This is a genomic window from Arthrobacter sp. LjRoot78 (assembly GCF_964254335.1).
Taxonomy (GTDB): domain Bacteria; phylum Actinomycetota; class Actinomycetes; order Actinomycetales; family Micrococcaceae; genus Arthrobacter.
In genome coordinates, this window is record NZ_CAXUTG020000001.1 from 3,966,901 (window position 1) to 4,078,436 (window position 111,536).

The window sequence follows — 111,536 nt, forward strand, 5'->3', positions numbered from 1 at the left end:
GTCGAGCTGCGGGACGGGCAGCGTTTCCATCGCCATGTCGCCTTGGCGCTTCAGGATGGCGGCGCGCATCGTGGCGGGCAGCTCCGGCCGTCCGAGGGCCGGGGTCTGGGTGGTTGATGTTGTCATCGAAGTACTCCTCTGGGAATCGAAGGGGGACGGCGTTACTTGACGGGCTGGTTACTTGACGGCGCCGAGCGAAAGTCCCTGGACGAGCTTGTCCTGGGCGGCAAAGCCGGCGAAGAGCACCGGCAGGGAGATCACGACGGCGGCGGCGCAGACCTTGGCGAGGAACAGGCCCTGGCCTGAGACGAAGCCGGTCAGGAAGACCGGGGCGGTGCCTGCCACCACGCCGGTGAGGACCCGTGCCAGGAGCAGTTCGTTCCAGCTGAAGATGAAGCAGATCAGGGCGGTGGCCGCGATGCCGGGCATGGCCACGGGGGCGATGATCTTCCGGAGGGTCAGGAGCAGGTTGGCGCCGTCAATCTGGGCCGCCTCCAGCATCTCGACCGGTACTTCCGCGAGGAATGACCGCATCATCCAGACCGCGATGGGGAGGTTCATGGAGGTGTACATCAGGATCAGGAACCAGATGTTGTCCAGGGCCCCGACAGTTCTGGCGAACAGGTAGAGGGGCAGGATTGCAGCCACCACGGGCATCATCTTCGTGGAGAGGAAGAAGAACATCACGTCCGTCCACTTCTTCACCGGCCGGATGGACAGTGCGTAGGCCGCAGGGATGGCCAGGACCAGGACGAGGACCGTGGACAGGATCGAGGCAGTGGCTGAGTTGATCAGGGCCGGCCACGGGCTGACGCCGGACGTTTCCCCGAAAAATTCCCGGTACGCATCCAGGGTGAGATTGGCGGCAATGGACGGCGGGTTCGTTGCTGCATCGGTTTCGGAGTGGAAGGAGGTCAGGATCATCCACACGACCGGGGCGGCGAAGAGCAGGGCGAGCAGCCAGGCCGCGAGGCCGGCCGCAGTGTTGTTGCGGGTGGGATCCATACGGGTCTTGCCACGTTTGCGGCTGCCGGTGTTCAGAGCGGTGGGGCCGGCGGAGGTTTCGCGGGGCGCGGCGGGGGTGAGGGTGCTCATCGTGCTGCCTCCTTCTTGAAGAGTGAAAAGACGGTGCGGAGTGCGAAAGTGGCCACGATGATGGTGCCGATGACCACCACGACGCCGGCAGCGGATGCCAGGCCGTATTCGTTGGCGAAGTAGAACGTCTGGTAGATCGCGTAGGGCAGGTTGGCCGTGCCGAGTCCGCCCGCGGTGAGGGTAAAGACGGCGTCGAAGTTCTGCACGATGTAGATCGCCCCGAGCAGGCCGCCCAGCTCCAGGTACTGGCGCAGGTGCGGCAGCGTGAGGTGCCGGAAGATGGCCCATGGGGTGGCGCCGTCCATCTGGGCTGCCTCCACGGTGTCCATGGGACGTGACTGCAGGCCGGCCAGCAGGATGAGCATCATGAACGGCGTCCACTGCCAGACCAGCGAGACGATGACGGCCATCATGGGTGCCTGGGAGAGAAGGTCCAGCTGGGGCGCAGTGGCGCTGCCGAAGAGGGACCAGACCCAGGTCAGGATGCCGTTGATCAACCCGTAGGTGGGGTTGAGCAGGGCGTGCTTCCAGATCAGCGCCGCGGCTACCGGCACCACCAGGAACGGGGCGATCAGCAGGGTGCGTGCCAGTCCGCGGCCGATGAACTTCTTATCCAGCAGCAGGGCCAGGCCCAGTCCCACGAGCAGGCTCACGAGGACCACGGAGACGGTGAGGAGGATGGTGGTGAAGATTGCCTGGCGCAGGTCGGGATCCGTGAGGACCGTGACGTAGTTTTCGAAGCCGGCGAAGGCGGTCTTGTCAGGGCTGAGGCTGTTCCAGTTCAGGAACGAGATGATCAGCGTCACCACGAACGGAAGCTGGGTGACGACGATAAGGAAGATCAGGGCCGGCAGCAGCGGCGCGCGCCGTGCCCAGGCCAGCGCACGCTCACGTGATTTGGCGTTCTTGGAGGGGGTGGCTGCGCTGCGTCCCGATCGGGAGATACGCGCCGTTGCGGTAGTCATGATGTTCTCCTGCTGTTGGGTTGTTGCTACTTGTACTTATTGCCGACTTTTTGGGCGGCTTCCTGGCCCTTGGCCAGCGCATCAGCCACGGAACCCTGGCCGGCGATGGCGGAGCTGACTCCTTGGGACACGTTGGTGCCGAGGGCGGCGAACTCGGGAATGCCGACGAACTGGATACCGACGGCCGGGCGTTCCTGCGCGCCGGGGTTCTTCGGGTCCGCGTTCTCGATGGCGAAGCGCTCTGCTTCGAAGAACGGGGCGGCCTTCTGGAACTCGGTGTTCTCGTAGGTGGAGATGCGCTTGCCGGAGGGAACCTTCGCCCAGCCGAGCTTGGCGGCGACAAGTTCCTCGTATTCCTTCGAGCTGGCCCAGGCGATGAACTTCCCGGCAGCGTCCTGCTTCTTTGAGGCAGCCTGCATGGCCCAGGACCAGGTCCACAACCAGCCGGAGGACTTGGTTTCCTTGACCGGGGCCTGGGCGTAGCCGATCTTGCCCTTCACCGGGGATGCCTCGGCTTCCAGGGCTCCGGCAGCCGAGGTGGCGTCGTACCACATGGCCACTTTGCTTTGGCTCATGTTATTCAGGCACTCGGTGAAGCCGGCCTGGGCGGCGCCCAATTCACCGTGTTCACGGACCAGTTTGGTGTAGAACTCGACGGCCTGGGTGAATTCCGGGGAGTTGACCTGGGCGTTCCAGTCCTTGTCGAACCAGGTGCCGCCGAAGGTGTTCACCACGGTGGTCAGCGGCGCGAAGACCTGGCCCCAGCCGGGCTGGCCGCGCAGGCAGATACCCTTCATTCCCGGAGCGGCGCCGTCCACCTTCGCCGCTAGGTCCGCGACCTCATCCCAGGTGGGCTTCTCCGGCATGGTCAGGCCCTTGGCGTCCAGGATGTCTTTCCGGTACATCAGGAAGGACGATTCGCCGTAGAACGGTTCGCCGTAGAGTTTCCCGTCCTCGCCCGTCAGGGACGCCGTGTAGGCGGGCAGGATGTCGTCCTGTTCGAAGGCCGGGTCCGCGGCCACCTTGTCCAGTGGAGCGAGCCAGCCGTTGGCGGAGTAGAACGGGATCTCGTAGTTGGACAGCGACGCGACGTCGTACTGTCCGGCCTGGCTGGAGAACTCCTGGCTGATCTTGGCCCGGACGTCGTTCTCCGGCAGGATCGTGTAATTGACCTTGACGCCGGTTTCCTTGGTGAAATTCTCCGCGGTGAGCCGCTGCAGGTCCTCCATCTGAGGGTTGTTCACCATCAGGACATTGATGCTGTTCGGGTCGCCAGCGGAATTGCCTCCGCCGGCACCTGCACAGGCCGAGGCACTGAGTGCGACGCACAAAGCGCCGACGGCGAGGGTCGCAGCACGCATTTTTGAGCGCATTAAGGACTCCTTTGTTCTTCAGGGGTGCGCGGTCACCGCACTCGACTGCCATGTCGATGTACCGGACCGGACGGGGCTAGTGGCCGGGAAATCCGGGGGTGCCCCGCTGTTGTTCCTCAACGATAGGGCTGTGGGATAGGGCACAACTAGCGCCGTGGTTGCCAGTTTCTGATACTAATTTTCCGCGCCGGTCCCTCAGGGAGGCGATAATCTGGGGGAAGGCATTCAAGATGCTTCCATTTTTCATAAACCCAAAACGTGGAGAACCACTATGAGCGTCGCGGACCTCACGGACGGAGCAGACGGAGCCACGGCAAGGCTCGCCGAACGGCTGCTGGGGATGCGGGCCAACCGGGAAGTCATCCCGCCCGACCCGAACCACTCGGTCCGGTGGCACCAGCACGACTACCCCAGCCCCGTGGCGCGGTGGAACTACCATCCCGAGTACGAGATCCACCTCATCCGGAAGGGCACCGGAAAGTTCATCGTCGGAGACCACATCGGCACGTTCGAGGCCGGCCACGTCTCCCTTGTCGGGTCCGGGCTGCCGCACGACTGGGTCAGCGATCTGGAGCCCGGCGAAGTGCTGGAGAACCGTGACGCCGTCATCCAGTTCGACGCCAAGTGGGTTGAGCAGACGGCAGCCCTGGTCCCCGAAATGGCCGAGGTCAGGCCGCTACTGGAGCAGTCGGCACGGGGCATAGAATTCCTCGGGCGTTCAGCGGAGACCGCGGCCGCAGCCATTGAAGCGATGGGTTCCGCCACCGGCCTGGAGCGGTTCCGCCACTTTCTGGAACTCTTTGCGGTCCTTGCCCGCGCCCCGCAGGAGGAACGGCGTTACCTCGCCGACGAATGGTTCAGGCCCCAGCTGGACAGCCAGGCCGCCGCCGTCGTGGATATCGTTCTGGAGTACGTTTTCGGCAACCACGCCGGCACCGTCAAGATGTCCGAGGCCGCGGCACTGGTCGGCATGCCGGAACCGACGTTCTCGAAGTACTTCAAGCGCGCCACCGGCCAGAACTTCAGTGACCTGGTCCGCAAGCTTCGGCTCGCCCATGCCCGCCGCCTGCTCGAGCACAGCGACAAAGCCATCTCCGAGATCTGCTACGAGGTGGGTTTCTCGAACCTGTCCAACTTCAACCGGCACTTCCTCAACGACGCCGGCGAAACCCCGCGGGCCTACCGCCAGCGGGTACACGGCTGACCTTTCAAGTTTCCGCAGGAGTGGCTAAGATGTTTTTCCTTCAGACGGTGAGCAGACTCCGTCTTCGTCTTCTCCAAGGAGAGACCGGCACATGGCAACCGACTATGACGCACCCCGGGTGAGCACCGAGGACGAGGCAAACGCCACGACCGACGTCCTCAAGCCCGAACGTTCTGCCGCATCAACGTCCCAGATCGACGTTGACGAGTCCGACCTGGCCGACTCCTTCGAGCTCCCGGGAGCGGACCTGTCCCACGAGGAACTCCTCGTGCAGATCATCCCCGTCCAGAAGGACGAGTTCACCTGCATGTCCTGCTTCCTGGTCCACCACCGCAGCCAGCTGGCCCGCGAGAAGGACGGCAAGAAGTACTGCAAGGACTGCGAAGGCTAGGTGCTTGCCCGGGGACCGGTCCCCAACGACGGTTGACGGCCGGGTGGCCCGCTATAGTGGCAGCAGCCATGAGCAGCCTTCCGTCCGCCCCCGCCACAGTCCGCCTTGATGCCTGGCTGTGGGCCGTCCGCGCCTATAAGACCCGCTCGGCTGCCACGGCCGCCTGCCGCGGCGGGCACGTCCGGCTGAACGGAAACCCGGCCAAGGCGTCGCAGTCCGTGGTGCCGGGCGACACCGTCCGGGTCCGCCAGCCGGGATATGAACGGATCCTCGAAGTCCGGCGGCTGATCGCCAAGCGTGTGGGCGCTGAGGCAGCCGCGCACTGCTTCACCGACCACACCCCGCCGCGGCCCGAGGCGCCCGCGCTCGGTCTTCCGCAGCGCGACCGCGGAACCGGCCGGCCCACGAAGAAAGACCGCCGCGAAATGGAACGCCTGCGCGGCCCGGCTTAGGCCTGGTCACCAGCCTGCCGCATTCCGGTTTACGGGGTGGAGTCGTTCAACTGACGGCCCCGAAGCTCAGGAGCACCTTGCCGGATTCCGCGGAGTTTCGGGCAACGCCGAACGCCTCCAGCGCTGCCTCCACGGGGTAGTCGTGGGTGATCACGGGGTCCACGAAGAGGGTGCCGTCGGCGAGTGCCGCGATGACGTCGTCGATCTCGTCGTTGAAGCGGAAGGAACCCTTCAGTTCCAGTTCGCGGGTGATGGCCAGCGAGATCAGGACCGGCTGCGGGCCGGTGGGCAGCAGGCCGACCATCACTACGGTGCCGCCGCGGGCGGCGCCCTGGATCGCGGAGGCCAGTCCGTGGTGGTTGCCGGAGGATTCAATCACGACGTCGGCCTCGACGGCGGCGATCGCTTCCGCGTCGGAGGCGGCGAGCACTTCGTCCGCTCCCACGGCCGCGGCGATTTCCAGCGGCCTGGCGTGCATGTCCACGGCGACGATCCGGCCTGCGCCGGCGCGCTTGAGGACGGCCACGGCCAGCGCACCGATGGGGCCGCTGCCGATCACCAGGGCGGTCTTTCCGCTGACGTCCCCGGCACGGGACACCGCGTGCCAGGCCACGGAGGCGGGCTCGATCAGCGCCGCCGTGCGCAGGCTGAGGCCTTCCGGCAGCGCGCGCAGCATCCGCGCCGGCAGGTTCACGTAGCGGCTGAACGCGCCGTCGGTGTGCGGATAGCGGGCGGCGCTGCCCAGGTACGTGCAGCCCGGGGACAGGTTGGGCCGGTCCGCCGGATACCGGGCCGCGCCGGGGCCGGGCGTGGCGGGGTGGACGGCAACCGGGGTGCCGGCCACCGGTCCGGTGCCGTCTGCCGCGGCCTGAATCACGGTCCCGGAAATTTCGTGTCCGAGCACCAGGGGCGCGCGGAGGATGGATTCGCCGGCGGCGCCGTGCAGCCAGTAGTGCAGGTCCGAGCCGCAGATGCCGCCGTAGCGGACTTCGACGACGGCCTCGTCGCGGGCGGGGGCGGTGAGAATCACGTCTTCGATGCGGAGGTCGCCGGCGGCGTGCGCCACCACGGCCGGGCCGGATTCGGGCAGGACTGTGTTCGCACTCATCAGACCACCACCGTCATTCCGCCGTCGATGAAGATGGTCTGCCCGTTCACGAAGTCCGACCCGTCCGAGGCCAGCCACACCGCGGGCCCGGCCAGATCCTGCACGGTCCCCCACCGGTGCGCCGGGGTCCGGCCCAGGATCCAGGAATTGAACTGCTCATCGTCCACCAGGTTCTGCGTCATCTCGGTATGGATGTAGCCCGGGGCGATCCCGTTGATCTGCAGCCCGGACCCGGCCCACTCCGCGGTCATCGCCCGGGTCAGGTTCCGCAGCCCGCCCTTCGCTGCGATGTACGGGGCGATGGTCGGGCGGGCGAGATCGGTCTGCACCGAACAGATATTGATGATCTTCCCCCGGCCGCGCGGGATCATGACCCGCGCCGCCTCACGCCCCACCAGGAACGCGCTGGTCAGGTCCGTGGAAATCACCCGCTCCCAGTCCGCCACGTCCAAATCCAGCATCGGCACCCGGTGCTGGATCCCCGCATTGTTCACCAGGATCTCCAGCGGCCCCACGTTCTCCTCCACCCACGCAACACCCCGCGCAGCCTCAGTATCGCTCGTGACATCGAACGCGCAACTGTGCACCCGCCCCGGCGGGTACCCGGCCGCCATCGCAGCCTCAGCAGCTTTCAGCCGTTCAGTATTGATGCCGTTCAGCACCACCGTCGCGCCGGCGTCCGCCAGCGCCCGCGCCAGCGCATTGCCGATCCCCCGGCTCGAACCGGTCACCAGGGCAACACGCCCCGTCAGGTCAAAAAGTGCACTCATGCGAAGGGGCCTTTCTGCACCAGGTTGGCGGGAGCCTGTCCCGCCGCGAGGGCTTCGAGCTGCTTCCGCAGGAGCCTGAGGATCCTGGGCTGGAACGCCGATGCGTTGCCGCCGATGTGAGGGGTGATCAGTGCGTTCGGAGCGGACCACAGCGGGTGGTCCTGAGGCAGCGGCTCGGGATCAACGACGTCGAGCGCGCACTGCAGGCGGCCGGACAGAACTTCCTTGGTCAGGGCAGCCGTGTCCACCACGGAGCCGCGGCCCACGTTCACCACCAGGGCACCGTCCGGGAGTGCGGCGAGGACCTCTTCGCCGATCAGCTGGTGGGTCTGCTGGTTCAGGGGCAGCACGGAAACGAGGATGTCGTGCGTGGCGGCGAGCGCGGGCAGGTCCGCGGACGCGTGAACCTCGCCGTATTCGTCGGTGCGGGCAGCACTCCCCACCCGGGTGACCGTGACCTCGAAGGGCTCCAGGCGGCGGGCTATTTCATGCCCGATCCCGCCGACCCCCACCAGCAGCACCCGCCGGTCCGCCAGGGACTGGCGCCGCTCCGGCCGCCACAGCCCGTACTGCGAATCGCGGACGGCCTGGTCGATGCCCCGCAGTTTCGCCAGGATCAGCCCGACGGCAAGTTCCGCGGTCGCGGCGGCGTGGACGCCGGAGGCGCTGGCCACGCCGGCCGCCGGACCGGCGGCCTCGATCACGCCGTCGTATCCGGTGGACTGCGTCTGCACGTACTTCAGGTTCGGGACGCGCGCAAGGGAGCCCATCACGGCGGAGGCGTCGATGTACGGGAGGATGACGCCGTCGATCTCACTGAGCGTCCCGCCGTCGGGATCCGCCTTCAGGTCCCAGACCACTCCCCTCAGCCCTTCGGGAAGGGGTGAGAGATCGGCGAGCAGTTGCCGGTCGGGGAAACTGACGGTACGGACTGTTTGCATCGAAGAACCTATCAATCGTGGGGTCTGGTGGGCGGCGTGCGGCTAGCGGCGGTCGAAGGTGAGGCCGCCGGGGACCTGGAAGGTAGGCATGAGTTCGAGCATGCCCACGTTCACGTGGCGGGGTGTTTCGATCGCGTAGTCCATCGCGTTGACGATGTCGTCCGTGGTCAGCGATTCGTAGCCCTCGTAGTACGTCTTCCACGCCTCCTCCATGGCCTCGGGAGTACCGCCCATGTTGCGGCCGAAGATCTCCGTTTCGACGCGTCCGGGGCAGATTTCGGTGACACGGATGCGCTTGCCCACCGTGTCGTTGCGCAGCTGCCGGGAGACCTGGTGCACTGCCGCCTTGGTCGCGTGGTAGACCGTGTGGCCGTAGAAGTTGTAGACCCCGGCGATGGAGCTGATGTTGATGACGTGTCCGCGGTCCCGCTCCACCATGCCCGGAAGCACCAGCCTGGTCAGCTGGAGCAGGCCGCGCAGGTTGACGTCCACGAGTTCGTCGATGTCGCTCTCGCTGGAGTCCAGGATGTTTCCGGGCCGGGACACCCCGGCGCAGTTCACCAGGACATCCACTTCAAGATCGCCGACGGCGGCAGCCAGCGCTGCGGTGTCGGTCAGGTCGACGACGTGGGGAACCGCGCCGGTCTTGTCTGCCAGTTCGTTGAGGCGCTCCTCGTTGCGGGCGAGGGCGTGGACCGTGAGTCCCCGCTTGGCGAGGCGCCCGGCGATCGCGGCGCCCATGCCGGTGGACGCGCCCGTGACGAGGGCAGTTGAATAATCTGAAAAAGGCATGGAAGTCTCCTGAGGGTGCAGCGCAGTTGATGCCCCGCAATTGGTGCAGTGCACTGCCGGTGGGGGCAGTGCACTGCTGTTCGGATGGGTGGTGGTTTAGGCGTCGCGGAGGGGCAGGTGCGCCCGGTCCTTGACCGTGCTGACGGCGGCGAGGGTGCCCAGTGCCGTGATCACGGCGTAGAAAGCGGGCATGTAGATGTTGCCGGTGGAGGAAATGAGCCAGGTCATCAGCAGCGGGGCGGTGCCACCGAAGAGTGCCGAGGAGATGTTGTAGCCCAGGCCGTAGGCGGAGTACCGGACCCGGGTGGGGAACAGTTCAACGATCAGGATGTGGATCACGGCGGTGTGGCCAGCGAAGACCACGGCCATGATGCAGGCGCCCAGGATGGCCAGCCCCATCTCACCGGTGGCGATCAGGGCATAGGCGGGGATGCCGACGATTGCCATGGCGATCGCGGAGCCGGCGATGACCTTCTTGCGTCCCACACGGTCTGACAGCGCGCCCATGAAGGGGATGGCGATGCAGATGACCACGAGGCTGCAGGCGGTGACGATGAGCGCCTCGCCGATGGTGAAGTTGAGCTGCTTGCCCTTCAGGAAGGTTGGCATGTAGGAGAAGAGGACGTAGTAGCCGGAGCCGTTCATGAGCGGGATGAACAGGGCCAGGAGCATGGCGCGGCGGTGTTCGGCGGACTTGAAGGCTTCCTTGAGCGGGTTCTTGGACAGGCCGCCCTCTTCCTTCAGCTTCACGAAGTTCGGGGTGTCGCTGATCGCCTTGCGGATGTACCAGCCGATGACGCCCATGGGGATGGCAACCAGGAACGGGATGCGCCACGCGAACGAACCGAAGCCGCCGCCGTCGATCGCTGCCTGGGTGAGCCAGGGCGACATGGAGAACGCGACGAGCGTGCCGGTGAGCAGTGCGGCGAAGGAGGCGATCTGGGCGTAGGAGGTGATGATGCCGCGCTTGCCTTCAGGGGCGTGCTCGGCGAGGAAGGTCATGGCGCCGGCCGCTTCGCCGCCAACGGAGAAGCCCTGCAGCATGCGGAGCAGCACCAGGAGGATCGGGGCGGCGATGCCGATGGCCGAGTAGGCCGGCAGCAGGCCGATGCCCGCCGTGGCCACGCTGATCAGCAGGATGACAAAGACCAGCAGCTTTTGCCGTCCGATGCGGTCCCCCAGGTATCCGCAGACCACGGCGCCGAGGGGGCGAACGAAGAAGGACACGGCGTAGCCGGCGAAGACGAACAACAGGGCGTTGTCCGGGTTGCCGGGTGCCAGGAAGACGAGGGCAAGCGTTCCGGCCATAAAGGCGAAAATGCCGTTGTCGTAGAGCTCCACGAAAATGCCGACGCAGCCGGCAGTCACTACTTTGCGGGTCTGCTTGCTGCTGAGCCGCTCTTGCGGCTGGGCCGCGTGCGTAGAAGTTGTCATGGCTTTCCTTACTAAGGGGATGGTAACAAGGCTCTGGATCTGATGCGAGGGTGTTAGCTTCCGGCCGCCGGGGCGAACTGTTGCCAGCCCGGCCGGCTGCCGATGCCGAGGAGGGCAAAGACTGTGCTGACGGTGGAACGGAGGTTTTCCAGCTCCCGCAAGGCCGCCCTGTGTTTCGCCGTGGCGTCGGGGACGGTGGTCCTGCGGAAAGTTATGGTGTGGCCCGGCCTGGCCTGGGCCAGCACATCCAGCGAGCGGGTGGTGACCACTGCGAGGACCGGATACCCGGCGGTGACGCCCCGGCCCCGGTGCAGCACCAGGAGTTCATCCCGGGACGGCACCTCGATCGCTCCGACCGGAACGCCGCGGGACAGCACTTCGGCGCTCGACTGGCGTTCGGGGAGGTCCCCGCCGAGGCGCAGTCCGATGTGGTTGCTCCGGGCGCTGACGGTGTATTCGGTGGTGTAGAGCAGGTCCGCGGTGTCCCCGAATTCGTCCACGTCGGGGCCGTCCGTGACTTCGACGACGGCCTGGCTGCTGAACTCGGGCCGGGTCAGTCCCAGCCGGAACAGCGGCAGGTCGAAGTACGGCTGCCGGATGGGTGCGACGCTTCGCGAGGTCTTCAGTTCGGTGCCTTCGGTCAGGCGCAGGCCGAATCCGACGACGGTGTCCGGGGCGCAGCTTCCGAGCAGGACGGGTGCCTCCACCGAGCCGTGGACGGCGAGGTAGGCGCGCAGCCCGCCGGTGATCTGGCGCAAGGCGACTGTTTCGCCGGCCCGGACGGATACCGGTTCCCACTGCTGGCATTCGCGTCCGCCCACCGTGAGGCGCAGCGGCGCTCCGGTGACGGCGATGAGGATGTCCGTGGTGGCCCGCATGCGGAAGTCCAGTGCGGTGATTTCCAGCAGGGGTGCGCTGTCCTCATTACCGGTGAGGATGTTGGCCGCGCGTGCGGAGAACTGGTCCAGCGCGCCGTTCACGGGCAGTCCGAACCGGGGTCCGCGGAAGCGGCCAAGGTCGGTGACCACGGAGTTGCCGGACTGCTGGATGACCAGGGAGCCGCTCATCGTGCCGCCTCCAGTTTCCGGCCGGCGTAGCTCGCGAAATCTTCGGCCCGGATCTGGTGGAACCTCAGCAGGTCGCCGGGAACGTAGGGAACCAGCGGTTCGCTGGTGACGTCCAGGACCGCCAGCGGCGTCTGGCCGATGACGCACCATCCGCCGGGGGCCATAGCCGGGGCGATGACTGCCTGCCGGCCGGCGACGGCCACGGCACCTGCCGGGACGGACAGGCGGGGGTCCTTCAGCCGCGGTACAGGGAGCGGGAAATCGGGGCCGTCCATCATGGGTGAGCCGGCGGGGGCGCCGAGGCATCGGATCACGTAGGACTTGGCCGTGTGCAGGGCGATGATCTCCTCGACCGGCAGCTGCTCGTGCTCTGCAACGCGTTCCAGGTCCGGGCCGTATTCGCCGCCGTAGACCACGGGGACGCTGAACTCGCGCGGAGCCCGGGCAGGGGCGCCAATGAAGTCGAGCTGGCGCATTCCCAGAAGGACAAAGGCACGGACCTGGCGAGCGGAGGTGACCCCGGGATCGAATTCCACGAGCAGGGAGTCGTAGGTGGGCACGGCGCCGTGGACGCCGTCGGCCCCCGCTGCCTCCAGCCAGCCGGCGAGGGCATGCACGGTGCTCCAGTTGGCCTCGCGGTCCGGTGAAGAGGCGACGACGCGCAGCGCGGCGTCCCCGGATTCGAAGACTTCCACCGGGGTTGGCGTTGTGGTGGCGGGCATGTCAGGCGGCCTTCGCTTTGGCGGCCAGGACCTGGGCGACGGGTGCGATGGTCACGCCGGCGCGTTCCAGTTCGGCGCGGATCTGGCGGGCCAACTGGACGGCGCCGGGAGTGTCACCGTGCAGGAGGACGGTGTCGGCGACGATCTGCAGGTCGGTCCCGGCGACCGTTTCGATGAGCCCTTCGCAAACCATCCGGATGGTGCGGTCCACGATGGCTGACGGATCATGGATGACGGCGCCGGGGCGGCCGCGCGGCACCAGCGTGCCGTCGGCCTCGTAGGCGCGGTCGGCGATGCCGACGATGGCGACCGGAAGCTGTCGCAGCGCAGCGGCGTCGGCAAGTTCGCCGTCCTGGGCCAGGACGATGAGGTCCGGGTTGATGCGGGCGGCGGCGTCGGCCACGGCCTCCGCGTAATCGGCGCGGGTGGCCACGAGATTGCCGAGGCGTCCGTGCGGTGCGATGTGGGCGACGCCGGAGCCGTGGTACGAGGCGAAGGCGCTCAGCGCACCGACCTGGTAGAGGATGTCGTTGCGGACCTCGTCCGCAGTGAGGTCCATGGCTCGGCGGCCGAAGCCCCGGAGGTCGGGGAAGCTCGGGTGCGCCCCGATGCTGACGCCGCGCCGCACGCACTCGGCGACGGTGGCGTTCATGATGTCGGGGTCTCCGGCGTGGAATCCGCAGGCGATGTTGGCGCTGGAAACCACCTCGAGCAAGGCAGCGTCGTCACCCATCGAGTAGGCGCCGAAGCCTTCTCCGAGATCTGCCACGAGATCAACTGTGGGTCCCATGTGAGCCCTCCTGGGATGTTGGCTGGACAGCTGCGCAGCGAGGCGCGGAGTTCAGCTTCCGGTAGTGAAATGAATGCCGGGAACCTGCCCGGTGCGGGGCCTGCGGTCCGGCGGCCCGGACTGCCGGGCCCCTGTCCAAAAGTCTGGCATTGCGAATTGGCTCACACAAAGACGTAATCCATGTCACGGGATAGGCGCTGGTTATGACGGGTGAGCCGTACAGTGCTGCCATCATTCGTGCCACCTCGTTCCGATCATCAGGTTCCGCCTTGTGAGCGCGTTATCGCGAATACATTCAAGGTAGGGACCATATATTTCAGAAATGTAAAAGGGAACGCCTTTCCCGGTTAATCCCATTAGCATGCGAAATGCATCTGACGTCATCGCAAAATTGCATATCAACCTTGCGGGTAGAATGTACGATTAATGAATTGGCATCCGGTTATGACCTTCCCGGGGTCTGGACGCCGCGAAGAGAGAAGGCGCCATGGATACGCGGAAGCTTGCGTACTTTGTCCAGATTGTGGATTCGGGCAGCATCACCAAGGCCGCAGCGGCGCTGCATGTGGCGCAGCCTGCCCTGAGCCAGCAGGTCTCGGCGCTGGAAACCGACCTCAAGCAGCGGCTCCTGATCCGCAGCAAGCAGGGCGTCAAGCCCACCGCCGCGGGCCACACTTTGTACCGGCATGCCCAGTCGATCCTGCGACTGGTGGAGCAGGCACGCCAGGACGTTGCCGCGTCCGGGGCCGCACCGTCCGGCCGGGTCTCCATCGCGATCGCGCCGTACAGCATGGCCTCCAGCCTGACGCCGCGGATCATCGGCGAAGTGGGCCGACGGTACCCGGAAATCGTCCTGCACGTCACGGAAATCTACGGCGGCGTCCTCAGTGAAGCCATCAAAAACGGCCGGCTGGACATGGCGCTCATTTACGAGCCGGGCCCCATCCGCGGCGTTCAGTTCACCACGCTGATCGTCGAGGACCTGCACTTTGTGGTTAATGCCAACAGATCCGATGTGGCAGCCGGGAACGGTGAAATTTCGCTGGAGGATGTTGCGCGGTTCGGGCTTTTCCTTCCCGAGAAGATCCACACACTCCGCCAGGTTGTCGAAACCGGATTCACCAGCAAAGGGCTCGCACTCAAGCTGGTGGGCGAGGTGGAGTCGGTGCCGTCCCTGGCCCGGCTCCTCCGGGCCGACCTGGGTGCCACCATCATGCCCAAGTCGGCCGCGGACGCCCTGTTCCACGAGGAAGATTTCCATGTCCTGCGCATTGTGGATCCGGCGTTGCAGTGCAAAATCGCACTGTGCACCCCTGATCACGACCCCCTCTCGGAAGCCGCTTCGGCAGTCCTGCTGGTGCTGAAGGAAATGCTCCAGGAAATGCTGAGCAACAAATACGCGCGGTAAACGGTCCATAGCATCCGCTTATTAGGCCACGCATCATTAGTCTTAGTATCACGGCGCTCCTGAATCTAGAATTAGAGCGAAGCCGAGGAAATGCGGCAGTCTATTTTGTAATGAATTTATTGGGAGGCCGCCGTGAAAAAGTTAAGCACTATTCGAAGATTTTCCGACACAGGCCCGGGGCTCACGGCCAGAACAGGTTTCCACTGCCCGTCAAATGGCTTTTGGCGCCCTGAGGACCGCTCAATGGATGCTGTCTTCGTCTTCGAAGGGAGCATCATGCCGGCAGGCAGTGCCGGATCAACGGTCTGGTATCTGGAGAGTTCCGTCCCTGGCCAGCCCCGCCACCCGGCCCAGTAGGGTACTGCCGCCACGGGAACAGCTCGAACTGGCAGCTAATGCCCCCAAATCACGGATTTGGGGGCATTAGCTGCCTGTTGGCGCAGTAGTCCCGCACGCCAATGCCGCCGCACGGGAGCTTTCCCGTACGACGGCGGTGCTGCCGCGGAGGGAGCGGTTAGGCCTCTTCGACGAGCAGTCCCTTGGACTTCAGGACGTCGGTGAGGTTGCACAGCTCGATGGTGGTTCCGCCGGCCTGGTAGAGGCCGATGAGTTCGCGCTCGGCGTCGTCGCGCTCCTGCGAGAGGCGGATGACTTCCTCGATCTCGTCCTTCCGGACCACCACGACGCCGTCCGCGTCACCGCGGAGCACGTCGCCGGGGTAGATGATCTCGTCGCCGAAGACCACGGGGTGGTTGATGGGGCCGATGGTTTCCTTGACGGTGCCCTTGATGGAGATGCTGCCGGAGAAGACGGGCAGCCCCAGTTCGATGAGGTCCTGGGTGTCGCGGACGCCCGAGTCGGTGACCAGGCCGGCGAGGCCCTTCGCCTTCATGGCGTTGCCGAGGACGTCGCCGAAGGTTCCGGCTTCCTCGTACTCCCCTGCCGCGGCCAGGATGACGTCCCCGGCTTCGGCGTAGTGGATGGCCACCTGCAGCATGAGGTTGTCGCGGGGGGCGCAGCGCACGGTGACGGCGGGGCCGCAGAAGGACATGGAGCGGTCGATCGGCTTGATCCTGGAGCTGAGGGCGCCCTTGCGGCCCTGTGCCTCGTGGATGGTGGCGGACGAGAACTTCGCGAGGCGCCTGACTGCGTCGGCTTCGGGTCGTTCGATGGTGGTTTTGACGTGGATCACGGCGTTTTCCTTCGGTGGGTGTGGATCAGTTGAGGGCCCGGACGGCCTTGTCGATGGCCGCGATGGACTCGTCGATGACGTCGAGGCTGGTGGCGTAGGAGATGCGGAAGTAGGGGCCAAGTCCATAGGCCGATCCCTGGATCACGGCCACGGAAGCCGCTTCAAGGAGGTACAGGGTGAAGTCCTCGTCGTTTGCGATGACCTGCCCCTCGGTGGTCGTCTTCCCGATCACCCCGGCACAGTTGACGTAGGCGTAAAAGGCGCCTTCCGGCGTCGTGCATGACAGCCCGTCGATGGCGTTCAGCGCGGTGACTGCCGCATCGCGCCGGGCGCGGTAGATTTCGCGGCTTTCCTGCACGAAGCGCTGGCTGCCCGTGAGGGCGGCGGCGCCGGCGGCCTGGCTGACGGAGGACGGGCAGGAGGAGATCTGCGACTGGAGTTTGTTGATCGCGGCGATCAACGGGGCAGGTCCCGCCGCGTACCCCAGGCGCCAGCCGGTCATGGCGTAGGCCTTGGAGACGCCATTGACCGCCAGGATGCGGTCCTTCAGTTCCGGGGCCACCTCCACCAGGCTTGCGAGCTTGCCCGTGCCGAAGTAGATCTGGTCATAGATCTCGTCAGTCAGGATGTGGACGTGCGGGAAGCCGGTCAGGACATCCGCCAGCGCGCGCAGCTCCGCGGGGGAATACACTGCGCCCGTGGGGTTCGACGGCGTGTTCAGGATGACCCATTTGGTCCGCCCGTTGAGTGCTCCGGCCAGAGCCTCGGGGGTGAGCTTGAACCCCGTCTCCTCGCCGCAGGCAACCACCACGGGGGTGCCTTCGTTCGCGAGCACCATGTCCGGGTAGGAGACCCAGTACGGCGCGGGCACCACCACTTCGTCGCCGGCGTCCAAGGTGGCCATGAAGGCGGTGAAGATCACCTGCTTGGCGCCGCCGCCAATGGTGATCTCGGCCGGGGTGTAGTGGATGCCGTTGCGCAGTTCCAGGGTCTGGAGGATGGCCTGCTGCAGGGCGGGGGTTCCGGTGACGGAGGTGTACTTGGTTTCCCCGCGGGTGATCGCTTCAATGGCGGCCGCTTTGATGTGTTCCGGGGTGTCGAAGTCCGGCTCCCCGACCGTCAGGTCCAGGATCCGGCGCCCTTCCGCCTTCAGCTCACGCACGCGGGCCGCGGCGGCCACGCTTGCGGATGACTTGATGCGGGACACCCGTGATGCAGGTTCAAATTTAGGCATGGTCTCTTCCTACGGATTCAGGAGGGAGCGGTACTCGCTTCCTTCGACCCTAGGGAATCCTGGCGCGTCTGGATAAGACCTAAAGTGCGTGGACGGATAAGCGTCGCTTATGGCCCGTGCCCACACTTTTTGGTTATGGCTCCACGCAGGATTGGTATTTCCGCGGGCGGATTCTGGTGTCTAGCGTTTTACGTACGCCGGCCCGCCAGCGGCAATTCCGACCTGAGGAGTGCCTTTTGGCCGTTCTGCACCCCGTTGATTCACCCGCGGCCGACGGCGGCTTCTACCGTTACCGGGGGCGGCGGAAGGCTGACAGGGCTGCTGTCCAGGTGGAACGGCTCCGCCAGCTCCTCCGCGAGGACCGGCAGCGGATTTCGTTCAACGCCAGCAGCATGCGGGCCCTCACGGCCCGGCTGAACCAGCACGTCGCCCAGGCGCTGTGTGACGGGTTGAAGGTCACCGGCCTCGCCCAGGCGGCAGGGCTGACCCGCTGGACGGTGCGAACCATCGGCCTGTCTTTTGATGACCTGGCGCCGTCAGGGTTGCCGGCCGCGCAGCAGCTGGCGGCGATTGGCGCGTTGAAGTCCGAGCTGGCCACGCTCGAGGCCTCGAAGGCGGACCTGGAGGGGCGCCGGCTGAAGCTCCTGGCCGCGGCCCGCCGGCTGGGCGTCATGGACGACTACGAGCTCGCAGCGCTCAGCGGCCTGCAGTGCGAAGCGATCCGGAAGATGACCTGGGGACTCCAGCGGGTGCGGGCCACCTGAACCACTGGTATGACTCCCGGGAGCCATGCGCCCAACACGGCCAGCGCACTAATCCAGGTTGTTCTCCGCCGTTTCCGGCCCGCACCGTTTTAATACTGTCAGCTCCCACCTCGTCATCGCCAACGAAATGCCCTGAGGCGGCTTTAAAGGCTCCGGCGACGGCGGGACCTCCCGCCGTCGTCCGTTTGCGTTAACCGTTGTCACGCAGGCAGGTAGTGGGTAGTCTACGGCCAACCGGACTTTCGGCCGCATCAGGCGGCGCCCGGAACGGCGCTGCCGTCAGGGGCTTCGCCCCGTACCTAGAAGACGCCCCATCACCGCACTGGCTGACAATGCGGAACGCAGGACGCCACGCCTCCATTCAAGGGAGAAACCTGATGTTAGGCACCAGAAGCTGCCTCGCCGCCGCTCTTGCCGCCGCCCTCGTGGCGATAGCCACCCCCGCGCACGCAGCCCCCGCCACGCTCGTAAGCGCGGGGCCGGGAGTCCTCGTCGCCGACGGCGCGGCGGTGGATGTTCCCGTCACTTTCGTGTGCGACACCGACCCGGCCCTGGTCATGGCAATACCCGTGGTCCAGATCACCCAAAGAGTCAGCGACGGACGCATCGCCGGCGGCGGCGGGAACGATCAGCTCAGCTGCACCAAGCAGACCCAGACAGTCACCATACGGGTAGTTCCAACCATGATGGCGTTCAATGAGGGTGCCGCCGCAGCTTCGGTCTACCTGCAAACCTGCAGCGCCCAATTCCAGTGCTCCGCGGTCATCATCCACACCCAAATAACACTCGCCAATCCGGCCGGCGCAGGGCAGGGACTGAGTCGTTAAGCCGGGCCCGGTCGGTGGGCATGATCCACAGCTCGCCGATGGAAGCATGCCGGGGCTTGGTGCGAACGAACACTTAAGGCCCTACCCGTCGAGGAACCGCAGCAGCAACGGGACTGTCGCCTGCATGGTCCGCAGGTCCCCGCCGCTGGCGGCCTGCTCGCCGAGGTAATCGCCGTGGCCACCGGGGACGATCAGCAGGCGGGCGCCCGGGATGATGCCGGCCATCCGCGCGGCATACCCGGCGGTGACAATGTCCCGGTCCCCGCCCACCACGAGCGTGGCTGCTGCGATAGTGCCCAGCTCTTCGTCGGACCATCCGGGGAAGTCCAGGATGCGCCGGCGGTCCAGTTCGAAGAGCCGTTCAAGGTGGCCCAGTTCGGGGTTGAGGAGGCTGTCGGCGTCCTTGTAGGTGTCAGGCATGTCGTCCAGGGTGGCCTTCGCCATGCCGTCCCAGAACTCGTCCGGCACGGCATCGCGCCCCACAAAGGTGGAGGCGGCGATGAGGCGCCGCACCGCGGCGGGGCGCTCGAGTGCCAAGGCGATGGCGGTGTGGCCGCCGGCGCTGAATCCCAGCACGTCCACGGTTTCCACGTTGAGCTGGTCCAGAACGGCGAGGATGTCGCCGGCGGAGTTCTCGGCGGTGAGGGGGCGGCTGGTCGGCTGGGTGCGGCCGTGGCCCTCCTCCTCGACTGCAAGCACCTGGCGCTGTTCGGCCAGCATCGGGATGAGCTCGCCGAAGTTGGTGCCGATGGTGGAGCCGCCGCCCGGGACGAGGAGCAGCGGCGGCTGGCCGGGCACCGCGCTGCCGTGAACCTCGTAGTACATGCGAAGGCCGTTGTTGTCCGCGTAGCCGTGGGTGATCACACGGCATCCTAACTCTGTGCGTTTCCGGCGGAAAGGGGTCCGGTCCGAAGGGTCAGATCAATCAAACAGGGTTGATCGATCTATCCAAATTGATACAATTTACATGTGAGCTACACCACGCCCCTTGGTGCTCAGGCTGCGGCCCCGGCATTCCTGCGTCTGACCGGCCACCCCGTGCGGTGGCAGCTGCTGGGCGAACTGGCGCGCAGCGACCGGCAGGTCCGCGAGCTCACGGCGCTGGTAGGCGAGCGGCAGAGCCTGACGTCCTACCACCTCGGCCAGTTGCGCGCGGGCGGCCTGGTGACCATGCGGCGCAGCTCGGCTGACGGACGTGACACCTACTGCAGCCTCAACCTGGCGGCGTATCGCGAACGGCTTGCCGAATCCGGCGCGGCACTTCACCCCGGCCTGCGGCTGGTCCCGGCCGAGCTGGCACCGCCGTCGGACGGTCCTGGCGGTCCGCAGGCCCAGGCGCCTGTCCGCGTGTTGTTCCTGTGCACGGGCAACAGCGCCCGGTCCCAGATGGCCGAGGCGATTCTCGCGCGCCTTGGCGGTCCCCGGGTCGAGGCCGCCAGCGCCGGCAGCCACCCCAAGGACCTGGACCCCAGCGCCGTCCGCGTGATGGGCGAGCGCGGCATGGACATCAGCGGCGCCCGCCCCAAGCATCTGAGTGAGTTCGCCAACCGGCGGTTCGACTATGTGATCAGCCTCTGCGACCGCGTACGGGAGGTGTGCCCCGACTTCCCCGGGCCTCCCGCCATGGTGCATTGGAGCATCCCCGATCCGGCGGCCGAAGCAGCAGCCAATCAGGACAGTTACCCGGCGTTCGTCCGCACGGCGGACGAACTGAACACCCGGATCCAGTTCCTGCTTTACGCAATCGAGTATTCCCAAACGAGTTCGGAAAGGAGCTAGAAAATGCCCAACGACCTTACGGACCTGGTCAGCGTCCGCTACATGGTGGACGACGTCGACGCGGCGGTCGACTTCTACACAAAGCACCTCGGATTCACCCTCCGGATGAGCGCCGCACCGGCGTTCGCCGACGTCGCCCGCGGCCGGCTGCGGCTTCTGCTGAGCGGGCCGACCAGCTCGGCGGGCCGGCCGATGCCGGACGGCACGGTGCCGGCACCGGGAGGGTGGAACCGCATCCATCTCATCGTGGGTGACATCGCGGCCGAAGTGGAACGGCTGCGAGCCGCAGGCCTCACGTTCCGCAACGACATTGTCACCGGCCCGGGCGGTCAGCAAATCCTGCTGGAAGATCCGGCCGGCAACGTCGTCGAGCTGTTCCAACCCGCCGGCGCATGAGCGCGATGCGTTCGAGTACGGGCCACCTCCCGCCGTCGTACGCCTGGCGGGAACAAGTCCACCGGCCGGGCCGTTGGGATACCTACGACGTGCCGCCCGCTGACGCCGGCGGCGCCCTACAGAACGGAACCACATGGTCAGGGCTATCTGGAACGGAAAAGTCATCGCCGAATCCGCGGACACGGTGGTGGTGGAAGGCAACCATTACTTCCCCCGCGATGCAGTCAATGCGGGCTACCTGAAGGACAGTGACCTGTACTCCGTCTGCCCGTGGAAGGGGAAGGCCAGCTACCACACGCTGGAGGTGGACGGGAAGCTGAACGTGGACGCCGCTTGGTTCTATGCGGAGCCCAAGCCACGCGCGAAGCAGATCGAGGACCGGATCGCGTTCTGGCGCGGCGTGACCATCGAAGACTAGCCGGCTCCCGTTCCGGGACGTTCGACCCTACGGCTGCATCCCCGGCGTTGACAGACTGGTGTGAGTAGGCCCGTGGATCATTCAGGCGATGCTCTCTTCGCGCGCGGGCCGGCAGCACAAGGAGGCCAATGATGGCCAATATTTACCTTCCCTACGGGACCACCGAGGGTCAGACGGCCAAGATCTCCGAGTACATCTCGGAAGTGGTTCGAGCACACGGTCATGACGCACAGACTGCGGACATCAAGCAGACCGGGGACACTATTCCGGACGGGTTCGACGCCGTGATCGTCGGCGCGTCAGTCCATATGGGCAAGCACGAAGACTATGTGCGGGACTTCGTGCGGAAGAATGGTGATGCCCTGAAACGCCTCCCGTCTGCCCTCTTCTCTGTCAGCCTGGCTGCCCACGGGGACGCCGAGAACGCGGAGAGTTACGTCGAGAAATTCGAGCATGAAACGGGCTGGCGGCCGGCTCAAGTGGGACTCTTCGGAGGGGCGCTGCTCTACACGCAGTACGGGTTCCTCAAGCGCCACATGATGAAGAAGATCGCCGGTGACAAGGGCACCTTGGATACGGACACGTCGCAGGATTACGTGTACACCGAGTGGGATGGTGTCAAAAGGTTTGCGGAGGACTTTCTGGACAAGTTGTGAGTTGACGCCAAGGGCACCGGTTCACTCCGGGTGCCTGGCACGAACAGGGTCGGTCAACATTGCGGCTTCTTCCTCCGCCAGCCTGATCATGCGCAGTTCGTCCACCACAGCACGGGAAGGCCAGTAGTCCCTCGCCAGCTCTCTTGCCCGGGTCAGATCGGCTGCCGGGAAGAGCTTGCCGAGCAGCCCGGCCGCCTGAAGCAGGGCGATCAGTGCAGTGGTCCGCGCATCGGACGGCTTGCCCTCGAGTGCGGCTTTGATCTTGTGCCGGATCGCCGCCTCCGGGGCATGGTCTTTTTCCGGATACCGCACGGACTTGAACAGGCCGAGGTGCTTCTCGCCGACATGATCCACAATGCCAAGCGACGCCATGCCCTCGTAGACACGCTGCACTTCGGCCCGGCCCTCCAGCATTGAGACCCACCGCTTGGGAGTGTGGGGCCGTGACTTGTGACGGATGAGCTCCAGCTGGTGCTGGAAGTCCGTTTGCGGGGCCGGACCCGTGGCCCTGACGCGCTTCCCCTGCAGCCCGACTGCACCGAGCACGTCCAGCTCGGCCAGTATTGCCCCTGCCACAGTGGTCCTGAGTATGTAGGCCGGCAACTCCGGTTCGCCGTCCTTGTCGTCCGTTGCCAGGAGCAGGAAAGCCTGGGGAAGGTTCAGCTGCCCGGCCTTCGGTTCCTCGACCTCGGGTTCATCGGTATTCGGTGTTTCAGCATCCATACGATCATGGTGGCGCAGTTGGGCAGCCACCACAACGGCAACCGTAAGGGCCGGACGACGGCGGGACCTCCCGCCGTCGTCCTTTTTGCGTTTTGGAGCCGTTTCCCTGTCTGGAGACTAAGCGAGAATGGTCCGGTAGATCCCTGTATGGTCCATGTCGCCGTCGCCGGTCGCGGTCATTTCTTCGAAGGCACTTTGGAGGCACGTGGCTAACGGAAGGTTTATCCCGCGTGCCGCGGCAATCTCGGCTATGAAGTTGAGGTCTTTGAGCTGGTTCTTCGCAGACCCGCCACCCTCGAAGTCCTGGTCGATCCAGCGCCGTCCCTTTTGCCGCAGGACTTCTGAGTTGGCAAGGCCGCCGGCCAGGACGGTTTGCACTTTCTCAAGGTCGAGTCCGGCGGTGCTTGCGAGGGCCATCGCTTCGGCCAGGGCCGTAACCGTGGCGGCGACGACGATCTGGTTGCATGCCTTCACCGTTGACCCCGCGCCGGTTTGGCCAAAATGAACGGCTGTCGAGCTGTACAGCCCGAAGAGCGGGGTCAGTCGCTCCACGACTTCGGGCGGTCCGCCAACCATGATGCTCAGCCGACCCTCTTCGGCACCGATGGTTCCGCCGCTAAGGGGTGCGTCCACGACCGTCACCCCCCAATTGCGCAGGCAATCGTCGGCGAACTCTGCGACCGCCACCGGTGACACCGTCCCGTGAATGACGAGGATGGGGTGTTCGATGCCCGCGGTTTTCCATCCCTTCAGGAGGCCGTCCTCGCCAGGAAGTAGAGCCGCAACCTGGGGCAGGTCGGGCAATACAGTCAGCACGACTTCACTCGCGGCGGCGGCCGGGGAGGCAACGACGGTGCCTCCCCCAATCGCACGGGCTTTTTCTGGTGTGCGGTTCCAAAGAGTCAGCGGAACCTGGGCAGCGAGGATGTTCCGGGCGATCGGGGCACCCATGGGCCCTGTGCCAATGAGGGCCACAGATCCAGAGAAGCCGGGAATTTCTTTATCAATAGTTGTCGGTGTTGTCATGTGCTTAGAACGGGATGAGTCCGGCGAGGGCGGGAAGGAATGTGCTGAACCACGGGACTGCGGCAAGCACGAGGAGCCCGAGGAACACGGCGATCAGATAGGGCCAGAAGTGCTTCAGGCTCTTCTCCACGGTTTCATGTGCGGTGGCGCAGGCGACGTAGAAGCCGACGCCAGCCGGCGGTGCGAACGAGCCGATACCCATGGAAATGATCAGCACCATGGCGTATTGCACGGGGTTGACGCCGAAGTCGACGGCGATCGGCAGGAGCAGGGGCGCGAAGATCAGTACCGCCGGAAGGCCTTCCAGTAGCTGGCCCATGATGATCAGCAGCACGACAGTGAACAGCATAAAGAGCAGCGGTGAGTCACCCAGCCCGGACATGAGGTCGTGGATCTGCTGGGAGACACCGGCAAGGGCGAGGGTCTGGGCCAGCGGAGACGCCGCCGCGATGATGAACAGCACCATTCCCGCCGTCGTCGTCGTTTCCCGCAGCGTGTCACCAAGCAGCCGCCTGCTGCCGCGTCGGTAGGCGGCGGCGAGGATGAAGGCGTAAGCGACGGCCACGGACGACACTTCGGTGGGTGTGGCGAAGCCGCTGAGGATGCCCACCACCATGCCCACAGGAAGCAGAAGAGTCGGAATCGCGAAGAAGGTTGCCGACCCTCGTTCACGCCAGCTGGACTTGGGGCTGGCGACGCCGCCCTGTTTGCGGGCGCGGAAGAAGACGAGTGCCATGACACAGAGGGCAAGGAATGCGGCAGGAACGAATCCGGCCAGGAACAGCGTGGTGGTGGAGATGGTGGTGATGGAGCCGAGGATCAGGAGCACGATGCTCGGCGGGATGGTTTCGCCCATGATGGCCGAGGCCGACAGGACAGCGACCACTTCGCCGCGGGGGTACTTGCGTTCCTCGAGCATGCCGCGCATTGTGGTGCCCACTGCTGCGACGTCGGCCACCTTGGAGCCGGAGATGCCGGAGAAGATGTACATGGTCACGACGACCACTTGGAGAAGGCCGCCGCGCAGGTGCCCGATCAGCGCGTCGACGAGCTTGGCCAGCGGGAGGGTCAAGCCGGCGGAGTTCATGACCGTCCCGGCAAGGATAAAGAACGGGATTGCCAGAAGGACGAAGCCCTTAGCCCCGGAAGCCATTCCGATGGGGATGGCGCTGACTTCGGAAATGCCGCCCAAATAAAGGTAGATCCCGGATGCCAGTGCAAGAACGAATGCGATGGGCAGGCCCAGGAACAGCAGCATGAACAACAGCAGAAGGACGACGCCGAGCAGGACGTTGGGGGTGGCATAGTAGAAAAGCGGCTGCGCCAAAAGGACGAGAACAATCAGTCCGGCCGCGATTCCCGCTGCAGTGAGCGCAGGGCGACGCTCCTGGCGCCACAGCTTCAGGAGGGCGAACCAGGCGATAAGCACCATGCCGACCGAGAAGGGCAGTGAGACCCAGAAAACGGGGAGCTGCAGGATCGGGGTCTTTTCCTCGATCTGCTGGACGAGGGTCGGAACGAACAACGCGAATGCCCCGGCGCTCATAACGAAGACCAGCCAGTCGACCAGCGCAGCCAAGTAAGGCTTCCATGCAGCCGGGAGGCGCATGATGAGGGCCTGGACGGACATGTGCGCGCCCTTGGGGTAGGCGATGGCGCCGCCGATGAAAGCGATGGTCAGCAGCGCGATTTCGGAGACTTCCTGGGTCCAGAGCACCGAGTCGCCGGTGATGACCCTGACCATGATGTTCAGCAGGATGACGACGAGCTCCGCGAGGATGGCCGCGCCCACAATCCATTCGAGTGTCTTGTCGAGCCAAACGGCACCGCTCCAGCGCGGGGGGACGTGGCCGTGGTGAAGGATCTCTTCCGCGTCCGAGGGGAGGACCTCCTCGAGTTCCTCCGGAGTAGTGATGTGTTTCATGGGCTTCCAGACTGTCGACATTGAGAGCGGGGACGTTTCCTTGCGGGCGGCCCGGAGAGCAGTGAGCTCCCCGGGCCGGCGGGGCTACTTGGTGGTGGTGAAAGCGATGGCCTGGTCGAAGAAGTCCTTGCCGATCAGCTGGGAGAAGGTCGGGTAGAGGCTCTTGGAGGCCGCTTTGAATTCCTCCAGGCCGGAGGCGCTGAGCTCGTTGGATTTCATGCCCTTGGCAGTGAGTTCCTCGAGCTGCTTCTTGGACTGCTCGGCGTCGTAACCGGTCTTGAAGGTGGCGGTTTCCTCAGAGGCGTCCGTGAGGGCCTTCTTTTGGTCATCGGTGAGGGTGTCCCACTTCTTCGAGGAGAGGGCGAGCACCCAGGCGTCGTTGATGTGGTTGGTCATCGAAATGTACTTCTGGACTTCGGAGAACTTGTTGGTCCATGGCACCTCAATAGGGTTTTCCTGGCCGTTGATCGTTCCGGTCTGCAGGCCGGTGAACACCTCGGAGAATGCCATGGTGGTGGGGCTTGCGCCGAGCTTGCTGAAGTAATCGGTCCACAACGGGTTACCGGGGACGCGGATCTTCAGTCCCTTGAGATCCGAGGGCTGTTCGATCGGGCGTACTGAGTTCGTAATCTCCCGGCCGGTCCGGGTGAGGAAGGAAAGCGCCACAGTGTCTTTGGCGGCGAGCTTTTCCTTCAGCGCCTGGCCCGGTTTCCCTGCCAGGAACGCCGCTTCCTCCGTGGTGTCTTTGAAGAGGTACGGGATGCTGATGGCGTTCATTTCCGGTACGACGGCGGCGTAGACGGACGTCGACAGGATGAGTGCATCGAGGGAACCGCCCTGCAGGCGTGTCACAGCCGCGTTCTGGTCTCCGCTAAAGCTCGTTCCGTTGGGGACCACGGTGACGGTCACGGATCCGTTGGACGTTTTCTTGACCTGGTCGGCGAAGTGCTGGGCCGAGACGCCGACGGAGGACGTGAGCGGGTCAGGGATCGAGAGCTGGATCTTGGCTGGCGGTGCTCCAGCCCCGCCGGAGGCCCCGGAGGCGCATCCGGCGAGGACTGAGGCTGCGAGGGTGCATGCCAGCACTCCGGTGAGGGCGCGGGTCTTGGATTTCATGTGGTGCCTTTCTTCATTGGAAGGAGTCTTGTTCCGGAGGCGTGAACGACGTCGGCTGAAGTTCATGGCCGCGCCCGGTTTGGTGCGGGGAGGGTCAGGCGTTGATTGCGGATTCCGCGACGAGCGCTTCGGTTTCCCGGCGAACTTCCAGGGCCTGGGACAGGGAGTCGTCCATGATGACGTCGTCCCAGCCGACGATCCCGCCCTTGGCTACGTCGTTCCGCAGTTCCACGTGGTGGGCCAAAGCAACGGGGAGGGCGCCGGTTGCGACGGAGTGCTTGGCCGACACCAGCTGGCCCCAGACCGTGTATCCGCCTTCGCCGTCGAGGAATTCACCGGCTTTGAGGTCCTTCTTTGCTGTCGCGACAACGTCGCCGAAGAACCCGATCGGCGAACCTGTGGAGATGCCGCGGAGAGCCGCGTTGGCGATGGACATGTTCAGTTCCAGGCCCACGTAGTGGTAGGGGCGGTACAGCGCTGCGTACTGGCCGGTGGGGTCCGGGTGCCACGGGTACTCAGTAAAGCAGCCGGAAACGTAGGCGTTCGTGGCCTTCACCACGACGAACACGCCCTCCTGGGTGTTGTGCGGGATCCACGTGCCGTCGCGCTTGACGCTGGACATGACGTCGACGGTGCCTTCGTGGGCGAGGACCCCCCCGACGTCGGCGGGGCGGCAGATTGTGGCGATCTCTTCGACGTCTCCCGGTGTAAACGTCAGCCCGGTGTCGGAAGGTACCAGTCCGGCGCCGTTGGCAACGGCGGCCATCTCAATAGAGGCCTTTGTGCCGTCACGGAAGGAAGTGTGCATGTTCGGGTTCAGCTGCCCGGAATCGGTGAGTTCCTTGGAGAACTCCCAGTTCTCCCAGACGTTGTCCGGGTTCATCTCGTGATAGTGCTCAAGGAACTTTGCGCCCTTGCCGGCACAGACAACGTCGAAGCCGCTGGTGCGCGCCCAGTCGACAAGTTCCATGATGAGGGCCGGCTGGTCACCGTAAGCCATCGAATAGACCACACCGGCGGCTTCCGCGCGCCTGGCCAGGGCAGGACCGGCCAGTGCGTCTGCCTCAACGGTGACCATGATGATGTGCTTCTTCGTCTCAATGGCACGCAGTGCATGCTTCACCCCGACGATCGGGTTGCCCGTCGCTTCAACAATGACGTCGATGTCTACATCAAACAGCTCGTCGGCGTTGGCCACGATGGTCGTGGAACGGTCCCTGAGGGCGGTAGCGATGTTCGGCGCGATCTGGCTCTTCGGCCATCCGACCAGTTCGAATGCACCCTCGGCGCGCTTGACGTTGATGTCGGCGATAGCGACCACGTGGATGCCAGGAATGTTATTCGCCTGGGCCAGGTACATGGTGCCGTAACGGCCAGCTCCGATGAGTCCGACTCGAATCGGGCGGCCTTCCTGCTCGCGGTCGCTAAGAAGCTTGTGGAGGTTCATGGGGATCTCTCTGATTGACGTTCCGCGTCGAGAAGGACCCTCCACCTGACTGGCGGAGCAACTTCTTCGTCGCAAACTGGAATTCTAGGACCGGAGTGGAACCGGTTCCACTTTTGTACCAGTCAGTGATAGGCTGTGTCAACAGTCACACCGGAACGCAAACGAAGGTTACTCAGGCACGCATCCCAGGGCAGACAGACAGCCCGTGATCGCCTGCCCGTCAGGACCCTCACCGAGGAGGAGAAGTGAAGAAGGCGCCAACAATTCGCGATGTCGCGTCGGCGGCCGGAGTTTCAGTCTCGGTTGTGTCCCGGGTCCTGAACCCTGACTCAGGCCCCGTCGCGCCGGCCAAGCGCGAAACGGTGTTGCGGGTCATTGATGAACTCGGGTACCGGCCCCGCGCCGCCGCCCGTGAACTCAGCGTCGGCCATACCCCCACTATTGGCCTGGTAGTAGCAGACCTGGCCAACCCCTTTTTTGCGCAGCTAGCCGACCGCGTCGTCTGGGAGGCCCGCAGCCACGGCGTGCAGGTGATGGTGATGACCACCCAGGAAGACCCCCACCTCGAAGCCGACAGCCTGGACACACTCCTTGACCGCTCCGTAGGAGGCGTCATTGCCACGCCCACCGGAGCAAACATTGAAAAGTGGGCCCGCCTCCAGTCCCTGGGTGTGAATGTAGTCTTCGTCGACCGCACCATTCCGGAACTCGCAGACGTCGACCTTGTGAGCATCGAAAACGTAGATTCGGCCCGACGCGCCACCGAACACATGCTCGGCCTCGGACACAGGCGTATTGGCCTCATTACCGGGCCCGTCAGCACCTCAACGGGGCGGTCCAGGATCGAGGGCTACCAGACCGCGCACAACAACTTCTCGATCAGCGTGGACCCCCAGCTCATCCGGGATGTACCGTTCCGGGGAGACGGCGGGGGCGATGCAGTCGGGTCTCTTCTCGCTCTGCCAGACCGCCCCACCGCGCTCATTGTGGCCAACACCGCCCAGGTCCAGAGCTCCGTTCGACGCCTCGTCCAGATCGGCGTGCGGATCCCTGACGATCTGTCGGTCATCGTCTTTGACGACAATCCCTGGACGGAACTGACCAGCCCGCCATTGAGCGTGATCCGCCAGCCGATCGACATGCTAGCGGTGCACTCCCTGGAACTGGTCCTGGGAAGGATGCAGGGCCGGCTCCCTCCGGCCCCCCGCACGATCGAAGTCAAGGCCGACTTCGTCCCACGCAGCAGCTGCTCACCCCTCACGCTCTCTCCCATCAGCTAAGGAAGTCCCATGACCGTCATTGTTACCGCCGTATTCACACCCAAAGAAGGGGCATTCAGCGACGTAGCTGCCGCCCTTTCCCCCGCCATCGCCGAAGTGCACCAGGAACCCGGATGCCTGCTGTATGCCATCCACGAAGCGCCCAACGGCCAGATCGTCATGATTGAAAAGTGGGAAAGCGCAGAACTGCTCGACGCCCACGGTGCGGGAGAAGCCGTCAACCGCCTCAATGCCTCGCTCGAGGGCCTCCTTCAGAAACCTGTCGAAGTTACGCGTCTCTCACCCATTCCCGCAGGGACCGAGCATCAAGGGACGCTGTAATGAAGCCCGTCGTCGTGATGGGAGTGTCCGGGGCAGGAAAATCCACGGTTGGGGCAGCACTGGCCCAACGCACGGGCGCCGCTTTCGTCGATTCCGATTCCCTGCACCCGCAGGCAAATGTGCAGAAAATGGCCGCCGGCAACCCCCTGGATGACCAGGACCGCTGGCCCTGGCTCGGGCTTGTAGGCGCCGAGCTGGCGTCCGTCCACCCGGAGGGGATCATCGTGGCGTGTTCGGCACTGAAGCGCGCCTACCGGGACGCAATCAGAGTCAAAGCACCCGGGACGGTGTTCATCCAACTCAGCGTCGAGCTACCGGTTCTGCAGGACCGCGTAGCCCAACGCCCCGGACACTTCATGCCTCCCTCGCTCCTCCACTCACAGCTGGAAACGCTGGAACCCCTGCAAGCAGACGAGGCGGGATTCACCGTGCCGACGCACGACGGCGTCGAGGCAACGGTTAGCCGAATCCTCGCTGAGCTTCCTGTAACCGCGGCTACTTCAGCAGAGCGGACGGCGTCCCACCCGGGTGCAAGGAGGAAGTACATGGCCCGGAGCCCCAGGAGGGCGGACGTGCTGGTTCCCGCGGCGACGGTCCGCTGACGGTCCGGTGTTCTCAGGCCGGGGGACGCGGTTGGACGTGGAGTGTTTCCAGATAGTCCTCGTCGTACTTGTCGTCCCGGACATCATCATTCGGGAAACCACCGGGAAGTGTGCCCTGACTCAGGCCGGCCAGAAGGACGTGCTCAAGCCCCGGCTCGGTGTTCATGGTCGCTGTCTGGACGATTCCGGTGGCCGCCCCCGGTATCTTGGCGTTGGCCATCTCATCGATTCCGGCCACGCTGGCTGCGAGCAGGAAAAACGCCGCGACGGCGGCCAGCCCGTGAACTGTTCTCCGTCTCCATACGCTCATACCCTGATCTTGAGCTCCCCGCATGGGAACAAGGCACCGTTTGCCTATGGGCAGGCTGTGAAAGCCCGCCCGGCCCCGGCGCCCATCCGCTGCGCTGGCAGCGCCGCCAGCTTCGCCAGCTTCGCCAGTGAAGGATTCCTGTAACGCCTCCAGCCAGTGGGCCCACGACGGCGGGCGGTCCCGTGTGCCTACAGCGCCGTCGTCCGCTTGCGTTTGGTGCCGCTCCCCTGCGGCGGAGTCTCACGCTAGGACCGCACGGCAGGCTGCCACCAAGGCGTCCTGGTGCTCGTCCAGCCAGGCGAGCCGGTGGTCTTCCAAACGTATTTTGGCGTGGTCGTTCTCGGACAGGGTTTCGCCGCCCAGGACACGGCTGCGCCGGCCCAGGCCACGCTTCAGCCGCTTGGCCTCCAGCAGCAGCGGCAGCGCCTCGACCTCGGCCGCCGTTGGCCGCGCATCCCTGCCGTAGGCCGCGAGCAGTTCGGTGACCCGGCTCAGGTCGAGGGCCACCTTGTGGTCGGCCTCCCCGAGACGGGTGTACACCTTGCCGACGTCGTGAACGGCCACCGCGAGATCGAGGACCCGCACGTCCGGGTGTGCGCTGTCGAAGTCCAGGACCCCCACCACCTGGTCGCCGGCGAACACCAGGCTGCCGCGCCTGGCCCCGCCGTGCACCACCACCCGGGGAAGCTCCGGCAGCAGGCCGGTCAGTTTGTTGAGTACGTGCACCGTCCGGGCACGCAGTGCCGGCTCCACATCCTGTTCACCGGCCCGGCTCCCCAGCTCGCTGAGGACAGCCGGCTCGGCAGCCACCGCTGGCAGGTCGGCGACGACGGCGTGGTACCGGGCGAGCGTCCGGCCCAGCGCCCGCACGTGCTCGGGTGAGTCGTCGTCGAAGGGTGTCCCCTCGACGCCGCGGGTGGCGATCCACAACCGGCCGAAGAGCTCGATGTAGTCGGCGCCGGTGCGGGCGGGAACCACCTCCGGGGCAGGGAAACCCCTGTCCCGGAGCAGCCGCATCAGGCGCAACTGGCCGGTGAGCTCATCACGCGTCTTGGCCCGGTAGGAGCGGCGCAGGTAGTGGACACCGTCCGCAGCGGCGACGCGCAGGTGCTCGTTCTTGCCTCCCGGAAGAGGGCTGACCGAGATCCACCCACCCAGGGGCCACAATCCCTCGAGCTCGGCCACAGGCAGGGCCTGCCCGGCACGGTCCAGCACGCTGCCATCCGTCGGCGTCATGCTCCCGCCCGTCCCTCTGCCACCCGTTCGAACTCATTCACGTAGAGGCGGTACTGGGTGTCGTCGCGGTCGCGCCAGTCCGCATCCCCGGTCTTGATCTCGCGGTTGAGGCTGTGGAAGATGTAGCGCGCCCAGTGGAAGCGCAGGTTGACCAGCCGGTCGCCGTGCGTGGCCTCCCGGTAGGCAGCGAGGAACGCAGCGCATGGCTCGTCGGCCCTGCTGATGTCACCGGTGGCCGAGTACACGCCCTGGCGCATCCTGTGCAGGAACTCCGCCACGTCCCGCGCGGGGTCGGCCGGCGCGCTGCGGTCCAGGTCGATGACCGTCACGACGTCCTCAGTCAGGAAGACGTGTATCGGCCGGAACTGTCCGTGGCTCTGGGCCTGGATGCCGTCCACGGTGTCCCGGGCCAGGCCGTCCAGCTGTTCGAGCATGCCCAGGGCCGCGTCGACATAACCGGGGCTGGCGACCGCCACTTTGGCCAGGCGCTTGGCCAAGCTCGTCAGTTCTCCTGTCACCAGAAGGGATTGCGGGGTCCCGAGCCGGAGGTCCAGGCTGTGCAGGCGGGCCAACCACGACGCTGCACGGGCGGCAGCCGCTGCGAGGTCGGCGCTGTCCGCGGCGAACAGCGTGGACATCGGCTCACCCGGTGCTCCCCTGCACAACAGGATCTTCTCGTCTCCGTACCAGGCCAGGGGTTCGACGGACTGGTAAGCGGAACCGTGGCCCAGCCCGGCGGTACGCAGGGCCTGCAACTTCGCGTGCACGGCGGGACCGTCTTCGAAGGGGAAGAGCTTGGCGAACACGGGGGCGCCGTCGTCGAGTTCTATCTGCACCGTGGCAGCCCCGGTGCCGTCCAGCTGGATCACGTTCGTTGCCCACGACCCGCCGCCGGCCGCGGAGCCCAGGTGCGGGCGGACATACCGGTCCAGGAAATCCGGGGTGCGGACCCGTTCGGCACGCAGGACCTGCTGCTCCTTCACCTGATGGCTTTGGGCATGGATCTGGGTGCGGGTCTGGGTAGGGTTCATGCGTCCTCCGTAATGGTGAAAGGGGTGTCCATGAGCAGGCGGATGCAGGAGGCCTCGCGGTCCATGATGCGCGCGAACTTGACGGCGTCCTGGGGTTGCCGGGGAATCAGCGCCTGCTTGGTCAGCAGGTTCTCGCACTTCTTGACCACCACCATCAGCCGCTGGGCCTGGAAGATGTCCGGCATGGCCGACAGGTCCGCCTCTGCGAGCGGGGCATGGCTGCGGTAGTGGTGGAGGAAGGTCCGGCATCGGTCCGGGTCCAGGCCGAACCCGGCGCGGCGGATCGGGCCGTCGAAGCAGAACGACCTCAGGGCATACGCCAGATCCAGGCCCAGCAGCTCCTGCGCGGACCGGTCGAAGTCCAGCACCGCGCTGAGCCGGCCCTCGTCCATGAGAACGGCGGACTGGCCATAGGAACCGTGGATCACGATGGATGTCAGGTCCTTCTGGCGTCCCCCGAGCCCCACGTTCAGCTGCTCCATCCGGTCAGCCAGATAGCGGGCGTCCTCTCGTAGCGCCGCACCGGAGTCGGCGTCCAGCAGCGACGCCATGACGTCGACGGCGGCGTACAGCTTCTCCTGCCCCACCTGCCCGAGGGTGGCCAGGCCGGAGGAACGCTCCCTGTATCCCGGCATCGACAGCTCTGACACGATGGCGTGATAGCGCCCGAGTCCCCGGGCCACTTCCGCCAGCTGGGCGGCGTCGCCGGGATCGTACGCGCGGCCGTGCATCAGCCGCGTGACCATGTGCAGGACGCCGTCCACCTGTACCGAGACGGCGCCGTCTCGTGTCCGCTCCACGGGCGGGGCCGGGTAGCCGTGTCCGCGCAAGTGGTCGATGAGGGCGCATTCGAACTCCGCCCCCGCCACGGTCTTCAGGTTGTGCGAGCGGCGGAGCACCACCTCGCCCGCATCCGTGCGGACGAACCAGCTCATGTTCGAGCTGCCGTGGTCGGTGCGGCGCCACGCGCGCCAGCGGCCGAGGCCGTAAGCGTCCTCCAGGACCGGGATTAGCGACGACTCGTCGACCGCAGTCACGGGCAGTCGGCCGCCCTGGCGGGGCACCGAACCACGCAGCACCAGCAGCCGGTCCGCCGGGTCGGCAGCCGGGGCTGCGGCGTCGGCCAGGGCAGCCAGGACGCCGTCGGTGGATCCGGTGGTGATGAACGCGAGGTCGCTCGCTGGCGCCCGGACACTGGGCTCGGTCATGGAAGGGCTCCCTTCAAATCGGTGGCGGGTTGGTTGCCGTCTACGTCGAAAGACGAGGCGGCGTGGCGCCCGTAATCGGCGGCATCGCCGTGCAGGGCGGCCCGGGGGCCGGTGCTGCCCTGAAGGGTGATCCCCTGTAGGAGGCACATCTCCGTGTAGAGGCCGCCCGCGGCGATGAGCCGGCTGTGGGTACCGCGTTCCACCACGCGCCCCTCCTCGATGACCACAATCTCGTCCGCCGCCATGGCCGCTGCCATCCGGTGCGTGATGATCACGGTGGTCCGGCCGGAGCTGACGTGCCGGAGTGCGCGGAGCACGGCGTGCTCGGAATGCGCGTCCAGGCCCGTCGTCGGCTCGTCGAGTACAAGGACCGGGCAGCCCTGCAGGACCGCGCGCGCCAGCGCCAGCCGCTGTCGCTGCCCGCCGGACAGGGTCGCCCCGCGCTCGGCCAGCACCGTGTTGTAGCCGTTTGGCAGTGCCTGCACGAAGTCGTGGGCCTGGGCCGTACGGGCGGCGTGCTCCACCTCCTCCGCGGAAGCGTCGGGACGGGCATATGCAATGTTCTCCCGCACGGAGGCACGGAACAGCAGGGCCTCCTGCGTGACCAGTCCGATCTGGGTGTGCAGGCTCTCGCCGGTCAGGTCGCGCAGGTCCTCGTCGTCCAGCAGGACCCGGCCGCTCGTGGGATCCTGCAGCCGGCACAGCAACGCGGCAATCGTCGACTTCCCCGCGCCGGTGGGCCCGACGATCGCGAGGGTGGTGCCCACCGGAACGCTCAGGTCGACGTCCCGCAGAACGGGGCAGTCGGTGCTGTAGGAGAATCCGACGGCGTCAAGGCTCAGTCGCCGCCGTGGCGGGCCGGCCGTGCGGGCATCGGGCTTGTCCTGCACTTCCGGGCGGCGGCCGAGGGTGTCGGCAATGCGTGCCGCGCGGACACCGGCCCGGGTCAGCTGCGCCGGCAGCTTGGACAGCGCCCGGGTGGGGCCGAAGAAGTCGCGAAGGTACGCCGTGAAGATCACCAGGTCGCCCGGCGTGAGGGCGCCCGAGAGCACGCGCTGGGCCCCCAGCCACACCAGGCCCGTGGTGGCAATGGCCACCACCGCGTCCACCGCGGCACCGAAAGCGGCACTGGTGCGCGCGGAGCGGAGCACGGCCGCGACCGAGGCGTCGGAACGGCTCCGGAAGCGGCGGGACTCGTGTTCCTCCCGGCCGGTTGCCTTCACCAGCTTGACCGCCACCAGTGATTCCTGCGCCATCGCGGCCAGGTCCCCCTCGATCTCCCGCGAGTTCTCCTCCACGGCCCGGATGCGGGCGCGGAAACTGGAAACGGTGAGCAGGAGCATGGGCAGCACAAGCAGCAGTGCCAGGCTGAGTTGCCAGTCCAGAATCAGCATCACTCCGGCCATGCCGGCGAGTGTGAGCACGTTCGTGGCGGCGTCCACGAACGTGACGGTGAGCAGCGCGCGCACCTTGTCAACGTCGCCGGTGAGGCGTGTGGTGAGTTCACCGGTGGGGGTCCGCTCGTGGTAGCTCAGGGGCAGCCGCTGCAGATGGTCGTAGAGCTTCGTGCGGATAGCGGCGGAGACGCGCTCACCGACGGCGGTCAGTGTGTAGCTGCGTGCGGCGCTGATCAGTGAGTCCAGGAGAGTGATGACGGCGAGCGCGCCGACGATGAGGACCAGGACGCGCTGCACGTCCTGTCCCCCCGCGCCGCCGGCCGGCAGCAGCACTTCGTCAAAAAGGTACTTCAGAGGCCACGGCTTGAGCAGGGCGACGCCGGCACTGGCTGCGGCCAGCAACCCTGCCAGTACGCAACCCGGCCACTGGGGCCGCAGGAAAGGACCAAAGGTCCGCAGGATCACCCCGGCGCGCATCACCGGCACGGATCCGCCACGCTGGCGCCGCCGGCGCTCGGCGCGGTCGGGATATGTGGCCCCGGTACCGGATACCCTCACCGGTAGCCTCCCGCGGCCGCGGCTTCCACGGCCGCTTCCCAGGCGTCGAGCCAGTCCGGAACGAACGAGGTGTCCGCCACCGGGCGGACCACCAGGCGGTAGAAGAGCACCTCGGCGAAGGTGCGGGCCACGTAGGCAGGGGTGGAACGGACAGCACCGGAGTCGCCACTGCTGTCCGAGTAGGCGTCCAGGAACGCCCCCACCCAGGGCAGGGCGGCTGCCAGGTCCCCGTGCCGGGCGGCACCCATGGTCAGGGTCTGCCCGATGAAGTGTCCGAGGTCCCGTGCGGCGGGGGCCCAGGCGGCCCGGTCAAAGTCGATGACCACGAAGCGGTCCGCGTCCAGGTGGATGTTCTTGGGCTGGAAGTCTCCGTGGGTCACCACCCGGGAGCCGACGGCGGCGGCCAAGCCCTCCAGGGTCCCGGCCGTGAGTTCGTCCAGGCGGGCAGCCGACTGCGGCAGCAGCCCGGCGAGCGCCGTACCGTACTCCGCGAGCTTGAGCCGCTCGAAGTCCTCCGCCAGGTCTGGCACCTGCACGCCCCGGATGCCATGCAGGCGCGCGAGCCAGCGCCCGGCCCGCCCGGCCTCGGGCGAGGCTGGCCCCGGGTCGCCGTCCAGGAAGGAGTGCAGGGTAGTGGCAGGCGCCTCCTCCTGCGCGAGGAGCTGACGGGCGGGGTCGAAGCCGTAGGGCGCGGGAACCCCGAGCTCGGCGCCGTCGAAACCGGCACTGTGCAGGCTGGTCAGCAACCGCCACGCCTGCTCTCCGCCGCCCGCGCGGTAGCTCTTGCCGATCACCGCCAGCGGAGACGAAGGACCGGTCCCGGAGTCGACGGTGACTGTCCATCGGACCACCGGCCGGCTCCGGGACGCGTGAACCACCGACCGCGTGAGTACCTGGACCTTGCCCGGCGGCAGGGCATCCAGCGGTGGCGGCGAGACGAGCAGCGATTCGGCCACGGCGAGCCGTTCAGCCCGGCGGGCATCGGAGGCCGCGGCCGCGACGGAGGTCGTGGCCGCGACGGAGTCCGCACGCGTGATCACCTCAGGCCTCCCGCTGTTTTGTGGGCGGCCAGGTGGTGGAGCCGTTCCCGCCCCGCCTCCATCGCCAGCTGCGCCGTGTCGTCGTCGACCTCTCCCACTCCGATGAGGAGGTGGAAGGACCGCGTCTCGGCGCGCACGCGGACGAGTACGCCGTGTCCGGGTTCCGGCCCGGAGGGGTCCCGCCAGGCGGTGTCCTCGTCGCCGGCCAGGGCGACCCAGACGTCCGCGCCGCGGTTGCGGGCGCCCCGCCAGCTGCGTCCTCCGCAACGCTGCAGCTCTGCCACCCCGTGGCGGAGCAGCCGGTAGTAGTCCGGCGACAGGCAGGTCTCCACCGTGATACCGGGCGCTGCCGCGGGGAGATCGTAGGCAACCAGCAGTGACGGGCTCACGTCATCGAGGAGGATCCGCTTGCGGAGCCCGTGCAGCGGACTGTCCTCCTGCACGTTGGTCAGTTCAACCTGGACCGCTCCGTCGCCGGCATGGATGGTTGCCTCATGGCGGTCGTGGACACCCCCGACGTCGGCGAGCGCACCGGGGTGGTTGGCCGGGACGTCCATGTAGCTGTTCAGCTCCTGTTGCTTGTTCCAGTCGTCGGTAGGGTTCCCGATCACCAGCATGCCGCCGTCCGGGCCGCGGCATGCCAGGTAGACCAGGCGGCCGCCGCACTCCGGGGACAGCACTGCGAACAGGTGCTCGCTCCTGAGGACCAGTTCCTCCGCGCCGTCTTCGTCGAGGTCCACCAGTTCCGCCCCAAGCGCGCGGGCGGGGTTGCCGAACCACCGGGCTGCGGCAGCCAGCACGCCGGCGGCGCGCCCGTGGCTTGCCACGGCCTTGGCCCAGGCGGCCGGCTGCCGCTCCGGGTGGTCCGTGTCGTGCCATGCCGTCTCGTACCCCGAGGCCAGCAGGTGTTTCCAAGCCAACGCGGTCAGCCGCGGTTCGGCACCCGCGCTCTCAGCGCCGGCCACGGCGCGGCGGGCACGGGCGAGGTGCTGCTGATAGGGGGCCCAGGCCGTGTCCTGGTCCCAGCCCCGGTAGTCCTCTCCCGCGTGCCAGTCCTGGGCCAGCTCCACGAAGGTGCCGCGCTCCACGACGCGGACGCCGGGGGTCCGCCGGCGCTGGCGGAGCCATGACGGCAGGTCCACGGGTATCAGGTTGGGCTGGGTGGCCAGCCAGCGCAGGAATTCCTCATAACGCCCCAGGGCGCTGGGGTGCCACGGGCCCACGCCGGCGCTCTTCTCCATGTCGTCCGCGTACACCAGGATGGTGTCGTCGCCCGGAGCCGTGGGGAGTTCGGCCGTGCGGGACAGGCTGCGCCAGTGGCTCCGGTCGTCCGGGGGAAGCCAGTACCGCAGCCGGGTGGACATCGGCACCACCTGAAGGCCGCCGCCGCCGTCGATGCAGTAGGGGCGCAGCGCGTCGGCCGGCGGAGGGCTGTCCTGATCGGCGCCGTCGAAGTCGGCCCTGTCGCTGCTCCCGTGGGATCCGTCGGTGGGATACAGCAGCCGGTCGTCGAGCAGCACGTACCGGTACCCTCCGTTGGGCAGGGTGGGATCGGTCAGCAGTCCGGCCAGGCGGCTGGTGTCCCATACCCGTTCGGGGATCCAGCAGATCTCAAGGTCCTCCGGGGCACACTTCAAGTGCTGCCGGTAGAGCCAGAACAGCTCCTTGAGCTGCCGCCGGTTGTACTCCGGGTCGAAGGCGGTGAGGATGTTTTCGGAGTACGTTCCGCCCACCAGCGAGAGCAGTCCGAGGTCGCGCAGCCGGCGGACCTCAGCCAGGAACCAGGGGTGGTGCCAGGCGGCCGCTTCCACCATGGTTCCGGACAGGTGGAGCGTGACCGGGGTGCGGTATTTCTCGTGCAGCCGCAGCAGCGCCGCGTAGCCGTTCACCAGTGAGGTCAGGCCTTCCCGGTCCTGGTAGCCGTCCGTGACCAGGAACTGGTTGGCGTGGTGGACGATCGCCAGGGGAAGCGGAGCCGGGCGCGGCCGCTGCCGCTGCCGGGGCATCGGGATGCCGGGCGATGCGGTGCCCCGAACGGAGGGGCCCGGAACGACGGCGGAGTTCCGGATGTCGACGGCGTTCCGGACGACGGCGGCGCCGCGCCGCGAGCGCACGGCCTCGTCGTACAGGGCGACGTATTCACGTGCGGGTGCCTGCCAGGAGAAATCCGCCCCCATCGCCCGCGTCTGCAGCCGGCGCCACTCAGGCTTGCGACGGTAGACCGCTATGGCGTTGTCGACGGCGGACAGCATCGACGCGACGCGGCGCTGGACGAAGGTGAAGCCCAGCCCTGTGGCAGGGTCCTCGGTGTAATCCTTCACCGTGTCCGCCAGGCCACCGGTCCGGCGGACCACCGGGATAGTGCCGTAACGCAGGGCGATCAGCGGCGTCAGCCCGCAGGGCTCAAAGACGGACGGCGCCAGGAAGAGGTCCGAGCCCGCATAGACCTGCCGGGCCAGGGATTCCTGCGAGGTCGGGTGGAACGCCATGTTGCCGGAGAGCCGGCGCGCCGCGGCCTGGAGCTCCCGTTGATATCGGGGCGCCCCCTCGCCCATCACCACCACCTGGGCTCCGCGGGCCACGAACTGGTCCAGGGCCGACGACAGCAGGCCCACCCCCTTCTGCGACACCAGCCGGGCCACCATGCCGAAGAGCGGCCGGTCCGGCGCGAACTCCAGTTGGCTGATTCGCTGCAGGACTTCCTTGTTCGCACGCTTGCCGAGGACGAACGAACCGTTGTAGCGGGTGTCGATCCACGGATCCCGTTCCGGGCTGAACTCCTCGTAGTCGACGCCGTTGAGGATGCCCCGTGCGGTGTCCCCGCGGGTGCGCAGCAGCTGGTCCATGCCGGCTCCCTGCCCCGGGGTGAGGATCTCCTGCATGTAGCGGGGGCTGACGGTGTTGACCTGGTCTGCGAAGGTGACACCCCGCTCGAGCAGGCTTCCTGCCGGCGGTAGTCCGATCAGTTGGTCGGTGGCGGCCCCCACCGGCCCCTGGTAGGCGATGTTGTGGATCGTAAAGACGACGCCGGTGCGGTCCAGCGCGAGCCGGTGGGGTCCCAGCCGGGCTTCCTGGGCCACCAGCCCGCAGTGCCAGTCGTTGCAGTGGATGATGTCGGGGCGCCATGCGTCCTGCGCCGCGAGCGTCGCTATTGCCTTGGAGAACAGCACGAACGGCATGACGTCGTCGTCCTGGTAGCTGTAGGGGACCTCGCGGTCGAACCACCCCGGAAGGCCGATGGTGAAGACCTCCACTCCCCGGAGCGGCGGCAGCCGCCGGACCACCACACGCTCGGCCACCGGCCCTAGGGGGACGTCGAACGTCAGCACAGGGGTCCCGCCGATCCCCCGATAGGCCGGGATCACTAGGCGTACGTCGAAGCCCAGTTCCGCCAGCCTCTTCGGCAGCGCAATACTGACGTCAGCCAGCCCGCCCACCTTGACGAACGGGTAAGCCTCGGCACTGGCGAAAAGGATCCGCGGCGGCCGTTGCGCCGGGATGCTGGAGAGGTCCTCGGCCGGTTCGGCGTGGAATGCCGGTTCGCCGTGGAATACGGGTTCGGCGTGGAGCGGAGAACCGCCGATCCTCCCCAGGGTGGACACCGTCGGGGCAGGGTTCAATGGCGCCCGGCGGACCTGCCAGGGACGGTCCGCGGACGGGCTTTGTCCTTCCATGCCCACCCCCTGTGTTCCCACTTAGGCTTTTCCGGCGCCAGCCGCTTCGTTTCTTCAGCTTGGCCGAGAACCATGAGGCTCACATGAAGGGATCATGAAGGAATTTTCATGAACGCGCTGTCTGTCCAGTTCGGGCGGGATTGCGGGCTAGCAGGCCACTGGGCACTCATGCACACCGGACGACGGCGGGACCTCCCGCCGTCGTCCGTTCCGGTCTGGCGCTGCTCGCTTACAGTGCCGACCGGCCCGCGACGGACGCGCCGGTGGCTCGTTGACGTTGGCGATCCTTCAGCGCCCTAACAAGGACCGGCGCTAGCAACACAAAAGGAGTAAATCAGGACTAGGGGCAGCTAGATTCTGCTAATTCATCAAATTGTCATGGTGCTGCGCTACCGTTGCACCACCATCATTTCTTAGGGGGACAATTGGAGTTCGCAGAAAAGCTTTCAGCATTGGCAGCAAAGGTGCGCCAGCAGCGGGGTGTGATCCAAACGGAAGAAGCAACAAAGAATGCCTTTGTAATGCCCTTCATTTCCACAATTCTTGGCTACGACGTCTTCAATCCCATGGAAGTCGTTCCGGAGTTCATCGCAGATGTCGGACTCAAGAAGGGCGAGAAGATCGACTACGCGATCGTCAAAGACGGCGACGTGCAGATCCTGATCGAGTGCAAGAAATCCACGGAGCCGGTCAAGATCGAGCACGCATCGCAGCTGTTCCGGTACTTTGCCGTCACCAACGCCAGGATCGCAATCCTCACCAACGGCGAGGTGTACCAATTCTTCACTGACCTCGATGCGCCGAACCGCATGGACGCCAAGCCGTTCCTTGTGCTCGATTTGAACGATATCGACGAGTCGCTCATTCCGGAACTGCAGAAACTGTCCAAAGACATCTTTGACCTCGATTCGATCATCAGCGCCGCTGGCGAACTGAAATACATCGGCGAACTCAAAAGGACACTCGCAGCACAGTTCAAGGAACCGGAAGACGAATGGGTCAAGTTCCTCACCGGTCGCGTATATCCGGGCCCTTATACGCAGAAAGTGCGCGAGCAGTTCACCGCCTTGGTAGCTAAAGCGTCCAAGCAGTTCCTGAACGACCAGGTAAATGAGCGTCTTAAGAAAGCCCTCGGCGCCCCGGGCTTCCCCCAGAATGACGACCCTGCTGCCGCCGCCAGTGTCACCAGCGCACCTGTGGCCGAAGCCGACCTGGCCGAGGCGGACGGGCTGGAAACGACGCTCGAGGAAATCGAGGGGTACCAGATTGTCCGGGCCATCGTCTGCAGCGAAGTGAAGCCAGCTCGCGTAGTGCAGAGGGACGCCAAGTCCTATTTTGCGGTGCTTCTGGACGACAACAACCGCAAACCGATCGCGCGCTTGCACTTCAACCGCACCCAGAAGTACATCGGAATCTTCGACGACAACAAGGAAGAGACCCGGGTGCCCATCGGCTCGCTGGAAGAGATCTATGAGCACACCGAGGCCCTGCGTGCGAGCGTCAAGAGCTACCTGTGAGCGCGGCTGCTTCTGACCTCGATCGGCTTCTTGTCGCCATCGCGGCCATGCCGACGCCTTGACCACGCCATTTGGAGCCATGCGAGCACAACGCGGCTGAAGGGCATGCTGGAAATACCCTGAACCCCAGAGCAGGAAGCGGCGGCCGACGGCGGGACTTCCCGCCGTCGACCGTTTCAGTTTGGTGCCGCTCCCCCACAGCGTCGATCACGCGGAATGGTTCGACTAAGTCGATGCAGCAGCCGGCACCGGTTAGGCCGGGATGTTGCGCATGGGTATGATCCCGGAGCATGAGCGCTACGCCGAGCACCGCTGGAACTGTCCGGGCTGTCTTCCTTGACGTGGACGGCACCTACGCGGACTACGGCGTCGTCCCCGAGGGCCATATGCGCGTGGTCCAGGCCGCGCGGAAGGCAGGACACCGGATCTTCCTGTGTACGGGCCGCCCGGTCTCAATGTTGCCCAAAAGCATCCTGGCCGCGGGTTTCGACGGCCTCGTGGCCAGTGCCGGCGCCTACGCCGAGGTGGCCGGGACGGTGCTGATGGACCGGCGCTTCCCGGCGGACCTTGCGGCCAGGACGGTTCGGGCGCTCGACGCGCACGACGCCGTATACATCCTGGAAGCGCAGGAGGCACTGCACGTACCACCCGCTGCACTCGAGCGGTTGCAGGTAATTCTTGACGCCCATTTCGAGCAGGCACGCGGAGGCCCGGTGGGTTCGTCCGATATCCTCCGCGCGGTGCGCTCCACCTCCAATGGTGCCGACGTGCCGTTTTCCAAGGTCTCCGTGTTTGACTCCCCCGTTGCCATGGAGCGACTGGTCGAGGAAATCGGCGGGGCCATTGCAGTGGTCGCGAATTCGGTGGCCGACGAGGGCCGGCACGCTGGGGAACTGTTCCAGCGCGGGATCAGCAAGGCCGATGGCGTCGCGGCCGTCATAGCCCATCTGGGCATCGCGCGCGAAGACACGATAGCGGCGGGCGACGGCGCCAACGACCTGGAGATGATCGCCTTCGCGGGAGTCGGCATCGCCATAGAAGGGTCGCTCCCCGAGCTCGTGGCGCTCGCCGACCTAACGGCCGCTCCTCCCCGGCAGGAAGGGCTCGTTGCCGCCTTCGCGGAGCTCGGCCTCATCTGACCCGGCGCGTATCCGGCTCAACGGCACGAAGAAGCTATGGGGCAAGCGTCACAGGGTTGCAGCCTCTTCCTCTGCCAACCTAATCAGACGAAGTTCGTCCTCCACCGCGCGGGACGGCCAATAGCTCCTCGCCAGCTCACTCGCCCGGCTTCGGTTCGCCTCCGGGAAGAGCTTGCCGAACAGCCCGGCCGCCTGAAGCAGGGCGATCAGCGCTGTGGTCCTGGCATCGGGCGCCTGGGCACCAGGCTTCGCGGGAGCCCGCGTCGCGGCATCAGGCGTCGCGGCATCAGGCGTCTTGGCGTCAGCCGCCTCCGCAGCAATCGTCCCCGCATCAACCGCCTCGGCCTCGGCCTTGGTCACTTGGGATGCAGACGCCTCGGGATCGGACAACGCACCGCTGAGTGTCGCCTGGATCTTTTTCAGGAGCGCTTCCTCCGAAGCATGATCCTTCTCCGGGTACCGCATGGCCCGGAAGCGGCCCAGGTGCTTTTCTCCGACATGTTCCACGATGCCCTGTGCCGCCATCCCCTCATAGACACGCCGCACTTCGGCTCGGCCCTCCAGTATGGCGACCCACGCCTTGGGAGTGTGTGGCCGGGACTTGCCGCGGATGAGTTCCAGTTCGTGCAGGAAGTCGGTCTTGGGAGCGGCGTCGGTAGCCCTGATGTGCTTCCCCTGCAGTTCGATCGCCCCAAGCAGGGCCAGCTCGGCCAGTATTGCCCCTGCCGTAGTGGTTCTGAGGGCGAACACCGGCACTTCAGGTTTGCCGTCTTTGTCGTTTGTGGCCAGAAGCAGGAAGGCCTGGGGAAGGCTCAGTTCCACCGCTCTAGGTGTTTCAGCATCCATAGGATCATGGTGGCCCTGTTGGGCATCCACCACAATGAGGAATTGCTACCGCTGCATTCGACGCCGTGGTACGTTCACGGTGATCAGGATGTCCCATGCGGCCCCTATCCAGCCCGGCTCCTGGCGCAACCACGGAAAGCGGAGGCAACGATGCCAACTCTAATGGTCTTCCACGAGGTCGACGATGTTGAGCACTGGCTCAGCTCACCAAAGAGAGAAGAAGTATTCGGGCCGCTGGGCATCACCGTTCGAACGTTCATCGACCCGGCCAAGAGCCAGCGTGTAGGCCTGATCGTCCAGGTCCCCGACATGGAAGCATTCCAGCGAATCATGGAGTCCGAAACGGCCGCCGAAGCAATGAAATTCGACGGCGTCCGTCCGGAAACAATCCTGATTCTCGTCGAGCCTTAGGCGGACCGCCCCTGATCAGGATGTCGCCTCCACCGGGCAGCGGGCACTGGCCAACGGGCAGCCGGCAACCGGGCGCGACCTTGGAGCATCGATCCTAGGCCGCGATGAACTGTGCCCATTCAGGAAAGGGATCCACCGGTAATGGCGGCCCGGTCTCTCCGGGACCGGGGGCGCCGGCAGTTTCGTCGGGCCAGTCGGGCGGTTCCCGCTGCGGTTCCCACTCGGTGTCGTCGCCCGCGAGGCGGTTCCCGTCCGTGCCGGCAGTTTCGTCGGGCCAGTGTGGTGGTTCCCAGTCCTGGTGTTCGCTGGGGTAGGAGCGTCCCGCCGGCGAGATCCAGGCGGGTGGCTGGTCCCGGGTGGCGTTAACCGGCCTCCATGCTGTGGTGTGTTTGAGTCGGTGGTGCTTCAGGCAGGGTTGGCCCAGGTTGGTGATCCCGGTGCCGCCACCGTCGGACCAGGCCAGCAGGTGATCCGCTTCATTGTCCAGGGAATGGTTGCTGCAGCCGGGAAACGGGCACCGGCCATCCCGAAGCCGCAACCATTGGCGCATCGCCTTCGGCACCGGGTAGCTGGTGCGTCCGATCTCCAGCGGCGCCCCGCTGCGCGGATCGGTCAGCACCCGCAGGAACGAACCGGCGCCGTCCCCGACCAGCCGGCGGGCCATGGAAGGCGGAATAGGACCGTACCCGTCCAGCATGGCCGGCTCCTCCCCGGTGCCCAGGAGCGAGAACACCGGAACGGTCACCAACACCTGCGCCCTCGGTGACGGGGTTCCTTCCGCCACCCCCGCGATCAGCCAGTCAGCGGCGACGTCCGCCCGGAGCTGGGTCAGGGTCCGGGATTCGGCGGGCCCCTGGAGCGCGCGGGCCGCTGCCGTGGCACGGGACCAGGCAGCCGCTGCCACATCCGCAGCCACGTAGGCCGAGAGCCAGGCCATGCCGTCCCGGTCCGGGACAAGTTCCAGCCGGCGGTCCGTCACGCCCTTGCGGTGGCGCGCTTCGATGCTGACCGGATGATGCCGTTCACGCCAGCTGCGCGCTTTGACCCGGAACCTACCCGGCACCAGCTGTCCCGCCGGGCAGCCACGCGCAGCAAAGGGAGCGTCGGGGTCCAGGAAATGAGCCTCCAGGACAGCAGCCGCGGCGGGGTCCAGACCGGATGTTTCATCACACATCACCCGGGCGTGCTGCCACGAAATGCTCCCTGACCGCAGCGCAGACAGCGTCAGGGGCAACCCGGTGGTCAGGGTGGCTGACTCCGCCAGCAGCGCCGCCGCCGATCTTTCACTCACCGTCAGGGCACAGGCGACCTCCGCTGTCGCCGCCATCGCGTGGGCAGTGCGCCCCTGCGGGGACACGGCCGGGGCCGCCACCGCAGCGGCAGCGTGCGCGTATCCGGCGGCGAAGTGCACTTTCAGTGCAGCCATCCTGGCCTCCAACCCGGCCACCACGGCCAGGCCGTCCAGGCACGCGTCCCCTTCGTCCCGAAGAGGGTCAGCACCAGCCGGGGCCCCGTTCCCGGCCGCACGACGGGCACATCCGGCCAACGCGGCAAGGGAGGCCGCCATGGCTTCCAACGTCTCCGCAACCGCTTTGCCGTCCATGCCCACAGCATCTCAACAGGCACCGACAATTAACGCCGCTTCAAAGCATCAGGCCGAAAGTCAGCCTGCCAGGACCTGCCTGACCCCGAACTCTCCCACGGCCAACATCCGCGGATTATCATCGGAGTTGCTCACCATCGCGGTGGACAGGATGAGAGCCCAGCCCCGGGCCCTCATCCAGGTGTCCCCGTCCACAGCGGGGCCAAAAGCGACCGTGAAGCGGCGGCGGGCGCCGGCGTCGAACATCAGCCACCCCACCGCAAGATCAACGGCCGGATCCCCTGCCCCGACGTCGCCGAAATCGATGACCCCGGCCAGCGAGCCGTCGTCCGCCAGAAGGATATTGCCCGGGTGAAGGTCCCCGTGGAGCATCATCGCCGGACCAGCCCAGGCTTTAGCGGCAAGGGCCTGCGCCCACACCGCACCCAGCGCGGCTGCCTGCGGGTAGCGTTCGCGGTCCCCGAGCCGTTCCACCACCGCAGCGTCACGGTCCGCCAGCGGCACGCCGCGGAATGGATTCACCGGGACGCCGGTTTCGGCCGGCACATGGAGGGAAAGGAGGAAATCGGCCAGGCCTTCAGCGGCCGGCCCGCGGTCCGCCGGGCCGACGTCGGCCGCGGCGGCTCCGGGAACCCACCGCACGATGCTCCACGGCCAGGGAAAGTCCGACGTCGGCCGGCCGGCATGGACAGGCACAGGAACCGCAACCGGGGAGCGGCGGGCTATGTCCGGAAGGTACTGCCGCTCATGGAGAATCAGCGGTACAGCCTCCGCCCTGCGGGGCAGCCGGACCGCCAAGTCGTCACCGAGCCGGAATGTCGCGTTGTCCCAGCCGTTCGCAACCCGCGCCAGGGGACGATCACCGAGGTCGGGCCGCTGGTCCCGGACAAGGCACTGGACGACGGTGTCGCTCACTTCCAGCGTGGCTGGTGGCATTCCCGCCATGCAGAGACCCGCCTCCCTTGATCCCGCGATGCAATCCGGTCCTTTCCCTTGTCCGAATATAGTTCAGTACCCCGGAGCACGCGGTTGCTCGCTGGCTGATGGTCCGGTGTTCTCAGGCCGGTGTTCTCAGGCCGGGGGACGTGGCTGAAAGTGGAGTGTTTCCAGATAGTCGTCGTACTCGTCGTCCCGGACATCATCGTTCGGGAAGCCACCGGGAAGGGAACCCTGACTCAGTCCTGCCAGAAGGACGTGCTCAAGCCCCGGCTCGGTGTTCATGGCCGAAGCCTGGACGATTCCGGTGGCCACACCCGCTATTTTGCGTTGGCCATTTCATCGATTCCGGCCGCGCTGGCTGCGACCAGGAAAAACGCCGCGACGGCGGCCAGCCCGGGAACTGCTTTCCTTCTCCATGCGCTCATACTCTGATCGTGGTCCCCCCGCATGGGAAGGAGGCACCGTTTGCCTATGGGCGGGCTGTGGAAGCCCGCCCGGGCCAACGACGGCGGGCAGTGCCGCCGTCTTCGTTTGACGGGAGGGCCTGCGGTTGTTCACAGTTGGTCAGTGCCCTTGAACGTTGAACAAAGCGCCCCGGGCACTCCCGCTCCCGGCCCACGGCCGCTGCGGCGGCAGATTGCGGCCCTCTGCGGTTTTCTGGCGGTCTCGTGGACGGTGTCGTTGCTGGGATCCCTGCCGATCAGGTTGAACGGCGCCTGGTACGCGGCTGCGAACAAGGCACCATGGAGCCCGCCGGGGTGGATGTTCGGCTCGGCCTGGCTGGTGCTGTACGCGGCCATGGCGGTGGCGGCGTGGCTGGTGTGGCGGCAGCGGCGGTTCCCGCGCCGTGAGGCGTTCAAGGTCTACGGCGGCCTGCTGGTGCTGAATCTGTCGTGGCCGCTGACGTTCTTCGGGCTGTATCCGATCATTGGCGACGCCGCGCTGTGGCTGGCGTTGCTGGTGATCGCAGCCCACGCCGTGGTTGCGACGTTCGCCGTGCTGCGGTTCGGGCCGATCAACACGACGGCGGGAGTATTGATGCTGCCGTACGTTTCGTGGCTGGTGTTCTCGGCCAGCCTGAACCTCTACGCCGCCCTGAACAACTAAGGCTTGGGCGCCGGGGTCAGCTCCGGACCGATTCTTTGGTCAGTGGATGCGACGGTCAGTGGATGCGACGCGTATCCGGCTCAATCGCCCACGCAAGGCGGTGGAGCAGGCTGGCCATCCGGCCTCGCATGGCGGACCAACGCGACAGCCGTGGTCTGGTTGTCCTGTGCACTCGCGGAGCATTCGGGAGCGCGCTCGTGGCGGTGTCGTCTGTCCCGGCAAGAAAAAGTGCCATGAAGCCTGAACTGTCCATAGAGGTATCCCTGAAGTATTTGAAGGTGTTGCCTGCGGGCGAGGACCAGTGGCTCCGAGGCGGGCTGATTCTTGAGGCGAGGGAACCGGCACACGCGGTCCAAGCCTTACTTTGATTATCAGGCATCCTCGGCGGAATCCGCCAACCAGTTGACCAATTGTTTCGCACGCCAAACGGCAGCGGACGACGGCGGGACCTCCCGCCGTCGTCCGCTTAAGTGTTCGTCCGCCTAGGTAAAGCTGGCTGCCCGGGGTGCTTCAACGATGGCCAGTTGCCCGGTCGAGTCAGGGACGCCGGGAAACTGCACGTGCGGGGCCTCGGCAGCGGCCGGCGGTGAATCCTGCATGGACCGCATGCGAAGAAGCGCCACCGCGGAAATGAGGAACCAGGCGATATTCGTGACCACGGACGGCCATGCTTCGTGGAAGGCGCCGTTGATGATGAAGGCGCAGGAACCGAGGAGATTCGCGGTCTGGAAGCCCTTGCCGGCCTTCAGCCAGCCCATGGACACCGCCAGGTACGCACTGAGGATGGCAACAGCGCCTGCCCAACCGGCAATTTCCCAGAGCAGTTCCATGATGTCCTTTCGGGGGTGGTGCCCGGCTGCCATCCGCTAGGCGGAAGGTGCAGATAGCGGGCTGAAGTTACGTGTTTCGGGGCCGTTGCCGATCGGATCAGGCATCCCTGGATTTGGCTTTCAACAGCAATTATGAGGACGGCATGACTGTAGATCAATTGCATTCCTCTGAAGATGTGGTTTAGAACTACTTAACATGGATATCGATCCGCGCCGGCTGCGAGTCCTCCTTGCGGTTGCCCGCACGGGCGGAGTCCTCGCCGCGGCTGACGAACTGGGGATTACGCCCTCGGCCGTGTCCCAGCAGCTCAACAAGCTGGAGGACGAGACGGGGCATGCGCTGGTGGTGCGCACACCCAAAGGCTCGGTTTTGACACCCGCGGGCCTGGCCGTTGCGGAAGCCGGTGAGGAGATCGAGCGTGCACTCAGCGTTGCCCGCGCCCGGATGGAGGGCGGGGCCAAGGTCGCGGGGGTGGTGAGGGTGGGCGGATTCACCAGCTTTGTCCGCACGGTGGTCATCCCGCGCCTTCCCGAGTGGCGCATCCGGTACCCGCAATTGCAGATCCGGATGATTGAAGACGACTTCCCTGCCTTGCTGCGGCTGCTCCGGCAGCGCGCGCTCGACGCCGTTGTGGTGGAGCTCGATTCGACGACGCCCGGCCAAGGCTCACTGCCCGCCGGAATGATCGAGGAGCCCCTACTGGACGAGCCGTGGAAACTGGTGGTTCCCGCGGGTGCCCTGCTCACCACCGAGAACATCGATCTTGGCCACCTGCCGCTTCCGTGGCTCGGCGTCGATTCCTCTGCCGCCAACGCTTCGGTGCTCGGCCGGCTCCGTCAGTCAACGGGTGCCCAGATGGAGACGGTGCATCAGTACCAGGACACGCTGACCGCACTGGCCCTCGTCGCGGCGGGCGAGGGTGTCGCCATCGTACCCACCCTGGCGTTGAGCGGCGTCAGCCATGACGGGGTGGATGTCCTGGACGTCCCGGGACTGGGCACGCGTCGCATCGTCCTGCGGCGGTACGACCGACGGCGGTCAGCCAGCATGCCGGTTGACACAGTCGCGCGCCTGCTACGGGAATCGGCGGCGGCGTTCGACACGAGGTCCACATCCTGACCGCCTACAGCAAGGTCATACGGACCCGGAAAGTGCACTCGTACGGGTTAGGCAATAGTCTGGCCAGATGGGGACCAATGCCGTGAACTCCGGCGAACAGATGGACAGGCAGTCGCGCATTCTCGAGGCGGCGCTGGATCTGCTGTCCCGCCATGGGATTTCGGGGGTGAGCATGCGGGCCGTGGCCCGCGAAGCCGGTGTCGCGCTCGGCCTGGTGAACTACTACTACGACGACAAGACGAGCCTGATACGGGCAGCCCTGCGCCGGGTCGACGAGCACGACCTTCTGCTGGTGGCGCCCGACCCGTCGTCAGGTCCGGAGGAACAGCTGCGCAAGGCCCTGCGCCGAGTGGCGGCCGCCGATCTGCTGACCACCCGCTACCTGTCCCTGCGCCTGCACCTTTGGGCCCTTGCCCAGGCGGACGAGGGCTATGCACAGATCAACGCCGAGGCCTTCGACCGCTATCTCGACGGCCTCGCTGCATTGGTCTCCAACGCCCAACCCGATCTTTCCTGGGAGACATGCAGGGAGCGGGCGGCTGACATTGTCGTCATCCAAAACGGCATGTGGCTGACGGCGCTTCTCGGCGTAGATGAGGCCTCCATCCAGAGAAGCATCGCCCGCACGGAGCAAATCGCCTTCGCGCCGCTTCAGGACCACACCATCAAGGACCACGAGCTGCACGAGTCCTGAACCACCGGCAGCCGGGCAGGTTAGCTTCATACGTAGCATTGAACAACTGTTCAAAAAGGTATTGAACAGTCGTTCAATGTCCGCTACTGTCCTTCGTATGACTTACGCCACACCCCTTCGGGACGTCACCCAAACCGCAACAACCGAGACAGCATCCACCCTGTTCATCAACGGTGCATGGGAGCCGGCCGCCTCCGGCGCTGTGCGCGAAATCCGCAACCCCGCCGACGGCGAGTTGGTGGCCACAGTGTCCGAGGCCGGCCGGGAGGACGCCGAGCGCGCCATCTCCGCAGCCCGTGCCGCCTTCGACTCCGGTGTCTGGTCCTCCGTCACCGCACCCGAGCGCGGCACCTTCCTGCTCAAGGTCGCCGCCGGCTTGCGCGAACGCCGGGAAAAGTTCGCCCGCGCCGAGTCGCTGGACACCGGCAAGCGCATGGTCGAAAGCCGGATCGACATGGACGACATTGCCGCCTGCTTCGAGTACTTCGGCAGGCTCGCCGGGCAGCAGGCGGGCCGCATGGTCGACGCCGGGAACGCCGAGGTGGTCAGCAAGATCGTCCACGAACCCGTGGGCGTCTGCGGCCTGATCACGCCGTGGAACTACCCCCTGCTCCAGGCGGCGTGGAAGATCGCGCCCGCACTGGCCGCCGGCTGCACCTTCGTCCTCAAGCCCTCCGAGCTGACCCCGTCCACCGCCATCCTGGCCATGCAGCTGCTGCAGGACCTCGGCCTCCCGGACGGCGTCGCCAACCTGGTGACCGGAGCCGGCGCGGAGGCGGGCGCACCGCTCTCGGAACACCCCGCCGTCGACCTCGTCTCCTTCACGGGCGGGCTGGAAACCGGCAAGCGGATCGCGGCGGCCGCCGCCGGCACCGTCAAGAAGGTGGCACTGGAGCTTGGCGGCAAGAACCCCAACGTGGTGTTCGCGGACGCGGACTTCGACGCCGCCGTCGACAATGCCCTGAACGGGGCGTTCGTCCATTCCGGGCAGGTCTGCTCCGCCGGGGCGCGGCTGGTGGTGGAGGAATCGATCGCCGAACGCTTCGTGGACGAGCTGGTCCGCCGTGCTAGGGACATCCGGCTGGGCGGCCCCTTTGATGATGACGCCGAAACCGGGCCGCTGATTTCCGCGGCCCACCGCGACAAAGTCGACGCCTATGTCCAGCGCGGCATCCAGGAGGGTGCACGGCTGCGGACGGGCGGCGCGGCACCGCAAGGAGAAAAGTACGACGGCGGGTTCTACTACCAGCCGACCGTCCTGGACCGCGTGGAACGAGGCATGTCCGTTGTCACCGACGAGGCGTTCGGCCCGGTGGTGACGGTGGAAACATTCCGTACCGAGGACGAAGCGGTGGCGATCGCCAACGACACCATCTACGGCCTGGCCGGGGCGGTCTGGACCCAGGATGCCGGCAAGGCGCAGCGCGTGGCATCCCGGCTGCGGCACGGCACCATCTGGATCAACGACTACCACCCCTACCTCCCCCAGGCCGAGTGGGGCGGCTTCGGCCAGTCCGGCGTCGGCCGCGAGCTGGGCCCCACGGGCCTGGCCGAATACCAGGAAGCCAAGCACATCTACCAGAACACCAGCCCGCAGGTCACCGGCTGGTTTGCTGACCACGGCAAGGAGAACTAGATGCATTACGACAACATCGACGACGTCCCCGAGCGCGGGTTCGACTACGTCGTCATCGGCGGCGGATCCGCCGGTGCCGCCGTCGCCGCCCGGCTGAGCGAGGATCCGGACGTGACCGTGGCCCTCGTGGAGGCCGGCCCGGATGACCGCAACCTGCCCGAAATCCTGCAGCTGGACCGCTGGATGGAGCTGCTCGAATCCGGCTACGACTGGGACTACCCGGTGGAGCCCCAGGAAAACGGCAACTCCTTCATGCGCCACGCCCGTGCCAAGGTGATGGGCGGCTGCTCCAGCCACAACTCGTGCATCGCCTTCTGGGCACCCCGCGAGGACCTGGACGAGTGGGAGTCCAAGTACGGTGCCACCGGCTGGAACGCCGGCGCCGCCTGGCCCCTCTACCAGCGGCTGGAAACCAATGAGGACGCCGGGCCGGACGCACCCCACCACGGGGACTCAGGACCCGTGCACCTGATGAACGTGCCCCCGGTGGATCCTGCCGGCGTCGCGCTCCTGGACGCCTGTGAACAGACGGGTATTCCCCGGGCGAAGTTCAACTCCGGCACCACCGTGGTCAACGGCGCCAACTTCTTCCAGATCAACCGCCGCGCGGACGGCACCCGGGCCTCCAGCTCGGTCTCCTACATCCACCCCATCATCGACCGCCCCAACTTCACCCTGCTCACAGGCCTCCGCGCCCGCCAGCTGGTGTTCGACGCGGACAAGCGCTGCACCGGCGTGGACGTGGTGGACTCCGCGTTCGGCCGGACCCACCGGCTCTCCGCGCACCGCGAGGTCATCCTGTCCACCGGCGCCATCGACTCCCCCAAGCTGCTGATGCTCTCCGGCATCGGCCCGGCAGCCCACCTGGCCCAGCACGGCATCGAGGTCCTGGTGGACTCCCCCGGCGTGGGCGAAAACCTGCAGGACCATCCCGAAGGCGTGGTCCAGTTCGAAGCCAGGCAGCCCATGGTGCAGACCTCCACCCAGTGGTGGGAAATCGGCATCTTCACCCCCACCGAGGACGGCCTGGACCGCCCGGACCTGATGATGCACTACGGTTCCGTCCCGTTCGACATGAACACCCTGCGGCACGGCTACCCCACCACGGAGAACGGCTTTTCCCTCACCCCGAACGTCACGCACGCCCGCTCCCGCGGCACCGTCAGGCTGCGCAGCCGCGACTTCCGCGACAAGCCCATGGTGGATCCGCGCTATTTCACGGATCCCGAAGGCCACGACATGCGGGTCATGGTGGCCGGCATCCGCAAGGCCCGCGAAATCGCCGCCCAGCCCGCCATGGCCGAATGGACCGGCCGCGAGCTCTCGCCCGGCGTCGAGGCGCAGACGGACGAGGAGCTGCGGGAGTACATCCGCAAGACCCACAACACCGTGTACCACCCGGTGGGCACGGTCCGGATGGGACCGGCCGACGACGGGATGTCACCCCTGGATCCCGAGCTGCGGGTCAAGGGCGTCACCGGCCTGCGCGTGGCGGACGCCTCCGTGATGCCTGAACACGTCACCGTCAACCCCAACATCACCGTCATGATGATCGGCGAGCGCTGCGCGGATTTGATCCGGACCGGCCACACCGATGGCGCTGAAAGGGCCGCTGCAAGGAAAGAGGAGGAGCTCAGCCCGTCCTTCGCCTGAGAGGCAAGTTCCGGAGGCTATTGATTTCACCCGCGCCCCTTGTGGCCGCGGGGTGCATCGTCGTACTTTTCTGACTTAGGAGTTCACACATTGGAACCCAGCAAGAGTATTGATTCAAGCGGCATGGATGAATTTGGCTACACCCAGACCCTGGACCGGAGCATCGGCAAGTTTGCCAGCTTCGCCGCAGGCGTCAGCTACATCTCCATCCTGACCGGCGTCTTCCAACTGTTCTACTTTGGTTTTTCCATGGCCGGCCCGGCGTACGCCTGGTCCTGGCCCATCGTGTTCGTCGGCCAACTGATGGTGGCGCTGTGCTTTGCCGAGCTGGCCGGCCGCTACCCCGTGGCCGGATCGGTCTACAACTGGGCCAAGCGGCTCTCATCGGGGACCTCGTCCTGGCTGGCGGGCTGGCTGCTCCTGCTCTCCTCCATCGTGGCGCTGGGCTCCGTGGCGCTGGCCCTGCAGCTCACCCTGCCTCAGCTCTGGTCCGGTTTCCAGTTCGTCGGCGACGGCACAGGACCCTACGACTTCGCCATGAACGGCGTGGTGCTGGCCACCATCATGATCACCATCTCCACCCTCATCAACGCCTTCGGTGTGAAGCTGATGACCAGGATCAACAGCATCGGAGTCTTCGTGGAACTGACCGCGGCCGTGCTGCTGATCCTCGCGCTGGGCTGGCACGTGGTGCGGGGGCCCGAGGTCTTCTTCGACACCGCAGGCTTCGGCGAAGGGCACGACCTCGGCTTCTTCGGCGTCTTCCTCATCGGCGCCATGGCGTCCGGCTACGTCATGTACGGCTTCGACACCGCCAGTTCGCTCGGGGAGGAAACGAAGGACCCCAAGCGCACGGCCCCCAAGGCCATCCTGCGCGCCGTCACGGCCTCGTTCCTGCTGGGCGGCCTGATCCTGCTGTTTGGCATCCTGGCCGCACCGGACCTGGCCGATCCCAAGGTGGGAGCTGCCGACGGCGGGCTGCAGTACATTGTGCTCTCCGTCCTGGGCGGACCTTTCGGCAAGGCCTTCCTGGCATGCATCGTGGTGGCCGTGGTGGTCTGCACCCTGGCTGTCCACGCCGCCGCCATCCGCATGATGTTCGCCATGGCACGGGACAACAACCTGCCGTTCAGCCGGCAGCTCAGCAAGGTGGATCCGGTCCGCAGGACCCCCAAGATCGCGGCGATCGTGATCGGCGTCATTGCCGTCATTCCGCTGCTGGTCAACGTGATGCAGCCGGCCATCTTCACCATCATGTCCAGCATCAGCATCGTCCTGATCTATCTGTCCTACCTTCTGGTCACTGTTCCGTTGCTGCGCCACCGGCTGCTGAAGAAGTGGCCACTGCGGGATCAGCAGTCCGAAGCCGGGTTCAGCCTTGGCAAATGGGGTCTGCCGGTGAACATCCTCGCGGTCCTGTGGGGCGGTGCCATGACACTGAATCTGGTCTGGCCCCGCCCGGAGATCTACAACTCGGTGCCGCCGTTCGAGTGGTACCTGCAGTGGGGCGGCGTGATCTTCGTGGGCGCCGTGATCATTGGCGGGACCCTGCTGTACCGCCTGAAGATCCGCCACCAGACCGGGGTGCTGGCCGAGCACGCCGCGGCAGTCGCAGCACATCCGTCGTCGGGCGCTGCGCAGTACGAATCAGCGCAGCACGAAGCCCCGGAGGATGCGCTGGCAGTCAAGATGGCCGCGTCGGAAGCTTAGTAACGCCCCCGGAAGGGTCGACGACGGCACTCACCTGAGCGCCGTCGTCGGCCCTTCTGCTTTACGCAGGGGCCTACCAGCAGGCATGAGAACTAACGTCACACAACGCGACGGCCTCCGGATCCGGACAAGCACGTCCTACCCTTGACAGGTGACTTTGACTAAGATCCGCACCGCCGCCGCGAGCTCCCTCGCCGCCGCAGGTCTCCTGTTTACCCTCGCCGCCTGTTCCACGCCGGCCGCCACCCAGCCAACCACCTCCGCGCCAGCCTCCTCGGCAACGTCGTCATCCAGCGCCGCCTCCGGGCCCTGCACCGGCGTGAAGGTCATCGTGGATTCGGGTGCCCTGAAGCAGGCTGCCGCCGACACGTCCGTTTGTGTGCCCGTGGACTCGCCGACTGCCGCCTCCAAGGTGCTGGACGAGGCAAAGGTGAAAACCGAGGGCACCACGCAGTACCCCAAGGAACTGGTGTGCCGGGTGAACGGCGTGCCCGCCGCAGACCTCGACATCACCCACAAGGGCGGCACCTACCGGGAAGACTGCAGCAAGATGCCCGCAGCCTTCGCCTACTGGGCCCTCTGGGTCAAGCCGGCAACCGGCGACTGGGCCTACGCGCAGGAAGGCCTCGCCACCCTGCAGGTAAGCCCGGGACAGAGCCTGGAACTGCTCTTCACGGTCGACGGCGAACCGGCCGCCCCCAAGGCATGACCTTTCGACCCGCGCCGTTACGAGCAGGGGCGGCTCTCGCCGTCATCTTCATCGCGGCGCGGGTCATCTACCGCATCCTCTTCAACGGGGCGGACATTGGTGCACCGGTGCTGCTGGACCTGCCGGCGGTGCCGTTGCCTGCCCCGTACGCCCACGTGGTGCTCCTCGGTCCGGTCACGGCGCAGGGGCTGTGGGCGGCGGTCCTGTCCGCCCTGCCGGTTGCCGGGATGTTCCTCGCTTTCGGCCTGCTCAACGCCTGGGTGGATGTGGCCCGCGGCTTCGTGCACCTGGCCCGCCGCGGACCCATGCAGGGCCTGGCCCGGACCCTTGTGGTGGCGTGGGCGGCGCTCCCGGCGCTTTCCGACGCCGTGGCCTCCGTCCGCCTGGCGTTCCGGTTGCGGGGCGAACGCTTCGGACCCCGGGCCCTGGTGCCCGTGCTCGAGCGCACCCTTGAGCATGCCGGCCGGGTTGCCGCCGCCTTGGAGCTGCGCGGTTTCGGGAGCCGGGCAGCACACCGACCCATCGGGGGTACCGTCGCACCGGTCCTCGTCCGGGACGCACAATTCCGCATCGGTGACGCACAGGTGCGCGTCCCCGGGTTCGCGCCCGCCAGCGGGTCCATCACGGTTATCACGGGGCCCACGGGCTCCGGCAAGTCCACCTTCCTGCGGGGCATTGCGGGCCTCCTCTCACACATTGACGGCGGCACGGTCGACGGCACCGTGTGCGTCGGCGGAATTGACCGTGCCACCACGCCGCCGCGCGATACCGCCCGCGTCACCGGCGTCGTCCTGCAGAATCCCCGCGCAGCCTTCGCCACCACCCGGGTCCGGGACGAAATCGGCCTCGCCCTGGAGCTGCGCGGCATGGCAACCGGGACCGCCAAGGCCCGGGTGCTCGAGGTCGCGGAGCATATCGGAGTGTCGGCGCTGCTGGACCGCAATGTCAGCACCCTCTCGGCGGGTGAGGCAACGCTCGTAGCCATCGCGGCCGCGGTGGTGGAGCATCCGCCCCTTCTCCTGGTTGACGAACCCCTGGCCGACCTTGACACCACAGCACGCGGGCACGTCATCGCCGTGCTCAACGGCCTCGCCCGCGAAGAAGGTGTCTGCGTTATCGTGGCGGAGCACCGGGCGGAGCAGTTCGTCCCGGTCGCCGGCTCGTGGTGGACCATCGACGACGGCGCCCTCGTGCCGGGTGCCGCGCCAGCCGCGCCTTCGCACCCTGTCGATACGCGTCCGACGCCGGCTGAGCCAGCTGACCTCGCGCCGGTGCTGACGGCGACGAATCTTGCGGTGCACCGCAAGGGCAAGACGCTCGTGCGGGAGGCATCCCTGGCCCTGCACCGCGGTGAAGTGGTGGCCCTCGTGGGGCCGAACGGGGCCGGGAAGTCGTCCCTGCTGGTGGCGCTCGCCCTCGGTGAGGGAACGGTCGACGGCGGCATGGTGGACGGCGGCCGCGTCGCCCTAGTCCCGGACGCCTCGGACGACCTCTTCACCAGGGACACGGTGGGAGGAGAGCTCCGCGCGGCAGAGCGGCGCCGGGCGCGCGCTGCGCGTCAGGCCCGTACCGGTCGTCACCGGGACCGGCGCGTTGACCAGCCTGCCCCCATGCCTGCGGCGGCGCACCTGGCCCGTTTGCGCGGAGACGTGGGGATGCCCATCGGACATGAGCATCCCCGGGACCTCTCGGCAGGAGAGCGCAGGATCCTTGCCATCGCGCTGCAGACCATGGACGAGCCATCAGTACTTCTCATCGATGAGCCCACCCGGGGACTCGATCCTGCGGCCCGCACAGCAGTTGCGGCCGCGCTGCGGGCAGCAGCGGACTCCGGTACGGCGGTCCTGATCGCCACGCACGACCACGACTTTGCCCACGGCCTTGGCGCCCGGATCCTGCCGATGCGTGACGGCGTCGCGCCTTCATCTGTGGTGACCGAAGCGGCCCTCGCGGCTCCCCGGCCAGCGGGGGCCGGACCGAGGCCGCGGGTCATCGAACCAGCAGACTCCCAGGGCGCGGCAAGGCAGCGCCGTATCCGGATCCCGCGGGGTGTCGAGCTGGCAGTTCTCGCAGCGGCGAACATAGTGGCATTGGCAGCATTCTGCTGGCCGCTGCTCGCCGCGGCCTTCCCGGAGGATGCCGCCGCGGCCCTCCCCTACGCGGCGCTGGCCATTGCGCCGCTCGCCGCCGTCGCCGTCGTCGTATCCCTGGACGGCTCGGTCCGCTCCGCGCACACGGTGGCGTTGCTCGGCGTCCTGGCCGCCGTCGGTTCGGCAGTGCGGGTGGCGAGCACCGGCGTCGGCGGCGTAGAGGCGGTCTTCATTCTGCTGATCCTGGCCGGCCGGGCCTTCGGCGCGCGTTTCGGCATGCTTCTCGGCGCCGCCACCATCACCCTCTCAAGCGCCTTGTGGGGTGGCATCGGGCCGTGGACACCGTTCCAGATCTTCGCCTGCGCGTGGGTGGGCGCCGGGGCAGGCCTGCTCCCCCGTCGTGTGCGGGGGAAGGCCGAACTGTGGATGCTGTGCGGCTACGGCATCCTGGCGTCCTACCTGTTCGGCCTGCTGACCAACCTGTGGTTCTGGCCCTTCGCGGTGGGCGCCGGCACCGGCATCTCCTACGTGCCCGGCGCGCCGCTGGGCACCAACCTCAGCAGCTTCCTGCTCTACTCGCTGGTGACGTCGACGGCGGGCTGGGACACCCTGCGGGCCGTCACCACGATCATCGGGATCGCCGTGGTGGGGCGGGCCATTCTCGCCGCACTCCGGCGGGTGAAGCCGGTATACAGCGACGGCGGGCAGGCCACCAAGGCCCTACCCGCCGTCGTATCTGATCTGGAGGAGATCAGGCGTTAGTTTTCCGCTTGAACCAGCCCCACACGGCCGTGGCCACGAACAGGATCAGGCCGATGAATGCCAGCCACAGCAGGCCCTTCACCACGAAGCCGAGGATCGAAAGGACAAGCCAGATAATAAGCAGTGTGATGATAATTCCCATAGGGGAAGCTTAGGCGTTATCCCTGCTGAAACAGGCAGCGACTCCACCTCAGACTTTGAAGTACTTCGCCTCCGGGTGGTGGAACACGAAGGCGTCGGTGGACTGTTCGGGGTGCAGCATCAGCTCATCGCTCAGGATTACGCCCATCCGCTCGGGACGCAGCAGTTCCGTGACCTTGCGGCGGTCCTCCATGTCAGGGCACGCGGGGTACCCGAGCGAGAACCGTGCACCGCGGTAATCGAGCTTGAAGTACCCTGCCTTGTCCTTGGGCTCCTCGGCCGCGAATCCCAGCTCGGAGCGGATGCGGGCGTGCCAGAACTCCGCGAGCGCCTCGGTGAGCTGCATGACCAGGCCGTTGAGCTCGTAGTAGTCGCGGTAGTGATTCCCCTTGAACAGCTCGGAAGTCACCTCATCGATCTTCGAGCCGGCGGTGACCAGCTGCACCGGCAGGACGTCCACCTGCCCCGATTCGCGCGAGCGGACGAAGTCGGACAGGCACAGGTGCCGGTCGCGGCGCTGGCGCGGGAAGTCGAAACGCAGCCGCTCGGTGCCGATCGGACCGCCTGAGCCGCCGTCGGGGGCGAGCAGTCCCGCGGTGCCGAGGACGCCGTCGTGGTCCTCCCCGTGGTGCAGCACCACCACCTGTTCGCCCTCGGAGACCACCGGGAAATAGCCGTAGGCGACGGACGCGTCCAGCATTCCCTCGGCGAGGATGCGGTCCAGCCAGTACCGCAGGCGCGGCCGGCCCTCGCGTTCCACCAGTTCCTCGTAGGAGGCGCCGTCGTCGCCGCGGCCGGGCTTGAGCCCCCACTGCCCCATGAAGGTGGCTCGCTCGTCGAGCAACGCCGCGTAGTCGTGGAGTGCCACGCCTCGCACAATGCGCGTGCCCCAGAACGGCGGCGCAGGCACGGGGTTGTCGGCGGCGACGTCGGAACGGCCGGGCATCGCTTCCGGTTCGGTCACCGTGAACTTCGGGCCTCCCTTATGGATCCGCTTCTTCAGCGGCGGAAGGCCGACGGCGTCGGGGTCGGCGCCGCGGGCCACCTGCACCAGCGGTTCCATGAGTGACAGGCCCTCAAAGGCGTCCTTGGCGTACCTGACGGTTCCTTCAAACTGCTCCGCCAGGTCCTGTTCCACGTAGGCGCGGGTCAGGGCTGCGCCGCCGAGGATGATGGGCCACTTCTTCGCGAGCCCCCGGGACTGCAGTTCCGCGAGGTTCTCCTTCATCACCACGGTGGACTTCACCAGGAGCCCGGACATGCCGATCACGTCGGCGTCGTGTTCCTCGGCCGCGGCGATGATGTCGGCGATCGGCTGCTTGATGCCGATGTTGATCACTTTGTAGCCGTTGTTGGTGAGGATGATGTCCACCAGGTTCTTGCCGATGTCGTGCACATCGCCGCGCACGGTGGCGATCACCATGGTGCCCTTGCCCGACGCGTCCGACTTCTCCATGTGCGGTTCGAGCAGGGCCACCGCGTTCTTCATGACCTCGGCGGACTGCAGGACGAATGGCAGCTGCATCTCGCCGGCGCCGAAGCGCTCACCCACCACTTTCATGCCCTCGAGCAGCTGGTCGTTGATGATGGCCAGCGGGGTCATTCCCTCGGCGCGCGCCAGGTCGAGGTCCTCTTCGAGGCCCTTGCCTTCGCCGTCGATGATGCGCCGCTGCAGGCGTTCTCCGGTGGGCAGCGCGGCGAGTTCCGCGGCGCGCTGGTCCTTGAGCGCTGCCGTGTCGACGCCGGCAAACATGTCAAGCATGCTGTTCAGGGGGTCGTAGGTGATGTTGCCGTCGGCGTCGTATTCGCGGCGGTCCCAGACAAGGTCCAGCGCCACCTTGCGCTGTTCCTCCGGCAATGAGGCGAGCGGCACGATCTTGGCGGCGTCGATGATGCCGCTGGAGAGGCCCGCCTGCACGGCTTCGTGCAGGAACACCGAGTTCAGGACGATGCGCGCTGCCGGGTTCAGGCCGAAGGAGACGTTGGAGACGCCGAGGGTGGTGTGGATGCCTGGGTATTTCGCGGTGATCTGGCGGATGGCCTCGATCGTTTCGATGCCGTCCCGGCGGGTCTCTTCCTGCCCGGTGGCGATGGGGAAGGTCAGGGCGTCGACGATGATGTCTTCGACGCGCATGCCCCATTCGCCCACCAGGGAGTCAATGAGGCGGGAGGCGATGGCCACTTTGCCGTCGGTGGTGCGTGCCTGGCCGTGCTCGTCGATGGTCAGGGCGATCACGGCGGTACCGTGCTCCTTCACGAGCGGCATGATGCGCGCGAAGCGGCTGTCCGGGCCGTCGCCGTCCTCGTAGTTGACGGAGTTGATTACCGGGCGCCCGCCGATGTGTTCGAGACCGGCCTGCAACACGGGCGGTTCGGTGGAGTCGATGACGAGCGGGAGGGTTGAGGCCGACGCGAAACGCGACACGATCTCCTTGATGTCGGCCACGCCGTCGCGCCCCACGTAGTCGATGCAGACGTCGAGCAGGTGCGCGCCGACACGGACCTGCTCGCGGGCGATATCGACGCAGTCATCCCAGCGCTCGTCGAGCATCGCCTGGCGGAATGCCTTTGAACCGTTCGCATTGGTGCGCTCACCAATCGCGAGATAGGAGGACTCCTGGTCAAACGGCACATGGTGGTAGAGGGAGGCGATGCCCGCTTCCCGTTCGGTGGGAACGCGGGCGCCGTCGGCGCCCCTCCCGCCGCCGGCGACGGCGTCGGTAGTGCGGAAGGGCGCAAGCCGTTCGACGACGGCGGCCATGTGCTCCGGCGTCGTACCGCAACATCCGCCTACGAGGCCCAGGCCGAATTCCCGTACGAACTGCTCGTGCGCGGTGGCGAGTTCGCTGGGTGACAGCGGATAGTGTGCGCCGTTGGGGCCCAGGACGGGCAGGCCAGCGTTGGGCATGCAGGCGATCGCGACGGAGGACTGCTTGGAGAGGTGGCGGAGGTGTTCGCTCATCTCATCCGGCCCGGTGGCACAGTTCAGGCCGATGGCGTCGACGCCGAGCGGTTCGAGGGCGGTGAGCGCGGCGCCGATTTCGGAGCCCATCAGCATGGTTCCGGTGGTCTCGACGGTCACCTCAACGAAGATGGGGAGCCGGATGCCGCGGGTGACGATGGCCTGTTTGCACCCATTGACGGCGGCTTTGGTCTGCAGGAGGTCCTGGCTGGTTTCGATGAGGAAGGCGTCCGCGCCGCCGTCGATGAGGCCCTCGGCCTGCAGGGCGAAGGTCTGCTTGAGGTAGTCGTAGCTGGTGTGGCCGAGGCTGGGGAGCTTGGTGCCCGGGCCCATCGAGCCGAGGACCCAGCGCATCCGTCCGTCTGTTTTCTCTGCCGCTTCGGCGCGCTCGCGGGCGATCTGCGCACCCTTGCGGGCGAGCTCTTCGATGCGGTCGTCGATGCCGTAGTCGGAGAGGTTGGACCAGTTGGCGCCGAAGGTGTTGGTTTCCACGGCGTCGATGCCGGTGGCGAAGTAGGCGTCGTGGATGTCCGCGAGGACATCGGGTCGCGTGTCATTGAGGATCTCGTTGCAGCCTTCGAGCCCCAGGAAGTCCTTTTCAAGGGACAGTTCCCGGCCCTGCAGCATGGTGCCCATCGCCCCATCGGCGATGACGACCCGGTGGTTCACCGCATCCAGCAGCGCCTGAGCGCGGACGGGACGGGGGACGGACTCAATATCAAGCGCAAAACGAGGCATCTAAACAGGTTACGTCTGGGGGCCGGAACGTTGCGCTGTGTGTCCGTGTACTACGGCGGGGTGGTTGCGGTCAGCCCGCGCCTTGGCCCTCGCGGGCCGTCTCCTCCAGGATCCTGGCTGTGGGCGCTGCTGTCATCAGCTGCCCAATCACCTCGGGCTTATCCCACACCTCGCTGCGGAGCCGTTCCAGAAAGCCGTTCGCAGCTTCCTTGGTGTCGAAGTCAAGGAGCACGGCCACGTTGTTCGGCTCTTCTGTATCCCGGAACAGGCGGACAGACCTGGCGCCGGAGGCAGCGCGGCCTGCAGGATCGCTGTCGAATACTTTCTTGAATGCCTCGTAGTCCCGGACCGGATAGCTGATCTGCAGGGTGAACATCGTTGGTTCCTTTCCTCGGGCTGTGTCAGCTCAAAGATAGGCCTCCGAACGTCATCCCGGTAGGGCCGCGGGGTGGCCTCGAACCGGCGCTGCGTTCCCTTCCTCGCCTATGTTCCCGGCCCCTACAGCGCCGACCAGCCGCCGTCGGACGCGAGGATGGCGCCGTTGACGTTGGTGCCGTCGTCGCTGAGCAGGAAGGTGATGGAGGCGGCGAGCTGCGCCGCGGTGGCGGGCGCGGGGATAGTCACCTGCATCAGCGGGCCGAGTCGCTCGGCAGCCAGTTGGGAACCCCAGTCGGCCACGATGTTGGTGATCGTGGCGCCCGGAGCCACGGCGTTGAAGCGCAGGCCCTTGGGCCCGTACATCACGGCCGAGTTCTTGGTCAGGCCGACGACGGCATGCTTGGACGCCGTGTAGGCGGCGCCGGCGGCGGATCCACGCAGGCCTGCCTCGGAGGCGACGTTGACAACAGAGCCGACTCCGGCGTCGAGCATCAGCGGCACTACGGCGCGCGTGAGGCGCATCAGGGCGGTGACGTTGATCCGCAAAACCCGGTCCCAGGTTTCATCGTCCACGTCGTGAATCGGCGCGAACTTGTCCATGATGCCGGCAACGTTCGCCAGGGCGTCGACCCTGCCGCCGGCAGCGGTGACGACGGCGGCTACGGTCTCCTCGGTGGAGATGTCGCCGGCCACGGGGACCAGATCCAGTCCGGCGTTCTTTTCCACGAGCGCGTCCAGGCGCTCCTTGCTGATATCCGCAGCGATGACGCGGCCCCGTTCCTTGGCGACGCGCAGGGCCGTGGCCTGGCCGATGCCCGACCCCGCGCCCGTGACAATGACGGTCTTGCCGGCAAACCGGCCGTTGGTGGTGACTTCCTGCCATGAAGCTTCGTTGCCCATGATGTCCTTCCAGACGTTGCTGAGGGTGATGTGATCCACCTTATGACACTCTGTGTCATTATGTAAGGGTGAATACTGGTGGGATGCCTTCGGATGCTGTGAAGACCGCCATTCCGCGCCCCACCGGGCGCCCGGTGACGATTGATCCCGACGCCGTGGCCGCCATTGCGCTGCGGCTGTTCGCCGAGCGCGGCTACGAGCAGACCTCCATGGAGGACATCGCGCGCGAGGCCGGGATCGGGCGCAAGAGCCTGTACCGCTACTTCTCGAACAAAGCCGAACTCGTCTGGGGCGGCATGGAGCCGGTGGTCGAGGCCTCCGGGCGGGTTCTGGATTCAGCCCGCGTTCAAGGCGCTTCCGACGGCGATGTCCTGGCGGGGCTGCGCGAGGCGGCTGTCGCGGGGATTACTGTGCTGCCTGACCTGGCGGTGACGCGCGGCCGGCTGCGGCTGATCGCTGAACATCCCGAACTGGCGAGCCGGAGCTACGAGTCGCTGGCGCCGCGGCGGGAACGGGCACGGGCATATTTGGTTTCAGCTGGTGTTGGCGAGGACGTTGCCGGGTATCTGTGCGCCGCGTTCATGGGCGCCACGTTCGAGGCCTGGATGCGATGGGCCGCGGGGACGGACCCTGATCCGGTGCCTTATTTGGAGGCCGCGGTTGCGGTGCTGCGGGTTCCGGGCTCATAATCCTTCTCAACGAAGACGGGAGCCGGGCGCTGCTCTCACCCGACTCCCCTCTTTTCTGGCCTAGTTAGTGGGTGGCGCCCCTAGGTTCGTCCTCGACGTCCTTTGGTGCCGTGAGATCCATCTCGAGCAGCGGCACTACTTTGGACTTGGTGATGTAGCGGTGACCCAGCCATAGAACGATGAAGACCGGCAACCCGATGTAGGAGGAAAGCACCTCCACGGACCGTCCGGCAAGCACAGCCTCGTAGTTCTGTCCCGCGATGACCAGTATGAGCAGGGCGAAGGCCAGCAGCGGGCCAATGGGGAACAGGGATGCCTTGTACGGCAGGTCGCTGACTTTGTTTCCCTGGGCCAGGAAGCCGCGCCTGAAACGGTAGTGGGAGACCGCGATTCCCGCCCACACGATGAAGCCGCATAGGCCCGACATGTTCAGCAGCCAGGAGTAGGCTGCACCCTGCCCGACGATCGCGGAGAGGAATCCGAAGAGTCCCACGGCCGCCGTCGCGAGCAACGCCGCAATCGGCACGCCACGCGCATTGGTTCGGCCGAAGATCTTCGGGGCCATGCCGTCATGGGCCATGGCGTAAAGCATCCGGGTGGAGGCATAGAGTCCGGAGTTGCCCGCGGACAGGATTGCGGTCAGGATCACGGCGTTCATCAAGGCAGCCGCGAAGGCGATTCCGGCACGAGAGAAGACCAGGGTAAAGGGCGATGATGCTATATCAGACTCACCGGAGGCCAGCAGGCTCGGATCGGTGAACGGGATGAGGCAGCCGATGATAAAGATGGCTCCAATGTAGAAAAGCATGATGCGCCAGAAGACAGTGCGGATAGCCTTCGGCACCTCGCGGCGCGGGTTCTTCGCTTCGCCTGCGGCGACTCCTACGAGCTCGGTACCCTGGAAGGAGAACCCGGCAACCATGAAGACCGAGATGATCGAGACCCAGCCCCCGTGGAACACGTCGTCGCGGTTTTCCCAGTTGCTCAGTCCCGGAGAGTTATCCCCGAGGATGCCGAAAATCATCAGCACGCCGGCGATCAGGAAGAGCACCACTGCGCTGACCTTGATCAGTGAAAGCCAGAACTCCGACTCACCAAAGGCCTTGGCCGAGAGGGCATTGAGCCCGGTCAGCACCAGCAGGAAGAACCCTGCCCACACCCACCCCGGGACCCCCGGGAACCAGAAGTCCATGATGATTCCGGCCGCGACCAGCTCTGCGGCCACCGTGATGGCCCAGTTGAACCAATAGTTCCAGCCGATCGCGAACCCAAAGGACGGGGAGACGAAACGGGTGGCAAAGGACTGGAACGAACCGGCAACCGGAATTTTGGCGGACATCTCGCCCAGTGACTGCATCAACAGGAATACCATCAGCCCGACGAGCGCGTAGCCGGCCAACGCACCGCCGGGACCCGCCTGGGAAATGGTGCTGCCCGAGGCCACAAACAGCCCGGTACCGATCGCACCGCCGATGGCGATCATCTGCAGGTGGCGGTGGTTTAGCCCGCGCTTGAGTTCGTTGGTGGATTCGCCGGAAGCGTGATTTGCCGCTATCGCAAGGGAAGACCCCTGTGTTCCGTCGGGCTTGATTTCTTCTTCGAAATCAATGGCCCGATCTCTAATTTGTGTCTGGGAGCCAAGTCCCATGGTGCCTCCGAAAAGGTAGCTGCGGTGAATTTGGGCCTTCCGAAGCCCTCGGGCCGGGAAGGATGGTGATCAAGCTAACACAGGCAAAGGAAGCGGCATTTGGCGGGGCGAATGTTGCACGTCCGACGGGTCAAGTCCTTACGCATAGGAGGCGGCAATCCAATCTGAGCGTAAGAGTTACTGACCTGATGCCGTCCGGTGGCTAAGCAGCCCTGATGATCTGGTATGACGCGTCGATAGTCGGCGAGCAGCCCACGCCAGTGATGGCACAACCGGCAGGAGCCGAACCTCTCGACCCGTCCCGATACCGCTGCTCAGTCGCCGTGATGCGCCGTTTCCGGGATGTCTTAAAAACACCGACCCACAGGTCAGACGCAGGCATTGCACTGAAGAGCAACGCCCGAGCAAAAGTATTTCTTATGCATGTTGGAATAATCATTCACGGATGCTTACGCACTGCTAGCTTCTTCAGGAATCCCCTCAACGGAAGGAACGAGCATGTCTGTAATCGCAAACCCTGAAGTGACAACCATGCGGGCAGAAGACCTCAAGGCGCTCCCCGCATGGCAGGCTCTGAAGGCAGCCGTCGTCGGGCTGCAGCAGTTTCAAGTGCAGGACGGTTCCGTTCCAGAACCCGCTGACCATGACCAGGCCCGCCAGAATGTCGGCATCATTACGGACTCAATCAGCGATCTGCGCCACCACCTCCCCCACGACACGGACTACCTTGAACTGCTCGTGCAGGACTTCCAGCAGTGGGCGTCCGAGGGCTTCGTCGTACCGGATTTCCTCGACTCCTTGGTAGCCTTTCACCCCGAGCAGTGGCGCATCGACGGGCTGCCGCACCTGGTTCTGTTTCCCATGTACACGCAGAACGGCAGCACGAACCGCTACTTCGAGGCCGTCCTCATCGAGGTCATATGGCCCTCATTCGTGGCTGACTTGGAGGCAACAAACTACTCCAACAAGCTGTTCGTCCCCATCAGCTTCATCGATTTCACGCCCGGCTATGACACGAACTCCGCCGTTCTCTTCCCCGAGAGCGTAGCGGTCCGGAGCACCCCTTCCTTCACGTGGGGAGGTATCTTCGCGGACCGCGAAGCTGCCCGGTTCCGTCGCGTCCTCAAAGCCGCTGCCGACATCACTTCCCTGGACCTGCCGGCTGACGCCGCGGAATTCATCGACGACCAGCACCTCACGGAGAAAACCTTCGTGATGTGGGATCTGATCCATGACCGGACCCACATGCGCGGTGACCTGCCCTTTGACCCGTTCATGATCAAGCAGCGGATGCCGTATTTCCTGTACTCCTTGGAGGAACTCCGCTGCGATCTGACCGCGTTCCGCGAGTCCGTCCTCATCGAGCGGGACGAAACAGCTTCCGAGGATGCCCGCAAGCACGCCAAGCTGGTCCAGTATGCCGTGATCTTCGACCGCATTTTCCGCTTCGCGATTACAGGGAACAGGGTCCGTAACTACGACGCCGTGGGCGGCCAATTGCTGTTCGCGTGGATGCACCAGCACCGGGTCCTGCACTGGACCGATGGAAAGTTGAGCATCGACTGGACGGACGTCGCCGGCGTGGTCGTCGAGCTGGGTCTCCGCATCGAGGAACTCTACTGGCGTTCAATCGACAGGCCGAAGACCGCACACTGGCTGGCTGCCTACGAGCTCGTCTCGGAAACCCTCACCCCCCACCCGGCCTCCGTGTGGGCCAAGGGACCGGAGGCCCTTCCGCTGAACGGCCCGCCCCGGAATCTGACGGACCAGATCCTTGATGACGAATTCCCCCTGTCGATGTTCTACGAAGCACTGGAGAAGAAGATGCGCCCCGTTATTGACTCAACTGCAGGAATCACCGGTAAGAGCCCTGTCAAGACTGAGGGCGAGGCCGGCGCATGAGCCAGGACCTCTCGGGGCGTACGGTCGTCGTCGCCGGTTCGACAAGCGCCGCAGGTGTCTCGGTAGTCCATGCCCTCTCGCAGGCAGGGGCACGCGTGGCCGCCGTGGACATCCTTGAGGACCGCGTGCAGGAGCTCGCGGCCGCGCACAACAACGTCACGGGCTATGTCTGCAACCTCGCGGACCTGCAAGCCGTTGAGAACCTGGCGACGTCTGTCCGGGACGATCTGGGTCCCGTGGACGGCCTTATCCATCTTGTCGGAGGGTGGCGGGGCGGTACGGGAATCACAGACCAGACGGATGACGACTGGGACTTCCTGCACACCAGCGTCCTCACCACATTGAGGAACACGAGCCGCGCTTTTTACGACGATTTGGCTGCCTCCCCTGCAGGTCGCCTGGCCGTCGTTTCCGCACAGTCAGCCTCCTCGCCGACAGCGGGCGGCGCCGCCTATGCCGCCGTCAAGTCCGCCGCCGAGGCATGGACCCTGGCCGTGGCCGACGGATTCCGGCACCCGCAGAGAGGAAATGGAAGCCCCCACTCAGCCGCCCTGGTCTTCGTCGTCAAGGCTCTGGTCGATGACCGGATGCGCGCAGCCCAGCCGGAACGGAAATTTCCGGGCTTCACCGATGTCAGTGTCCTTGCCGACGCTGTACAGCGGATCTTCCACCTAGAGGCAGAACAGATCAACGGGCAGCGCTTGCCCCTCACGGCCGGCCACCTCGTGGACGTACCGGCGTAACGCCAACCGCCTTAGAACTACGGCGACCGACTACCGGCTGATCTTGTGGAGCGTCCGGTGGACCTCAGCGGCGCTGGGTCGCCGGGCAGGTTCCGTGTCTGTCATGGCGAGCAGGAGCCGGGACCAGCGCCGCTGGACGGTGGCGGGGAGCCGGGGTGAGCGCAGGGTACGGGCAACCATCGATTCCAGGGCCGGTCCGGGAAATGCCTTGATGCCGGTGAGGCTTTCGAAGATGACCAGGCCCAGGGCATAGATGTCGCTGGCGCCGGTGGTGTGCTGTCCGTGGACTGCCTCTGGGCTCAGGTAGTGCGGGGTGCCTGATGCATCCGTGTTCGTGCGGTGCCAGGAGCTGGTGGCGATACCGAAGTCGATGAGTTTGGCCTCGGCTTTGGAGGACGTGTCACCAGCACGGTTCACCATGATGTTGGCGGGTTTGACGTCGTTGTGGACGATTCCTTTGCGGTGGATGTAGGCCAGGGCTGAAGCGATTCCGCCCATCCACGCCGCCACGTCGGCGGCATCCACCGGCCCCTCGTGGATCGCCCGTCGGAGATCGGTCCCCGCGGCGAGTTCAGCCGCGACGTAGTTCCGGCCCGAGCCCGTGCCGCCGTCGGCAGGCATGCGGCCATACCTTTTGATCCGCACGATGTTGTGGTGGTGCAGGCGTGAGTGGAGCTCAATCTCGCGGTTGAACGGCGAGTCGGGATTGGCGGTCTCCGCACGGAAGATCTTGAGGGCTGCAGATCCTCCGCTGAGCAGGTCCGTCGCCTGGTAGACGTCAGCTTCCGCGCCGCGCCCCAGCAGTGCTCCAACCTGGTATCGCCGCTCCACCGTGCGGCGCCCGCCCCCGGCAGCGCCCATCCGGGCAGCAGCCGCCGGCCGGATCAGGGTTGCCGTCACTGGAGCAGTTCGAGAAGCTCAGCATGCGTGAGGCCGGCTTCGAAGGCAATGGCCGTGGACTCGGCCCAGGCAGCCATGGCGCTTTTCACTGCGGAGGCGAATGCGGCCTCCGCGGCATCCATTTCCCACTGCAAGGTCTCGAGCCGTGCCCCCGCTGCGTGAACCGCGGCCAAGGGGTCGACTGCCAACTCGGCGTCCTGCGGAAAGCTGTCCTGCCGGAAACCGCAGGCGCAGACCCATTCCCCCAGGTCCGTGTGGGTTTGCGCCCAGGGCAGTGAGGGAGCCGACGACGGCGACATTCTCATCCCACAGTGCAACGGTGCACCGTCCGCGGCTTCGTGGCTTACCGGCGCCTCCGGGCCAGCTGGGAGCTGATCGCTGAGCTCCCCGGTGAAGCTGACGGCCCGCCCAGGAAAGGTATGGGATTTGAGGGGAAAGCTGGAGGTTGTCCGTTCGGCTACGGCAGTCATGCGATCCATCCCTAAATAGCTAGCTAAGTACCTAGCTAGACTACCTAGTTTTATTTGGATGTCCAGCAGGGGGTTGGTCTGACTCACTGTCGAGCGTGTCGACCGCATCCCGCATCGCCAGAAGGAAGTGGGTGACGGCAGCGGCCTGTTCGGGCGTGAGTGATTCCGCCACCTCGATCATGCGCTGGTGCATCTTGCCGAGGGTCTGGCGGACTTCCGCGTCCGCGCCCGGGGTGGGGCGGAGAAGGATTGCCCGGCGGTCCGAGGGGTGAGTTTCGCGAGTGACATATCCCCCGGTCACCATTCGATCAACCAGGGATGTCATGGATGCCGAGGTCATGCCCAGGCGGGCTGCAAGTTCTTTGGGCTGAATGCCGACGCCGGCCTTGTCAGCCTCCAGTAGGTAGCGCAGGGCGAGAAGGTCAGACTCCCCCATTTCCATGGATGAACGCGTCCGGCGCCTCATGGCGGTTTCGGAGGCCCGGTACTCACGAAGGGCGTTCAGGACTGCGACCGCAGCAGCCCTGTGGTCCTGCTCGGAGGGATACCAATAGCCGTCGCCTGCTTCATATGCATTCATCAGGATTTCCTTCGACCGTCTAGTTACACGCTGGACTAACCAATAGATGGTAGCCCAAACGGCCTGTGCCGGAGGCATCGTGCCGGTCGGCCATGCGGACCGTGACGGCGAGCGAACCCCTTAAACCTCCGCCACCGGAGCCGCGAACTGCGCCTCGTAGAGCCGCGCATACGCCCCGCCGGCCGCCAGCAACGAAGCGTGCGTCCCCTGCTCCACGATCTGCCCGGCCTCCATCACCAGGATCAGGTCCGCGTCGCGGATCGTGGACAGGCGGTGGGCGATCACAAACGACGTCCGGTCGCTCCGCAAAGCACTCATCGCCTTCTGCACCAGCACCTCCGTCCGCGTATCCACCGAAGAAGTCGCCTCGTCCAAAATCAGCACGGACGGCCGGGCCAGGAATGCGCGGGCAATCGTCAGCAGCTGCTTCTCTCCGGCTGACACGTTGCCGCCCTCGTCCTCCAGCACGGTGTCGTAACCCTCCGGCAGCGAGTGCACAAAGCGGTCCACATACGTCGCCTTCGCCGCCTCCAGAATCTCAGCCTCCGACGCCGAGGGCCGGCCATACGCAATGTTGTCCCGGATCGTCCCGCCGAACAGCCACGTATCCTGCAGCACCATGCCCATCCGCGAGCGCAGCTCGCGCCGCGAGACCGAGGTGATGTCCACGCCGTCGAGCGTTATCCGCCCCGCATCAATCTCGTAGAACCGCATCATCAGGTTCACCAGCGTTGTCTTCCCGGCCCCCGTGGGGCCGACGATCGCCACGGTCTGCCCCGGCTCCGCCACCAGCGACAGGTCCGAAATCAGCGGCTTATCCGGTGAATAAGAGAACGAGACGTTCTCGAACACCAGCCGCCCCCGCCCGCCGGCAGGAACAGAACCGGCAGCTTCCGGCGACTCCTCCGGCTCATCCAGCAACGAGAACACCCGCTCGGCCGACGCCACCCCGGACTGCAGCAGGTTGGCCATGGACCCCAGCTGCGCCAGCGGCTGCGTGAACTGCCGCGAGTACTGGATGAACGCCTGCACATCGCCCAGCTGCATCGCCCCGGACGCCACCTGCAGGCCGCCCACCACCGCGATCCCCACGTACACCAGGTTCCCGATGAACGTCATGGCCGGCATGATCAGGCCGGAAATGAACTGCGCGCCGAAGCTCGCCTCATACAGCTCCGCGTTCTTCTGCCGGAACCGCTCCCCCACCTCCTGCTGCCGGCCGAACACCTTCACCAGCGCATGCCCGGTGTAGGTCTCCTCGATCTGGCCGTTGAGCTCGCCGGTGTGCTTCCACTGCGCCACGAACAGCTTCTGCGAGCGCTTGGCGATCACCGCCGTCGTCACCAGTGTCAGCGGAATGGTCACCAGCGCAATGATCGCCAGCGTCGGCGAGAGCAGGAACATCATCAGCAGCACGCCCGCCACGGTCAGCAGCGACATCACCGCCTGGCTGATGGTCTGCTGCAGGCTCTGGGAAATGTTGTCGACGTCGTTCGTCACCCGGCTGAGCAGCTCGCCGCGCTGGATCGAATCGAAATACCGCAGCGGCAGCCGGTTGATCTTCGCCTCGATCCGCTCGCGCAGCCGGAAGACGGTCCGCTGCACCACGCCGTTGAGCACGTACGCCTGCACCCACATGAACGCGGACGCCAGCACGTACAGCACCAGCGCCCACAGCAGCACACTCGCCAGCGCCGTGAAGTCGATCCCCGTCCCGGGCGTCAGCGCCATGGCACTGAGCATGTCCGCCTTCTGGTTCTCCCCCGCGGCCCGCAGCTGCGCAATCAGCTGCGCCTTGCTCATCCCCGCCGGGAGCTGCTTGGACACGACGCCGGCGAAGATGATGTTGGTGCCCTCGCCCAGCAGCCGCGGGCCGATCACGGACAACGTCACCCCGGCGACGCTCAGCGCGATCACCAGCACCAGCCACAGCCGCTCCGGCCGCAGAGTTCCCAGCAGCCGCCTGGCCGACGGCCAGAAGTTCATCGCCTTCTCCGCAGGGATGTTCATCCCCGCGAACGGTCCCCCGCGTCCGGGACCCATGGGCGGACGCGGCGGGCGGACGACGGCGGTGCTCCCGGTTTCCGGGGCCGGTCCCGGCCGGGTGGGGGTGCTTCGCCCGCTCATACCGCCTCCTCCGCTGCCAGCTGCGAGGACACGATCTCGCGGTACGTTTCCGACGTCTCCAGCAGTTCATCGTGCGTTCCCTGCCCCACGATCCTGCCGTCGTCGAGCACCAGGATCTGGTCCGCGTCGGCGATGCTGGACACCCGCTGGGCGATGATCACCAAGGTGGCGCCGGAGGTGTTGTGCTTGAGCGCCTGTCTCAGCCGGGCGTCAGTGGCGGTGTCCAGCGAAGAGAACGAGTCGTCGAAGATGTAGAGCTCGGGCTGTTTCACCAGCGCCCGGGCGATCGCGATCCGCTGCCGCTGCCCGCCGGACACGTTGGTGCCGCCCTGCGAGATGGGCGCATCCAGCCCGCCCTCCATCTCCCGGACAAAGTCCTGCGCCTGCGCGGTGGTGAGTGCCCGCCACATCTCATCCTCGGTGGCATCGGGCTTGCCGTAGAGCAGGTTGCTGCGCACCGTGCCGGAGAACAGGTACGGCCGCTGCGGCACCAGGCCGATGTGCCCCCACAGCTGGTCCGGGTGCAGCTCGCGGACGTCCACGCCGTCGAACTTCACCGAACCGCTGGTGGCATCGAAAAGCCGCGGCAGCAGGTTCACCAGCGTGGTCTTGCCGGATCCGGTGCTGCCGATGATCGCCGTCGTCTGCCCCGAACGGGCAGTGAAACTGATCCCGGACAGAACCGGCTGCTCGGCACCCGGGTAGGCAAACCCGACGTCGTGCATCTCCATCTCGCCGCTGCCCGCACCGCCCCGGCCGGCGGCGGCGGTGACCGGATGCTCCGGCGGCCGCACGCTCGACTCCGTGGTCAGCACCTCGCCGATCCGGTCCGCCGAAACCGCCGCGCGCGGGATCATCACCGCCATAAACGTGGCCATCATGACGGACATCAGGATCTGCAGCAGGTAGCTGAGGAAGGCGATCAGCGTGCCCACCTGCATGGAACCGTCCTCGATCCGGAACGAGCCGAACCAAATGACCGCCACGCTGGAGACGTTCAGCACCAGCATCACCACTGGGAAGGCGAGCGCCATCAGCCGGCCGGCCCGCAGTGCGGTGTCCGTGACGTCCTCGTTGGCGCGGGCAAACCGGGCGGTCTCGATGTCCTCCCGCACGAACGCCCGCACCACCCGGATGCCGGTGAGCTGCTCGCGGAGCACCCGGTTCACGGTGTCGATCCGCACCTGCATTTTCCGGAACAGCGGCACCATGCGGGTGATGATGAGCGCGACGGCGACCAGCAGCACCGGGACGCTGACGGCGATCAGCCAGGACAGCTGCGCATCCTGCCGGACCGCCATGATCACCCCGCCGATGCTGAGCATGGGCGCGGCCACCATCATCGTGGCGGACATCAGCACCAGCTGCTGGACCTGCTGGACGTCGTTCGTGGAGCGGGTAATCAGGCTCGGCGCCCCGAACCTGGTGACCTCCTGTTCGGAGAACTCGCCCACACGGGTGAAGATGGCCCCGCGCAGGTCCCGGCCCAGCGCCATGGCCGCCTTCGCCCCGAAATACACGGCCACCACCGCGCAGGCGATCTGCAACAGGGTGATGAACAGCATGAGGCTGCCCACCCGGAGGATATACCCGGTATCCCCCTTGGCCACGCCTTCATCGATGATGTCCGCGTTCAGAGTGGGCAGGTACAGGGACGCAATGGACTGCGCCAGCTGGAAAATCACGACGGCGATCAGCAGCCGCCGCTGCGGCCGCAGGTACTCAACGAGCAGTTTCCAGAGCATCCGGACTCCACTTCACGCCGCGAGGGTCCCTCCGGGGCCCGCGCAATCAGATTCGAAGGCCAGTTTACGACCGGAACCTGCGAGCGGGCCGGGTTCCTCTCAGGGCGAAGGCGCGGCTGTCTGGGGCGCCGACGGCAAGGCCTTGGCGAGGCGATGCCAGGCGGCCGGCAGTTTTGACAAGACGGCTGCCGGACAGATGGATAGGCTGAAGTTTCGGCGCACCTTTGTGCCCTGGAAATACACGGTGAAGTGGGGGAACTTCCATGGGGGAACAGCGTTTCATTTTTGGCACAGCGGCCACGGCTCCGTCAGCGGTGAGAGCGGCGACGGCGTTCTGGATCGCAAGCACGTTCACTTCCTGGGCGGTGCCCGGGATCATCACAATGGTTCGGATCGGCACACACGAGGCCGAATGGGGCTGGCTCGAACTGCTGGGGGTGGCGTTCGGGGCTCCCTTCGCCGCGCTCCAGGTCTGGGCGGCATTGCGGCTGCTCGGGGGTGCCCATTGGGCGAGGGTCGTCCTGACGCTCGTCGCGGTCTTTTACGTCTCGAGCGCCGTAAACAACAACTGGTCCGTGCTTCCTGTCGTGAGCCTCATCCCGGCCCTGGCCGGAAGCGTGCTGATGTGGCAGCCCGCAACCAATGCGTTCTTCCAGCCGCGGAAGGGATTGCCGGCTTCCGATCAACACGCCGGCAGATAGGGGACGAGCTCACCGGCAACAACGCCCTCCGGCCGGAGGGCAGGGCTGAACAAGGCCACTTTCCGGAATTGGCTATGGTGCCGCGGCGCGGCGGCCACCTACGGTTGGTTGCTATGACCAGCATGACCACCGCAGTAAACGAATATCCTTTCTCCCAGGTTGACGTCTTTGCCCCGGGGCCCAAGGCAGGCAACCCGGTCGCCGTCGTACATCAAGCCCATGGCCTGTCCACCGAACAGATGCAAAGCTTCGCTAACTGGACCAACCTCTCGGAGACCACGTTCCTCCTGGACCCCTCGCACCCCGAGGCGGACTACAGGCTGCGTATCTTCACGCCCGCCGCCGAACTGCCGTTCGCCGGGCACCCCACCCTGGGCTCGGCGCACGCGTGGCTGGAAAACGGCGGGCAGCCCCGCCGTGACGGCGAACTGGTGCAGGAATGCGAGGCGGGGCTGGTGAAAATCCGCCGCTCGGGCACGGACCTCGCCTTTGCGGCGCCGCCGCTGGTCCGCTCCGGTCCGGTTGAACCGGCGGTGCTGGAACAAGCCCTCGCCAGCCTGGGCATCGATGCCAGCGAAGTCCTGGGCAGCAACTGGGTGGACAACGGCCCGGGCTGGCTGGGGATCCGGCTGCAATCAGCGGAAGCAGTGCTCCGGCTGGAGCCCGATTTCCCCCTGATGGACCAGCTCTGTGTCGGCGTCATCGGCAGCTACCCGGAGGGTGGACCTGCCGACTTTGAAGTCCGGGCGTTCGTTCCCGGCTTGAGCGTTCCCGAGGACCCCGTAACCGGCAGCCTCAACGCCGGACTGGCGCAATGGCTCCTGGGCGAGGGCGTGGTGGACGGCGGCTACACCGTCCAGCAAGGCACTGTCCTGGGACGCGGCGGCCTGCTGACTGTCACGGTGGACGATGACGGCATCTGGATCGGCGGGGTCAGCCGCTCCGTGGTGAGCGGCCGGGTGTCGCTGTAGGCGCCGCCGCGTTTCCGCGGGCCGCCGCCCCGCCGTGGCCCCGCGTCAGCGGCCCGTGCTGCTCAGGTGCGCCCGCTCCCGCTCAGGGTGCAGGGCGTGGCTCCCCGGGCCTGGAACGCATGGGTGCCGCTGTGGACCTGTGCCGGCTGCGTGGGCCTGAACCGGTGGGATGGTTCGCTCCGGCGGCTGGTGCTCAAATCATGGATCAGGCCGGTCCCGGCAATCTCGCGAACACGGTAGATCCCGGCGGCGGCGCTCCGCTTCGTCGGGAATTTTACTGAAATCGCCACGAGGTCCCCAGACTTGTCCAGCAGCCTAAACCTGTATCCGCCGTCGGGCGCGCTTATCAATTCGAAGTGTCCGGACATCGTCGTCAGCCTCCGCTCGTCTGCTTCATCGCCTAGGCTTCCAGCTTAGTTTCGGCCCCGCGCGTCTGTCAGCCCGCAGCTGGCCAGCGGCCGTCCGGCGGGGCGGCTATTCGTCTCCAGGCAGGTCCGTCTGCTTATCCGGCCCCTGCCCGCTGTGCGTGTCGTGGTCCTCGTCGGCGTCCTGGCCCGATTCAGGCTCAGATTCCTGACCGGACTCCGGACGGCGGTCTGCAAGGTCGGGGTTATCAGAATACGGCGCATACAGGCGGGGGACGGTCTCGATGAGTTCGTTGGCGGCCATCGCCAGCAGGTCCCGCTGGATCGTCGGCAGCGAGAGCAACCCCTGCAGATATGCTTCAACTTCGTATTCGCCCACGCCGCCGCCGATGCTGAAATAGTTCAACCAGAGTTCCCCGGGCGTGACGTCAGACGCTTTCAGGGCCGCCCGGAGCTTCCGCCGTTGCTCGGGTTCGTTCAGGTCGAAACCCATGGTGGCGCCTCTAGTTCCTGCCGGCCTGTAACGCGGCAATGATTTCCGCGCCGGCCTCGGCGAGGGTGGTCCTGCGCTGCCTGGCATGGTGCATCAGGTCCTCCAAAGCACGCTCGTACCCGGCCCCGTGCCGCTGCATCAGGATCCCGCAGGCCCGGTTCACCACGTCCCTGCCCGCACGGTCTGTACCCACCGCGGCGAACGTGGACTGTCACCCAGCCGCTTGCGCAGGTTGCCCATGTGCACTTCCAGCACGCGTTCGTCCCGGGCCGTCACGGCAGACCCGGGAACGGAGGCTTCGTGCCGCAAATGCCGGGCCAGGTCCGCCTTGGTCAGCACCGCCCCCTTGTTTTGAAGCAGTGCGCGGAGCAGTTCGAACTGGGTGCGGGTGAGATCAATGGCTTGGCCGTCCGCCGATACTGCGCGGGTGCTGTCCATCAGGGCAAGGCCGCGGTGTTCAAAATCCCACCCGGTCCCGGCCGCAGGTTCCTCGACCGCGGCAACGTCGCGGGGAGCGGCGGCAGCGGGAGCGGGAACGGTCAGTTCCGCGCCTACAGGCTTGGCGACGAAGTGTCCTGCCGCGCACTGCGCGGCCTCCACCAGCGCGTGACGCCTGGGCCGGCGCAGCAAGGCAGCGATCCTTGCCCGGAGCTCGCGCGGACGGAACGGCTTGGCCAGATAATCGTCAGCACCGGCTTCGAGACCCAGCAACGCATCGGCTTCGTTCGCCAGGGCGCCGACCAGGATCACGTAGGCATGGCTGAAGGTACGGATCCGGCGGGAGGCTTCGATACCGTCAAAGTCGGGAAGCCCGAGCTCCACGGTGACCAGGACCGGATCATGCCGCCGCACGGCAGCCACTCCCTCGGCACCGGACGCCGCGGCCACCACTTCGAACCCGGACTGGACGAGCAACTCCTCCAGCGATGCCCTGCTACGACCGTCGCCGTCAACAACCACAGCTATGCCGCGCGTAACCATCAAACCCCCAAGAAATTCTCGTGCGTATTCTGCTTTAGTAACTATCACCAATTCCTCAACAGGGAATTGTGGAAAAATTGTGCATTTATTGAGTAATAAAAAAAATAAATATCGCAGGCCTTCTATTGCCAACCAATCCGCGCTGAATGATGATCATCTTGTGCTCACTGGGGGCGCGGCGCTGCGGTGTTCGGCGCAAATGTAGGGGGCGTTAAATGGTTTCCTTGAGGTCTCGCGTCGCAAAAGCGGTTTGGCTAAACAGGCCGGTGGCAATGCTGGCAGCTGCCAGCCTGGTCATGTTGTCCGCAACAACATCGGCGCAGGCCGCCGACACCACCCCCATGGACCCGAACCCCGGGCCCGTCGGCAGCTTTGCCTGGAAGGGGTTCAACTGGGAAAAACGGTTCTGGGGCGGTGCGCCGCAGTACAACAAGGCCTTCGACGCGGCGAACGTCAGCAATCCCGACGCCGACGGATACGTCACGCTGTCCCTCACCAACCCGACAGGCAGCGCTCCTGTCGGGGCTGAGTTCCAGTCCACCCGGCAGGGATTCGGCTACGGCACGTACAGCACCACGGTGGCGAAAGACGTAGGCACCCTCCAGAAGGAAGTGGTGTGGGGATGCCTGTTTACCTATGATCCCCTGGCGACTCCCGGCTACAACGAGATCGATCTGTGCGAGGCATCCGCCTGGGGCGGAGGCGCAAGCTACGGGGAGTCCTGGCCCGTGACCCAGGCCCACGGCTACTGGTTCGATGCCACCAAGCCGCCGGGGCAGGGCAACAACACGGTCGTCTTCAACACGACGAATGACCTGGTCCTCACCCACAAAATGGTCTGGGAACCCGGAAAGCTCACGTTCGAAACCTTCGCCGGCGAGGGGTCCGGGGGCACCCTGCTGAAACGCACGGTACTGCAGGGAACAACCGTCCCCGTGCCGGCCAAAGAAGCCATCCACTTCAACCTTTGGGTCACAGGCGGGGGTGGCGGGGACCCCGACCATGTGAAACCGGAGTCCGTGGTAATCCGAGACTTTTCGTTCACGCCGGCTGCCAGCACAACTCCAACCGCCGGGTCACCCATCAAACTCACCGCGGCCAACAGCAAGGTCAAAGGCGTCAATTCCACCACGCTGAAGTGGACCGGGGCCACCGGGTCCAGCGTCACACTCTGGATGAACGGCACCCCGAAGACCGTCCCCAACACGGGAAGCTACGTGAACAAGTTCAAGGGCGGTACAACCACAAGCTACAAGGTTTGCGATGCTGCTGCCTGTTCGGAGGCCGTCAGCGTGGTCACCTGAGCCGGACACGAACGGGTGGCCCGGATTCGTCGCGAATCCGGGCCGCCCGCCCCGTAAGGCTGAAGTTACTTTGCCCGAACCGGCACGATGCGCTTGACGGCCAGACCGAGCGCCACGAGCGCGAAGGCTGCCAGGGCGAACCAGAAGAGGTCACCGGCCCCGGTTGCCGCGAGGGTTCCGGCCCCGACACCGGCCGCTGCGGGAGCTGCTGGATTGCTGTACATAGTGTTACCAAGCTTTCTTTTTGTTGAGTGCTGCATCCACGTAGGCCTTCGCGTGGACCACCTGAAGGAACAGGTCGATCAGAAGTTCGTACATCGTTGCGGCGGCCAGCATGTACTTCCAGCCACGCAGCCGCACGGTCACTACCCGTTCGATCACGAAGACACCGGTCACGGCCATCCAGAAGGGCTGAATGTGCAGCCCTTCTCCCGTGCCCAGTGCAAAAGCCACCGTTCCGAAGTAGGCCAACGACACCAAGATGCCTGTCACGGAGAGGGCCTGCCTGCCCCAGTACGGCCGGGTGACCCTGGTCCAGCCGTACTGGACACAGTTCTCCACCGCTCCCCGCTTCCACCTCAGCCGCTGGGCCCAGAGTTCGCGCCAAGTGGGCATGATCTCCGTGACCAGCGTGCAGTCAGCCGGCGATTTGATGCGGTAGTTCAGGGTCAGCAGGGCGAAGGACAACTCGTTGTCCTCGGTCAGAACGGAGGTGTCGTAAACGCCCGCCCTGCCGTTGCCGGGAGGCAGGGTGCCATCACGCCGGGCCTCGATAACGTCCACCAGGGTGCGGACCCGGAACAGCGCGGCCGTTCCCGTAACCACCAGGCATTTGCCGTGCAGCCGCTTCACATCCCGCGCGTACCGTGCGTACTCGTTCCGCTGCAGGTGGCCCACGAAGCCGCCGCCCTTCGCACCGCGGAAGACGCCTCCCACGGCTCCCAGCCGCCTGTCGGCGCTCAGATGGGCGGTTGCCCGCTCGAGGAAGTCACGGCTCAGCTGCGAATCCGCGTCCTGGACGAGGATCATGTCTTCCGGTCGCGCGCCGGGAAGCAGTCCCTCCAGCGCGAAATTCAAGGCACCCGCCTTCTTGTCCGTGTTTCCGACAGTGCGGATGACCTCCGCGCCAAGCGCAAGGGCAATATCCTCAGTGGCATCAGTGCAGTTGTCAGCAACAACCAGCACCCTGTCCGGCGGGAGAGTCTGCGATTTAAGGGATTCAAGCGTGTCAGAAATACCTGCGGCTTCATTATGCGCAGGGATAAGGACTGTTATCACAGGAGTCCGGCACCCGCGGTTCCAGGCTCAGAATTCGAATAGTCACACACTGGCTTGTTGCTCCAACCCGAATTAGTCAATTTGTTTGTTGACTAGAGTTTTTCAACTGGAACGCAAGCAGCAGGAAAATATTCGACAAGGAATCCGCAATCTTCCGTCAGGAAAGTTATTTCTCAACGGAACCTCAATTCCAGCAGTCACGCGACCCGTTAAAACAGGAAGTCGGGGTGCTGTCCTGGGACAGCACCCCGACTCCGTTAGTCAGCCATGTTCACGGCTGGAGACACACTTGCATGGTTACAGGAGGCCGCTTCCGCCGTCGTTCGCAACCGAACCCTCAGACACCGCCGAAGCCGCAGCATCCAAGCTGGCGTCGGCATCCAAGTTCAGGCCCAGGCCTGCGTTCAGGTCCGAAACAACACTGTCCTCAGTGGAACCCTCGGTCCAGGAGCTGCCGCCGTCGTTCACAACTGAACTCCCAGACACCGCGGAGGCCGCAGCATCCAGGCTGGCGTCGGCATCCAGGTTCAGACCCGCATTCAGGTCCGAAACAACACTGCCCTCACTCCAGGTGCCGTGGCCGTCGTTCACAACCGAACCCTCAGACACCGCCGAAGCCGCAGCATCAAGGCTGGCGTCGGCATCCAGGTTCAGACCCGCATTCAGGTCCGAAACAACACTGCCCTCAGTGGAACCCTCGGTCCAGGAGCTGCCGCCGTCGTTCACCACCGAACCCTCAGACACCGCGGAGGCCGCAGCATCAAGGCTGGCGTCGGCGTCCAGGTTCACACCCAGGCCAACGGCAAGGTCGGTGACGGCGCTGGTGTCCGTCGAGTTGCCGGTGCCGTGCCCCAAGGTGGAGGACCCGCCGTCGTTTACTACCGAGTCGTTCACTACCGAACCCTCAGACACGGCGGAAGCCGCAGCGTCCAGGTTGGCGCCAAGGTTCAGGCTGATGTGGCTTCCCGAGCCGAGGCCCAGGTCCGACGTCGTGGTGGTGGAATCGGAGGCGGAGGCTGCGCCGGCGCCGAGGATGAGCACTCCGCCGGCGAACACGGCGCTGCACAGGGTGGTGCGTACGAAAGATTTCATGACAATTAGTTCCTTACTAGTGAGTTGAGCCAGGCAGGGTTGATGCGTGGCTAGGTGCCGTCCGCGCAGAAAGGCGCGGTGCCGGCGTCGCTAGTCGGGGGAAAAGCCGTGCTCCAGGCTGACCGAACCGGGCAGCTCGTCGGAGGGGTTGCTGACATCCTTGAGCGAGATCTGCGTCAAGGAAAACTGGAAGGCCGGAACGTCGGCTGCCACGCCGGATCCGCCGTCGCCGCCCGTCCGAAGCAGCGAACCGGAGCCCGCCGGCGCCGTAGCCGGCAAGTCGGGAGCGGGTGTTGCCGGACGTTCCGGAGCGGGTGTTCCCGCTGATACGACGACGGGGCTGCCGCCGTCGGACATTGCCGCCGGCCCGAATCCACGGTCCAGCGTGACTGTCAGAACGGTCCGGGCCATGCCCGCAGAAGGTGCAGCGGCAAGCGACTCTGCGGCGTCGGCCGGTGCAGATTCCTGCGGGACGGACTCTGCCGTGGACGGAAGGGCGCGAACGTCGCCAAGCGCGGGGACGGCGTCGGCGACGTTGCCGGCAACGGAACCCACCGGAGCCAGCACGGGCGCCGTGACATCAGCGACCAGACCGGTGACCGGCGCCGTGATTCCGGAGACGGTTTCGGTGACGGGTGCGACGGCGCCGGAAGCGAGCGCCGTTACCGGCGCCACCGCGGTGGTGACCTGCTCGACAACGGCGGTCACCGGCGCCGAAACGGGAGCCACGGCGGTGTCCACCGGCGCGACAACCGGTTCGGCGATGGCCTGAACCTGCGTCGCCAGCGGCGCAGCCACAGTGGCAACGGGTCCAGTCAGCGCGGCCAGAGGACCTTCATCAGCCGTGGCAGTGTCAGAGGTGCCGGTGTCAGAGGCAATGGTGTCCGTGACGGGCGGCAACAGGCTGGAAGCTTGAGCCGAAACGGCTCCGAAGATAAGCCAGGCAGCCGCGAGCAGTGTTGCCAGGACGAGGGACCGCAGGGCGGAGGGAAGCCATGATGCATTTTCGCGCATTGCTTCACCTCCCGATCGTGGCCGGACGTCATCGATTACCGCAGGACTTACAAACCATTCGACGCCGCAAGGGCGGCGGATGGGTGGAGCTCGAAAATGGCCGGCCGGCGCCTCCGTCAGGGCTGCCGGCCCGGTGGTCGCAGAAGCTTAGGTCCGGTCCGTGTGGCCTACCGAAATGTATCTTTTCGGCACGCCTAAATTAACGCTATCCTCGTCCTAACAGGACCCCGAAGGCGAGGAACAACGATGACCACCACAACTGCCCCGGCCCGCCCGGCCACGAACCGGCGCTGGTCGCGGCTGCTGCTGATGGGACCGGCCTTTGTGGCCGCCATTGCGTATGTTGATCCGGGTAACGTCGCGGCAAATCTCACCGCCGGGGCGAACTACGGCTACCTGCTGGTCTGGGTGCTGGTGGCAGCGAATGCCATGGCGGTCCTGGTGCAGTACCAGTCGGCCAAGTTGGGTCTGGCGACAGGGCTCAGCCTCCCGGAAATTCTCGGCAAGCGCCTGGGCACCCGCCGGCGCCGGCTGTACTGGGTCCAGGCGGAGGTTGTCGCCGGGGCCACGGACATGGCGGAAGTCATCGGCGGGGCCGTGGCCCTGAACCTGCTCTTCGGGCTTCCCCTGCTGGCCGGCGGTCTCATTATCGGACTCGCGTCCATGCTACTGCTGGCACTGCAGTCCGCCCGCGGCCAGAAATCCTTCGAATACGCGATCCTGATTTTGCTCGGTGTCATCGCCGTCGGATTCGTCTCCGGGCTATTCGTCAATCCCCCGGACGCTGGAGGTGCCCTGTCAGGTCTTGTGCCCCGTTTTGAGGGGACAGACACGGTCCTGCTCGCGGCTAGCATGCTCGGCGCAACGGTGATGCCGCACGCGATCTACCTGCACTCGGCTCTGGCCCGGGACAGGCACGGCTTCTCCGAGGACCCTGCGGTACGAACCCGGCTGATCCGTGCCACGCGTTTCGATGTGGCCGGGGCCCTGATGCTGGCCGGTGTCGTGAACATCGCGATGCTCCTGCTGGCCGCGTCCAGCCTGCGGGGCATCGCGGGAACAGACACCATTGCCGGCGCCCACGCCGCCGTGACGTCAGCACTCGGCCCCGTTATCGGCGTGGTGTTCGCGATCGGGCTGCTGGCCTCAGGTCTGGCTTCCACCTCGGTTGGCTGCTACGCGGGGGCGACGATCATGGGCGGTCTGCTCAAGATCCGGGTGCCACTGCTGACCCGGCGGGTGATTACGCTGATACCGGCTCTTATCATTCTCGGCGCGGGAATTGAGCCGACCCTGGCTCTGGTGCTGAGTCAGGTTCTGCTCAGCTTCGGGATACCGTTCGCCCTGATTCCGCTGATCCGGTTGACCGGAAAACGGGACGTCATGGGCATCCACACCGACTCCCTGGCGCTGAAACTCGCCGGGTGGACCAGTGCGACGCTTATCGTCGGCCTGAACTGTGTCCTGATCGTCCTGACGATCACCGGGCAGTCCTAACCAGGCACCATACCCGCGCCTGTCCGGTTTCTGTCAGCGCTGCACGTGGCAGGGCACGACCCACAGGGCGTCCGCTGCGTGCACACCCAGGGAGATTAGTGCGGCATGCTTTCCTGGTCGCGGTGGGCAGCGGGTTCGATCTGGAAGGTCAGGGAGCGGCGAATGATCACGCGCCGATCAGCAGGGACACGACGGCCTTGGGGTCAGTCCTCCCGGCGGGTGTTCAGCGTCAGGGCCTGCGGCCGGTTCTCGGATTCACACCCGGCACAGCAGCCCGGCTGGGATGCAGCATCGTCGCGACCGTCCCGGGCTTCTACCGAATGCGCTTGTACCTCAGGTGCATTTTCTGCCGATGCAGGCGGCGGTGCGCAACAGTCGTCCGTGTCGGTGCCGTGGGCAGCGGCGGCGTTCGGGACGGTGCAGCAGACATCGCCGCGCCAGGCGCTGATGCCTTCCCGGATGGCGATACCCGCGATCACCAGTGCGGCGCCGGCGTCCGCCCACCACCAGCCCAGCGTGCTGTTCAGGACCAGGCCGACGAGCAGCACCGCGGACAGATATGTACAAAGCAATGTCTGCTTAGAGTCAGCGACCGCCGTCTTGGATCCAAGTTCCCGGCCCGCGCGGCGCTGGGCCCAGGAAAGGACCGGCATCACGGCCAGGCTCAGGGCCGCAATCACGATACCGGGCGTGGAGTGCTGGGCCTCTCCCCCTCCGGTGAGGGATCTGACCGCGTCGAGGGTGACGAATGCCGCGAGGGCGAAGAAGGACACAGCGATGATCCGCAGCGTCAGATGCTCGCGCCGTTCCGGGTCCTTGGCTGAAAACTGCCAGGACAACGCCAGCGCGGACGCGACCTCAATCACCGAATCCAGTCCGAAGCCGATCAGGGCTGAGGAGTCCGCTACGCCGCCGGCCCAGAGGGCCACCACCGCCTCGACGAGGTTGCAGGTAATTGTCGCTGCCGCGAATAGTCGGATCCTGAGGCTAAGTACCGCACGGCGTTCCGGGGTTGGAGTGTGTAGCAGAGTCGTCATGCGAAGCATTCCCCGTCCGGAGCGCAGCAATCGGGATCCACCGCGAGGACGACACCGATCAGGTCCCTGATCGCGTGACCCAGCCGGGCGTCAGCGAGTTCGTACCGACTGCGACGACCGTCCGGGACAGCGACCACGAGTCCGCAGCCGCGCAGACAGGTCAGATGGTTGGACATGCTTTGCCGGGACACCCCCAGGGAGTCGGCCAGATCCGAAGGATAGGACGGGGCGCCTGAGAGGGCCAGGAGGACCCGGGCGCGGGTAGGGTCCGAGACCGCGTAGCCGAACCGGGCCAGCACGGGAGCCTGGGCGAGCGTTTCCATACGACCAAAGTACATCCAGGGATGTATTCACACAAACGTGTATTAGGAACGGGACACTTCTTTCCTCAGCCCATTTTCAAGGGAGGGGTTGCGGCCCTATGGGCTCACAACCATGTTCCGAGATCAGGTTCCGGCTGAGTGCGCGAACCTCATCCAGTTCGGCCGAGAGGCCTGCCAGCACAATGGTTGCATCGGCAGTCTGCGAAGCTGAGTGATCGTCCGCGAGCCCGTCGGCACGCAGGTTGATCAGTGACTCAACCATCCGGAACGCGAGCTCACCGAGGGGCGCGCTGCCGGCGCCGCCGGGTGCCGGGACCAGTTCCACGACCCTCTGGCCCAGGTCCCGGTACAGCTGCCGCAGCTCGCGCCTGTCCGCCATGAACGGCTCGAAACGCTCGGCGCGTGCTTCCGGCAGGTGGTACAGGACGCCGAGGTTCCATCGCGCACTGCACAGCAAACCACCGTCATAGAGCGCCACCGAATGGAGAGCCGCGGCCGCCGCCACTGCGCCGACCGGCCGCGGAGCTGCGCAGACAGCCCTTGCGAAGTCCAAGCCACCGGCCACGGTCCCTTTCAGCAACTCGCCGAGGATGTCATCCTTCGTGCCGAAGTGATGGTAGAGCGACGACTGGCGCATGCCCACCGCATCGGCGATCGCCCGCGTGGACGTGTTCGCGAAGCCTTGGCTCGTGAAGAGTTCGGCGGCCGCATCGAGGATTTCGTCCCGGGCGGTGGCCCCCGGGCGCACTGGCTGCTGCTTGCGGGGTCGTCCCGGTCCGGCTGAAGTCACCCCACATTCTTACACCGCCTGCGAGTGCAGAATGCGCCACCCGAGCAGGTCCGAGTGCTGGTGAGTTTTTGTTCACAGAACTGAAACACCTCGAAATCCAGCTTTTACACGGGTGAAACGGAACCGGGACACGGCACTGGAAAACTATCAAGTGACCGGTATTTCGGGAGGGGCCATCCAGCGGCTACCCAGATGTGGTCACCAGCCCCCGTTCCAGACACGGAGAAACCGATGACTTCCACCATTTCGACGGCGTCCGCCCACGCAGACGATGCAGACCTGACCTCGCTCGGCTATCAGCCGTCACTGCACCGCAAACTTGGCCGCTACGCCTCCTTTGCCGCAGGATTCTCGTTCGTTTCCATCCTGACTACTATCTTCCAGCTCTTTGCGTTCGGGTATTCCTTTGCCGGACCGGCGTTCTTCTGGACCTGGCCGGTGGTACTTATCGGCCAACTGCTCGTTGCCCTGAATTTCGCTGAACTCGCCGCCCGCTACCCCCTCTCCGGCGCTGTTTACCAGTGGGCCCGCCGCATGGGCGGCGAAGTGGTGGGCTGGTTCGCCGGCTGGTTCATGGCCATCGCCCAGGTCGTCACTGCGGCCGCCGCCGCCATCGCGCTCCAAGTTGTCCTCCCGCAGCTGTGGGACGGCTTCCAGGTGGTGGGCGGTGACCCCGCGCTGGCCACCGTCACCGGCGCCGCCAACGCGGTAGTCCTCGGCGCTGCACTCCTGGTGGTCACAACAGTGATCAACTGCCTGGGCGTCAAGCTCATGTCCCACGTCAACTCCATCGGCGTGACGTGCGAAATCGTTGGTGTGGCCGCCGTCATCCTCGCCCTGATTTCCGCCGCCCAGCGCGGACCCGACGTAGTGGCGGACGTCAGCGTGGTGGCCGGCTCGGACCTCGGTGCCGTAGGCGCGTTCCTCGTCTCCGGCCTCATGGCCGCCTACGTCATGGTCGGTTTCAACTCCGCCGGGGAGCTCTCGGAAGAGACGAAGAACCCGCGGAAGACAGCACCCCGCACCATCCTTTCGGCCCTGATCATCTCCGGTATCGGCGGCGGGCTCATGATCATTACCGCACTCATGGCCGCACCCAGCCTCGACGACGGGCGCCTCGCTACCGAGGGCCTGCCCTACGTACTGACCGCCGTCCTGGGAACCTTCTGGGGCAAGGTCCTTTTGGTGGACGTCGCCGTCGCGATCTTCGTCTGCACATTGGCCATCCAGACCGCGGGATCCCGCCTGGTGTTCTCGATGGCCCGCGACGGCAAACTCCCCGCATCGGCGCTGCTCTCCTCCGTCCACCCGGAACGCGGCACCCCGATGTGGCCGTCCATCGCCATCGGCGGCCTCGCCGTCGGAGTCCTTGCCATCAACATCGGCAACGCCGCCCTCTTCACCACGCTCTGCAGCGTCTGCATCGTCATGGTGTACCTCGCATACCTCCTGGTCACTGTTCCACAACTGCTCAGCCGGCTGCGCGGAGACTGGGACCGGGTGGGCCAGACCATGCCGGCCGGGCTGTTCTCGCTGGGACACTGGGGGCTTCCCGTCAACATCCTGGCCGTCCTCTACGGCGCCGTGATGGTGGTAAACCTCGCCTGGCCGCGCCCCGAGGTCTACGACCCCAGCGGCGAAAACGGACTCCTGCTGTTCTCCGCACCGCTCATGGTGGGGGCCGTGCTGCTCCTGGGGATCTGGGTGCGCAGCCGCAAGACCTCCGACGTGCCCGCAGCGTAGGCACCCGCGACTGATGACCATCACCACAGCCAACACCGCCAAGGAATGACTGACATGACACAGACCCTCGAATCCGCACAGCCCGCCGCCCGAACCGACGCCGCCGGAACCGCCACCACAGCGGGTGCGCGCGACCATGCCCGCGCCCAGCACGGACGGACCGCGGCCACCATGATCCATGTGCCCGCGAGCGCAGCACCCCAACGCCTGACCGCCGGACTGCCGGCGGGAGCCGCCGCCTCGCTCACCTGGGCAGAATCGCTCGCGTTCGGGCGCTACACCCACCTGGAACTGGCCCGCGGGACCAGGATCAGGCTCACCGATACTGACGGCGACGCCTGCGTCCATGCCGTGCTCTTCCGGGCCGGTGCGAGCTACGAGCGGATCAACGTCGCCGATACCGTCAAGGTCCCGTGGCAGGCCTACCTTGGTCCGGGGCATCCGCTGCTCTCCGATGCCGGCCGGCTGATGGCCACCCTTGTAACCGACTCCTCCGGGAGGCACGACGCCCTCACCGGAACCACCAGCCTCGCAGGCAACCAGGCCAAATACGGTGCTGGCTCCGCGCACAGCGCGTCACCCGCAGGCCGCGAACTGCTCACCCTCGGCGCCCTCAAGCACGGCATCAGCCAGCGCGAAGTGCCGCCGTCGATTGCCTTCTTCAAAGGCACCGCCGTGGACCCGGACGGTGGCATCAGGTTCACCGGCAGCGCCGGTGCCGGCACCGCCGTCGAACTTCTCCTCCACATGGACGCGGTCCTGGTGCTGGCCAACACGGCCCACCCGCTGGACCCGCGGCCGGTCTTCACCGGCAGCACCGTGGACATCGTTGCATGGCAGGCGCCCGAAGACCTCGCAGCCCTTGCCGCCGGAAACCTGGGATTCACGCCCGGCCCCGAGCACCTGCTCGCCCTCCAGAACACCGAACACGACTTCACCGCAAGGACTTCCGCATGAACACCACCACACTGACCGTCCAGCCGCAGACAATCCAGCCGGACCCCGCTACTGCCGCCCTGGTCCCGGGGCTCGTCGTCCTGGACGAATATGTCGAAGCCCGCGGTCCGTGGTCCGCCGTGGTGGAAGCCGGGGACGTCCTCACCATCGTGGACCTTGAGGGCAACCAGGCCGTGGACTGCCTCCTCTACGCAGACGGAGACACCGCCGCCCGGTACTCCGCCGCCGCAACCATCGCCGCGCAGGGCTCCATCTTCCTCACCACCGGATCCGTGCTCAGGGCTGACAGCGGCGAAGCGCTCATGACCGTCGTGGCCGATGAAGTGGGTGTCCACGACACCATCGGCGGCGCCTGCTCGCAGGAATCCAACACCCTGCGCTACGGCCAGCACACACACGAACAGCACGCCTGCGTGGAAAACTTCCTCATCGAAGGCTCTAAATGGGGCCTCGGCAAGCCGGACCTGGTCTCCAACATCAACTGGTTCATGAATGTACCCGTGGACCCGGACGGTGCCCTCGGCATCGTGGACGGGCTCTCCGCCCCCGGCAAACGCGTGGCACTCCGCGCCGAGGCCGACACCCTGGTCCTGGTTTCCAACTGCCCCCAGATCAACAACCCCTGCAACGGCTTCAACCCCACGCCCGTGCGCATGATCGTCACCCGCCCGGAGGTCTCCCGATGAACCGCTTCGACACCCTGCTCGTCGCCAACCGCGGCGAAATCGCCTGCCGCATCATCGAGTCCGCCCGGAAGATCGGGCTGCGCACCGTGGCCGTCTTCTCCGAGGCGGACCGCGGCGCCAAGCACGTGCGCCTCGCCGACGAAGCCGTCCTGCTGGGACCGGCCCCTGCCAAGGAGTCCTACCTCCGGGTCGACGCCATCCTGGCCGCCGCGGCAGCTACCGGCGCCGGGGCCATCCACCCCGGCTACGGATTCCTTTCCGAGGACGCAGGATTCGCTGAAGCCGTGGAGGCCGCCGGGCTGGTCTTCGTGGGCCCCACTCCGGACCAGCTGCGGATCTTCGGCACCAAGCACACCGCCCGGGACGCCGCCCAGCGCGCCGGAGTGCCCATGATCGCCGGCTCCGGACTGCTTGAGGACCTCGACGCAGCCTTCGCCGCCTCCGCCACGATCGGCTTCCCGCTGATGCTCAAGGCAACCGGCGGAGGCGGCGGCATCGGCATGGCCGTCTGCCGCAACGAGGCCGAACTGACGGATAGCTACGCAAGGGTGGCCAGGCTCGCCAGCTCAAGCTTCGGCACCGCCGGCGTCTTTGCCGAGCGCTACATAGAACACGCCCGCCACGTGGAGGTTCAGATCTTCGGCGACGGCGAAGGCCGCGTGGTCAGCCTCGGGGACCGGGACTGCTCATTGCAGCGCCGGCACCAGAAGGTTCTCGAAGAAGCGCCGGCTCCGGACCTTCCGGCCCGATTGCGCGAGGAACTGCACCGCAGCTCCCGTGCGCTCTGCGCCTCGGTGGGGTACCGCTCCGCCGGTACCGTGGAGTTCGTCTACGACCCCGTCCGGCAGGTAGCGTCCTTCCTCGAAGTGAACGCCCGCCTGCAGGTGGAGCACCCGGTCACGGAAGCCGTCACCGGCGTCGACCTGGTGGAATGGATGCTCAACCTGGCGCAGCAGCAGCCCGTGCTGGACGGCCTCCCGGACAGCCTTCGGGTGACCGGGCACGCCGTGGAAGCACGGATCTACGCCGAAGACCCGGCCCGCAACTTCCAGCCCAGCGCCGGAACCGTCACCAACGCCCAGTACCCGGGCTCCGACGTCGTGCGTGTTGACGCCTGGGTGGAAACCGGCAGCGAGGTGTCCACCAACTACGACCCGCTCCTGGGCAAGCTCATCTCCTTCGGCGCCAGCCGGGACGAAGCTCTCGACTCCCTGGCGGACGCCCTGGCGCAAACCCGCATGGACGGCATCGAAACCAACCTCGGCATGCTGCGCTCCGTCACGGGCCTGGACGTGGTCCGTGCCGCCGCGCACTCCACCAGCACGCTGGACAGCGTGGGCGACCCCGAACCCCGCCTCACCGTGGAGCGCCCCGGCCTGCAGACGAGCGTGCAGGACTGGCCCGGACGGACCGGTCTCTGGCAGGTGGGCGTGCCGCCGAGCGGCCCCATGGATGATCTCTCCTTCCGGCTGGGCAACGTGGCGCTGGGCAATCCGGAAGGTGCGCCCGGCCTCGAATTCACCATGGCCGGACCGGCGCTGCGCTTCACCCACGCCACCACCGTCTGCGTCACCGGCGCCGAGGTGGCCGTGACCGTCAACGGCGAAGCCGTCCCTGTCTGGGAACCGGTCACAGTTCCCGCCGGCGGCGTGCTCGACGTCGGATCGGCCGAGGGTGCCGGGCTGCGCGGCTACATCCTTTTCGAGGGCGGCCTCGACATTCCCCAGTACCTCGGCAGCGCCTCCACCTTCACCCTGGGCCAGTTCGGCGGCCACGGCGGCCGCGTGCTCCGCGCCGGCGACGTGCTCCGCACCGTAGGCGGAACGGCACCTGACACGGTGCCCGCCCCGGTCCCGGCCGAAAGCCGCCCCGCCTTGACCAGGCAGTGGGAGCTCATGGTGGTGGAAGGACCGCACGGGGCCCCGGAGTTCTTCCAGCGCGAGGACATCAACGAACTTTTCGCAGCCTCCTACGAGGTGCACTTCAACTCGGCCAGGACCGGCGTCCGGCTGATCGGCCCCAAGCCGCGCTGGGCACGGAACGACGGCGGCGAGGCCGGCCTGCACCCCTCCAACATCCACGACACCGCCTACTCGGTGGGCGCCCTGGACTTCACCGGGGACACACCCATCCTGCTCGGCCCCGATGGTCCCAGCCTGGGCGGCTTCGTCTGCCCGGTCACTGTGGTGACCGGCGACCGCTGGAAGCTCGGCCAGCTCCGGCCCGGCGACACGGTCCGCTTCGTTCCGGTGAAGACCGTCCAGGCGCCGTCCGCGAAAGAACTCGGACCGGCCCGGCAGCAGCTGATCCTCCCCGGCTCAAAGGGCGACGGCTCCAAGGGCGACGGCGACGACGGCGTGCTGGGCCGCGTGCCGGAAGGCGACGGCCGTCCGGCCGTGACGTACCGCCGCTCCGGCGACGACAACCTCCTGGTGGAATACGGCGACATGGTGCTTGACCTCGGCCTCCGCGCCCGGGTCCACGCCCTGCACCAGGAGCTCGAGAAGCTGCGGATTCCCGGCATTGTGGACCTGACACCCGGCATCCGCTCGCTCCAGGTCAAAGCGGACCCGTCGGTCCTCCCCGCCTCGCGCCTGCTGGGCATCGTGCGGGAGATCGAAACTGCGCTCCCTGCCAGCTCGGAGCTTGTAGTGCCGAGCCGCACCGTCAGGCTTCCGCTGTCCTGGGACGATCCTGCCACGCGTGAGGCAATCGAGCGGTACATGGCGGGCGTCCGGGACGACGCTCCGTGGTGCCCGTGGAACATCGAGTTCATCCGCCGGATCAACGGGCTGGACTCCGTGAACGACGTCTTCGACACCGTTTTCAACGCGGACTACCTCGTGCTTGGGCTGGGCGACGTCTACCTCGGTGCTCCCGTGGCAACGCCGCTGGACCCGCGGCACCGCCTGGTCACGACGAAATACAACCCCGCCAGGACCTGGACCCCGGAAAACGCCGTGGGCATCGGCGGCGCGTACATGTGCATCTACGGCATGGAGGGTCCGGGCGGCTACCAGTTCGTCGGCCGCACCACGCAGGTCTGGTCCCGGCACGCCACCGCCGCCCCGTTCGAGCCGGGCTCGCCGTGGCTGCTGAGGTTCTTCGACCGGATCTCCTGGTACCCCGTCAGCCCGGAGGAACTCCTGGACCTGCGGGCGGACATGGCGGCCGGCCGGGGCCGGGGCGTGGACATCGAGGACGGAACCTTCTCCCTGGCCGAACACGAGGACTTCCTCGATGAGAACAGCGATTCGATCGCCGCTTTCCGGGCACGGCAGGAGAAAGCCTTCGCCATCGAACGCCAGGCCTGGGAAGACGCCGGCGAGTTCGACCGCGCGGAAAAGGCCGTCGCCATCGCGCCGCCTTCAGAGGAAGTGGTGGTTCCCGACGGCGGAACCTTGGTGAGCTCGCCCTTCGCGGCGAGCGTCTGGAAGGTGGACGTGGCACCCGGGGACAAGGTGGTGGCGGGCCAGCCGCTGGTCTCCATCGAAGCCATGAAAATGGAAACCGTCCTCACCGCGCCCAGCGACGGGATCGTGCACCGGGTGCTGCCCAGCGCAGGGTCCCAGGTGGTGGCAGGTGAGCCGCTGGTGATCCTCGAAGCGGCGGAACTGAACGAAAAAGAGCTCGTTCTCGAAGGCAGCGCGGCATGAGCGGCATCAGCGGATCAGCCACGGCCCGGGTGACGGCGGCACTCGCCGCCATCGACGCCGTCGACCGGCCCGAAATCTGGATCCAGGTCCGGGGCCGTGAGGACCTGCTGGCCGAGGCCGCCCACATCGACACCGCCGCGGCGTCCGGCAGTGAACTCCCCTTGGCCGGGCTCCTGCTGGCGGTCAAGAATAACGTAGACGTAGCCGGGGTCACCACGACGGCGGCGTGCCCCGGTTTCGGCTACAAGCCCGCCGAAGACGCCGTGGCAGTGGCGCGGCTGCGAGCCGCCGGCGCCCTGGTGCTGGGCTCGACCAACCTGGACCAGTTTGCCACCGGGCTCGTGGGAACCCGCAGCCCGTACGGCGCAGTCCGCGATGCGCGGCGGCCGGACCGGATCTCGGGCGGGTCCAGTTCAGGGTCCGCCGTGGCTGTGGCCCTGGGGCTGGCGGACATTGCCATCGGAACGGACACAGCCGGCTCGGGCCGGGTTCCGGCGGGGCTGCAGGGACTCGTGGGCATCAAGCCGACCCTCAATGTGGTGCCCACGGCGGGGATGGTGCCCGCGTGCCGTTCGTGGGACACCGCCACCATCCTGGCCCGCGACCTCGACACCGCGGAACTGGCCATGGGGATCATGGCAGGGGAATCGCGGACCTGGCCTGCGGACGTACGCCTGGCGGCGCCGTCGCGGCCGCGGGTGGCCTTTCCGGCGTCGCTCCCGGCACTGCCGGATGACTGGGCTGCGGAGTTCGGCTCCCAGCTCGAACGGCTGCGTTCCACCGGTGTGGACGCCGAGCCGATCGAACTGGACGTCTTCCTGCAGGCGGCCCGGCTACTGTACGACGGCGCCCTCGTGGCCGAGCGCCACGCCGCCGTCGGATCGTTCATCGACGCCGCGAGGGCCGGCGACGAGTCCGGAAACGGCACGGCCATCGGGCTGGACCCGACGGTCACCGGCATCATCACCGCGGCAGGCCGCGTTCCCGCCCATCAGTATGTCCGCGACACTGCGGCGCTGAACGAGCTGAGACGCGAAGCCATGGACCGGCTTGAGGGATTTGATGCCCTGATCGTGCCCACCACTCCCTTCCACCCCACGCTGGCCGAGGTCGCGGCGGACCCAGTGGGGATCAACTCGCGAATGGGCACCTACACCAACTTCTGCAACCTCTTCGATATGTGCGCAGTCGCGGTTCCGGCCGGCAGCGTCGAGGAGTCCGACGGCGGTGGAGTCGCACAGTTCGGCCTCACCGTTGTGGGCAGGACGTTCGACGACGGCGTGGCGGCGGACATCGCCCGCAGGATTGAGGCGACACCCGGCCTCCCGGCCCTGTTTGCCGCCGGGGCAGCACCGAGCCGTGCCCCAGGCGAACGGCTGCCCTGGCCCGTGGCCGCCGGCGCCGCGGCAGTGCCGCTTGTAGTGGTGGGCGCGCACCGCAAGGGACAGCCGCTGGCGGACGAACTGGAAAAGCGGGGCGCGTTCTGGGACGGTCCCGTCACCCTGGCACCCCGCTACCGGATGGTGGCGCTGGACACGCAGCCGCCCAAACCCGGCGTCGTTCGCTCCGATGACGGCGCCGAACTGGCGGCGGAGCGCTGGCTGCTGTCCGAGGCTGCGCTGGGGTCCTTCCTCGCGGAGCTCCCCGAACCCATGCTGCTGGGGTCGGTGCTGCTCAATGACGGTTCAACGGCCGTGGGTTTCGCCTGCGATGCCGTGGCGGCGTCCCACGGCAGGGACATCACGCACTTCGGGGACTGGCTCGTGGCTCAAGATGCGGCCGAACATTCCACGGACAAGACCGGTCAGGGCATCTGGAGGCAGACCGGCAAGGCCTTACTGACGGGTCTGCAGCGCGGTCGGGGGTAGGCCAGGGTGAGGAACCGGCCCCGACACCCATGGACTGCTCAGCCGCCCAGCACCACGTTGACCGGCGGCTCCCCTGCCAGCATCAGGTCGATCTGGCGCTGCAGCAGCCGGCCCATCCTCGGACGCATCGCGGAACTGGCACCGCCCACGTGCGGGGTGATGATGACTCCGGGCGTTCCCCACAGCGGGTGGTCCTGCGGCAGCGGCTCGGGATCGGTGACGTCCAGCGCGGCCCGGATCCGGCCGGATGCCGTGTGGCGGACCAGTGCCTCCGTGTCCGCAACGGGGCCCCGGGCCACGTTGACCAGCAACGCGCCGTCGGGCATTGCCGCAAGGAAATCGTCGTCGATGAGGTGGCGGGTGGCGTCGCTGAGCGGAACGCCCACCACCACAATGTCGTGCTCCGGCAGCAACTCCGGCAGCTCATCGATTCCGTGGATGACGCCGCTCTCATCCGTCCGCTGCCGGCTGGCAACCCTGGTGACACTTGTTTCGAACGGGATGAGCCGCTGCTCGATCGCTTTGCCCACGCCGCCGTAGCCCACAATGAGGACGCGGCGGTCGGCCAGGCTGGCGGTGGGCCGGGCATCCCAGACACCGTCCCGCTGGCTCTTCATGAGCCGGGGGAACTCCCGCTGGCTTGCCAGGATCATCGCCAGCGTCAGTTCTGCAGTCGAGGTCTCGTGCACGCCTGCTGCGTTGGCGAACACCCGGTCCGCCGGAAGCGAGTCCGCCACGCCGTCGTACCCGATCGACTGGCTCTGCACCAAGGCGGTCTCTACGGCCTCAAGATTCCGGAGGACCCGCGTGCCGCCCATGTACGGCGGGACCACGATGTCGATCTGCGGCTGCGGAGGCTCGCCCGTGAAGTCCCACTCCAGGACAGTGACGTCCGGGTGCGGCGTCAGGTATTGGCGAAGTACGTCATCGGGCAGGCTGACAGTGATCTTCCGGGTCATGGTTCTCCAACTGCTCCGTCGGCTCGGGGCAGGCTGATGCGGTGCGGTGCGGCCTGCCGGAAAGGGGTCTTTGCTGCCAGCCTAGTGGAGGGACGCGAGGTGATTCGAGCCGCAGTCTCCGGCCGAACGGCGAATCAATGGCTCCTACAGACAACTAGTCTTGGACGCATGACGACCCTTTCCGAGCAGTTGGCCCATCAGAGGCAGCTCGCAATGCAACAGTTGGAACAGCGACGCAGCATGTCTGACCAACTGGGCGTGCCCCGTCCTGTCGACCACAGCGGAGTATTTCCAGACAGGAAATCAGCCTCTGAAGCCAGCCGTGAGCTGGTCAGCTCGGGGTACGGCACCCACATTAGTGACGATCAGGGATATGTCCTCCTGGAAGCCCAGAAGGTCTCCGCTGTCGACGCGGAAGCTGTTCACAAGTTCACCGAAGAGGTGCTCACCATCTTCCATCGGTTCGGCGGCGACTATGACGGGTGGGGAGCGCCCGTGGTCGACTCTTCGCCTGCTACCGGCGCGCCGCGTCGCTCATGGCTAGGGCGGCTCCTGCGCCCCCAAGGCTAGAGGAGGTTGGCCGGATGCTGAGCATTGGCTCGATCGTGATCCGCGTTGACGACCTCCAGGCCCAGATGGCCTTCTGGCAGGCCGCCCTCGGCTTCGAGCCGCGGCATGAACCCGAGGACGACTTCGTCATCCTGCAGCCACCGGGCGGCAAGGGCACCTGCATCTCGCTGGACCGTGTCCGGTCGTCGGTCCAGTTGCCGCCCCGCATCCACCTCGACCTCTACACGGAGGACCAGAGCGGTGAAGTGCAGCGGCTACTCGGGCTCGGCGCCACCCGCGTCGAGTGGAGCAAACGTCCCGCGGACGCGGACTACGTGATCATGGCAGATCCCGAAGGCAACCGCTTCTGCGTTATCGACACGGCCGGCCGCCGTCAGACGGACTAGTCATACGACGTAGGAGCCCCGATTTAGCGTCGGGCGTTGAGGCTCCCTGCTGTGATTGCGGCGAGGTCGTATCGGACGAGCGCCCGGGCCGCGTAGCCCTGTTGCACCGCCTGAGCCACGGCCAAGCGGCACATGCTGCCGGAGGCACCCAGGATGAGCACGGTGGAGGGACGCTGGTTCATTTAGTCTCCTTGACCGACGGCTTTGGCGTTTCACGCTGGGTGGCGGCCCAGCTGGCGAGGACCTTCAGTGCGTCCTCGGAGGGTGTCTCGGGATCGGCTGTGTAGACGTTGATGCGCAGTCCCGGGTCTGCGGGCAGTTCCAGCGCTTCGAAGCTCAGGTCAAGATCCCCGACGATCGGGTGGTGGAGCCGCTTCCGGCCGGCGCGGTGGTACTTCACGTCATGCCGGGCCCACCGGGTGCGGAACTCCTCGCTGCGGGTCGAGAGTTCACCGATCAGGTCCGTGAGGTCCTTGTCGTACGGGTTTTTCCCGGCGGTAGACCGCAGGACCGCGACGATGTCATCGGCAGCGCGTTCCCAATCAGCGAAAAACTCCCTGGCCTTCGGGTTCAGGAAGGTGAACCGTGCGCTGTTCGGCGGAGTGGTTTGTTCGGCCATCAAGTCCAGATACAGCGCGCGGCCCAGCTCGTTGGCGGCCAGGACATCCCCGCGGTCGTTGCGGACCCAGGCCGGCGCCGTCGTGATCGCATCGATGACGCGCTGCACACTCGGCCGCACCGTTTGCGGGCTGCGCTTACGCCGCACCCGCGGGGAAGCGGTGGCGGCGCGGGCCAGATCGAAAAGGTGGGCTGTTTCGGCGTCGTCGAGCTTGAGAGCGCGGGCGAGCGCTTCAAGGACACTGTCCGAGGCGCCGGAGAGGTTTCCCCGCTCCAGGCGGATGTAGTAATCGATGCTCATCCCGGCGAGCATCGCGACTTCCTCGCGGCGCAGCCCGGCAACACGCCGGTTGCCCCCATAGACCGGCAGACCGGCCTCCTCGGGCGTGATCCTTGCACGGCGGGAGGTCAGGAACTTCCGCACGTCGTCGCTGTGTGTCATGGCAACCACGCTACGCGGCGGCCCGGGAACGAGGGAGGGACTGTCATTACCCGGAAGGACAGTGACTCCCGGCCCGTAAGGAACCAAGGTTGCATTGAAGGCATGAAACCTGAACCCACACCCGCTCCCCACCCGGCAGCGATCCTGGCGATCATCCTCGCCAGCTACTTCATGATCCTGCTGGACAACTCGGTGATCTTCACTGCCCTGCCGAGCCTGCAGGCTGACCTGCGGCTGAGCACCGGCGAGCTCTCCTGGGTTCAGGATGCGTACACTCTGGTCTTCGGCGGCCTGCTGCTCCTCGGCTCCCGGGCCGGAGACCTGCTGGGACGCCGGCGGGTTTTCGTGTTCGGGCTGGTGGTGTTCTCGATCGCGTCGCTGCTCATCGGGCTGGCCCCGGCGGGCTGGTGGGCGATCGCAGGCCGCGCCGTTCAGGGCATCGGGGCTGCGATCGTCGCGCCCGCCTCGCTGTCCCTGCTCACGGCGAGCTTCCCGGAGGGCCGTGAGCGCACCCGGGCCGTCGCATTGTACGGCGCCACCGCAGGGATTGGTGCCAGCCTGGGGCTGGTCATCGGCGGGGCGCTGGCCCACTGGATCTCCTGGCGGGCCGGGTTCTTCGTCAACGTACCCATTGGCGCCGCGATGATCCTTCTCGCTCCCCGGTTCATCCCGGAAACAGGCCGGGCCAGCGGCCGCTTCGACGTATTCGGCGCGCTCAGCGCCACACTCGGTGTCGGCGCTCTCGTGTTCGGCATCATCAACACGGTGGACGCGGGATGGACTTCGCCGGTCACGGTCACAGCCGTCGGTGCCGGCGTCGTACTCCTCGCCGTGTTCGTCCTGATCGAACGCAGGGCCGCCCAGCCCATCATGCCCCTGCGCCTTTTCAGGAGCCGCCGGCGCACCGGCGCCTACGTCGCCCGCTTCCTGTACCTGGGCGCGATGATCGGGTTCTTCTTCTTCACCACCCAGTTCCTGCAGGAAGTGCTGGGCTTCGACCCGCTGCAGGCCGGCCTCGGGTTCCTCCCCATGACGGCGGTCAATTTCGCCGTCGCCATGAGCATCCCGCGGCTGCTAGGGCGGCTGCCGGGTTCCATTCCACTCGCGGCAGGCATCCTGGTCACTCTTGCAGGGATGTTCTGGCTCAGCCGGGTCGGAGTCGACTCCGCATACCTGACTGCGGTGGCCCTGCCGATGATCCTCATCGGCGCCGGTCAAGGCCTGGCCTTCGCGCCACTTACCTCGTTCGGCATCATCGGCGCCCCCGCGGCAGACGCCGGCGCGGCATCGGGCCTGGTGAACACCTTCCACCAGGTGGGCACCTGCCTCGGGCTTGGCATCGCTGTCGCAGCCGCGGCGACCGTCCCGGCCACGGGTTCTGCTGTAGACCACCTGGCCGCCGAGGTCAGCACCGCCCTCACCGCAGGCACTGTCCTCCTGTTCCTTGCCCTGGCCGTGACCGCGGCCCTCATCCTGCCCGCCGATCTTGCCGCCCGCCGGACGATGAAACTGTCCGGGCCCGCCACTGCGCCCCAGCTCCAACAGGTCCGTTGACCAGCAAAAGCAATCCACAACAAGGAGGTAACGGCGTGCCCTCCCACAATCCCGAACGCCTGAATACCGTGAAAGCAACCTAAGACAGAGAGCAGGAACCACCATGGAATACCGTCCCCTCGGCCGCACAGGCGTGCAGGTCAGTCCCTTGTGCCTGGGTGCGATGATGTTCGGCCCCTGGGGCAACAAGGACACCGCCGACTCCATCCGCATCATCCACCACGCCCTCGACGCGGGCATCAACTTCATCGACACCGCCGACGTTTACTCCGGCGGGGCATCCGAAGAAATCGTCGGGCAGGCGCTCGAAGGCCGGCGCGATGACGTCTTCCTGGCCACCAAGTTCTTCATGCCCATGAGCGAAGACCCGAACCAGCGTGGTGGATCCCGGCGCTGGATCATCCGCGAAGTCGAAAACTCCCTCCGCCGCCTGAACTCCGACTACATCGACCTCTACCAGGTCCACCGGCCCAGCCCCGACACGGACGTTGAGGAAACCCTTGGCGCCCTCACCGACCTCGTCCGCCAAGGAAAAATCCGCTACATCGGCTCTTCCTCGTACTCCGGATCCCAGATCGTCGAAGCCCAGTGGGCATCCCGGGAACGCAACCTCGAGCGGTTCGTCACCGAGCAGCCGCCCTACTCGATCCTGGTCCGCGGCATCGAGGAAGACATCCTCCCCACGGCGCAGCGCCACGGCATGGGCACCCTCACCTACAGCCCGCTCAGCGGCGGGTGGCTCTCCGGGCGCTGGCGCAAAGACTCAGCGTCCGCCCCCACCTCGTCCGCGCGTCCGAGCGCCCGGTTCGACATGACCAGCCCGGCCAACCAGCAAAAACTCGACATCGTCGCAGAACTGGCCCGGCTCGCCGAACAAACCGGGCTGACGCTCATCGAGTTGGCCATCGCGTTCGTGATCAACCACCCAGGCGTCACGGCAGCGATCGTCGGACCGCGCACCATGGAACAGCTCGAGTCCTACCTGCCCGCCGCGGACATCACACTGAGCACCGACGTGCTGGACCGCATCGACCAGCTCGTGGCCCCCGGCGTCACCGTCAACCCCGACGACAACAGTTACGGTGCGAACGAACTGACGCCGGTGGCACGACGACGGTGACCGGCTCGACTGCACCGGCTGCAACCGCCTGCAACCGTTGACTTGTACCTCCGTTGACTGTTAGACATGATGGGAAAGCGTTTTCTTATTCCCACCAAACCCCGCCCCTCACCTTCCGAGGGGTGGGTTCGGCGGTGTGATTGAAACGATACAAATGCAGGTCGAAGGAGACGGACAACGATGACCGACGCCACACTCAACTGGCTCGACGGCGAGGCCCCCGCGGAGCTTCCCGGCGGCACCACCTGGGGCATGCCGTTCACCCGGGGGTCTCTCACCGGCGTCGACGGGATCACCGTTTCGGACGCGGACGGGCGGCCTGTCCCCTCGCAGGCCTGGCCCCTCGCCACCTGGCCGGACGGATCGCTGAAATGGGCCGGCATCGCGCTGCCGGCAATCGATTCGCCCTCGGCGCATTACCGCGTGACGTCCGACGGCGGCGCCCCGCCGGCGCCCGAACCGTCACCGCTGATTACGGTGACGGAGTCGGAAGATAGCCTCACAGTCTCCACGGGCACTCTGGCCATGGTCATCAACCGCCGCGGTGACACCCTGTTCAACTCCCTCTCCTGCGGCGGCGCCGTCGTGGCAGAAGACGCCCGGCTGGTCAGCCTCCTCCAGGACTGCGTCCCGGACGGCCCCGGCAGCGTGAGCCGGCAGTCGTTCACCGGCGAGGTAACCGCCGTCGTGCTTGAACAACATGGCCCGGTCCGCGCAGTGGTGCGGCTGGAGGGCACCCACCGGCCGGACCACGCGGACACGGACGGGAAGCGGCGAAGCTGGCTGCCGTTCGTGGTCCGGTTCTACTTCCATGCCGGCGCCCGCAGCGTGCGCATGCTCCACTCGTTCATCTGGGACGGCGATGCGGACCGTGACTTCCTGGCCGGCCTGGGCGTCCGTTTCACGGTGCCGCTGGAGCACCAGCTGCACGACCGGCATGTGCGCATCGCGGGGGCCGACGGCGGTTTCCTCACCGAAGCGGTGCGCGGGCTGACCGGCCTGCGCCGCGATCCCGGCGAGGACGTCCGGCGCGCCCAGATAGGAGGACAGCCGACGCCGCCCCTGGAGGAGTGGAGCGAGCTGGTGTCCAGGCGGCTGCATCTCATCCCCGCGTGGAACGACTACACCCTCACCCAGCTCAGCGCTGACGGATTCGAGCTCCGCAAGCGGACCGGCGAGGGCCACGGCTGGGTGGGAATCTCCGGCGGTACGCGGGCGTCCGGCTTCTGCTCCCTCAGCGATCCGCGCGGCGGCTTCGGCATCGGCATCCGTGACTTCTGGCAGTCCCACCCGGGCCAGCTGGACATCCGCGGCGCCGCCACGGCCCGGGCCTCGGTGACGGCCTGGCTCTACTCCCCCGAGGCGAAGCCCATGGACCTGCGGTTCTACCACGACGGCCTGGGGCAGGACACTTTCGAGGACCAGCTCGAGGGCCTGGAAATAACCTACGAGGACTACGAGCCCGGCTTCGGCAATCCGCACGGCATCGCCCGCACCCACGAACTGACGCTCTTTGCCTACGATTCCACGCCGGACACCGCGTCCCTCGCCGCCGATGCCGGCGCCGCGTCGACCCCCGCGATGCTGCAGGCCACGCCCTGGCACCTGCACTCGGCCGGCGTGTTCGGCGACTGGGCGCCCGTGGACCGCAGCACCCCGGAGCGGGCCGCACTCGAGGACAAGCTGGATTTCCTGGTCGACTTCTACCAGGGCCAGGTGGAACAGCGCCGCTGGTACGGGTTCTGGAACTACGGCGACGTGATGCACACCTACGACTTCGACCGGCACGCGTGGCGGTACGACGTGGGCGGCTACGCCTGGGACAACTCGGAGCTCTCCCCCGACCTGTGGCTCTGGTACACGTACCTTCGCACCGGCCGCAGTGACGTGTTCCGCCTTGCCGAGGCCATGACGCGGCACACCGGCGAGGTGGATGTCTACCACCTGGGCGAGTGGCGCGGCCTGGGTTCCCGGCACAACGTCCAGCACTGGGGCTGCAGCGCGAAGCAGCTGCGGATCAGCACCCCGGCCTACCGGCGCTTCTACTACTACCTGACGGCGGACGAACGCACCGGTGACCTGCTGTCAGAACTGGTGGACAGCGACCGGAACTTCCTGGGCCTGGACCCCACCCGGAAAGTCCGCACGGACAGCGCCACCTACCGTCCGGACCGCAGCGCCCTTGCCGTGGGACTGGGGACGGACTGGGGATCGCTGGCCGCCACCTGGCTCACCGACTGGGAACGCACCGGTAACCCGCGGTCGCGGGACAGGCTGCTGGGCACCATGGCGGACATCGGCGCGCTGAAATACGGCTTCCTCACGGGCGAGGCGCTGTACAACATGGATACCGGACGGTTCGACGCCGGACGCGACATGATCCTGGTTTCTCACCTTTCCGCGGTGTTCGGGCTGGTGGAAATCTGCAGCGAGCTCATCGATCTGGTGCCGGACGCCAACTTTGAACGCGCGTGGCTGCAGTACTGCCGGCTCTTCTTGGCATCACCTGAAGAACAGGCTGCCGAGGTGGGCCAGCCGCTGGACGGAATCCACCTGACGCAGGCCCACAGCCGGCTCAGCGCCTATGCAGCGTCGCGGCTGGGGGACGCTGAACTGGCCACCCGGGCCTGGACCAGCTTCGCCGAGGGCGGCGAACACCTCAACCACGCGGAAGCATTCACGCTGCAGAGGATCGAACCTCCCTATGTCCTCACAGCCGTGGACGAAGCCCCCACGGTGTCCACCAACGACACCGCCCAGTTCAGCCTGGCGGTGATCCAGAACCTGGCGCTGATCGGGGACCAGCTGCCGGCGCTCCAGCGGGTCCGCTGAGCGGCCGGGGTTGAGAGCTTACGAGGCCAACCGCTCCCGTTCCCTGTGACCGGGGCGGGCCGGTTCAATGCCACGTTCGGGCTGGTTGATCTCGGCCCAGACCGCATCGAGAGAGAGGCCCAGGACATCGGCGATCGCCGCGATGGTGGGGAATGCCGGAGTGGCTATGCGGCCCGTCTCGATCTTCCGGAGTGTCTCCGGCGAGACGCGGGCATCGAGCGCGACATCGAGCATCGAGCGCTCTCCCCTGGCGAGGCGCAGCAGGGCGCCGAGACGCTGTCCGCGCTCGACTTCGACGGGTGTGAGGGGCAACCTGACCATGGCTCCAATTCTAATACCGGGATAATATGGCCGGTATAGTTATTGGTTCCAGAGAAAGGCGCCGCATGATCGAGATCCTGAACCCTACCGAACTGCACCGGGCGAAGGAGGCCGGCGCCCTGGTCGCCCACATCCTCCAGACGCTCAAAAGCCGCAGCACGGTGGGCACAAACCTCTTGGACATCGACCGGTGGGCCAAGGCCATGATCGCCGAAGCCGGAGCGCAGTCCTGCTACGTCGACTACGAGCCGTCCTTCGGCCGCGGGCCGTTCGGCCACTACATCTGCACGGCCGTCAACGACGCCGTGCTTCACGGACTGCCGCACCGCTACACGCTTGCCGACGGCGACCTGCTGACACTCGACCTCGCCGTCTCCAAAGACGGAGTCGCCGCAGATTCCGCCATCAGCTTCATCGTGGGCGACTCAAAACCTGCGGAGAGTGTCGCGATGATCAGCGCGACCGAACGCGCATTGAGCGCAGGGATAGCCGCCGCCCGCCCCGGAGCCCGCATCGGCGACATCTCCCATGCCATCGGCACCGTCCTCAGCGAGGCAGGCTACCCGATCAACACCGAGTTCGGGGGGCATGGCATCGGATCAACGATGCACCAGGACCCGCACGTCCCGAACACCGGACGCCCCGGCCGCGGATTCCAGCTGCGCCCCGGGCTGCTGCTGGCACTGGAGCCGTGGGTCATGGCGGACACCGCCAAGCTAGTCACAGATGCCGACGGGTGGACGCTCCGGAGTGCGACAGGCTGCCGGACAGCACACAGCGAGCACACCATCGCCATCACCGAGGACGGCGCCGAGATCCTTACCTTGCCGATGCAGGCGCAACCGTAAGGTCCGCCATCGTGCCTCCAGCGTTTACCGCTACTTCCGGGAGCTCCCCGCTAAAGGCGCGCAGCATGGCATCACGGTCGAACTGGCCCTCCCATTTGGCCACCACGAACGTGGCCACGCAGTTGCCCAACAGGTTCACGGAGACACGCATGGAGTCCATCAGGCGGTCGGCGCCCAGGAGCAGGGCCACGCCGGCCACCGGGAAGATGCCCAACGCGGCTGCGGTTGCCGAGAGCGCCAGGAAGGCCGAACCGGGGACGCCCGCCATGCCCTTGGAGGTCAGCATCAGGATGCCCAGGGCGGCGAGTTGCTGGCCAAGGTCGAGGTTGTGCCCGAAGGCCTGGGCCAGGAACAGCAGGGAAATGGAAAGGTACAGCGCGGCGCCGTCAAGGTTGAAGGAGTACCCGGTGGGCACCACCAGTCCCGTGGTGGCCCGCGAGCATCCGGCGTTGGTCAGCTTGGTCATGATGCGCGGCAGCACGGACTCAGTGGACGCCGTGCCCAGAGCCAGCAGGAATTCTTCGCGGCTGTACTTGATGAACTGCCACAGCGGGACCCGCGGATACACCCAGGCCACCACGAACAGCAGCCCGATGAAGATGATGGCCGCCCCGTAGCAGGCCGCGATCAGCAGCGCGTAGGTGCTCAGCGAGCCGAGCCCGTACTGGCCGATGATGAACGCCATGGCACCGAATGCTCCCACCGGGGCAACCCGCATCACCCAGCCCATGATCTTGAAGAACAGCTCCAGTACCGTCTCCAGAAGGGTCACCACAGGCAGGCAGCGTTCCCGCCCCACCACCACGATGGCAGCTCCGAAGAACACCGAGAAGCAGAGCACCTGCAGCAGGCTGTTGGAGGCGAAGGCCCCCACCACACTGGTGGGAATGATGCCGAGCAGGAACGCGCCGGCGTCCTTCGGGGGTGCCGTGCCGGTCTTGGCGTTGAGGGCATCCTGGGACAGGGTACTGGGATCGATGTTCAGGCCGGCGCCGGGCTGGACAATGTTGCCCACCACCAGCCCGAACACCAGGGCGAAGAGCGTAGCCCCGGTAAAGTACACCAGCGCCTTCACGCCCACCCGGCCCACGGCCTTCACGTCACCCACGGCGGAGATGCCCGTGACGATCACCAGGAAGATCAGTGGCGCGATGATCATCTTGATCAGTTGGATGAAACCGTCGCCCAGCGGCCGCAGGGCCGAGCCGAGATCAGGCCAGAAGTGGCCGATCCCTATACCCAGGCACACGGCCACGAGGATCTGGAAGAAGAGCGACTTGTAGAGCGGCTTCTTCGGGGGCGTGCTGCTGGTGTCGGACGGTAGGGGCGAGGCGAGTTTCATCAGGGCTGCCAATCAACGGGGATAAGGCGCTGGACGCCTTCAGGTCACGGGCAACGCTAGGGACCTCGTGTTTCCGGAATGCTAAATCCATACTGCGGAATTGTTTAACCGCAAGATGGAAACTCCCACGGTGGGTGGTTCCATGCCCAGAGGGCCGACATATCCGGATGCCGAACATCCGGAATAAACCCGATATTTCCCCGTCAATTCGCGGAAAAAAGGTGCGCAAGGGCTCTGGCGCCGCGGCAAAAGCAGGCGGACGATTGTACTACCGGGCCACGAATTTACGTGGGACAAGCCCGGAGTCAAGCCCCCGCGGAGGCCGGGTGTGCTGTTTGAAAGCGGACGGAACTGGTTACCGCTTCACAGGGGAGTGATCACGCGGCTGGCTAGCCTTGTCCGAAAATAATCACTCGCATCCTTTTTGTAGGAGCAAGAGAAATGTCCATCATCCCCTCAACCAAAACCCGCCCCTTCGGAACCCGCTTTGCCTTGATTTCGGCTGTTTCCCTGGGGCTTGTCGGCGGACCTGTCGCGCTGGCTGCGCCTGCGGACGCCTCGACGTCCCTCCGCGGTTGTACCGTTGATCCGCTGAAGCCCACGGACCTGCGCTACAACCGGGCGGACTTCAGGATCAGCGTCGACTGCAACGGCAACAAGACCGTGGAAGTCCGCCAGCGGCGCTTTGAGCAGGATTCACGCCGCCATGACACGTTCCTGGGCCGCAGCACGTTCACCGAGCGTTTCGACAGGCACGATGGCCGCGTCATTATCCACAGCAGGGACAACGTGAAGAGGGACCCTTCTCGCGACAGGGTGTTCCAGGAAGTTTCCTTCCGCGTGAGGTCCGGCAACAACTGGTCTGACTGGACCCGCTGGGAGAAGAGCGACGTAGCCGTTATCCGCTGACCGTTCAGCAGTTCCACGAGCCAGGGGCGAAGCAGCCCCTGGCTCTTCCGTCCGGCGGCTTCTCCGTCCAACGGCAGAAATGTTTTAGGGGATTGACGTTTGCCGGGAGCGCTGGCAGGGTGGGTCGAACTTAACCAGCCCGCCGCCGTCGTCCGCTTTCGCCCACGGATCCGGCGTGAATCTAAGTACATCTGAGTACTCCGGCACTGGTCGCCCTCCCTAAACAAGTAATCACCACTCGTGTATTTTTTGCCGACAAGTGGTTATATACGGGGGTCCGTAACATGCTCGCTGTCTCGGCGGATCGGCCACCACCGCTCCCCCGGACCCCTCCAAGAATCACCCAGGAGACCCCCAGGTATTCTTGGACGTCGAATTCCCCGGAATGTCGCCAGGAGCGTACACATGCGATTCCACGAGCCGGCGCAGGCCCGGATGCCACGTCTCCGAAGGTGAGCCGTGATCCGCATACTGGTTGCCGAAGACGAAGAGCGCATCGCCAGGTTCATCGAAAAGGGCCTGCGCGCGGCCGGCTACGCCCCCACCGTGGTTTCGGACGGGGTCACCGCCATCGACTACGCCTCCAGCGGAGAGTACGACCTGCTGCTTCTCGACGTCGGACTTCCCCGCCTGGACGGTTTCACCGTGCTCAGTGTGCTGCGGCGGGACCACCTGAGCATTCCGGTCATCTTCCTGACCGCGCGGGACTCGGCCGCGGACACGGTGGCAGGCTTGGAGGGCGGCGCGGATGACTACATGGCCAAGCCGTTCGGGTTCGATGAGCTCCTGGCCCGCATCAGGTTGCGCCTGCGCCCGTCCGACACCACCGACGCACTGGCGGGCAACACCATGCGCTACGGATCCCTGGAGTTGAACCTCCACACCCACACGCTCCGGGTGGGCGACAAGACAGTGGAACTTTCGGCCCGCGAGTTCGCCCTGGTGGAAATGTTCCTGCACCACCCCGGCCAGATCCTGAGCCGCCAACAGCTCCTCAGCCAGGTGTGGGGTTACGACTTCGACGGCACTTCCAACGTGGTGGATGTGTACGTGCGCCAGCTCCGCCAGAAGATCGGGGCCGAACGAATTGTGACCGCCCGCGGTGCTGGTTACCGGCTGGCAACGTCATGAAGGATCCAGCGCCATGAGCGATCCAACGGCCCGGAAACCGGGCGAAAGCGCCACAGTGAACGACCCCGGCACTTCCAGCTGGAAGGCCAAGATCTCCTCCGTGAGGTTCCGCGTTGTGGCCGCCATGCTGGCCATGATGGCCGCCGGGCTGTGCGTTGCCGGCTTCATTACCTTTGCCGTCCAGTTCCAGGAGGCGGACGCCCGGGTGGACCAGGCGCTCCTGGACAAAGCCGAAGCTGTCATCAAGCTCGCAAGGACGAGTGACGCTGCAGCCACCAAGACATTCACGAAGCAGCTACGCGATGCCGCGGACGACATCGAGCCCCGAAGCAACGAAGTCATGGGAACCATCCGGGACGGGAAGGTTACGTGGACCCTCGAAGGCGCATCGGACGAAAGGCTGCTGGCCAAGGACATGTACCCGGCGGCCGCCGCGCTCGCGAATGCCTCCGGTACCGCCTTCGGCGACCTGAACTTTGAAGGACGACGGCTCCGGACTGTGGTCCTGCCCGTTCCGGCAGCCAACGAAGCCACCCTGACCTACTTCCTGGTGGGCAAGGAGACCGCCGACCAGCGCGAGCACACCGTCTCCTCCGTGCACACGTACACCCTGGTTGCGGCCGGCACGCTCCTGGGCGCTGCAGCACTGGGAAGCCTGGTGGCCGGCCGCCTCCTGAACCCGCTCCGCCGCCTCCGCGAAGCCACCCAGGTGGTCAGCCACGAGGACCTCACTCAGCGCGTTGAAGTGCGAGACGGATCCGACGACGTGACCCTGCTCGCCAAGACGTTCAACACCATGCTCGAACGGCTGGATGAGGGCGCGAGGCAACAGCAGCAGTTCCTGGACGACGCCGGGCACGAGTTGCGCACACCACTGACGATTCTGCGCGGGCACCTGGAACTGGTCTCCATCGATGATCCGGAAGACGTCGCCACCACCAGGGATGTGCTGCTCGAAGAGGTGGACCGCATGCAGCGGCTGGTGGACGACCTTCTCATGCTCGCCAATGCCAGCCACCCGGACTTTGTCCGGAAAGAGCCCGTCAGGGTGCCGGAATTCCTGCGCCACGTGATGGAGAAGGTGCACGTGCTGGCGGACCGCACGTGGGTCATAGACGAAACCGCGGACTGCACCATCGAGGCGGACCCCCAGCGGCTGACGCAGGCGGTGGCGCAGCTGGCCGCCAACGCCGTCAGGTACACCGAGAGCACGTCCACCATCGCCCTGGGCAGCAGGATCGACCACACCGCGCAACCCGAGGAGAACTACGCCCCGGAATCCGGCACGCTGCTGATCTGGGTGCGGGACACCGGCACCGGCATAGCCGCCGAGGACCAGCAGCGGATCTTCGAACGTTTCGGCCGTGCGGCCCACGGCCGCGGAGACCACGGATCCGGGCTCGGGCTGGCCATCGTGTCCGCCATCGCCCAGGCCCACGGCGGAGCGGTAACGGTGCACTCCGACGTCGGCCTTGGATCCTCCTTCATTATCCGGATACCGCTGCAGACTCAGGACGTCCCGGTCTCCGCCGTGTCGGGTACCGCCGGGATTTCAGCATCAGGCCATCGCGAAGTGGCAGCCAGAGTTCCTACAATTTAAGTGGCGGGAATTGCGGCAACCAGCCGCATCGGCCGCACCACAAGGAGGACCGCAATGGGTTTGGGTGACAGGATCCACAACGCCGCGGAGCGACTTCACGGCAAGGGAAAGAAAGCCGCCGGGGAAGCCACCGGCGACCGCCGCATGAGGGCCGAAGGCAAAGGCCGCGCCATCAGGGCCGACCTCAAGCAGGCCGGCGAAAAGTTCAGGCACGCCTTCAAGCGGCACTAGTATCCGGCTGGATCAGGGACTGGCTCCGTAAGGAGCCAGTCCTTCCATGTGTCCGCCGCCGACGGACTGCCGGCGGCGGCTTGCGACGCTACGGGGTGACGGTGGACGTAGGCGACGGCGAGGAAGTGGCGCCGTCCCCTGACTCCGTTTCCGTCGGCGTCGACGATTCCGAAGGGGTCACGGTGACCGTGGCCGTACCCGTGGACGAGGCGGTGCCGGTTGAGGTCGGGCTGGCACTCGCCGTTCCGCCTTCAGCCTTTTGCAGGACCCGGTTGATTACCTCTTCCAGCTCCTTCTGATCACTGCTCCCAAGGTCCGCGCCGCCCTTCGTGGCAACAACCAGGAGCCTGCCCTCGGCGGCGGAGACCTGCATCAGCATGTCCGCGGTGCCGGTTCCGCGCGTGCTGACGGTGGCGAAGGTTTCCTCGGCGTCCGTCTCGGCCTGCAGTTCCTTGCTGGAGACTTCGTATTTCTGGCCCAGCACGTCAAGGGAGAACTTGTCGCACTGATCCATCTTGCCGCTGAGCTCCTGGAGCAGTCCGACCGCGTCGGGCCCT

Annotated in this window: 105 protein-coding genes (2 of these 105 only partly in view); 46 read left to right on the forward strand and 59 right to left on the reverse strand. The window is 66.2% G+C overall.

Annotated features, from left to right (window positions below; genetic code table 11):
- The 4 genes in view from ACSQ1X_RS18440 to ACSQ1X_RS18455 are tightly spaced (at most 51 nt apart) and all read right to left on the reverse strand, a layout consistent with a single transcriptional unit that may run on beyond the window.
- Positions 1-126, reverse strand: the start of a protein-coding gene (locus ACSQ1X_RS18440) for an NAD(P)-dependent alcohol dehydrogenase (RefSeq protein ID WP_436058744.1). It extends 936 nt beyond the left edge of the window; the window shows 126 of its 1,062 coding nt (coding positions 1-126); it begins with the start codon at positions 124-126; the stop codon falls past the left edge of the window.
- 51 nt (positions 127-177) lie between these two features.
- The gene (locus ACSQ1X_RS18445) at positions 178-1,095 is read right to left on the reverse strand and encodes a carbohydrate ABC transporter permease (protein WP_055807630.1); all 918 of its coding nucleotides are present in this window, start codon (positions 1,093-1,095) and stop codon (positions 178-180) included.
- The gene (locus ACSQ1X_RS18450; protein WP_436058745.1) at positions 1,092-2,060 is read right to left on the reverse strand and encodes a carbohydrate ABC transporter permease; all 969 of its coding nucleotides are present in this window, start codon (positions 2,058-2,060) and stop codon (positions 1,092-1,094) included. Before ACSQ1X_RS18450 ends, ACSQ1X_RS18445 begins: the two co-directional genes overlap by 4 nt.
- 26 nt (positions 2,061-2,086) lie before the next feature.
- Positions 2,087-3,433 (reverse strand): ABC transporter substrate-binding protein, encoded by a 1,347-nt coding sequence (locus tag ACSQ1X_RS18455; protein WP_436058746.1) that lies wholly within the window; start codon positions 3,431-3,433, stop codon positions 2,087-2,089.
- Between the two features lie 271 nt (positions 3,434-3,704).
- On the opposite strand from ACSQ1X_RS18455, the gene ACSQ1X_RS18460 reads away from it, so the two are divergent.
- The 3 genes from ACSQ1X_RS18460 (at position 3,705) to ACSQ1X_RS18470 (ending at position 5,480) form a co-directional block, all read left to right on the forward strand.
- Positions 3,705-4,637 (forward strand): AraC family transcriptional regulator, encoded by a 933-nt coding sequence (locus ACSQ1X_RS18460; protein ID WP_436058747.1) that lies wholly within the window; start codon positions 3,705-3,707, stop codon positions 4,635-4,637.
- A gap of 91 nt (positions 4,638-4,728) precedes the next feature.
- On the forward strand, positions 4,729-5,028 hold the full coding sequence (locus ACSQ1X_RS18465) for a DUF4193 domain-containing protein (protein ID WP_028269817.1): 300 nt from the start codon (positions 4,729-4,731) through the stop codon (positions 5,026-5,028).
- A gap of 68 nt (positions 5,029-5,096) precedes the next feature.
- Entirely contained in the window at positions 5,097-5,480 is a 384-nt protein-coding gene (locus ACSQ1X_RS18470) for an RNA-binding S4 domain-containing protein (RefSeq protein WP_055807639.1), read from the forward strand.
- Positions 5,481-5,526: 46 nt separating this feature from the next.
- Here the strand turns inward: ACSQ1X_RS18470 and ACSQ1X_RS18475 are convergent, their stop codons facing one another.
- From ACSQ1X_RS18475 to ACSQ1X_RS18510, 8 genes are all read right to left on the reverse strand, one after another.
- Complete coding sequence (locus ACSQ1X_RS18475) at positions 5,527-6,588, reverse strand: L-idonate 5-dehydrogenase (protein WP_436058748.1); 1,062 nt, start codon at positions 6,586-6,588, stop codon at positions 5,527-5,529.
- Positions 6,588-7,358, reverse strand: coding sequence for an SDR family oxidoreductase (locus ACSQ1X_RS18480; protein WP_436058749.1), 771 nt, complete (start codon positions 7,356-7,358; stop codon positions 6,588-6,590). Before ACSQ1X_RS18480 ends, ACSQ1X_RS18475 begins: the two co-directional genes overlap by 1 nt.
- Positions 7,355-8,299, reverse strand: a complete 945-nt coding sequence (locus ACSQ1X_RS18485; RefSeq protein ID WP_436058750.1) for a 2-hydroxyacid dehydrogenase — start codon at positions 8,297-8,299, stop codon at positions 7,355-7,357. The genes ACSQ1X_RS18480 and ACSQ1X_RS18485 overlap by 4 nt, the downstream gene beginning before the upstream one ends.
- Positions 8,300-8,341: 42 nt before the next feature.
- Positions 8,342-9,091 (reverse strand): SDR family oxidoreductase, encoded by a 750-nt coding sequence (locus tag ACSQ1X_RS18490; protein ID WP_055807647.1) that lies wholly within the window; start codon positions 9,089-9,091, stop codon positions 8,342-8,344.
- A 96-nt stretch (positions 9,092-9,187) separates the two neighbouring features.
- Positions 9,188-10,525 carry an MFS transporter gene (locus ACSQ1X_RS18495; RefSeq protein WP_436058751.1) on the reverse strand — a complete coding sequence of 446 codons (1,338 nt, stop codon included), beginning with the start codon at positions 10,523-10,525 and terminating at the stop codon, positions 9,188-9,190.
- 53 nt (positions 10,526-10,578) lie between these two features.
- On the reverse strand, positions 10,579-11,592 hold the full coding sequence (locus ACSQ1X_RS18500; protein WP_436058752.1) for a biotin-dependent carboxyltransferase family protein: 1,014 nt from the start codon (positions 11,590-11,592) through the stop codon (positions 10,579-10,581).
- Positions 11,589-12,314 (reverse strand): 5-oxoprolinase subunit B family protein, encoded by a 726-nt coding sequence (locus ACSQ1X_RS18505; protein WP_436058753.1) that lies wholly within the window; start codon positions 12,312-12,314, stop codon positions 11,589-11,591. Before ACSQ1X_RS18505 ends, ACSQ1X_RS18500 begins: the two co-directional genes overlap by 4 nt.
- A 1-nt stretch (position 12,315) precedes the next feature.
- Positions 12,316-13,104, reverse strand: a complete 789-nt coding sequence (locus ACSQ1X_RS18510) for a LamB/YcsF family protein (protein ID WP_436058754.1) — start codon at positions 13,102-13,104, stop codon at positions 12,316-12,318.
- 487 nt (positions 13,105-13,591) lie between these two features.
- Here ACSQ1X_RS18510 and nac point away from each other — a divergent pair, with 487 nt between their 5' ends.
- Positions 13,592-14,512, forward strand: coding sequence for a nitrogen assimilation transcriptional regulator NAC (gene nac / locus ACSQ1X_RS18515; protein ID WP_436058755.1), 921 nt, complete (start codon positions 13,592-13,594; stop codon positions 14,510-14,512).
- 514 nt (positions 14,513-15,026) lie between these two features.
- Here the strand turns inward: nac and ACSQ1X_RS18520 are convergent.
- Positions 15,027-15,704 carry a 4-carboxy-4-hydroxy-2-oxoadipate aldolase/oxaloacetate decarboxylase gene (locus ACSQ1X_RS18520; protein ID WP_436058756.1) on the reverse strand — a complete coding sequence of 226 codons (678 nt, stop codon included), beginning with the start codon at positions 15,702-15,704 and terminating at the stop codon, positions 15,027-15,029.
- Between the two features lie 25 nt (positions 15,705-15,729).
- Positions 15,730-16,938 carry an aspartate transaminase gene (locus tag ACSQ1X_RS18525; protein WP_436058757.1) on the reverse strand — a complete coding sequence of 403 codons (1,209 nt, stop codon included), beginning with the start codon at positions 16,936-16,938 and terminating at the stop codon, positions 15,730-15,732.
- A gap of 236 nt (positions 16,939-17,174) precedes the next feature.
- Between ACSQ1X_RS18525 and ACSQ1X_RS18530 the strand changes: the two genes are divergently transcribed.
- Both ACSQ1X_RS18530 and ACSQ1X_RS18535 read left to right on the forward strand, forming a co-directional pair.
- A complete protein-coding gene (locus ACSQ1X_RS18530) occupies positions 17,175-17,702 on the forward strand; it encodes a hypothetical protein (protein WP_436058758.1) in 528 nt (175 codons plus the stop codon).
- Between the two features lie 377 nt (positions 17,703-18,079).
- Positions 18,080-18,529 (forward strand): hypothetical protein, encoded by a 450-nt coding sequence (locus tag ACSQ1X_RS18535; protein WP_436058759.1) that lies wholly within the window; start codon positions 18,080-18,082, stop codon positions 18,527-18,529.
- 81 nt (positions 18,530-18,610) lie between these two features.
- Here ACSQ1X_RS18535 and ACSQ1X_RS18540 read toward each other — a convergent pair whose 3' ends face one another.
- On the reverse strand, positions 18,611-19,393 hold the full coding sequence (locus ACSQ1X_RS18540; protein ID WP_436058760.1) for an alpha/beta fold hydrolase: 783 nt from the start codon (positions 19,391-19,393) through the stop codon (positions 18,611-18,613).
- Positions 19,394-19,498: 105 nt separating this feature from the next.
- Between ACSQ1X_RS18540 and ACSQ1X_RS18545 the strand changes: the two genes are divergently transcribed.
- The 4 genes from ACSQ1X_RS18545 (at position 19,499) to ACSQ1X_RS18560 (ending at position 21,778) form a co-directional block, all read left to right on the forward strand.
- Entirely contained in the window at positions 19,499-20,308 is an 810-nt protein-coding gene (locus ACSQ1X_RS18545; RefSeq protein ID WP_436058761.1) for an ArsR family transcriptional regulator, read from the forward strand.
- Between the two features lie 3 nt (positions 20,309-20,311).
- Positions 20,312-20,704 (forward strand): VOC family protein, encoded by a 393-nt coding sequence (locus tag ACSQ1X_RS18550; RefSeq protein ID WP_436058762.1) that lies wholly within the window; start codon positions 20,312-20,314, stop codon positions 20,702-20,704.
- A 133-nt stretch (positions 20,705-20,837) separates the two neighbouring features.
- A complete protein-coding gene (locus ACSQ1X_RS18555) occupies positions 20,838-21,122 on the forward strand; it encodes a DUF427 domain-containing protein (RefSeq protein ID WP_436058763.1) in 285 nt (94 codons plus the stop codon).
- A 128-nt stretch (positions 21,123-21,250) separates the two neighbouring features.
- A complete protein-coding gene (locus ACSQ1X_RS18560; RefSeq protein WP_436058764.1) occupies positions 21,251-21,778 on the forward strand; it encodes a flavodoxin domain-containing protein in 528 nt (175 codons plus the stop codon).
- A 21-nt stretch (positions 21,779-21,799) separates the two neighbouring features.
- Here ACSQ1X_RS18560 and ACSQ1X_RS18565 read toward each other — a convergent pair whose 3' ends face one another.
- From ACSQ1X_RS18565 to ACSQ1X_RS18585, 5 genes are all read right to left on the reverse strand, one after another.
- Positions 21,800-22,501 (reverse strand): GOLPH3/VPS74 family protein, encoded by a 702-nt coding sequence (locus ACSQ1X_RS18565; protein WP_436058765.1) that lies wholly within the window; start codon positions 22,499-22,501, stop codon positions 21,800-21,802.
- A gap of 117 nt (positions 22,502-22,618) precedes the next feature.
- The gene (locus ACSQ1X_RS18570; RefSeq protein ID WP_436058766.1) at positions 22,619-23,527 is read right to left on the reverse strand and encodes an NAD(P)-dependent oxidoreductase; all 909 of its coding nucleotides are present in this window, start codon (positions 23,525-23,527) and stop codon (positions 22,619-22,621) included.
- Positions 23,528-23,531: 4 nt separating this feature from the next.
- Complete coding sequence (locus tag ACSQ1X_RS18575) at positions 23,532-25,451, reverse strand: TRAP transporter large permease (RefSeq protein ID WP_436058767.1); 1,920 nt, start codon at positions 25,449-25,451, stop codon at positions 23,532-23,534.
- A gap of 84 nt (positions 25,452-25,535) precedes the next feature.
- Positions 25,536-26,567, reverse strand: coding sequence for a DctP family TRAP transporter solute-binding subunit (locus tag ACSQ1X_RS18580; RefSeq protein ID WP_436058768.1), 1,032 nt, complete (start codon positions 26,565-26,567; stop codon positions 25,536-25,538).
- A 94-nt stretch (positions 26,568-26,661) separates the two neighbouring features.
- Positions 26,662-28,014: an NAD(P)H-dependent oxidoreductase gene (locus tag ACSQ1X_RS18585; RefSeq protein ID WP_436058769.1), complete on the reverse strand. Its 1,353-nt coding sequence runs from the start codon at positions 28,012-28,014 to the stop codon at positions 26,662-26,664.
- Between the two features lie 245 nt (positions 28,015-28,259).
- On the opposite strand from ACSQ1X_RS18585, the gene ACSQ1X_RS18590 reads away from it, so the two are divergent.
- From ACSQ1X_RS18590 to ACSQ1X_RS18600, 3 genes are read left to right on the forward strand one after another with little or no spacing between them, the layout of a single operon-like run.
- Entirely contained in the window at positions 28,260-29,294 is a 1,035-nt protein-coding gene (locus tag ACSQ1X_RS18590; protein ID WP_436058770.1) for a LacI family DNA-binding transcriptional regulator, read from the forward strand.
- A 9-nt stretch (positions 29,295-29,303) separates the two neighbouring features.
- Positions 29,304-29,615, forward strand: a complete 312-nt coding sequence (locus ACSQ1X_RS18595; RefSeq protein WP_436058771.1) for a putative quinol monooxygenase — start codon at positions 29,304-29,306, stop codon at positions 29,613-29,615.
- Positions 29,615-30,217 carry a gluconokinase gene (locus ACSQ1X_RS18600; protein ID WP_436058772.1) on the forward strand — a complete coding sequence of 201 codons (603 nt, stop codon included), beginning with the start codon at positions 29,615-29,617 and terminating at the stop codon, positions 30,215-30,217. Before ACSQ1X_RS18595 ends, ACSQ1X_RS18600 begins: the two co-directional genes overlap by 1 nt.
- Before the next feature lie 13 nt (positions 30,218-30,230).
- Here the strand turns inward: ACSQ1X_RS18600 and ACSQ1X_RS18605 are convergent, their stop codons facing one another.
- The 7 genes from ACSQ1X_RS18605 to ACSQ1X_RS18635 form a co-directional block, all read right to left on the reverse strand.
- The gene (locus ACSQ1X_RS18605; RefSeq protein ID WP_436058773.1) at positions 30,231-30,527 is read right to left on the reverse strand and encodes a hypothetical protein; all 297 of its coding nucleotides are present in this window, start codon (positions 30,525-30,527) and stop codon (positions 30,231-30,233) included.
- 240 nt (positions 30,528-30,767) lie between these two features.
- Complete coding sequence (locus tag ACSQ1X_RS18610) at positions 30,768-31,763, reverse strand: phosphotransferase enzyme family protein (protein WP_436058774.1); 996 nt, start codon at positions 31,761-31,763, stop codon at positions 30,768-30,770.
- Complete coding sequence (locus ACSQ1X_RS18615; protein WP_436058775.1) at positions 31,760-32,794, reverse strand: phosphotransferase; 1,035 nt, start codon at positions 32,792-32,794, stop codon at positions 31,760-31,762. The genes ACSQ1X_RS18610 and ACSQ1X_RS18615 overlap by 4 nt, the downstream gene beginning before the upstream one ends.
- A complete protein-coding gene (locus tag ACSQ1X_RS18620) occupies positions 32,791-34,002 on the reverse strand; it encodes a phosphotransferase (RefSeq protein WP_436058776.1) in 1,212 nt (403 codons plus the stop codon). The genes ACSQ1X_RS18615 and ACSQ1X_RS18620 overlap by 4 nt, the downstream gene beginning before the upstream one ends.
- Entirely contained in the window at positions 33,999-35,957 is a 1,959-nt protein-coding gene (locus ACSQ1X_RS18625) for an ABC transporter ATP-binding protein (RefSeq protein ID WP_436058777.1), read from the reverse strand. The genes ACSQ1X_RS18620 and ACSQ1X_RS18625 overlap by 4 nt, the downstream gene beginning before the upstream one ends.
- Positions 35,954-36,997: a phosphotransferase gene (locus tag ACSQ1X_RS18630; RefSeq protein ID WP_436058778.1), complete on the reverse strand. Its 1,044-nt coding sequence runs from the start codon at positions 36,995-36,997 to the stop codon at positions 35,954-35,956. Before ACSQ1X_RS18630 ends, ACSQ1X_RS18625 begins: the two co-directional genes overlap by 4 nt.
- Positions 36,994-40,671, reverse strand: a complete 3,678-nt coding sequence (locus ACSQ1X_RS18635) for a glycogen/starch synthase (protein ID WP_436058779.1) — start codon at positions 40,669-40,671, stop codon at positions 36,994-36,996. The genes ACSQ1X_RS18630 and ACSQ1X_RS18635 overlap by 4 nt, the downstream gene beginning before the upstream one ends.
- A 425-nt stretch (positions 40,672-41,096) precedes the next feature.
- Between ACSQ1X_RS18635 and ACSQ1X_RS18640 the strand changes: the two genes are divergently transcribed.
- Both ACSQ1X_RS18640 and ACSQ1X_RS18645 read left to right on the forward strand, forming a co-directional pair.
- Positions 41,097-42,188, forward strand: a complete 1,092-nt coding sequence (locus ACSQ1X_RS18640; protein ID WP_055798187.1) for a type I restriction endonuclease — start codon at positions 41,097-41,099, stop codon at positions 42,186-42,188.
- 290 nt (positions 42,189-42,478) lie between these two features.
- On the forward strand, positions 42,479-43,327 hold the full coding sequence (locus ACSQ1X_RS18645) for an HAD-IIB family hydrolase (RefSeq protein ID WP_436058780.1): 849 nt from the start codon (positions 42,479-42,481) through the stop codon (positions 43,325-43,327).
- Between the two features lie 48 nt (positions 43,328-43,375).
- Here the strand turns inward: ACSQ1X_RS18645 and ACSQ1X_RS18650 are convergent, their stop codons facing one another.
- Positions 43,376-44,173, reverse strand: a complete 798-nt coding sequence (locus tag ACSQ1X_RS18650) for a GOLPH3/VPS74 family protein (RefSeq protein WP_436058781.1) — start codon at positions 44,171-44,173, stop codon at positions 43,376-43,378.
- Between the two features lie 150 nt (positions 44,174-44,323).
- On the opposite strand from ACSQ1X_RS18650, the gene ACSQ1X_RS18655 reads away from it, so the two are divergent.
- A complete protein-coding gene (locus ACSQ1X_RS18655) occupies positions 44,324-44,584 on the forward strand; it encodes a hypothetical protein (protein ID WP_055798191.1) in 261 nt (86 codons plus the stop codon).
- A 94-nt stretch (positions 44,585-44,678) separates the two neighbouring features.
- Here the strand turns inward: ACSQ1X_RS18655 and ACSQ1X_RS18660 are convergent, their stop codons facing one another.
- The 3 genes from ACSQ1X_RS18660 to ACSQ1X_RS18670 form a co-directional block, all read right to left on the reverse strand.
- Positions 44,679-46,187, reverse strand: a complete 1,509-nt coding sequence (locus tag ACSQ1X_RS18660; RefSeq protein WP_436058782.1) for a DUF222 domain-containing protein — start codon at positions 46,185-46,187, stop codon at positions 44,679-44,681.
- A 60-nt stretch (positions 46,188-46,247) separates the two neighbouring features.
- The gene (locus tag ACSQ1X_RS18665; protein WP_436058783.1) at positions 46,248-47,132 is read right to left on the reverse strand and encodes an aminoglycoside phosphotransferase family protein; all 885 of its coding nucleotides are present in this window, start codon (positions 47,130-47,132) and stop codon (positions 46,248-46,250) included.
- Positions 47,133-47,258: 126 nt separating this feature from the next.
- Positions 47,259-47,438 carry a hypothetical protein gene (locus ACSQ1X_RS18670; protein WP_436058784.1) on the reverse strand — a complete coding sequence of 60 codons (180 nt, stop codon included), beginning with the start codon at positions 47,436-47,438 and terminating at the stop codon, positions 47,259-47,261.
- A 255-nt stretch (positions 47,439-47,693) separates the two neighbouring features.
- On the opposite strand from ACSQ1X_RS18670, the gene ACSQ1X_RS18675 reads away from it, so the two are divergent.
- A complete protein-coding gene (locus ACSQ1X_RS18675; RefSeq protein WP_436058785.1) occupies positions 47,694-48,233 on the forward strand; it encodes a TspO/MBR family protein in 540 nt (179 codons plus the stop codon).
- 482 nt (positions 48,234-48,715) lie between these two features.
- On the opposite strand, the gene ACSQ1X_RS18680 is transcribed toward ACSQ1X_RS18675, so the two are convergent.
- Positions 48,716-49,063 (reverse strand): CBU_0592 family membrane protein, encoded by a 348-nt coding sequence (locus tag ACSQ1X_RS18680; protein WP_436058786.1) that lies wholly within the window; start codon positions 49,061-49,063, stop codon positions 48,716-48,718.
- Between the two features lie 196 nt (positions 49,064-49,259).
- On the opposite strand from ACSQ1X_RS18680, the gene ACSQ1X_RS18685 reads away from it, so the two are divergent.
- The 7 genes from ACSQ1X_RS18685 to ACSQ1X_RS18715 all read left to right on the forward strand — a co-directional run bounded on the left by ACSQ1X_RS18685 (position 49,260) and on the right by ACSQ1X_RS18715 (position 59,437).
- Positions 49,260-50,183, forward strand: coding sequence for a LysR family transcriptional regulator (locus tag ACSQ1X_RS18685; protein ID WP_436058787.1), 924 nt, complete (start codon positions 49,260-49,262; stop codon positions 50,181-50,183).
- Positions 50,184-50,250: 67 nt separating this feature from the next.
- A complete protein-coding gene (locus ACSQ1X_RS18690; RefSeq protein WP_436058788.1) occupies positions 50,251-50,877 on the forward strand; it encodes a TetR/AcrR family transcriptional regulator in 627 nt (208 codons plus the stop codon).
- 97 nt (positions 50,878-50,974) lie between these two features.
- Entirely contained in the window at positions 50,975-52,513 is a 1,539-nt protein-coding gene (locus ACSQ1X_RS18695) for an aldehyde dehydrogenase family protein (protein ID WP_436058789.1), read from the forward strand.
- Positions 52,514-54,166 (forward strand): GMC family oxidoreductase, encoded by a 1,653-nt coding sequence (locus tag ACSQ1X_RS18700; RefSeq protein ID WP_436058790.1) that lies wholly within the window; start codon positions 52,514-52,516, stop codon positions 54,164-54,166.
- A 123-nt stretch (positions 54,167-54,289) separates the two neighbouring features.
- The gene (locus tag ACSQ1X_RS18705; protein WP_436058791.1) at positions 54,290-55,876 is read left to right on the forward strand and encodes an APC family permease; all 1,587 of its coding nucleotides are present in this window, start codon (positions 54,290-54,292) and stop codon (positions 55,874-55,876) included.
- 151 nt (positions 55,877-56,027) lie between these two features.
- Positions 56,028-56,585: a hypothetical protein gene (locus tag ACSQ1X_RS18710; protein ID WP_436058792.1), complete on the forward strand. Its 558-nt coding sequence runs from the start codon at positions 56,028-56,030 to the stop codon at positions 56,583-56,585.
- A complete protein-coding gene (locus tag ACSQ1X_RS18715; protein WP_436058793.1) occupies positions 56,582-59,437 on the forward strand; it encodes an ATP-binding cassette domain-containing protein in 2,856 nt (951 codons plus the stop codon). Before ACSQ1X_RS18710 ends, ACSQ1X_RS18715 begins: the two co-directional genes overlap by 4 nt.
- Here ACSQ1X_RS18715 and ACSQ1X_RS18720 read toward each other — a convergent pair.
- The 4 genes from ACSQ1X_RS18720 to ACSQ1X_RS18735 all read right to left on the reverse strand — a co-directional run bounded on the left by ACSQ1X_RS18720 (position 59,427) and on the right by ACSQ1X_RS18735 (position 64,556).
- Complete coding sequence (locus tag ACSQ1X_RS18720) at positions 59,427-59,579, reverse strand: LPXTG cell wall anchor domain-containing protein (protein WP_028269736.1); 153 nt, start codon at positions 59,577-59,579, stop codon at positions 59,427-59,429. The two genes, ACSQ1X_RS18715 and ACSQ1X_RS18720, sit on opposite strands and share 11 nt — an antisense overlap.
- Before the next feature lie 48 nt (positions 59,580-59,627).
- Positions 59,628-63,278 (reverse strand): methionine synthase, encoded by a 3,651-nt coding sequence (gene metH / locus ACSQ1X_RS18725; protein ID WP_436058794.1) that lies wholly within the window; start codon positions 63,276-63,278, stop codon positions 59,628-59,630.
- 70 nt (positions 63,279-63,348) lie between these two features.
- Positions 63,349-63,654: a hypothetical protein gene (locus ACSQ1X_RS18730; protein WP_055797998.1), complete on the reverse strand. Its 306-nt coding sequence runs from the start codon at positions 63,652-63,654 to the stop codon at positions 63,349-63,351.
- Between the two features lie 122 nt (positions 63,655-63,776).
- Complete coding sequence (locus ACSQ1X_RS18735) at positions 63,777-64,556, reverse strand: SDR family NAD(P)-dependent oxidoreductase (RefSeq protein WP_436059368.1); 780 nt, start codon at positions 64,554-64,556, stop codon at positions 63,777-63,779.
- Positions 64,557-64,639: 83 nt separating this feature from the next.
- Here ACSQ1X_RS18735 and ACSQ1X_RS18740 point away from each other — a divergent pair, with 83 nt between their 5' ends.
- On the forward strand, positions 64,640-65,245 hold the full coding sequence (locus ACSQ1X_RS18740) for a TetR family transcriptional regulator (RefSeq protein ID WP_436058795.1): 606 nt from the start codon (positions 64,640-64,642) through the stop codon (positions 65,243-65,245).
- A gap of 64 nt (positions 65,246-65,309) precedes the next feature.
- Here the strand turns inward: ACSQ1X_RS18740 and ACSQ1X_RS18745 are convergent, their stop codons facing one another.
- Positions 65,310-66,893: an amino acid permease gene (locus tag ACSQ1X_RS18745; RefSeq protein ID WP_436058796.1), complete on the reverse strand. Its 1,584-nt coding sequence runs from the start codon at positions 66,891-66,893 to the stop codon at positions 65,310-65,312.
- 498 nt (positions 66,894-67,391) lie between these two features.
- On the opposite strand from ACSQ1X_RS18745, the gene ACSQ1X_RS18750 reads away from it, so the two are divergent.
- Positions 67,392-68,795, forward strand: a complete 1,404-nt coding sequence (locus ACSQ1X_RS18750) for a DUF6421 family protein (protein ID WP_436058797.1) — start codon at positions 67,392-67,394, stop codon at positions 68,793-68,795.
- A complete protein-coding gene (locus ACSQ1X_RS18755; RefSeq protein WP_436058798.1) occupies positions 68,792-69,538 on the forward strand; it encodes an SDR family NAD(P)-dependent oxidoreductase in 747 nt (248 codons plus the stop codon). The genes ACSQ1X_RS18750 and ACSQ1X_RS18755 overlap by 4 nt, the downstream gene beginning before the upstream one ends.
- Positions 69,539-69,568: 30 nt before the next feature.
- Here ACSQ1X_RS18755 and ACSQ1X_RS18760 read toward each other — a convergent pair whose 3' ends face one another.
- From ACSQ1X_RS18760 to ACSQ1X_RS18780, 5 genes are all read right to left on the reverse strand, one after another.
- The gene (locus ACSQ1X_RS18760; protein WP_436058799.1) at positions 69,569-70,438 is read right to left on the reverse strand and encodes a serine/threonine-protein kinase; all 870 of its coding nucleotides are present in this window, start codon (positions 70,436-70,438) and stop codon (positions 69,569-69,571) included.
- The gene (locus ACSQ1X_RS18765; protein ID WP_436058800.1) at positions 70,435-70,908 is read right to left on the reverse strand and encodes a hypothetical protein; all 474 of its coding nucleotides are present in this window, start codon (positions 70,906-70,908) and stop codon (positions 70,435-70,437) included. Before ACSQ1X_RS18765 ends, ACSQ1X_RS18760 begins: the two co-directional genes overlap by 4 nt.
- 40 nt (positions 70,909-70,948) lie before the next feature.
- Positions 70,949-71,488, reverse strand: a complete 540-nt coding sequence (locus ACSQ1X_RS18770; RefSeq protein ID WP_436058801.1) for a MarR family winged helix-turn-helix transcriptional regulator — start codon at positions 71,486-71,488, stop codon at positions 70,949-70,951.
- A gap of 120 nt (positions 71,489-71,608) precedes the next feature.
- Positions 71,609-73,615 (reverse strand): ABC transporter ATP-binding protein, encoded by a 2,007-nt coding sequence (locus ACSQ1X_RS18775; RefSeq protein ID WP_436058802.1) that lies wholly within the window; start codon positions 73,613-73,615, stop codon positions 71,609-71,611.
- Positions 73,612-75,360, reverse strand: a complete 1,749-nt coding sequence (locus ACSQ1X_RS18780) for an ABC transporter ATP-binding protein (protein ID WP_436058803.1) — start codon at positions 75,358-75,360, stop codon at positions 73,612-73,614. Before ACSQ1X_RS18780 ends, ACSQ1X_RS18775 begins: the two co-directional genes overlap by 4 nt.
- A 263-nt stretch (positions 75,361-75,623) precedes the next feature.
- Here ACSQ1X_RS18780 and ACSQ1X_RS18785 point away from each other — a divergent pair, with 263 nt between their 5' ends.
- Together ACSQ1X_RS18785 and ACSQ1X_RS18790 are read left to right on the forward strand one after the other, a co-directional pair.
- On the forward strand, positions 75,624-76,061 hold the full coding sequence (locus tag ACSQ1X_RS18785) for a hypothetical protein (protein ID WP_436058804.1): 438 nt from the start codon (positions 75,624-75,626) through the stop codon (positions 76,059-76,061).
- A 122-nt stretch (positions 76,062-76,183) separates the two neighbouring features.
- Positions 76,184-77,032: a PhzF family phenazine biosynthesis protein gene (locus tag ACSQ1X_RS18790; protein ID WP_436058805.1), complete on the forward strand. Its 849-nt coding sequence runs from the start codon at positions 76,184-76,186 to the stop codon at positions 77,030-77,032.
- Positions 77,033-77,094: 62 nt separating this feature from the next.
- On the opposite strand, the gene ACSQ1X_RS18795 is transcribed toward ACSQ1X_RS18790, so the two are convergent.
- The 4 genes from ACSQ1X_RS18795 to ACSQ1X_RS18810 form a co-directional block, all read right to left on the reverse strand.
- Positions 77,095-77,400: a YegP family protein gene (locus tag ACSQ1X_RS18795; protein WP_436058806.1), complete on the reverse strand. Its 306-nt coding sequence runs from the start codon at positions 77,398-77,400 to the stop codon at positions 77,095-77,097.
- Positions 77,401-77,506: 106 nt separating this feature from the next.
- Positions 77,507-77,890 (reverse strand): hypothetical protein, encoded by a 384-nt coding sequence (locus ACSQ1X_RS18800; protein ID WP_436058807.1) that lies wholly within the window; start codon positions 77,888-77,890, stop codon positions 77,507-77,509.
- 10 nt (positions 77,891-77,900) lie between these two features.
- A complete protein-coding gene (locus ACSQ1X_RS18805; protein WP_436058808.1) occupies positions 77,901-78,083 on the reverse strand; it encodes an ANTAR domain-containing protein in 183 nt (60 codons plus the stop codon).
- A complete protein-coding gene (locus ACSQ1X_RS18810) occupies positions 78,050-78,871 on the reverse strand; it encodes a response regulator transcription factor (RefSeq protein WP_436058809.1) in 822 nt (273 codons plus the stop codon). Before ACSQ1X_RS18810 ends, ACSQ1X_RS18805 begins: the two co-directional genes overlap by 34 nt.
- Positions 78,872-79,143: 272 nt before the next feature.
- On the opposite strand from ACSQ1X_RS18810, the gene ACSQ1X_RS18815 reads away from it, so the two are divergent.
- Positions 79,144-80,175: a hypothetical protein gene (locus ACSQ1X_RS18815; protein ID WP_436058810.1), complete on the forward strand. Its 1,032-nt coding sequence runs from the start codon at positions 79,144-79,146 to the stop codon at positions 80,173-80,175.
- Positions 80,176-80,240: 65 nt separating this feature from the next.
- Here the strand turns inward: ACSQ1X_RS18815 and ACSQ1X_RS18820 are convergent, their stop codons facing one another.
- The 4 genes from ACSQ1X_RS18820 to ACSQ1X_RS18835 all read right to left on the reverse strand — a co-directional run bounded on the left by ACSQ1X_RS18820 (position 80,241) and on the right by ACSQ1X_RS18835 (position 83,559).
- Positions 80,241-80,399 carry a hypothetical protein gene (locus ACSQ1X_RS18820; protein WP_200939301.1) on the reverse strand — a complete coding sequence of 53 codons (159 nt, stop codon included), beginning with the start codon at positions 80,397-80,399 and terminating at the stop codon, positions 80,241-80,243.
- A gap of 4 nt (positions 80,400-80,403) precedes the next feature.
- Positions 80,404-81,453: a glycosyltransferase family 2 protein gene (locus ACSQ1X_RS18825; RefSeq protein WP_436058811.1), complete on the reverse strand. Its 1,050-nt coding sequence runs from the start codon at positions 81,451-81,453 to the stop codon at positions 80,404-80,406.
- Between the two features lie 297 nt (positions 81,454-81,750).
- Positions 81,751-82,545, reverse strand: a complete 795-nt coding sequence (locus ACSQ1X_RS18830; protein ID WP_436058812.1) for a hypothetical protein — start codon at positions 82,543-82,545, stop codon at positions 81,751-81,753.
- Between the two features lie 90 nt (positions 82,546-82,635).
- The gene (locus ACSQ1X_RS18835; RefSeq protein ID WP_436058813.1) at positions 82,636-83,559 is read right to left on the reverse strand and encodes a hypothetical protein; all 924 of its coding nucleotides are present in this window, start codon (positions 83,557-83,559) and stop codon (positions 82,636-82,638) included.
- Positions 83,560-83,805: 246 nt separating this feature from the next.
- On the opposite strand from ACSQ1X_RS18835, the gene ACSQ1X_RS18840 reads away from it, so the two are divergent.
- Complete coding sequence (locus ACSQ1X_RS18840; RefSeq protein ID WP_436058814.1) at positions 83,806-85,056, forward strand: Nramp family divalent metal transporter; 1,251 nt, start codon at positions 83,806-83,808, stop codon at positions 85,054-85,056.
- Positions 85,057-85,259: 203 nt separating this feature from the next.
- Here ACSQ1X_RS18840 and ACSQ1X_RS18845 read toward each other — a convergent pair whose 3' ends face one another.
- The 3 genes from ACSQ1X_RS18845 to ACSQ1X_RS18855 form a co-directional block, all read right to left on the reverse strand.
- Entirely contained in the window at positions 85,260-86,093 is an 834-nt protein-coding gene (locus ACSQ1X_RS18845) for a cation diffusion facilitator family transporter (RefSeq protein WP_436058815.1), read from the reverse strand.
- A complete protein-coding gene (locus ACSQ1X_RS18850) occupies positions 86,090-86,416 on the reverse strand; it encodes an ArsR/SmtB family transcription factor (protein WP_055798047.1) in 327 nt (108 codons plus the stop codon). The genes ACSQ1X_RS18845 and ACSQ1X_RS18850 overlap by 4 nt, the downstream gene beginning before the upstream one ends.
- A gap of 76 nt (positions 86,417-86,492) precedes the next feature.
- Positions 86,493-87,206, reverse strand: a complete 714-nt coding sequence (locus ACSQ1X_RS18855) for a TetR/AcrR family transcriptional regulator (RefSeq protein WP_436058816.1) — start codon at positions 87,204-87,206, stop codon at positions 86,493-86,495.
- Positions 87,207-87,437: 231 nt separating this feature from the next.
- On the opposite strand from ACSQ1X_RS18855, the gene ACSQ1X_RS18860 reads away from it, so the two are divergent.
- Genes ACSQ1X_RS18860 through atzF form a run of 5 tightly spaced genes read left to right on the forward strand, consistent with a single transcriptional unit; the run spans position 87,438 to position 96,116 of the window.
- Positions 87,438-88,949, forward strand: coding sequence for an amino acid permease (locus tag ACSQ1X_RS18860; protein WP_436058817.1), 1,512 nt, complete (start codon positions 87,438-87,440; stop codon positions 88,947-88,949).
- A 54-nt stretch (positions 88,950-89,003) separates the two neighbouring features.
- Entirely contained in the window at positions 89,004-89,906 is a 903-nt protein-coding gene (locus tag ACSQ1X_RS18865) for an urea amidolyase associated protein UAAP1 (protein ID WP_436058818.1), read from the forward strand.
- Positions 89,903-90,592: an urea amidolyase associated protein UAAP2 gene (locus tag ACSQ1X_RS18870; RefSeq protein ID WP_436058819.1), complete on the forward strand. Its 690-nt coding sequence runs from the start codon at positions 89,903-89,905 to the stop codon at positions 90,590-90,592. Before ACSQ1X_RS18865 ends, ACSQ1X_RS18870 begins: the two co-directional genes overlap by 4 nt.
- The gene (gene uca / locus ACSQ1X_RS18875; protein ID WP_436058820.1) at positions 90,589-94,248 is read left to right on the forward strand and encodes an urea carboxylase; all 3,660 of its coding nucleotides are present in this window, start codon (positions 90,589-90,591) and stop codon (positions 94,246-94,248) included. The genes ACSQ1X_RS18870 and uca overlap by 4 nt, the downstream gene beginning before the upstream one ends.
- Positions 94,245-96,116: an allophanate hydrolase gene (gene atzF / locus ACSQ1X_RS18880; RefSeq protein WP_436058821.1), complete on the forward strand. Its 1,872-nt coding sequence runs from the start codon at positions 94,245-94,247 to the stop codon at positions 96,114-96,116. Before uca ends, atzF begins: the two co-directional genes overlap by 4 nt.
- A 38-nt stretch (positions 96,117-96,154) precedes the next feature.
- Here the strand turns inward: atzF and ACSQ1X_RS18885 are convergent, their stop codons facing one another.
- On the reverse strand, positions 96,155-97,075 hold the full coding sequence (locus tag ACSQ1X_RS18885; protein WP_436058822.1) for a 2-hydroxyacid dehydrogenase: 921 nt from the start codon (positions 97,073-97,075) through the stop codon (positions 96,155-96,157).
- A 213-nt stretch (positions 97,076-97,288) separates the two neighbouring features.
- Here ACSQ1X_RS18885 and ACSQ1X_RS18890 point away from each other — a divergent pair, with 213 nt between their 5' ends.
- On the forward strand, positions 97,289-97,645 hold the full coding sequence (locus tag ACSQ1X_RS18890; RefSeq protein WP_436059369.1) for a ribonuclease E inhibitor RraB: 357 nt from the start codon (positions 97,289-97,291) through the stop codon (positions 97,643-97,645).
- Positions 97,646-97,659: 14 nt separating this feature from the next.
- Positions 97,660-98,031, forward strand: coding sequence for a VOC family protein (locus ACSQ1X_RS18895; protein ID WP_436058823.1), 372 nt, complete (start codon positions 97,660-97,662; stop codon positions 98,029-98,031).
- A gap of 23 nt (positions 98,032-98,054) precedes the next feature.
- On the opposite strand, the gene ACSQ1X_RS18900 is transcribed toward ACSQ1X_RS18895, so the two are convergent.
- Both ACSQ1X_RS18900 and ACSQ1X_RS18905 read right to left on the reverse strand, forming a co-directional pair.
- Positions 98,055-98,213 (reverse strand): hypothetical protein, encoded by a 159-nt coding sequence (locus tag ACSQ1X_RS18900; protein WP_436058824.1) that lies wholly within the window; start codon positions 98,211-98,213, stop codon positions 98,055-98,057.
- Positions 98,210-99,091, reverse strand: coding sequence for a helix-turn-helix transcriptional regulator (locus tag ACSQ1X_RS18905; RefSeq protein ID WP_436058825.1), 882 nt, complete (start codon positions 99,089-99,091; stop codon positions 98,210-98,212). The genes ACSQ1X_RS18900 and ACSQ1X_RS18905 overlap by 4 nt, the downstream gene beginning before the upstream one ends.
- A gap of 102 nt (positions 99,092-99,193) precedes the next feature.
- On the opposite strand from ACSQ1X_RS18905, the gene ACSQ1X_RS18910 reads away from it, so the two are divergent.
- From ACSQ1X_RS18910 to ACSQ1X_RS18920, 3 genes are all read left to right on the forward strand, one after another.
- Positions 99,194-100,645 (forward strand): MFS transporter, encoded by a 1,452-nt coding sequence (locus ACSQ1X_RS18910; RefSeq protein ID WP_436058826.1) that lies wholly within the window; start codon positions 99,194-99,196, stop codon positions 100,643-100,645.
- 103 nt (positions 100,646-100,748) lie between these two features.
- Positions 100,749-101,765, forward strand: a complete 1,017-nt coding sequence (locus tag ACSQ1X_RS18915) for an aldo/keto reductase (RefSeq protein ID WP_436058827.1) — start codon at positions 100,749-100,751, stop codon at positions 101,763-101,765.
- Between the two features lie 180 nt (positions 101,766-101,945).
- Positions 101,946-104,597 carry a Tat pathway signal sequence domain protein gene (locus ACSQ1X_RS18920; protein WP_436058828.1) on the forward strand — a complete coding sequence of 884 codons (2,652 nt, stop codon included), beginning with the start codon at positions 101,946-101,948 and terminating at the stop codon, positions 104,595-104,597.
- 18 nt (positions 104,598-104,615) lie between these two features.
- Here ACSQ1X_RS18920 and ACSQ1X_RS18925 read toward each other — a convergent pair whose 3' ends face one another.
- Entirely contained in the window at positions 104,616-104,918 is a 303-nt protein-coding gene (locus ACSQ1X_RS18925) for a helix-turn-helix transcriptional regulator (protein WP_436058829.1), read from the reverse strand.
- Positions 104,919-104,983: 65 nt separating this feature from the next.
- Between ACSQ1X_RS18925 and map the strand changes: the two genes are divergently transcribed.
- Positions 104,984-105,766 carry a type I methionyl aminopeptidase gene (map, locus tag ACSQ1X_RS18930; RefSeq protein ID WP_436058830.1) on the forward strand — a complete coding sequence of 261 codons (783 nt, stop codon included), beginning with the start codon at positions 104,984-104,986 and terminating at the stop codon, positions 105,764-105,766.
- On the opposite strand, the gene ACSQ1X_RS18935 is transcribed toward map, so the two are convergent.
- Positions 105,738-107,108: a cation:dicarboxylate symporter family transporter gene (locus ACSQ1X_RS18935; RefSeq protein WP_436058831.1), complete on the reverse strand. Its 1,371-nt coding sequence runs from the start codon at positions 107,106-107,108 to the stop codon at positions 105,738-105,740. The genes map and ACSQ1X_RS18935 overlap by 29 nt on opposite strands.
- Before the next feature lie 441 nt (positions 107,109-107,549).
- Between ACSQ1X_RS18935 and ACSQ1X_RS18940 the strand changes: the two genes are divergently transcribed.
- The 4 genes from ACSQ1X_RS18940 to ACSQ1X_RS18955 all read left to right on the forward strand — a co-directional run bounded on the left by ACSQ1X_RS18940 (position 107,550) and on the right by ACSQ1X_RS18955 (position 110,979).
- Positions 107,550-108,017 (forward strand): hypothetical protein, encoded by a 468-nt coding sequence (locus ACSQ1X_RS18940; protein ID WP_436058832.1) that lies wholly within the window; start codon positions 107,550-107,552, stop codon positions 108,015-108,017.
- A gap of 459 nt (positions 108,018-108,476) precedes the next feature.
- Positions 108,477-109,148, forward strand: coding sequence for a response regulator transcription factor (locus ACSQ1X_RS18945; RefSeq protein ID WP_436058833.1), 672 nt, complete (start codon positions 108,477-108,479; stop codon positions 109,146-109,148).
- A 13-nt stretch (positions 109,149-109,161) separates the two neighbouring features.
- Entirely contained in the window at positions 109,162-110,748 is a 1,587-nt protein-coding gene (locus ACSQ1X_RS18950; RefSeq protein ID WP_436058834.1) for a sensor histidine kinase, read from the forward strand.
- A 54-nt stretch (positions 110,749-110,802) separates the two neighbouring features.
- The gene (locus tag ACSQ1X_RS18955) at positions 110,803-110,979 is read left to right on the forward strand and encodes a CsbD family protein (protein ID WP_436058835.1); all 177 of its coding nucleotides are present in this window, start codon (positions 110,803-110,805) and stop codon (positions 110,977-110,979) included.
- A gap of 88 nt (positions 110,980-111,067) precedes the next feature.
- Here the strand turns inward: ACSQ1X_RS18955 and ACSQ1X_RS18960 are convergent, their stop codons facing one another.
- Positions 111,068-111,536, reverse strand: partial view of a hypothetical protein gene (locus tag ACSQ1X_RS18960; RefSeq protein ID WP_436058836.1) — the 3' portion only. It continues 389 nt past the right edge of the window; the window shows 469 of its 858 coding nt (coding positions 390-858); the start codon falls outside the window, past its right edge — the gene reads right to left on this strand; it ends in the stop codon at positions 111,068-111,070.

Excerpts from the sequence above, each read along its gene's own strand:
- ACSQ1X_RS18445 (WP_055807630.1), bottom strand. The coding sequence starts at position 1,095 with ATGAGCACCCTCACCCCCGCCGCGCCCCGCGAAACCTCCGCCGGCCCC.
- ACSQ1X_RS18450 (WP_436058745.1), bottom strand. The coding sequence starts at position 2,060 with ATGACTACCGCAACGGCGCGTATCTCCCGATCGGGACGCAGCGCAGCC.
- ACSQ1X_RS18455 (WP_436058746.1), bottom strand. The coding sequence starts at position 3,433 with ATGCGCTCAAAAATGCGTGCTGCGACCCTCGCCGTCGGCGCTTTGTGC.
- ACSQ1X_RS18460 (WP_436058747.1), top strand. The coding sequence starts at position 3,705 with ATGAGCGTCGCGGACCTCACGGACGGAGCAGACGGAGCCACGGCAAGG.
- ACSQ1X_RS18465 (WP_028269817.1), top strand. The coding sequence starts at position 4,729 with ATGGCAACCGACTATGACGCACCCCGGGTGAGCACCGAGGACGAGGCA.
- ACSQ1X_RS18470 (WP_055807639.1), top strand. The coding sequence starts at position 5,097 with ATGAGCAGCCTTCCGTCCGCCCCCGCCACAGTCCGCCTTGATGCCTGG.
- ACSQ1X_RS18475 (WP_436058748.1), bottom strand. The coding sequence starts at position 6,588 with ATGAGTGCGAACACAGTCCTGCCCGAATCCGGCCCGGCCGTGGTGGCG.
- ACSQ1X_RS18480 (WP_436058749.1), bottom strand. The coding sequence starts at position 7,358 with ATGAGTGCACTTTTTGACCTGACGGGGCGTGTTGCCCTGGTGACCGGT.
- ACSQ1X_RS18485 (WP_436058750.1), bottom strand. The coding sequence starts at position 8,299 with ATGCAAACAGTCCGTACCGTCAGTTTCCCCGACCGGCAACTGCTCGCC.
- ACSQ1X_RS18490 (WP_055807647.1), bottom strand. The coding sequence starts at position 9,091 with ATGCCTTTTTCAGATTATTCAACTGCCCTCGTCACGGGCGCGTCCACC.
- ACSQ1X_RS18495 (WP_436058751.1), bottom strand. The coding sequence starts at position 10,525 with ATGACAACTTCTACGCACGCGGCCCAGCCGCAAGAGCGGCTCAGCAGC.
- ACSQ1X_RS18500 (WP_436058752.1), bottom strand. The coding sequence starts at position 11,592 with ATGAGCGGCTCCCTGGTCATCCAGCAGTCCGGCAACTCCGTGGTCACC.
- ACSQ1X_RS18505 (WP_436058753.1), bottom strand. The coding sequence starts at position 12,314 with ATGCCCGCCACCACAACGCCAACCCCGGTGGAAGTCTTCGAATCCGGG.
- ACSQ1X_RS18510 (WP_436058754.1), bottom strand. The coding sequence starts at position 13,104 with ATGGGACCCACAGTTGATCTCGTGGCAGATCTCGGAGAAGGCTTCGGC.
- nac (WP_436058755.1), top strand. The coding sequence starts at position 13,592 with ATGGATACGCGGAAGCTTGCGTACTTTGTCCAGATTGTGGATTCGGGC.
- ACSQ1X_RS18525 (WP_436058757.1), bottom strand. The coding sequence starts at position 16,938 with ATGCCTAAATTTGAACCTGCATCACGGGTGTCCCGCATCAAGTCATCC.
- ACSQ1X_RS18535 (WP_436058759.1), top strand. The coding sequence starts at position 18,080 with ATGTTAGGCACCAGAAGCTGCCTCGCCGCCGCTCTTGCCGCCGCCCTC.
- ACSQ1X_RS18550 (WP_436058762.1), top strand. The coding sequence starts at position 20,312 with ATGCCCAACGACCTTACGGACCTGGTCAGCGTCCGCTACATGGTGGAC.
- ACSQ1X_RS18555 (WP_436058763.1), top strand. The coding sequence starts at position 20,838 with ATGGTCAGGGCTATCTGGAACGGAAAAGTCATCGCCGAATCCGCGGAC.
- ACSQ1X_RS18560 (WP_436058764.1), top strand. The coding sequence starts at position 21,251 with ATGATGGCCAATATTTACCTTCCCTACGGGACCACCGAGGGTCAGACG.
- ACSQ1X_RS18565 (WP_436058765.1), bottom strand. The coding sequence starts at position 22,501 with ATGGATGCTGAAACACCGAATACCGATGAACCCGAGGTCGAGGAACCG.
- ACSQ1X_RS18570 (WP_436058766.1), bottom strand. The coding sequence starts at position 23,527 with ATGACAACACCGACAACTATTGATAAAGAAATTCCCGGCTTCTCTGGA.
- ACSQ1X_RS18575 (WP_436058767.1), bottom strand. The coding sequence starts at position 25,451 with ATGAAACACATCACTACTCCGGAGGAACTCGAGGAGGTCCTCCCCTCG.
- ACSQ1X_RS18580 (WP_436058768.1), bottom strand. The coding sequence starts at position 26,567 with ATGAAATCCAAGACCCGCGCCCTCACCGGAGTGCTGGCATGCACCCTC.
- ACSQ1X_RS18585 (WP_436058769.1), bottom strand. The coding sequence starts at position 28,014 with ATGAACCTCCACAAGCTTCTTAGCGACCGCGAGCAGGAAGGCCGCCCG.
- ACSQ1X_RS18595 (WP_436058771.1), top strand. The coding sequence starts at position 29,304 with ATGACCGTCATTGTTACCGCCGTATTCACACCCAAAGAAGGGGCATTC.
- ACSQ1X_RS18600 (WP_436058772.1), top strand. The coding sequence starts at position 29,615 with ATGAAGCCCGTCGTCGTGATGGGAGTGTCCGGGGCAGGAAAATCCACG.
- ACSQ1X_RS18605 (WP_436058773.1), bottom strand. The coding sequence starts at position 30,527 with ATGAGCGTATGGAGACGGAGAACAGTTCACGGGCTGGCCGCCGTCGCG.
- ACSQ1X_RS18610 (WP_436058774.1), bottom strand. The coding sequence starts at position 31,763 with ATGACGCCGACGGATGGCAGCGTGCTGGACCGTGCCGGGCAGGCCCTG.
- ACSQ1X_RS18615 (WP_436058775.1), bottom strand. The coding sequence starts at position 32,794 with ATGAACCCTACCCAGACCCGCACCCAGATCCATGCCCAAAGCCATCAG.
- ACSQ1X_RS18620 (WP_436058776.1), bottom strand. The coding sequence starts at position 34,002 with ATGACCGAGCCCAGTGTCCGGGCGCCAGCGAGCGACCTCGCGTTCATC.
- ACSQ1X_RS18635 (WP_436058779.1), bottom strand. The coding sequence starts at position 40,671 with ATGGAAGGACAAAGCCCGTCCGCGGACCGTCCCTGGCAGGTCCGCCGG.
- ACSQ1X_RS18645 (WP_436058780.1), top strand. The coding sequence starts at position 42,479 with ATGAGCGCTACGCCGAGCACCGCTGGAACTGTCCGGGCTGTCTTCCTT.
- ACSQ1X_RS18650 (WP_436058781.1), bottom strand. The coding sequence starts at position 44,173 with ATGGATGCTGAAACACCTAGAGCGGTGGAACTGAGCCTTCCCCAGGCC.
- ACSQ1X_RS18655 (WP_055798191.1), top strand. The coding sequence starts at position 44,324 with ATGCCAACTCTAATGGTCTTCCACGAGGTCGACGATGTTGAGCACTGG.
- ACSQ1X_RS18660 (WP_436058782.1), bottom strand. The coding sequence starts at position 46,187 with ATGGACGGCAAAGCGGTTGCGGAGACGTTGGAAGCCATGGCGGCCTCC.
- ACSQ1X_RS18665 (WP_436058783.1), bottom strand. The coding sequence starts at position 47,132 with ATGGCGGGAATGCCACCAGCCACGCTGGAAGTGAGCGACACCGTCGTC.
- ACSQ1X_RS18680 (WP_436058786.1), bottom strand. The coding sequence starts at position 49,063 with ATGGAACTGCTCTGGGAAATTGCCGGTTGGGCAGGCGCTGTTGCCATC.
- ACSQ1X_RS18685 (WP_436058787.1), top strand. The coding sequence starts at position 49,260 with ATGGATATCGATCCGCGCCGGCTGCGAGTCCTCCTTGCGGTTGCCCGC.
- ACSQ1X_RS18690 (WP_436058788.1), top strand. The coding sequence starts at position 50,251 with ATGGGGACCAATGCCGTGAACTCCGGCGAACAGATGGACAGGCAGTCG.
- ACSQ1X_RS18695 (WP_436058789.1), top strand. The coding sequence starts at position 50,975 with ATGACTTACGCCACACCCCTTCGGGACGTCACCCAAACCGCAACAACC.
- ACSQ1X_RS18700 (WP_436058790.1), top strand. The coding sequence starts at position 52,514 with ATGCATTACGACAACATCGACGACGTCCCCGAGCGCGGGTTCGACTAC.
- ACSQ1X_RS18705 (WP_436058791.1), top strand. The coding sequence starts at position 54,290 with ATGGATGAATTTGGCTACACCCAGACCCTGGACCGGAGCATCGGCAAG.
- ACSQ1X_RS18715 (WP_436058793.1), top strand. The coding sequence starts at position 56,582 with ATGACCTTTCGACCCGCGCCGTTACGAGCAGGGGCGGCTCTCGCCGTC.
- ACSQ1X_RS18720 (WP_028269736.1), bottom strand. The coding sequence starts at position 59,579 with ATGGGAATTATCATCACACTGCTTATTATCTGGCTTGTCCTTTCGATC.
- metH (WP_436058794.1), bottom strand. The coding sequence starts at position 63,278 with ATGCCTCGTTTTGCGCTTGATATTGAGTCCGTCCCCCGTCCCGTCCGC.
- ACSQ1X_RS18730 (WP_055797998.1), bottom strand. The coding sequence starts at position 63,654 with ATGTTCACCCTGCAGATCAGCTATCCGGTCCGGGACTACGAGGCATTC.
- ACSQ1X_RS18735 (WP_436059368.1), bottom strand. The coding sequence starts at position 64,556 with ATGGGCAACGAAGCTTCATGGCAGGAAGTCACCACCAACGGCCGGTTT.
- ACSQ1X_RS18740 (WP_436058795.1), top strand. The coding sequence starts at position 64,640 with ATGCCTTCGGATGCTGTGAAGACCGCCATTCCGCGCCCCACCGGGCGC.
- ACSQ1X_RS18745 (WP_436058796.1), bottom strand. The coding sequence starts at position 66,893 with ATGGGACTTGGCTCCCAGACACAAATTAGAGATCGGGCCATTGATTTC.
- ACSQ1X_RS18750 (WP_436058797.1), top strand. The coding sequence starts at position 67,392 with ATGTCTGTAATCGCAAACCCTGAAGTGACAACCATGCGGGCAGAAGAC.
- ACSQ1X_RS18755 (WP_436058798.1), top strand. The coding sequence starts at position 68,792 with ATGAGCCAGGACCTCTCGGGGCGTACGGTCGTCGTCGCCGGTTCGACA.
- ACSQ1X_RS18765 (WP_436058800.1), bottom strand. The coding sequence starts at position 70,908 with ATGACTGCCGTAGCCGAACGGACAACCTCCAGCTTTCCCCTCAAATCC.
- ACSQ1X_RS18770 (WP_436058801.1), bottom strand. The coding sequence starts at position 71,488 with ATGAATGCATATGAAGCAGGCGACGGCTATTGGTATCCCTCCGAGCAG.
- ACSQ1X_RS18775 (WP_436058802.1), bottom strand. The coding sequence starts at position 73,615 with ATGAGCGGGCGAAGCACCCCCACCCGGCCGGGACCGGCCCCGGAAACC.
- ACSQ1X_RS18780 (WP_436058803.1), bottom strand. The coding sequence starts at position 75,360 with ATGCTCTGGAAACTGCTCGTTGAGTACCTGCGGCCGCAGCGGCGGCTG.
- ACSQ1X_RS18785 (WP_436058804.1), top strand. The coding sequence starts at position 75,624 with ATGGGGGAACAGCGTTTCATTTTTGGCACAGCGGCCACGGCTCCGTCA.
- ACSQ1X_RS18790 (WP_436058805.1), top strand. The coding sequence starts at position 76,184 with ATGACCACCGCAGTAAACGAATATCCTTTCTCCCAGGTTGACGTCTTT.
- ACSQ1X_RS18795 (WP_436058806.1), bottom strand. The coding sequence starts at position 77,400 with ATGTCCGGACACTTCGAATTGATAAGCGCGCCCGACGGCGGATACAGG.
- ACSQ1X_RS18800 (WP_436058807.1), bottom strand. The coding sequence starts at position 77,890 with ATGGGTTTCGACCTGAACGAACCCGAGCAACGGCGGAAGCTCCGGGCG.
- ACSQ1X_RS18810 (WP_436058809.1), bottom strand. The coding sequence starts at position 78,871 with ATGGTTACGCGCGGCATAGCTGTGGTTGTTGACGGCGACGGTCGTAGC.
- ACSQ1X_RS18815 (WP_436058810.1), top strand. The coding sequence starts at position 79,144 with ATGCTGGCAGCTGCCAGCCTGGTCATGTTGTCCGCAACAACATCGGCG.
- ACSQ1X_RS18820 (WP_200939301.1), bottom strand. The coding sequence starts at position 80,399 with ATGTACAGCAATCCAGCAGCTCCCGCAGCGGCCGGTGTCGGGGCCGGA.
- ACSQ1X_RS18830 (WP_436058812.1), bottom strand. The coding sequence starts at position 82,545 with ATGAAATCTTTCGTACGCACCACCCTGTGCAGCGCCGTGTTCGCCGGC.
- ACSQ1X_RS18835 (WP_436058813.1), bottom strand. The coding sequence starts at position 83,559 with ATGCGCGAAAATGCATCATGGCTTCCCTCCGCCCTGCGGTCCCTCGTC.
- ACSQ1X_RS18840 (WP_436058814.1), top strand. The coding sequence starts at position 83,806 with ATGACCACCACAACTGCCCCGGCCCGCCCGGCCACGAACCGGCGCTGG.
- ACSQ1X_RS18845 (WP_436058815.1), bottom strand. The coding sequence starts at position 86,093 with ATGACGACTCTGCTACACACTCCAACCCCGGAACGCCGTGCGGTACTT.
- ACSQ1X_RS18850 (WP_055798047.1), bottom strand. The coding sequence starts at position 86,416 with ATGGAAACGCTCGCCCAGGCTCCCGTGCTGGCCCGGTTCGGCTACGCG.
- ACSQ1X_RS18860 (WP_436058817.1), top strand. The coding sequence starts at position 87,438 with ATGACTTCCACCATTTCGACGGCGTCCGCCCACGCAGACGATGCAGAC.
- ACSQ1X_RS18865 (WP_436058818.1), top strand. The coding sequence starts at position 89,004 with ATGACACAGACCCTCGAATCCGCACAGCCCGCCGCCCGAACCGACGCC.
- ACSQ1X_RS18870 (WP_436058819.1), top strand. The coding sequence starts at position 89,903 with ATGAACACCACCACACTGACCGTCCAGCCGCAGACAATCCAGCCGGAC.
- uca (WP_436058820.1), top strand. The coding sequence starts at position 90,589 with ATGAACCGCTTCGACACCCTGCTCGTCGCCAACCGCGGCGAAATCGCC.
- atzF (WP_436058821.1), top strand. The coding sequence starts at position 94,245 with ATGAGCGGCATCAGCGGATCAGCCACGGCCCGGGTGACGGCGGCACTC.
- ACSQ1X_RS18885 (WP_436058822.1), bottom strand. The coding sequence starts at position 97,075 with ATGACCCGGAAGATCACTGTCAGCCTGCCCGATGACGTACTTCGCCAA.
- ACSQ1X_RS18890 (WP_436059369.1), top strand. The coding sequence starts at position 97,289 with ATGCAACAGTTGGAACAGCGACGCAGCATGTCTGACCAACTGGGCGTG.
- ACSQ1X_RS18895 (WP_436058823.1), top strand. The coding sequence starts at position 97,660 with ATGCTGAGCATTGGCTCGATCGTGATCCGCGTTGACGACCTCCAGGCC.
- ACSQ1X_RS18900 (WP_436058824.1), bottom strand. The coding sequence starts at position 98,213 with ATGAACCAGCGTCCCTCCACCGTGCTCATCCTGGGTGCCTCCGGCAGC.
- ACSQ1X_RS18905 (WP_436058825.1), bottom strand. The coding sequence starts at position 99,091 with ATGACACACAGCGACGACGTGCGGAAGTTCCTGACCTCCCGCCGTGCA.
- ACSQ1X_RS18910 (WP_436058826.1), top strand. The coding sequence starts at position 99,194 with ATGAAACCTGAACCCACACCCGCTCCCCACCCGGCAGCGATCCTGGCG.
- ACSQ1X_RS18915 (WP_436058827.1), top strand. The coding sequence starts at position 100,749 with ATGGAATACCGTCCCCTCGGCCGCACAGGCGTGCAGGTCAGTCCCTTG.
- ACSQ1X_RS18920 (WP_436058828.1), top strand. The coding sequence starts at position 101,946 with ATGACCGACGCCACACTCAACTGGCTCGACGGCGAGGCCCCCGCGGAG.
- ACSQ1X_RS18925 (WP_436058829.1), bottom strand. The coding sequence starts at position 104,918 with ATGGTCAGGTTGCCCCTCACACCCGTCGAAGTCGAGCGCGGACAGCGT.
- map (WP_436058830.1), top strand. The coding sequence starts at position 104,984 with ATGATCGAGATCCTGAACCCTACCGAACTGCACCGGGCGAAGGAGGCC.
- ACSQ1X_RS18935 (WP_436058831.1), bottom strand. The coding sequence starts at position 107,108 with ATGAAACTCGCCTCGCCCCTACCGTCCGACACCAGCAGCACGCCCCCG.
- ACSQ1X_RS18940 (WP_436058832.1), top strand. The coding sequence starts at position 107,550 with ATGTCCATCATCCCCTCAACCAAAACCCGCCCCTTCGGAACCCGCTTT.
- ACSQ1X_RS18950 (WP_436058834.1), top strand. The coding sequence starts at position 109,162 with ATGAGCGATCCAACGGCCCGGAAACCGGGCGAAAGCGCCACAGTGAAC.
- ACSQ1X_RS18955 (WP_436058835.1), top strand. The coding sequence starts at position 110,803 with ATGGGTTTGGGTGACAGGATCCACAACGCCGCGGAGCGACTTCACGGC.